101 protein-coding genes, 3 pseudogenes and 1 riboswitch (1 of these 105 only partly in view) are annotated in these 113,100 nt (G+C 66.7%); of the genes and pseudogenes, 57 read left to right on the plus strand and 47 right to left on the minus strand.

All coding sequences use genetic code 11. From position 1 onward, the window contains the following. The 5 genes from ACK8OU_RS11290 to ACK8OU_RS11310 form a co-directional block, all read right to left on the minus strand. A partial coding sequence (locus ACK8OU_RS11290; RefSeq protein WP_410303528.1) for an NtaA/DmoA family FMN-dependent monooxygenase occupies nucleotides 1–1,182 on the minus strand: 1,182 nt, incomplete at its 3' end. Then, the gene (locus tag ACK8OU_RS11295; RefSeq protein WP_410303529.1) at nucleotides 1,179–2,156 is read right to left on the minus strand and encodes an ABC transporter substrate-binding protein; all 978 of its coding nucleotides are present in this window, start codon (nucleotides 2,154–2,156) and stop codon (nucleotides 1,179–1,181) included. The genes ACK8OU_RS11290 and ACK8OU_RS11295, both read right to left, overlap by 4 nt. Beyond that, entirely contained in the window at nucleotides 2,153–2,896 is a 744-nt protein-coding gene (locus ACK8OU_RS11300; RefSeq protein ID WP_410303530.1) for an ABC transporter ATP-binding protein, read from the minus strand. The genes ACK8OU_RS11295 and ACK8OU_RS11300 overlap by 4 nt, the downstream gene beginning before the upstream one ends. Continuing rightward, nucleotides 2,889–3,644 (minus strand): ABC transporter permease, encoded by a 756-nt coding sequence (locus tag ACK8OU_RS11305; RefSeq protein ID WP_410303531.1) that lies wholly within the window; start codon nucleotides 3,642–3,644, stop codon nucleotides 2,889–2,891. Before ACK8OU_RS11305 ends, ACK8OU_RS11300 begins: the two co-directional genes overlap by 8 nt. Before the next feature lie 20 nt (nucleotides 3,645–3,664). Beyond that, the gene (locus tag ACK8OU_RS11310; RefSeq protein ID WP_410303532.1) at nucleotides 3,665–4,276 is read right to left on the minus strand and encodes a YkoF family thiamine/hydroxymethylpyrimidine-binding protein; all 612 of its coding nucleotides are present in this window, start codon (nucleotides 4,274–4,276) and stop codon (nucleotides 3,665–3,667) included. Further along, nucleotides 4,267–4,373, minus strand: a riboswitch (TPP riboswitch). Its footprint overlaps the gene before it by 10 nt. Nucleotides 4,374–4,378: 5 nt before the next feature. On the opposite strand from ACK8OU_RS11310, the gene ACK8OU_RS11315 reads away from it, so the two are divergent. Continuing rightward, nucleotides 4,379–5,596 (plus strand): alpha-hydroxy acid oxidase, encoded by a 1,218-nt coding sequence (locus tag ACK8OU_RS11315; RefSeq protein ID WP_410303533.1) that lies wholly within the window; start codon nucleotides 4,379–4,381, stop codon nucleotides 5,594–5,596. Here the strand turns inward: ACK8OU_RS11315 and ACK8OU_RS11320 are convergent. The 9 genes from ACK8OU_RS11320 to ACK8OU_RS11360 form a co-directional block, all read right to left on the minus strand. Further along, complete coding sequence (locus tag ACK8OU_RS11320; protein ID WP_410303534.1) at nucleotides 5,589–6,401, minus strand: TonB family protein; 813 nt, start codon at nucleotides 6,399–6,401, stop codon at nucleotides 5,589–5,591. The genes ACK8OU_RS11315 and ACK8OU_RS11320 overlap by 8 nt on opposite strands. After that, nucleotides 6,398–6,844 carry a TonB system transport protein ExbD gene (gene exbD / locus ACK8OU_RS11325; RefSeq protein WP_410303535.1) on the minus strand — a complete coding sequence of 149 codons (447 nt, stop codon included), beginning with the start codon at nucleotides 6,842–6,844 and terminating at the stop codon, nucleotides 6,398–6,400. Before exbD ends, ACK8OU_RS11320 begins: the two co-directional genes overlap by 4 nt. A 3-nt stretch (nucleotides 6,845–6,847) precedes the next feature. Further along, nucleotides 6,848–7,627 carry a tonB-system energizer ExbB gene (exbB, locus tag ACK8OU_RS11330; protein ID WP_410303536.1) on the minus strand — a complete coding sequence of 260 codons (780 nt, stop codon included), beginning with the start codon at nucleotides 7,625–7,627 and terminating at the stop codon, nucleotides 6,848–6,850. A gap of 1 nt (nucleotide 7,628) precedes the next feature. Further along, nucleotides 7,629–8,312, minus strand: a complete 684-nt coding sequence (locus tag ACK8OU_RS11335; RefSeq protein WP_410303537.1) for a Fe2+-dependent dioxygenase — start codon at nucleotides 8,310–8,312, stop codon at nucleotides 7,629–7,631. 46 nt (nucleotides 8,313–8,358) lie between these two features. Next, nucleotides 8,359–10,746, minus strand: coding sequence for a TonB-dependent receptor (locus ACK8OU_RS11340; protein ID WP_410303538.1), 2,388 nt, complete (start codon nucleotides 10,744–10,746; stop codon nucleotides 8,359–8,361). Nucleotides 10,747–10,903: 157 nt separating this feature from the next. Then, on the minus strand, nucleotides 10,904–11,929 hold the full coding sequence (locus ACK8OU_RS11345; RefSeq protein ID WP_410303539.1) for an AbrB family transcriptional regulator: 1,026 nt from the start codon (nucleotides 11,927–11,929) through the stop codon (nucleotides 10,904–10,906). Nucleotides 11,930–12,028: 99 nt separating this feature from the next. Beyond that, on the minus strand, nucleotides 12,029–13,129 hold the full coding sequence (locus ACK8OU_RS11350) for a 4-oxalomesaconate tautomerase (RefSeq protein WP_410303540.1): 1,101 nt from the start codon (nucleotides 13,127–13,129) through the stop codon (nucleotides 12,029–12,031). Beyond that, complete coding sequence (locus ACK8OU_RS11355) at nucleotides 13,122–13,793, minus strand: 4-carboxy-4-hydroxy-2-oxoadipate aldolase/oxaloacetate decarboxylase (RefSeq protein WP_410303541.1); 672 nt, start codon at nucleotides 13,791–13,793, stop codon at nucleotides 13,122–13,124. The genes ACK8OU_RS11350 and ACK8OU_RS11355 overlap by 8 nt, the downstream gene beginning before the upstream one ends. 1 nt (nucleotide 13,794) lies before the next feature. Continuing rightward, nucleotides 13,795–14,529 carry a PIG-L deacetylase family protein gene (locus tag ACK8OU_RS11360; RefSeq protein WP_410303542.1) on the minus strand — a complete coding sequence of 245 codons (735 nt, stop codon included), beginning with the start codon at nucleotides 14,527–14,529 and terminating at the stop codon, nucleotides 13,795–13,797. 312 nt (nucleotides 14,530–14,841) lie between these two features. On the opposite strand from ACK8OU_RS11360, the gene ACK8OU_RS11365 reads away from it, so the two are divergent. The 4 genes from ACK8OU_RS11365 (at nucleotide 14,842) to ACK8OU_RS11380 (ending at nucleotide 20,875) form a co-directional block, all read left to right on the plus strand. Beyond that, nucleotides 14,842–15,921: a tricarboxylate transporter gene (locus ACK8OU_RS11365; RefSeq protein ID WP_410303543.1), complete on the plus strand. Its 1,080-nt coding sequence runs from the start codon at nucleotides 14,842–14,844 to the stop codon at nucleotides 15,919–15,921. Nucleotides 15,922–16,001: 80 nt separating this feature from the next. Continuing rightward, nucleotides 16,002–18,014, plus strand: coding sequence for a tripartite tricarboxylate transporter permease (locus tag ACK8OU_RS11370; RefSeq protein ID WP_410303544.1), 2,013 nt, complete (start codon nucleotides 16,002–16,004; stop codon nucleotides 18,012–18,014). A gap of 183 nt (nucleotides 18,015–18,197) precedes the next feature. Further along, on the plus strand, nucleotides 18,198–19,883 hold the full coding sequence (locus tag ACK8OU_RS11375) for a thiamine pyrophosphate-binding protein (protein WP_410303545.1): 1,686 nt from the start codon (nucleotides 18,198–18,200) through the stop codon (nucleotides 19,881–19,883). Next, nucleotides 19,880–20,875, plus strand: coding sequence for a D-2-hydroxyacid dehydrogenase family protein (locus tag ACK8OU_RS11380; protein WP_410303546.1), 996 nt, complete (start codon nucleotides 19,880–19,882; stop codon nucleotides 20,873–20,875). Before ACK8OU_RS11375 ends, ACK8OU_RS11380 begins: the two co-directional genes overlap by 4 nt. Here ACK8OU_RS11380 and ACK8OU_RS11385 read toward each other — a convergent pair. Beyond that, nucleotides 20,835–21,776: a LysR family transcriptional regulator gene (locus tag ACK8OU_RS11385; protein WP_410303547.1), complete on the minus strand. Its 942-nt coding sequence runs from the start codon at nucleotides 21,774–21,776 to the stop codon at nucleotides 20,835–20,837. The two genes, ACK8OU_RS11380 and ACK8OU_RS11385, sit on opposite strands and share 41 nt — an antisense overlap. Before the next feature lie 59 nt (nucleotides 21,777–21,835). Here ACK8OU_RS11385 and ACK8OU_RS11390 point away from each other — a divergent pair, with 59 nt between their 5' ends. Beyond that, on the plus strand, nucleotides 21,836–22,594 hold the full coding sequence (locus ACK8OU_RS11390; RefSeq protein WP_410303548.1) for a sulfite exporter TauE/SafE family protein: 759 nt from the start codon (nucleotides 21,836–21,838) through the stop codon (nucleotides 22,592–22,594). Here the strand turns inward: ACK8OU_RS11390 and ACK8OU_RS11395 are convergent. Both ACK8OU_RS11395 and pcaC read right to left on the minus strand, forming a co-directional pair. Continuing rightward, nucleotides 22,572–23,915 carry a class-II fumarase/aspartase family protein gene (locus ACK8OU_RS11395; protein WP_410303549.1) on the minus strand — a complete coding sequence of 448 codons (1,344 nt, stop codon included), beginning with the start codon at nucleotides 23,913–23,915 and terminating at the stop codon, nucleotides 22,572–22,574. The genes ACK8OU_RS11390 and ACK8OU_RS11395 overlap by 23 nt on opposite strands. A 12-nt stretch (nucleotides 23,916–23,927) precedes the next feature. Then, nucleotides 23,928–24,308 carry a 4-carboxymuconolactone decarboxylase gene (gene pcaC / locus ACK8OU_RS11400; RefSeq protein ID WP_410303550.1) on the minus strand — a complete coding sequence of 127 codons (381 nt, stop codon included), beginning with the start codon at nucleotides 24,306–24,308 and terminating at the stop codon, nucleotides 23,928–23,930. Nucleotides 24,309–24,515: 207 nt separating this feature from the next. On the opposite strand from pcaC, the gene ACK8OU_RS11405 reads away from it, so the two are divergent. Both ACK8OU_RS11405 and ACK8OU_RS11410 read left to right on the plus strand, forming a co-directional pair. Beyond that, nucleotides 24,516–25,754, plus strand: coding sequence for a metallophosphoesterase family protein (locus ACK8OU_RS11405; RefSeq protein WP_410303551.1), 1,239 nt, complete (start codon nucleotides 24,516–24,518; stop codon nucleotides 25,752–25,754). Then, nucleotides 25,751–29,191: an ATP-binding protein gene (locus ACK8OU_RS11410; protein WP_410303552.1), complete on the plus strand. Its 3,441-nt coding sequence runs from the start codon at nucleotides 25,751–25,753 to the stop codon at nucleotides 29,189–29,191. Before ACK8OU_RS11405 ends, ACK8OU_RS11410 begins: the two co-directional genes overlap by 4 nt. A 7-nt stretch (nucleotides 29,192–29,198) precedes the next feature. Here the strand turns inward: ACK8OU_RS11410 and ACK8OU_RS11415 are convergent, their stop codons facing one another. Then, nucleotides 29,199–30,557: an SLC13 family permease gene (locus tag ACK8OU_RS11415; protein ID WP_410303553.1), complete on the minus strand. Its 1,359-nt coding sequence runs from the start codon at nucleotides 30,555–30,557 to the stop codon at nucleotides 29,199–29,201. Between the two features lie 111 nt (nucleotides 30,558–30,668). Between ACK8OU_RS11415 and ACK8OU_RS11420 the strand changes: the two genes are divergently transcribed. After that, nucleotides 30,669–31,529 (plus strand): AraC family transcriptional regulator, encoded by an 861-nt coding sequence (locus tag ACK8OU_RS11420; protein WP_410303554.1) that lies wholly within the window; start codon nucleotides 30,669–30,671, stop codon nucleotides 31,527–31,529. Between the two features lie 180 nt (nucleotides 31,530–31,709). On the opposite strand, the gene ACK8OU_RS11425 is transcribed toward ACK8OU_RS11420, so the two are convergent. After that, nucleotides 31,710–32,597, minus strand: a complete 888-nt coding sequence (locus ACK8OU_RS11425) for a hydrogen peroxide-inducible genes activator (RefSeq protein ID WP_410303555.1) — start codon at nucleotides 32,595–32,597, stop codon at nucleotides 31,710–31,712. A gap of 151 nt (nucleotides 32,598–32,748) precedes the next feature. Here ACK8OU_RS11425 and katG point away from each other — a divergent pair, with 151 nt between their 5' ends. Next, nucleotides 32,749–34,920, plus strand: coding sequence for a catalase/peroxidase HPI (gene katG / locus ACK8OU_RS11430; RefSeq protein ID WP_410303556.1), 2,172 nt, complete (start codon nucleotides 32,749–32,751; stop codon nucleotides 34,918–34,920). Nucleotides 34,921–35,146: 226 nt separating this feature from the next. Here the strand turns inward: katG and pcaF are convergent, their stop codons facing one another. The 3 genes from pcaF to ACK8OU_RS11445 are packed head-to-tail and all read right to left on the minus strand — an operon-like array spanning nucleotide 35,147 to nucleotide 37,750. Then, nucleotides 35,147–36,346 carry a 3-oxoadipyl-CoA thiolase gene (pcaF, locus tag ACK8OU_RS11435; RefSeq protein ID WP_410303557.1) on the minus strand — a complete coding sequence of 400 codons (1,200 nt, stop codon included), beginning with the start codon at nucleotides 36,344–36,346 and terminating at the stop codon, nucleotides 35,147–35,149. A 1-nt stretch (nucleotide 36,347) separates the two neighbouring features. Next, nucleotides 36,348–37,019, minus strand: coding sequence for a 3-oxoacid CoA-transferase subunit B (locus ACK8OU_RS11440; protein ID WP_410303558.1), 672 nt, complete (start codon nucleotides 37,017–37,019; stop codon nucleotides 36,348–36,350). Beyond that, nucleotides 37,016–37,750, minus strand: coding sequence for a 3-oxoacid CoA-transferase subunit A (locus tag ACK8OU_RS11445; RefSeq protein WP_410303559.1), 735 nt, complete (start codon nucleotides 37,748–37,750; stop codon nucleotides 37,016–37,018). The genes ACK8OU_RS11440 and ACK8OU_RS11445 overlap by 4 nt, the downstream gene beginning before the upstream one ends. A gap of 124 nt (nucleotides 37,751–37,874) precedes the next feature. On the opposite strand from ACK8OU_RS11445, the gene ACK8OU_RS11450 reads away from it, so the two are divergent. Beyond that, on the plus strand, nucleotides 37,875–38,633 hold the full coding sequence (locus tag ACK8OU_RS11450; RefSeq protein ID WP_410303560.1) for an IclR family transcriptional regulator domain-containing protein: 759 nt from the start codon (nucleotides 37,875–37,877) through the stop codon (nucleotides 38,631–38,633). 74 nt (nucleotides 38,634–38,707) lie between these two features. Beyond that, a complete protein-coding gene (locus ACK8OU_RS11455; protein ID WP_410303561.1) occupies nucleotides 38,708–39,907 on the plus strand; it encodes an MFS transporter in 1,200 nt (399 codons plus the stop codon). Between the two features lie 8 nt (nucleotides 39,908–39,915). Here ACK8OU_RS11455 and ACK8OU_RS11460 read toward each other — a convergent pair whose 3' ends face one another. From ACK8OU_RS11460 to ACK8OU_RS11490, 7 genes are all read right to left on the minus strand, one after another. Further along, nucleotides 39,916–40,710 carry a DNA-binding transcriptional regulator gene (locus ACK8OU_RS11460; RefSeq protein ID WP_410303562.1) on the minus strand — a complete coding sequence of 265 codons (795 nt, stop codon included), beginning with the start codon at nucleotides 40,708–40,710 and terminating at the stop codon, nucleotides 39,916–39,918. Between the two features lie 38 nt (nucleotides 40,711–40,748). Next, complete coding sequence (locus tag ACK8OU_RS11465) at nucleotides 40,749–41,591, minus strand: fumarylacetoacetate hydrolase family protein (RefSeq protein ID WP_410303563.1); 843 nt, start codon at nucleotides 41,589–41,591, stop codon at nucleotides 40,749–40,751. Between the two features lie 3 nt (nucleotides 41,592–41,594). Further along, nucleotides 41,595–43,118: a bifunctional 3-(3-hydroxy-phenyl)propionate/3-hydroxycinnamic acid hydroxylase MhpA gene (gene mhpA / locus ACK8OU_RS11470; protein ID WP_410303564.1), complete on the minus strand. Its 1,524-nt coding sequence runs from the start codon at nucleotides 43,116–43,118 to the stop codon at nucleotides 41,595–41,597. Beyond that, a complete protein-coding gene (locus ACK8OU_RS11475; RefSeq protein ID WP_410303565.1) occupies nucleotides 43,115–44,101 on the minus strand; it encodes a VOC family protein in 987 nt (328 codons plus the stop codon). Before ACK8OU_RS11475 ends, mhpA begins: the two co-directional genes overlap by 4 nt. A 104-nt stretch (nucleotides 44,102–44,205) precedes the next feature. Beyond that, nucleotides 44,206–45,219, minus strand: coding sequence for a TRAP transporter substrate-binding protein (locus ACK8OU_RS11480; protein WP_410303566.1), 1,014 nt, complete (start codon nucleotides 45,217–45,219; stop codon nucleotides 44,206–44,208). A 28-nt stretch (nucleotides 45,220–45,247) separates the two neighbouring features. Next, the gene (locus ACK8OU_RS11485) at nucleotides 45,248–46,552 is read right to left on the minus strand and encodes a TRAP transporter large permease (RefSeq protein WP_410303567.1); all 1,305 of its coding nucleotides are present in this window, start codon (nucleotides 46,550–46,552) and stop codon (nucleotides 45,248–45,250) included. After that, the gene (locus ACK8OU_RS11490; protein WP_410303568.1) at nucleotides 46,545–47,030 is read right to left on the minus strand and encodes a TRAP transporter small permease; all 486 of its coding nucleotides are present in this window, start codon (nucleotides 47,028–47,030) and stop codon (nucleotides 46,545–46,547) included. Before ACK8OU_RS11490 ends, ACK8OU_RS11485 begins: the two co-directional genes overlap by 8 nt. A 249-nt stretch (nucleotides 47,031–47,279) precedes the next feature. On the opposite strand from ACK8OU_RS11490, the gene ACK8OU_RS11495 reads away from it, so the two are divergent. Beyond that, nucleotides 47,280–47,882 (plus strand): glutathione S-transferase family protein, encoded by a 603-nt coding sequence (locus ACK8OU_RS11495; RefSeq protein WP_410303569.1) that lies wholly within the window; start codon nucleotides 47,280–47,282, stop codon nucleotides 47,880–47,882. Between the two features lie 48 nt (nucleotides 47,883–47,930). On the opposite strand, the gene phoU is transcribed toward ACK8OU_RS11495, so the two are convergent. The 4 genes from phoU to ACK8OU_RS11515 are packed head-to-tail and all read right to left on the minus strand — an operon-like array spanning nucleotide 47,931 to nucleotide 52,603. Then, on the minus strand, nucleotides 47,931–48,647 hold the full coding sequence (phoU, locus tag ACK8OU_RS11500) for a phosphate signaling complex protein PhoU (RefSeq protein ID WP_410303570.1): 717 nt from the start codon (nucleotides 48,645–48,647) through the stop codon (nucleotides 47,931–47,933). Between the two features lie 58 nt (nucleotides 48,648–48,705). Then, nucleotides 48,706–50,061 carry a phosphate ABC transporter permease PstA gene (gene pstA / locus ACK8OU_RS11505; protein WP_410303571.1) on the minus strand — a complete coding sequence of 452 codons (1,356 nt, stop codon included), beginning with the start codon at nucleotides 50,059–50,061 and terminating at the stop codon, nucleotides 48,706–48,708. Continuing rightward, a complete protein-coding gene (gene pstC / locus ACK8OU_RS11510; protein WP_410303572.1) occupies nucleotides 50,058–51,503 on the minus strand; it encodes a phosphate ABC transporter permease subunit PstC in 1,446 nt (481 codons plus the stop codon). Before pstC ends, pstA begins: the two co-directional genes overlap by 4 nt. 59 nt (nucleotides 51,504–51,562) lie before the next feature. Then, entirely contained in the window at nucleotides 51,563–52,603 is a 1,041-nt protein-coding gene (locus ACK8OU_RS11515; RefSeq protein ID WP_410303573.1) for a substrate-binding domain-containing protein, read from the minus strand. 257 nt (nucleotides 52,604–52,860) lie between these two features. Between ACK8OU_RS11515 and ACK8OU_RS11520 the strand changes: the two genes are divergently transcribed. Continuing rightward, nucleotides 52,861–54,603 (plus strand): aminodeoxychorismate synthase component I, encoded by a 1,743-nt coding sequence (locus tag ACK8OU_RS11520; protein WP_410303574.1) that lies wholly within the window; start codon nucleotides 52,861–52,863, stop codon nucleotides 54,601–54,603. A gap of 17 nt (nucleotides 54,604–54,620) precedes the next feature. Here ACK8OU_RS11520 and ACK8OU_RS11525 read toward each other — a convergent pair whose 3' ends face one another. Further along, on the minus strand, nucleotides 54,621–55,268 hold the full coding sequence (locus ACK8OU_RS11525; protein ID WP_410303575.1) for a GntR family transcriptional regulator: 648 nt from the start codon (nucleotides 55,266–55,268) through the stop codon (nucleotides 54,621–54,623). A gap of 175 nt (nucleotides 55,269–55,443) precedes the next feature. Here ACK8OU_RS11525 and ACK8OU_RS11530 point away from each other — a divergent pair, with 175 nt between their 5' ends. The 9 genes and pseudogenes from ACK8OU_RS11530 to ACK8OU_RS11570 form a co-directional block, all read left to right on the plus strand. Further along, nucleotides 55,444–56,313, plus strand: a complete 870-nt coding sequence (locus tag ACK8OU_RS11530; protein WP_410303576.1) for an isocitrate lyase/PEP mutase family protein — start codon at nucleotides 55,444–55,446, stop codon at nucleotides 56,311–56,313. A 10-nt stretch (nucleotides 56,314–56,323) separates the two neighbouring features. After that, entirely contained in the window at nucleotides 56,324–57,004 is a 681-nt protein-coding gene (locus tag ACK8OU_RS11535; RefSeq protein ID WP_410303577.1) for an isochorismatase family protein, read from the plus strand. 16 nt (nucleotides 57,005–57,020) lie between these two features. Then, the gene (locus tag ACK8OU_RS11540) at nucleotides 57,021–58,394 is read left to right on the plus strand and encodes an FAD-dependent oxidoreductase (RefSeq protein ID WP_410303578.1); all 1,374 of its coding nucleotides are present in this window, start codon (nucleotides 57,021–57,023) and stop codon (nucleotides 58,392–58,394) included. Beyond that, nucleotides 58,391–59,764, plus strand: a complete 1,374-nt coding sequence (locus ACK8OU_RS11545) for an MmgE/PrpD family protein (protein WP_410303579.1) — start codon at nucleotides 58,391–58,393, stop codon at nucleotides 59,762–59,764. The genes ACK8OU_RS11540 and ACK8OU_RS11545 overlap by 4 nt, the downstream gene beginning before the upstream one ends. A 2-nt stretch (nucleotides 59,765–59,766) precedes the next feature. After that, the gene (locus ACK8OU_RS11550) at nucleotides 59,767–61,170 is read left to right on the plus strand and encodes a dihydroorotase (RefSeq protein ID WP_410303580.1); all 1,404 of its coding nucleotides are present in this window, start codon (nucleotides 59,767–59,769) and stop codon (nucleotides 61,168–61,170) included. Continuing rightward, on the plus strand, nucleotides 61,167–62,162 hold the full coding sequence (locus tag ACK8OU_RS11555) for an asparaginase (protein WP_410303581.1): 996 nt from the start codon (nucleotides 61,167–61,169) through the stop codon (nucleotides 62,160–62,162). The genes ACK8OU_RS11550 and ACK8OU_RS11555 overlap by 4 nt, the downstream gene beginning before the upstream one ends. Nucleotides 62,163–62,188: 26 nt before the next feature. Further along, entirely contained in the window at nucleotides 62,189–63,085 is an 897-nt protein-coding gene (locus ACK8OU_RS11560) for a polysaccharide deacetylase family protein (RefSeq protein ID WP_410303582.1), read from the plus strand. 72 nt (nucleotides 63,086–63,157) lie between these two features. Next, nucleotides 63,158–63,373 (plus strand): annotated as a pseudogene (locus ACK8OU_RS11565) (transposase); the annotation flags it as partial. Between the two features lie 77 nt (nucleotides 63,374–63,450). Next, nucleotides 63,451–63,630, plus strand: a pseudogene (locus ACK8OU_RS11570) (hypothetical protein); the annotation flags it as partial. A 176-nt stretch (nucleotides 63,631–63,806) separates the two neighbouring features. Here the strand turns inward: ACK8OU_RS11570 and ACK8OU_RS11575 are convergent. Continuing rightward, nucleotides 63,807–64,385: a cupin domain-containing protein gene (locus tag ACK8OU_RS11575; RefSeq protein ID WP_410303583.1), complete on the minus strand. Its 579-nt coding sequence runs from the start codon at nucleotides 64,383–64,385 to the stop codon at nucleotides 63,807–63,809. 135 nt (nucleotides 64,386–64,520) lie between these two features. Between ACK8OU_RS11575 and ACK8OU_RS11580 the strand changes: the two genes are divergently transcribed. The 3 genes from ACK8OU_RS11580 to ACK8OU_RS11590 all read left to right on the plus strand — a co-directional run bounded on the left by ACK8OU_RS11580 (nucleotide 64,521) and on the right by ACK8OU_RS11590 (nucleotide 67,653). After that, nucleotides 64,521–65,804: a 4-aminobutyrate--2-oxoglutarate transaminase gene (locus ACK8OU_RS11580; protein WP_410303584.1), complete on the plus strand. Its 1,284-nt coding sequence runs from the start codon at nucleotides 64,521–64,523 to the stop codon at nucleotides 65,802–65,804. Continuing rightward, nucleotides 65,801–67,273, plus strand: coding sequence for an NAD-dependent succinate-semialdehyde dehydrogenase (locus ACK8OU_RS11585; RefSeq protein WP_410303585.1), 1,473 nt, complete (start codon nucleotides 65,801–65,803; stop codon nucleotides 67,271–67,273). Before ACK8OU_RS11580 ends, ACK8OU_RS11585 begins: the two co-directional genes overlap by 4 nt. 170 nt (nucleotides 67,274–67,443) lie before the next feature. Further along, nucleotides 67,444–67,653 carry a hypothetical protein gene (locus tag ACK8OU_RS11590; protein WP_410303586.1) on the plus strand — a complete coding sequence of 70 codons (210 nt, stop codon included), beginning with the start codon at nucleotides 67,444–67,446 and terminating at the stop codon, nucleotides 67,651–67,653. A gap of 138 nt (nucleotides 67,654–67,791) precedes the next feature. Here the strand turns inward: ACK8OU_RS11590 and fahA are convergent, their stop codons facing one another. After that, on the minus strand, nucleotides 67,792–69,051 hold the full coding sequence (gene fahA, locus ACK8OU_RS11595; RefSeq protein WP_410303587.1) for a fumarylacetoacetase: 1,260 nt from the start codon (nucleotides 69,049–69,051) through the stop codon (nucleotides 67,792–67,794). 61 nt (nucleotides 69,052–69,112) lie between these two features. Then, nucleotides 69,113–70,474 carry a homogentisate 1,2-dioxygenase gene (gene hmgA, locus ACK8OU_RS11600; protein ID WP_410303588.1) on the minus strand — a complete coding sequence of 454 codons (1,362 nt, stop codon included), beginning with the start codon at nucleotides 70,472–70,474 and terminating at the stop codon, nucleotides 69,113–69,115. A gap of 121 nt (nucleotides 70,475–70,595) precedes the next feature. Between hmgA and ACK8OU_RS11605 the strand changes: the two genes are divergently transcribed. The 6 genes and pseudogenes from ACK8OU_RS11605 to ACK8OU_RS11630 all read left to right on the plus strand — a co-directional run bounded on the left by ACK8OU_RS11605 (nucleotide 70,596) and on the right by ACK8OU_RS11630 (nucleotide 76,076). Further along, entirely contained in the window at nucleotides 70,596–71,024 is a 429-nt protein-coding gene (locus ACK8OU_RS11605) for a MarR family winged helix-turn-helix transcriptional regulator (RefSeq protein WP_410303589.1), read from the plus strand. Then, on the plus strand, nucleotides 71,021–71,647 hold the full coding sequence (maiA, locus tag ACK8OU_RS11610; protein ID WP_410303590.1) for a maleylacetoacetate isomerase: 627 nt from the start codon (nucleotides 71,021–71,023) through the stop codon (nucleotides 71,645–71,647). Before ACK8OU_RS11605 ends, maiA begins: the two co-directional genes overlap by 4 nt. Nucleotides 71,648–72,070: 423 nt before the next feature. Continuing rightward, nucleotides 72,071–72,457, plus strand: coding sequence for a hypothetical protein (locus ACK8OU_RS11615; RefSeq protein ID WP_410303591.1), 387 nt, complete (start codon nucleotides 72,071–72,073; stop codon nucleotides 72,455–72,457). 73 nt (nucleotides 72,458–72,530) lie between these two features. Continuing rightward, nucleotides 72,531–73,190: pseudogene (locus ACK8OU_RS11620) on the plus strand (multicopper oxidase domain-containing protein); the annotation flags it as partial. Nucleotides 73,191–73,224: 34 nt separating this feature from the next. Beyond that, the gene (locus tag ACK8OU_RS11625) at nucleotides 73,225–75,558 is read left to right on the plus strand and encodes a heavy metal translocating P-type ATPase (RefSeq protein WP_410303592.1); all 2,334 of its coding nucleotides are present in this window, start codon (nucleotides 73,225–73,227) and stop codon (nucleotides 75,556–75,558) included. A 38-nt stretch (nucleotides 75,559–75,596) separates the two neighbouring features. Further along, nucleotides 75,597–76,076, plus strand: coding sequence for a DUF411 domain-containing protein (locus tag ACK8OU_RS11630; protein ID WP_410303593.1), 480 nt, complete (start codon nucleotides 75,597–75,599; stop codon nucleotides 76,074–76,076). A 215-nt stretch (nucleotides 76,077–76,291) separates the two neighbouring features. Here ACK8OU_RS11630 and ACK8OU_RS11635 read toward each other — a convergent pair whose 3' ends face one another. Then, complete coding sequence (locus tag ACK8OU_RS11635) at nucleotides 76,292–76,597, minus strand: PepSY domain-containing protein (protein WP_410303594.1); 306 nt, start codon at nucleotides 76,595–76,597, stop codon at nucleotides 76,292–76,294. A gap of 216 nt (nucleotides 76,598–76,813) precedes the next feature. Between ACK8OU_RS11635 and ACK8OU_RS11640 the strand changes: the two genes are divergently transcribed. The 8 genes from ACK8OU_RS11640 (at nucleotide 76,814) to ACK8OU_RS11675 (ending at nucleotide 84,483) form a co-directional block, all read left to right on the plus strand. After that, a complete protein-coding gene (locus ACK8OU_RS11640; protein WP_410303595.1) occupies nucleotides 76,814–77,722 on the plus strand; it encodes a LysR family transcriptional regulator in 909 nt (302 codons plus the stop codon). Nucleotides 77,723–77,842: 120 nt separating this feature from the next. Further along, nucleotides 77,843–78,280 (plus strand): DoxX family protein, encoded by a 438-nt coding sequence (locus tag ACK8OU_RS11645; RefSeq protein ID WP_410303596.1) that lies wholly within the window; start codon nucleotides 77,843–77,845, stop codon nucleotides 78,278–78,280. A gap of 60 nt (nucleotides 78,281–78,340) precedes the next feature. Next, nucleotides 78,341–79,204 (plus strand): VOC family protein, encoded by an 864-nt coding sequence (locus tag ACK8OU_RS11650; RefSeq protein WP_410303597.1) that lies wholly within the window; start codon nucleotides 78,341–78,343, stop codon nucleotides 79,202–79,204. A gap of 10 nt (nucleotides 79,205–79,214) precedes the next feature. Beyond that, the gene (locus ACK8OU_RS11655; protein ID WP_410303598.1) at nucleotides 79,215–80,171 is read left to right on the plus strand and encodes a glutathione S-transferase family protein; all 957 of its coding nucleotides are present in this window, start codon (nucleotides 79,215–79,217) and stop codon (nucleotides 80,169–80,171) included. Nucleotides 80,172–80,441: 270 nt separating this feature from the next. Continuing rightward, nucleotides 80,442–81,446 carry a TRAP transporter substrate-binding protein DctP gene (gene dctP / locus ACK8OU_RS11660; RefSeq protein WP_410303599.1) on the plus strand — a complete coding sequence of 335 codons (1,005 nt, stop codon included), beginning with the start codon at nucleotides 80,442–80,444 and terminating at the stop codon, nucleotides 81,444–81,446. Continuing rightward, a complete protein-coding gene (locus ACK8OU_RS11665; RefSeq protein ID WP_410303600.1) occupies nucleotides 81,443–81,949 on the plus strand; it encodes a TRAP transporter small permease in 507 nt (168 codons plus the stop codon). Before dctP ends, ACK8OU_RS11665 begins: the two co-directional genes overlap by 4 nt. Further along, nucleotides 81,946–83,235, plus strand: a complete 1,290-nt coding sequence (locus ACK8OU_RS11670; protein WP_410303601.1) for a TRAP transporter large permease — start codon at nucleotides 81,946–81,948, stop codon at nucleotides 83,233–83,235. Before ACK8OU_RS11665 ends, ACK8OU_RS11670 begins: the two co-directional genes overlap by 4 nt. A 9-nt stretch (nucleotides 83,236–83,244) precedes the next feature. Continuing rightward, the gene (locus ACK8OU_RS11675) at nucleotides 83,245–84,483 is read left to right on the plus strand and encodes a M24 family metallopeptidase (protein ID WP_410303602.1); all 1,239 of its coding nucleotides are present in this window, start codon (nucleotides 83,245–83,247) and stop codon (nucleotides 84,481–84,483) included. A 98-nt stretch (nucleotides 84,484–84,581) separates the two neighbouring features. Here ACK8OU_RS11675 and ACK8OU_RS11680 read toward each other — a convergent pair whose 3' ends face one another. Then, on the minus strand, nucleotides 84,582–85,184 hold the full coding sequence (locus ACK8OU_RS11680; RefSeq protein ID WP_410303603.1) for a TetR/AcrR family transcriptional regulator: 603 nt from the start codon (nucleotides 85,182–85,184) through the stop codon (nucleotides 84,582–84,584). Nucleotides 85,185–85,259: 75 nt separating this feature from the next. Here ACK8OU_RS11680 and ACK8OU_RS11685 point away from each other — a divergent pair, with 75 nt between their 5' ends. Both ACK8OU_RS11685 and ACK8OU_RS11690 read left to right on the plus strand, forming a co-directional pair. Then, on the plus strand, nucleotides 85,260–86,567 hold the full coding sequence (locus ACK8OU_RS11685) for an efflux RND transporter periplasmic adaptor subunit (protein WP_410303604.1): 1,308 nt from the start codon (nucleotides 85,260–85,262) through the stop codon (nucleotides 86,565–86,567). After that, nucleotides 86,564–89,659, plus strand: coding sequence for an efflux RND transporter permease subunit (locus ACK8OU_RS11690; protein WP_410303605.1), 3,096 nt, complete (start codon nucleotides 86,564–86,566; stop codon nucleotides 89,657–89,659). Before ACK8OU_RS11685 ends, ACK8OU_RS11690 begins: the two co-directional genes overlap by 4 nt. 209 nt (nucleotides 89,660–89,868) lie before the next feature. Here the strand turns inward: ACK8OU_RS11690 and ACK8OU_RS11695 are convergent, their stop codons facing one another. From ACK8OU_RS11695 to ACK8OU_RS11710, 4 genes are read right to left on the minus strand one after another with little or no spacing between them, the layout of a single operon-like run. Next, on the minus strand, nucleotides 89,869–90,699 hold the full coding sequence (locus ACK8OU_RS11695) for a hypothetical protein (protein ID WP_410303606.1): 831 nt from the start codon (nucleotides 90,697–90,699) through the stop codon (nucleotides 89,869–89,871). After that, on the minus strand, nucleotides 90,696–92,300 hold the full coding sequence (locus ACK8OU_RS11700; RefSeq protein WP_410303607.1) for an acyl-CoA synthetase: 1,605 nt from the start codon (nucleotides 92,298–92,300) through the stop codon (nucleotides 90,696–90,698). Before ACK8OU_RS11700 ends, ACK8OU_RS11695 begins: the two co-directional genes overlap by 4 nt. Next, complete coding sequence (locus tag ACK8OU_RS11705; protein ID WP_410303608.1) at nucleotides 92,297–93,466, minus strand: acetyl-CoA acetyltransferase; 1,170 nt, start codon at nucleotides 93,464–93,466, stop codon at nucleotides 92,297–92,299. Before ACK8OU_RS11705 ends, ACK8OU_RS11700 begins: the two co-directional genes overlap by 4 nt. Further along, nucleotides 93,463–94,287, minus strand: a complete 825-nt coding sequence (locus ACK8OU_RS11710; protein ID WP_410303609.1) for an IclR family transcriptional regulator — start codon at nucleotides 94,285–94,287, stop codon at nucleotides 93,463–93,465. Before ACK8OU_RS11710 ends, ACK8OU_RS11705 begins: the two co-directional genes overlap by 4 nt. Nucleotides 94,288–94,486: 199 nt before the next feature. Between ACK8OU_RS11710 and ACK8OU_RS11715 the strand changes: the two genes are divergently transcribed. From ACK8OU_RS11715 to ACK8OU_RS11740, 6 genes are all read left to right on the plus strand, one after another. Then, a complete protein-coding gene (locus ACK8OU_RS11715) occupies nucleotides 94,487–95,491 on the plus strand; it encodes a DctP family TRAP transporter solute-binding subunit (RefSeq protein WP_410303610.1) in 1,005 nt (334 codons plus the stop codon). Nucleotides 95,492–95,552: 61 nt separating this feature from the next. Next, the gene (locus ACK8OU_RS11720) at nucleotides 95,553–96,041 is read left to right on the plus strand and encodes a TRAP transporter small permease (RefSeq protein ID WP_410303611.1); all 489 of its coding nucleotides are present in this window, start codon (nucleotides 95,553–95,555) and stop codon (nucleotides 96,039–96,041) included. After that, nucleotides 96,034–97,353, plus strand: a complete 1,320-nt coding sequence (locus ACK8OU_RS11725) for a TRAP transporter large permease (RefSeq protein ID WP_410303612.1) — start codon at nucleotides 96,034–96,036, stop codon at nucleotides 97,351–97,353. Before ACK8OU_RS11720 ends, ACK8OU_RS11725 begins: the two co-directional genes overlap by 8 nt. Before the next feature lie 33 nt (nucleotides 97,354–97,386). After that, a complete protein-coding gene (locus tag ACK8OU_RS11730) occupies nucleotides 97,387–98,154 on the plus strand; it encodes an SDR family NAD(P)-dependent oxidoreductase (RefSeq protein WP_410303613.1) in 768 nt (255 codons plus the stop codon). A gap of 92 nt (nucleotides 98,155–98,246) precedes the next feature. Then, nucleotides 98,247–98,951: a GntR family transcriptional regulator gene (locus tag ACK8OU_RS11735; RefSeq protein ID WP_410303614.1), complete on the plus strand. Its 705-nt coding sequence runs from the start codon at nucleotides 98,247–98,249 to the stop codon at nucleotides 98,949–98,951. 112 nt (nucleotides 98,952–99,063) lie between these two features. Beyond that, nucleotides 99,064–100,026, plus strand: a complete 963-nt coding sequence (locus ACK8OU_RS11740) for a dihydrodipicolinate synthase family protein (protein WP_410303615.1) — start codon at nucleotides 99,064–99,066, stop codon at nucleotides 100,024–100,026. A 59-nt stretch (nucleotides 100,027–100,085) separates the two neighbouring features. Here the strand turns inward: ACK8OU_RS11740 and ACK8OU_RS11745 are convergent, their stop codons facing one another. Then, entirely contained in the window at nucleotides 100,086–101,117 is a 1,032-nt protein-coding gene (locus tag ACK8OU_RS11745; RefSeq protein ID WP_410303616.1) for an Ldh family oxidoreductase, read from the minus strand. Between the two features lie 132 nt (nucleotides 101,118–101,249). On the opposite strand from ACK8OU_RS11745, the gene ACK8OU_RS11750 reads away from it, so the two are divergent. The 9 genes from ACK8OU_RS11750 (at nucleotide 101,250) to ACK8OU_RS11790 (ending at nucleotide 110,823) form a co-directional block, all read left to right on the plus strand. Next, nucleotides 101,250–102,764: an aldehyde dehydrogenase (NADP(+)) gene (locus ACK8OU_RS11750; protein WP_410303617.1), complete on the plus strand. Its 1,515-nt coding sequence runs from the start codon at nucleotides 101,250–101,252 to the stop codon at nucleotides 102,762–102,764. 160 nt (nucleotides 102,765–102,924) lie between these two features. After that, nucleotides 102,925–103,734 (plus strand): ABC transporter substrate-binding protein, encoded by an 810-nt coding sequence (locus tag ACK8OU_RS11755; protein WP_410303618.1) that lies wholly within the window; start codon nucleotides 102,925–102,927, stop codon nucleotides 103,732–103,734. Nucleotides 103,735–103,806: 72 nt separating this feature from the next. After that, nucleotides 103,807–104,472 (plus strand): amino acid ABC transporter permease, encoded by a 666-nt coding sequence (locus ACK8OU_RS11760; RefSeq protein WP_410303619.1) that lies wholly within the window; start codon nucleotides 103,807–103,809, stop codon nucleotides 104,470–104,472. Between the two features lie 12 nt (nucleotides 104,473–104,484). Further along, nucleotides 104,485–105,138 carry an amino acid ABC transporter permease gene (locus ACK8OU_RS11765; RefSeq protein WP_410303620.1) on the plus strand — a complete coding sequence of 218 codons (654 nt, stop codon included), beginning with the start codon at nucleotides 104,485–104,487 and terminating at the stop codon, nucleotides 105,136–105,138. Next, nucleotides 105,131–105,853 (plus strand): amino acid ABC transporter ATP-binding protein, encoded by a 723-nt coding sequence (locus tag ACK8OU_RS11770; protein ID WP_410303621.1) that lies wholly within the window; start codon nucleotides 105,131–105,133, stop codon nucleotides 105,851–105,853. The genes ACK8OU_RS11765 and ACK8OU_RS11770 overlap by 8 nt, the downstream gene beginning before the upstream one ends. A gap of 4 nt (nucleotides 105,854–105,857) precedes the next feature. Then, on the plus strand, nucleotides 105,858–107,105 hold the full coding sequence (locus ACK8OU_RS11775) for an NAD(P)/FAD-dependent oxidoreductase (RefSeq protein WP_410303622.1): 1,248 nt from the start codon (nucleotides 105,858–105,860) through the stop codon (nucleotides 107,103–107,105). Nucleotides 107,106–107,112: 7 nt separating this feature from the next. Next, nucleotides 107,113–108,114, plus strand: coding sequence for a 4-hydroxyproline epimerase (locus ACK8OU_RS11780; protein WP_410303623.1), 1,002 nt, complete (start codon nucleotides 107,113–107,115; stop codon nucleotides 108,112–108,114). Further along, nucleotides 108,111–109,787, plus strand: coding sequence for a cis-3-hydroxy-L-proline dehydratase (gene lhpI / locus ACK8OU_RS11785; RefSeq protein WP_410303624.1), 1,677 nt, complete (start codon nucleotides 108,111–108,113; stop codon nucleotides 109,785–109,787). The genes ACK8OU_RS11780 and lhpI overlap by 4 nt, the downstream gene beginning before the upstream one ends. Before the next feature lie 7 nt (nucleotides 109,788–109,794). Next, nucleotides 109,795–110,823, plus strand: a complete 1,029-nt coding sequence (locus ACK8OU_RS11790; RefSeq protein ID WP_410303625.1) for a trans-3-hydroxy-L-proline dehydratase — start codon at nucleotides 109,795–109,797, stop codon at nucleotides 110,821–110,823. A 42-nt stretch (nucleotides 110,824–110,865) separates the two neighbouring features. Here the strand turns inward: ACK8OU_RS11790 and ACK8OU_RS11795 are convergent, their stop codons facing one another. The 3 genes in view from ACK8OU_RS11795 to ACK8OU_RS11805 are tightly spaced (at most 12 nt apart) and all read right to left on the minus strand, a layout consistent with a single transcriptional unit that may run on beyond the window. Continuing rightward, nucleotides 110,866–111,801, minus strand: coding sequence for a type II secretion system F family protein (locus ACK8OU_RS11795; protein ID WP_410303626.1), 936 nt, complete (start codon nucleotides 111,799–111,801; stop codon nucleotides 110,866–110,868). Nucleotides 111,802–111,813: 12 nt separating this feature from the next. Continuing rightward, nucleotides 111,814–112,767, minus strand: a complete 954-nt coding sequence (locus ACK8OU_RS11800; RefSeq protein WP_410303627.1) for a type II secretion system F family protein — start codon at nucleotides 112,765–112,767, stop codon at nucleotides 111,814–111,816. 9 nt (nucleotides 112,768–112,776) lie between these two features. Continuing rightward, a protein-coding gene (locus ACK8OU_RS11805; RefSeq protein WP_410303628.1) for a CpaF family protein crosses the window boundary here: on the minus strand, nucleotides 112,777–113,100 show its 3' portion. It continues 1,071 nt past the right edge of the window; the window shows 324 of its 1,395 coding nt (coding positions 1,072–1,395); its start codon lies beyond the right edge, outside the window; it ends in the stop codon at nucleotides 112,777–112,779.

Raw genomic sequence — 113,100 nt, forward strand, 5'->3', positions numbered from 1 at the left:
TGTAATGTCCTGCGGAAGTTCGGGCGGCATGACGTTGAAGCCGTCTGCGGCGCCCGCGACGACCCAGTCCTTCAGCACCTGTGCAACTTCGCGCCCCGTGCCTACCAACAACAGATGCCCGCGTCCGGCGGCGAAACGCGCGATCAGCTGGCGCAGCGTCAGGCGGCTCTGCTGCGCCTCGGCCAGCAGCAGATGCGCGCGGGAATTGCTGAAGCGGTTTTCCCGCAGGTCATCCGGGCCCAGGGGCAGTTTGCGGTCAAGGTCGAGCCCATCGAATGACAGGCCGGTAAAGCGGCCAAGTTTGGCCAGAAGGTGATCCAGCCCGATCCTTTCGGTCAGGGCTTGCAACCGTGCTTCGGCCTCAGCCCGGGTGTCGGCCACGAAGGCGACGACCCCGGGCAGAACCTTTACCCCATCGGGATCGCGGCCGGCTGCGGCGGCCCCGGCGCGGATGCGGGCACGGAAAACCTTGGCAGAGGCCCGGTCGCACTGGACGGTAAAGACATGGTCTGCATGGCGGGCGGCAAAGGCCATCCCTTCGGCAGAGGACCCGGCCTGCGCCAGAAGCGGGCGGGCATGCGGCGCGGGTGAAAGGTTGACAGGGCCACCGATTGCCCCATACCGGCCCCGGTGCCAGACCTGCGCCGGCGCGCGGCTCAGGAAGCGTCCCGTGTCCTTGTCGGCCACCCTCTCGATCCCGTCCCATTGATCCCACAGCGCACGGACCCCCTGGACCACATCTTCGGCGATGGCATAGCGATCGGCGGTGTCAGGCATCTCGGCCCAGCCGAAATTCGCGGCCTCCTGTGGATAGGAAGAGGTAACGATGTTCCATCCGGCCCGCCCCCCCGACAGATGGTGCAGGGTAAGGATGCGGCGGGCCAGGTGCCAGGGGTGGTTGAAGCTGGTCGAGGCGGTGCCCGTCAGCATGATCCGCGAGGTCACCCCGGCCAGCGCGGCCAACACCATGAACGGATCGAGCGCCTCGGACGGATGATGTTCGGGCCGGTCCTGCAGGCAGAGGATGTCGCCCAGAAACAGCCCGTCGAACCCCGCTGTCTCGGCCGCGCGCGCGCAGGCCAGCCAATGGCCCGGCTCCAGCGGTGCGGTGGCGCGCGCGGCAGGCGCACGCCAGGCCGCCTCGTGGCTGCCGTGGCCGAAAAGGACGGCGTTAAGGATCATTGCGGCATCCAGCCCTGGTCGAACCAGCCCGACACATCGCCCGGCCAGACCAGCGCCGCGCCGCCCGCATCCTTCAGCACGCCGCTGTCGAACAGAAACCGGGCCATTGTCGTGAACCGTTCCGGGTCGATCCGGCCCACCGGGGCATCGCCATCACGCAGATAGCCGCCCGCGACGATGGCCTGCATCGAGCCGTGGACAAGACCGGGGTTCGGAAAATCGCCCGCCGCGATCATCATGTCCGCAGCCTCGGCGGGATGTTCGGCGGCCCATTCATAGCCCGCCTGTGTGGCACGCATGAAGGCGGCGACCATCCCGGGGTCGGCCTGCAGAACCTCATCCCGCGTTGCGATATAGCCGTTGTGCTGATCGGGGATGCCGTAATCGGCATAGCGGAAGGCGGATTGGCGGCGGCCCAGAAGCGCGCCGTTCACGCCTTCCCAGGTGGCGACCTCCAGCGTGAAATCGACCGCGCCGGTGGCCAGCGCCTCATAGGCGCCGGTGCCAAGGGTGACCGTATCCCAGACCGGCGCGCCACCGTCATTGCGGATCATCGTGCCGATCAGCGCCGCCTCCCAGGCGCTGCCGAACCCGGCATAGGTCTTGCCCGACAGATCGGCCGGGCGTTTGATCGCGGCATTGTCGGAATTATAGACCAGCCGCCCGGTTTCGTGCTGCATGGTGGCCCAAAGCGCGGTCAGATCCGCCCCGCCGGCCCTGGCGCTGAGAAACCCCAGCGAGGTCAGATAGCCGAAATCCGCCGCGCCCGCCGCCAGCAACGCGGCCGAACTTGTGTCGGAATAGGGCAGGATATCGACCTCCAGCCCGGCCTCGGCGTAAAGCCCCCGGTCGCGGGCGACAATCAGGCCGATATGGTTGGTGTTCAGCGTCCAGTCCAGCGCGATGGTGACGTTCCCGGCCAGCGCGGGAAGCGGCAGGGCCAGCAGCGCGGCAAGAAGAAGGGGGCGGATCATCGGGATATTTCCTCCAGCAACAGGGATTTCAGGGTTTCGCGCAGGGGGGCCATTGCGGCCTCGTCGCGCCGGTCTTGGGGTATGGCGATCGGGATGTCCGACAGGATCCGGCCGGGCCCTGCGGCCATCACAAGGATGCGGTCGGCCAGGCGGGTGGCCTCGTGCAGGTCATGGGTCACCAGCAGGACAGCACGCGCCTGATCCTGCAGCCGATCCATAAGCCAGGCCTGCATCCGCATCCGCGTTACCGCATCCAGCGCCGAGAACGGTTCGTCCAGCAGGACAAAGCGGCTGTCCCGGACGATGGTGCGCAGGAAGGCCGCGCGCTGGCGCATCCCGCCAGAAACCTGCGCGGGAAACAGCGCCCCGGCCCCGGCAAGGCCAAAGGGCGCAAACAGCGGCGTCACCCGCGCCAGCGCCACGCGGCGTGGCAGGCCCGCGACGGTCAGCCCAAGCGCCGCGTTTTCCGCCAGGGTCAGCCAGGGGAACAACGCGTCGCTTTGCGGCTGATAGCCAAGCGCGGCATGGGGCGGCCGGATCGGCGCGCCGTCCAGCATCACCTGCCCGCTTGCCCGCAATTCGCCCGGCAGGATCCCCGCCAGCCATTTCAGCACCGAGGTCTTGCCACAGCCCGACGGCCCGATCAGCGCGGTAATCCCCCTGTCGGGCAGGCGCAGCGACAGGTCGCGGACCAGATCGCGCCCGCCCGCGGTGATGGTCAGGCCGCGGATCTCAAGCATCGCGCCGCACCCCGGGGCCCCGCGCCGTCAGCCGGTCCAGAAGCTGTAAAAGACCCAGCAGCGCCAGCGTCAACACGGCCGAAACCACCACGGCCGCCAGCACCAGGTCGGCGCGGAAATTATTCTTGGCCGCCAGGATATAGATGCCCAAGCCCCGCCGCGCCCCGGCATATTCGGCAAAGATCGTTGCAACGATGGCATAGGTCGCCGAAATCCGCAGCCCGGCCACAAAGCTCGCCCGCGCCGAAGGCAGCGTCGCGCGACGAAACACCGCCCATTGCCCCGCCCCCATTGCCGCCAGCAGGTCGGCGAATGCCTGCGGCGTCTGGCGATAGCCAGACAGCAGGCTTAGCAGCATCGGAAAGAAGGTCACCAGAATGACCAGCAACACCTTGGGCAGCAGCCCAAAGCCGAACCACAGGATCATCAGCGGCGCCAGCGCCACCAGCGGTACCGTCTGGCTGGCCGCGAACACCGGCATCAGCGCCCGTTCCGCCCGCGGCAGGAAATGCAGCGCCATCGAACTCAGCACGGCAAAGCCCACCGACAGCGAAAACCCCAGCGTGGCGACACCGGCGGTGGCCAGCGCATGGATGCCGATCTCGGCCCGGTTGCGGATCAGGGCGCCCAGAACGCCTGACGGCGCCGGCAGGATCAGCGGCGATACCCCCGACTGGCGGCAATAAACCTCCCACCCGGCAAGAAGGGCGGCAAACAGCGCCAGCGGCGCCAGAACACGCGACAGCATCGCAAACCTCCTGCGGCGGTTCAGCGCGGCGAGGGGCTGTTGGCCGAGGCTGTCAGATCGATGGTGACGTGACCCTCGGCCGGGCCAAAGCGCAGGAATGCCTGACGCACGGTTTCAAACACCGCGCCCGCATCGCCCCGCAACCGGGTGCAAAAGTTCTTGGACCGCAGGAACGTGCCCGAGGATTTCAGGAACGCGATGCAGCCATAAATCTCGTCCATGTGGTGGTCCTGCCCCAGCACATAAAGCGAGAATTGCACGTCGATCCCGACCCCGGTCACAGGCGCATGCGCGACCTGGGCCAATGCCAGGGCCTGTCGTTCGGCCAGTGGCAGGTGCTGCGCCACCGACAGGATATCGCAGCGGCAGGATGGATCATCCGGCTCTCCGGGGCAGCCGCGCGACAGGGTGACATGCATGGTCACATGCGCGGGGTCACGCGCCGTGCGCGCGAACAGATCGCGGATCGCATCCAGCAGCGGCCCGGGCGCGCCCACCATCAGCGTCGAGACATCATCGGTCTCGATCCGCAGCTGGTCGCGATAGGGGGAAAGGGCCTCAAGCCCCGACAGGATGACGCGGACAAAATCCGACGTCATGGGATAAAGCGACACCTGCGCGCCGATGAACATGTTTGCCTCGCTCCGCCGGTATTACCCGGATCAGCTGTAAAGGGTTCGCGCGGTATTGCGCATCTCAGCCCCGACCGGAGCACCCCTGGTTATGCCGCGACCATGGCGCCCGGGCGCAGGACTGTCAAGCAGGGGCGGACCGGCCATGAGACCGGGGCCAGGGCCGGTTCGTCCTGGGGCGAAATCTTCGCGGCGCCTGACCCCATGATCCCCGCCGGGCTTGCAGCGGCGCTGCCGCGTCGAAATACTGGCGCCGCCCCCCTGTGGGGCTGCCATACCGGAGAGATCGTCGTGACCCCCCCGCTGCATGACCTTGAAGCCGCCGCCGCGCAGTGCCTGCCTGCGCCCGCCTTTGCCTATGTCGCGGGGGGCGCGGGGCGGGAACGGACGTTGCGCGCCAATGAACTGGCCTGGGGCGACCATGCCCTGCGCCCGCGTCTGATGGCCGATATGGCGGGGTTTTCGACCGCCACCGCCCTTGCCGGGCTACAGCTGGACTTTCCCTGCCTGGTCGCGCCGATGGCCTTTCAGCGCCTGGCCTGCGCGGAAGGCGAGGCCGCGATGGCCCAGGCGGCGGCCGCGCAGGGCGCGGGGTTCGTGCTGTCGTGCCAGACCTCGGTTCCGCCCGAGGATGCGACCGTGGCCCCGTTCTGGTTCCAGCTCTATCTGCAACCCGATCCGGCCGCGACGCGGGCGCTCGCGGCGCGGGCGCTGGCGGCGGGGGCGGCGGCGCTGGTGGTGACGGTGGATGCGCCGCTGAACGGCGTGCGAAACCGTGAAATCGCGGCGGGCTTTCGGCTGCCCGAAGGTATCCGCCCGGTGATGCTGGATGCGCTGCCTGCGCCTGCGCCCGCAGGGATTGCGGGGCTGCTGGCGCGCGCGCCGGTCTGGAAGGATCTGGCGGCTTTGTGCGCCGAAAGCCCGGTGCCGGTGCTGGCCAAGGGCGTGATGACACCCGAGGATGCCACCCGCGCGGTCCAGGCCGGATGCGCCGGGGTGATCGTATCGAACCACGGGGGCCGGGTGCTGGATGGCCTGCCCCCCACCGCCCGCGTTCTGCCCGCGATCCGCGCCGCCCTGCCCGGTGTGCCGATGCTGGTCGATGGCGGCATCCGCTCGGGCGAGGATATGCTGGTGGCACTGGCCCTTGGGGCGGATGCGGTCCTGCTGGGCCGCCCCGCCTTTTACGCGCTGGCCATCGACGGGGCGGCGGGTGTGGCCGCCTGCCTGCGGCGGCTGCGCGACGAATTCGCCGTGGCGATGGGGCTGATGGGGCGACGGACGCTGGCCGGGATCGGCCCCGATTGCCTGTTCACCTGACCGAATAGGCGATCGGCACCCGCATCGGGAACGGCCCCGGCCCCATCGCGGCGGGCGGTGCGGGCAGTCGCGCCAGCCCGTCGATCAGCGCCAGCGCCGCACGGTCCAGCACAGGATGACCCGAGCTTTCCAGCACCGACCGCGCCACCACCCGGCCATAGCTGTCCAGGCTGAAACCCAGGATCACCTTGCCCTCGGCCCGCGCCTGCCGGGCGGCCCCGGGATAGGTCTTGGCGGCGGCCAGCGCCAGAACGATGGCCTTCTGCCAATCCTCGATCCGGGCCGTGTCCTCATCCGACAGGCCGATTTCCGCCTCGGTCGAACTGCTTTGCGCCTGATCGCCCGCGCTTGGCTCGGGGCTGGCGGCGGTTGCGGGCGGGGCGAATTCGGTATGCTCCTGCTCTTGCACCTCGGTGGCGACCTCGGTTGCCTCCTTCTCGGCCTCAATCGGGTCATCGGGGGTCGAGATGCGGAATTGCAGGTCCGGGTCGGTCACCGGGTCAGGGATCTGCGCCAGCATCGGGTCATTCGCGGCCCGTGCCGGTTCGGTCTGTTCGGGACTGTCCAGCTGCGCGGCGCTGTCGGCGGCGGCCTCGCCCTTGGCCAGGTCGGTCTCGGGCGCGGCCAGGATCATGTCGACATCGGCCAGATCGATGAATTCGCGCCCTTTCAGCCCGGCCTCTGCCGGGGGCGGGGCCACGGGCTGCGCCAGAAAGGCGGCCAGCACCGCCGCATGGGCCGCGGCGCTGATGCCAAGGCCGATGGCCCAGACGGGCGCGGCCCGGGCGGGAAACGCCAGGCTCATGGCGCGGCCCCTTCGGCAGGCGCGGGATCTTCCTCCAGCCCGACCAGGCCGATCTTCAGATAGCCGGTCCCGCGCATCCGGTTCATCACCGCCATCACCTCGCCATAGGGCACGGCGCGGTCGGCGGAAATATAGATCCGCGTGTCGCGTTTCAGGCCCGTGGCGATGTCCAGCTCCATCGACAGTGCATCCAGCGTGATCGGCAGATCCCCCACCAGCAGCGACAGGTCGGATTGCACCGTCACAATCACCGGCTCGGCCGGGCGCGGCGCGGGGGTGGCGGTGGCCACCGGCAATTCCACCGGCACATCCACCGTGGACAGCGGCGCCGCCACCATGAAGATGATCAACAGCACCAGCATCACATCGATGAACGGGGTAATGTTGATGTCGGTATTGGCGGCCAGATCGTCATCTGCGCCTGAAGAAAGTCTTGCACCCATGGCCTATTCCGCCGCCAGGGGGATGACATCGGCCCCGTCGGGTGCGGTCTGCGCGGCCCGGTCCAGATCGCGCGACAGGGTCCGTTCCACCAGCGCCGCCGCATCGCCCAGCCGCGCCCGATAGCCGCCGATGGCGCGGGTCAGATGGTTGAACAACAACACCGCCGGGATCGCGGCGACAAGACCGATGGCGGTGGCCAGCAGCGCCTCGGCAATGCCGGGGGCGACGACGGCAAGGTTGGTGGTGCCGCTGGCCGCGATGCCGACAAAGGCATTCATGATGCCCCAGACGGTGCCGAACAGCCCGATGAACGGCGCGGTCGACCCGACCGAACCGATCACCGTCACCCCCGATTGCATCGCCCGCGCGGCCCCGCCTTCGATCCGCGCCAGTTCCATCGCGACACGCGCCTTGATGCCCGCCGCCGGCAGGCCGGTGGATGCGGCCATCTCGGCCAGGGCCGCGGCCTGCATCCGGCCCAGCTCGCCCCTGGGCGCAAGCCCCGCACCCAGGCGGCCATGCCCCGACAGCCGCCGGTAATCGCGCCCGATCCGGGCCGCGGCGCGCGCGATCTGCAACAGCTTGCCCAGCCAGATCGCCCAGACCAGAACCGAGGCCACCCCCAGCCCCAGCATCACCGATTTCACCACCCAGTCGGCATCCATGAACATCGCCAGCGGGGTCAGCGCATCCGATGTATCGGCGGCGGCCAGCCGGTCGGCCAGACCGGGCAGGCCCCAGTCGCGCAGCGTTGAAATCAGGGTTTCGTTGGAAGCAGCCATGTCAGACCTCGGCCCATTGGCGGATCAGGTTGTGGTAAATGCCGGTCAGGCGCAGCACGTCGGGCGCATTGGCGCCCAGTTCCCCGCCCAGCGACTGGATCGACTGGTCCAGATCGAACAGAATCTCGCGCCGCTGCGCGTCGCGCACCATCGACTGGACCCAGAAAAAGCTGGACACCCGGGCCCCACGCGTCACCGGCGTCACCTGATGCAGCGAGGTCGAGGGATAGACCACCGCCGACCCGGCAGGCAGCTTGACCGATTGCGCGCCGTAATGCCCCTCGATCACCAGATCGCCGCCGTCGTAATCCGACGGGTCGGACAGGAACAGCGTGCAGGACACATCGGTGCGGATCTGCCGCCCCGCGCCGGGGATGACGCGGATCGCATTGTCGACATGGGTGCCAAAGGTCTGCCCGCCCTCGTAGCGGTTGAACATCGGCGGCAGGATCTGCGCGGGCAGCACCGCCGACACCCAGACCGGATGCGCCGTCAGCGCGCCGATCAGCCGCGCCTGAAGGTCGGGCAGAATGGGGCTGTTCAGCGGGATCTGCGCGTTGCGCTTGATTTCCGCCGATTGCGGCCCGGCGGTGTGGCGGCCGTCCTGCCAGTCGGCGGCGTCCAGCGTGGCGCGGATTTGGGTGACCTCATCGCGGGTCAGGATGGCGGGAATGGTGATCAGCATCGGGCTGCTCCTTGAATGGCCCGGGCGATGCCGCCCGGGCAGTGTTTCAGAACTTCATGCTGAGGGTGACCGAGGCCGTCCGCCCCGGCGCGACATAGACGAAGGGCGACCCCGACCGATAGGCGGTGTCGTAATAGGTTTCGTCCAGCAGGTTATCGACGCGCATCGACAGCACCCGGTCATCGCCCAGGTCATATTCGGCCATCGCATCCAGCCGCCAATAGGCCGGCAGCGTGTTGCCATTGGCCGCCATCGTGCCAAGGTTCTGGCCGCCGTTCCAGGTGGCCTGCCCGCCGATGGTCCAGGCATCGGTCAGCCGATACTGCGCCAGCAGATTGAATTGCTTGTGCGCGGTATTGGCCAGTTCCTTGCCGATATCGTCCGCCACGGCGCTTGCCAGCACCTTGCTGTCCATCCAGGTCGCACCGCCATAAAGCGACAGGCGGTCCGTCACCTTGCCCGCGATGCCCAGTTCGATCCCGCGCACCCGGTATTTGCCCGTGGCCGAGGTCACCGCCGAAGCGCCGCGCCCAAGGGTTTCGCGCGCATTGGATTTCGTGGTCTGGAACGCCGCCGCCGTCAGGCCAAGGTGCCCCAGATCCCATTTCGTGCCCAATTCGATCGCACGGTTCTTTTCCGGGTCCAGCAGCTGGCCGGGCTCATCCAGGCCCGAATAGGCACCGCCGCCCGCATCCAGTTCCTGCCCCATCGGGTTGGCCGAGGTCGCATAGGCCAGATAGGCCATGCCCTGATCGTTCAGCCTGTAGGTCAGCCCCGCGTTCCAGCTGAACAGCGTGTCCTGCCGGGCATAGCGGTATGCGCCCTCGCCCGCGCCGCCCGTGCGCATGATGTCGTAATCATCAACCCGCAGGCCCAGGTTCAGGTCAAGCCTGTCCGACAGCGCCATTGTGTCGGTCAGATAGACCGACACCGTATCCACCTCGGTCACGCGGGGGGGGCCGGACAGCGTCAGCGTTGACCCCACGGGCCAGCAGACGGCGGTGTCGGGGTTCACCACCGTCACCAGATTGCTGCACGAACTGCCGCTGACCCCGCCGAAATCCTCGGACACGGCACCGGCATAGCCCCATTGGGTCACCTTTTCGCGCGAAAGGCCAAGGCCCGCGATCAGGCTGTGCCGCACCGCCCCGGTGTCAAGGCCAAAGGACAGCTCGGTCGTGTTCGACAGCGTGCGATTGATCTGGCGCGTGGATTTCGCCGACAGGTTCGACAGGATCCAGTCGTCCCCCACCAGCGTCGCCCCTGACGGGACCGAGACGACATAGTCGATGCCCGTCCGCCCGATCCGGGTGCGGTTGGTCAGCGCCACATCGGGGCTGATGTCATAGCGCAGCCCAAGGGTGGCGATGTCCTGGAACCCGTCCTGAAAATCGCGCCCCTCGACGGTATAAGTCGTGTCGCGGTCCAGCCCGATGGTTTCCGTCGCGGGGCCGCCGTTGATCCACGGGATGCCCCAGTCCGGCGTGCCGCTCATTTCAAGGTGATAGGCGTCCAGCGTCAGCTTCAGCCGATCGCTTGCGTCATATTCCGCCGCCAGCGACAGGCCACGCCGGTCATCCTCGATCCCGTCGCGGCCCGCAACCTCGGCGGTTTGCGCCATCACGCCAATGCGGGTGCGGAATCGGTCATTCCAGACCTTGTTCCAGTCAACCGTCTGGCGCGCCAGCGCGTTCAGGCCCAGCGTGGTTTCGGTCTGCACGAAATCATCGGCCTGCGGTTTCTTCGTCACCACGTTGACCGCGCCGCCCGTGGTGCCGCGCCCGCCGATCGACCCCGACGGCCCCTTGGTGATTTCCACCTGTTCGGTGTTGAACGTCTCGCGCAGCGCCGCGCCCGCGTCGCGCACACCGTCGATATAGACATCGTTGGTGGCCTTGAAGCCGCGGATATACAGCACGTCGCCAAAGGCATTGCCGCCCTCGCCCGTGCCCAGCGTCAGCCCCGGCGTGGTGCGCGCCAGTTCCCGGACCGAGGTGGCGTTCTTGTCGGCCAGCACCTCGGCGGTGATCGCATTCACCGTGCGCGCGGTCTGTGACAGCGGCTGACCCAGCAGGGAATTGCCCGAAGTCACGGCGCGATATCCGGCATTCGGGTCGGCATAGGGCGATAGCCCGCCCGTCCCTGCCACCGGGCCGGGCGCGGTCTGGGCCACCGGCACGGGCGCCGGGCTGGCCGCGGGGGCTGGCGCCTGAGCGGCCACGCGGGGCCTGCGTACCACGACGGGTTGTTCCGGCGCGGTGGTTTCCACCTCCAGCGTGGGCAGGGTGATCACATCGGGCGCCACGGTCTGCGCGCCAACCGGCGCGGCGGTCCCCATCACCGCGACAGTGGCCAGTGCAAGGCTGTTGCGTGCGGGCAGGCCTGCGCCATGCAGGCCCGGCTGCCTCAGCGAGGCAATCATTTTCATCGACATTTCTCGTCCCTTTGGAAAGTCTGGTGGATCGTTGACTGTTCAGCTCGGTGGCTGATCTCAGGGAAGAGAATGGCTGCCGTTCGGCAGGCGATACTATTGCCGAGTATTTAAGTCAATAATTATCGGGCCAAAATGTCGCAGGGAAAAATACGCCCGATCAACGCCGCAACAACCGGAAGGCCAGCGGCGCGACCATGATCACGAACAGGATGCGCGCCACATGATGCAGCGCGACAAAGGCCACATCCGCCCCGATCGCCATGGCGATCAATCCCATTTCGGTCAACCCGCCGGGGGCCAGGGCCAGCATGGCCTGTTCCATCCCGACCCCGGCGAACCGGGTTATCACCAGACCCGTGCCATAGGCCAGAACCAGGGTCAGCGCGGTGGCAATCACGCTCAGCACCCCGGCGCGCACCAGCGTGGCGGTGCCGATGCCACGGAACCGGCAGCCCAGCACCGTGCCCAGGATCACCTGGGCCGCATTGACCAACAGCGTGGGCGGCGCGCTTTCCGTCACCCCCGCCAGATGCACCGCCGCCGACAGCGCCAGCGGCCCCAGGAAGGTGGGCGCCGGAAATCGCAGCCGCTTGCCCAGCCAGATACCCAGCACCGCGCTGCCCAGCAGCACCAGCGCATCGGCCGCGCTGATCGCGCTGGCCGCCCCCATCGGCGCACCCACCGCCGCCTGCCCCTGCACCACGCGAAACCACACCGCGATCAGCGCGATGGTGGCCACGATGCGCAGGCTGTGGGCCAGGATCACCGGGGGCACCCTGGCGCCGGCGGCCTCGCCGATCTCGATCATCTCGTTCAGGCCGCCGGGCATGCCCGCGAAATAGGATGTGGTCCAGTCCAGCCGCCCGGCATAGCGATAGAACGGCACGATGGTCAGCGCCACCGCCACCACATAGGCCATCAATACCGCCACCGTGCCCAGCCAGACCTGCCCCTGCGCCAGAACATCGGGCGTGAAGCGCGACCCCAGCAGCACGCCGATCACCGTCACCACCCAGGGCCGGATGCGGTCGGGCCCCTTGACCGGCGCGCGCAGCACCGCCGCCGCCATCGTGGCAAACAGCGCGCCCAGCATCCAGGGCAACGGCAGCGACAGCGCGAAAAAGACCGCACCGCCCGCCGTTCCGATGACAAGGGCCAGCACTATGCGAAGCGGGTCGGGCAAGGGCATGTCCTTCAGGATCGGGGCGGGGCGCCGGGTTCGCGGCAATCTGGCCCAGATTGCCGCCGCCGTCCACCGCCCCCGGGCCCTTCGGGGCATGCCCTAACCCGATGGCGCGGCATCGGCCACCGGCGCGGGAAAGACGCGCCCGTCAAACAGCTTGCGCGCGGTGCGCAAGATCCCCGCACCCGCGACCGTGCCGTCGGGGGCGATGTCCAGCAGCACCTCGACCTGTCCGGTGGGATGTTCCACCAGGAACCGCCCATCCCCCGGCAGATGCGCCACCTGCGCGGCGGGACTTTCGGGCATCAGGCTGGCGGTGGCCACGCTGACCGCCGCCAGCACCCCGACCGAGGCATGAACCCGGTGCGGGATCAGGCTGCGCGTGGCAATCGTCCCGCCCTGCAGCGGGGCCGATACCAGCGTCATCTTGGGTACCGATTTGGCACGGACATCGCCCAGCCCCATCATCGGCCCGGCCTTCAGGCGGATCGCCTCGATCCGCGCCTTGACCGGGGCCATCGCCTCGATCACATCGCGATCCTCGGCCCCGGTCAGGCCGAAGGCGGCGGCGGGCATCACCACCACGGGCATGCCATTGTCGATCAGGGTGCAGGGCACCCCGTCAATGTCATCGCGCGCGCGCCCCGTGGGCAGCAGCGCCCCGCACATGGCGCCCGCGATGTCACGAAACATCAGCGGCACCGCGGCATGGCGCCCGGGCACCCCGTCGATCCGCGCCGCGCCGCCATAGCACACGCGCCCGCCCGGGGTGGTCACCCGCGCCAGCGCCACCTCGCCCGAGTTGCGCTGATGGATGCGCACCGGGGTTTCGCCTGGTACCGCCGCCACCAGCCCGCGTTCGATCGCCGCGGGGCCAGCGGCGGCCAGAATATTGCCGCAGGGCTGCGCCGCCGATACCCGCCCCTGATCGACAAAGACCTGCAGGAACAGGTAATCCACATCCGCATCATCCCGGCTGGGCGGCGACAGGATCGCCACCTTCGAGGTCAGCGGATCGCCGCCCCCGATCCCGTCGATCTGGCGCGGATCGGGGCTGCCCATGATGCGCAACAGCAGCGCATCGCGCGCGCCCGGATCGGCGGGCAGATCGCGGGCCAGGAACACCGCCGCCTTGGACGTGCCCCCCCGCATCCACAGGCACGGAATGCCATCCGCATCCGGGCAGGCCGGGTCAGACATATTTCAGCCCCTTCGCCGCCAGCCGCGCCCGCATGTCATAGATGTCCAGGCCCAGTTCCCCCGCCGCCAGGCGCCGGCGTTTCGCCTCTTCGGCGGCAAGGCGCGCTTCGGCGGCAGCCAGAACCGTCCCGGCACCGGCGCGGGGCACTACGACCACGCCATCATCATCGGCCACGATCACATCGCCCGCCGCGATCGCCTGCCCGGCGCAGATGATGGGCACATTGACCGACCCCAGCGTCTGCTTGACCGTGCCCTGCGCGCTGATCGCCCGCGACCAGACCGGAAAACCCATCGCGGTCAGGTCGCGCACATCGCGCACGCCCGCATCGATCACCAGCCCCCGGCAGCCCCGCGCCATCGCGCTGGTCGCCAGCAGATCGCCGAAATAGCCGTTGTCACAGGGGCTTGTGGGGGCCAGCACCAGAATGTCACCGGGCTGCAGCTGTTCAATGGCGACATGCACCATCCAGTTGTCGCCCGGCGGCGCGCTGATCGTGACCGCGGACCCCGCGATCTGCGCCCCCGCATAGATCGGCCGCATATGGCTGTGCAAACAGCCGCTGCGGCCCTGCGCCTCATGCACGGTGGCGACGCCCGCGCGCGCCAGCCCGTCGATCACCGCCGCCGGGGCGCGCGCAATGTTCTGCACCACAACGCCCATGTCACAGCTCATCCACGGTGCGCGGAAAGATCGACTGGAACCCTTCGGCATATTTGCAGCCCCGCCCCCCCGACTGCCCGCCCGAATTGCGGGTGAAGTGGTTGGCACGGTTCTGCGCCACGCGGGTGTAGAAGTCCCACAGATGTTCCTGGCCTTCCATGCATTCGATCGCGGCGCGCTTCCTGTCCCAGACCGGGGTGATGTCCAGGAAGGTGTCGGGCTTCCAGCCCATCTGTTCGGTCTGATGCGGTTCGAACAGATACAGCTGCGGCGCGCCCAGCACCTTTTCCCCCGGATTGTGGCCCCAGGCCTGCGCGGTGGACCGGCATTCCAGCACCACCTGCGTGGTATACATGTGATCGGAGTTATAGGGGTCGTATTGCGAATGGCTTAACATGAAGGCGGGCTGCACATCGCGCATCACGCCGACCAGCCGGTCCTTGTCGGCGCGGGCCATATCAAGCGGGTAATCGCCCAGATCAAAGGTGATCAGGTCATGCACGCCAAGTGCCGCGGCGGCGCGCTCGGCCTCGGCCCGGCGGGCATCCTTGACGCGCTGCAGGGTCATGCCGGGCTGTTTCCACAGCTTGGCGCTTTCGCCCCGTTCCCCGAATGACAGGCAGACCACGGTAACCTTGTATCCCATCTGCGCATGCAGCGCGATCGCGCCGCCGCAGCGCCAGACGAAATCGGCGGCATGGGCGGAAATGACAAGCGCGGTTTTCGCATCACTCATGGCGGGGGTCCTTTCCATGTTCATCGCTCCCAGCAAAGCCACCCCCGCGGGGCCAGATCAAATCCGAACCGCGTCAGGCCGGATAAGCACAGGCTATAGATACAGCTCGGGGCGGTGCAGATGCCGCATTTTCCCCGGTGCCGCGCCTGTCGGCGGGGCACGAGACGATACATGAATATTTTGCATCTAAGGTTTCTTTAAATGCGTTTGATTTGTGCCCGGCCCGCTGACAAGTCTTGGAACAGCCTGAAACACAAGCCGGCCCCGGGGCCGAAGCCCAGGCGACACGGGACTTGATAGGGAGGATCAAGCATGACCCATAAAACCATCGCCGCGACCATCGTCGCAGGCGTGATTGCGGCTGCCGGAACGGTGCAGGCCCAATCCCTTGGCGGCCAGACCGTCGAATTCACCATCCCCTTCTCGGAATCGGGCGGGTCGGGGCAATGGGCCAATTTCTATGCCCCGCGCCTGTCGCAGGCCCTGCCGGGCAATCCGACCGTGGTGGTGCGCTATCGCCCCGGCGCGGGGTCGACCGAAGGCGCCAACTGGTTCCAGACCCAGCAGGACAAGGGCAATGGCCTGACGGTCTTTGGCGATTCCGGGTCGACCAAATTCCCCTATCTGCTGGGCGATCCGCGCGTGCGCTATGAATATGCCGACTGGAAGCCGATCCTGGCCTCGGCCACGGGCGGGGTGATCTATCTGCCCCCGGATCTGGGCGCGCGTTTCGATGGCGACATGGATGACCTTCAGAATGAGGTCTATCTGTATGGCAGCCAGGGCGCGACCACACTGGACCTTGTGCCGCTTCTGGCGTTCAAGATGCTGGGACTGCAGGTCGATCCGGTCTTTGGCGTCGACGGACGCGGCGGCGGGCGTCTGATGTTCGAACGCGGCGAGGCGAACATCGATTATCAGACCTCATCGGCCTATATCGCCAATGTCCAGCCGCTGGTCGATGACGGGCAGGCGGTGCCGATCTTTACCTGGGGCGCGCTGGATGAGGCGGGCAATATCGTCCGCGACCCGACTTTCCCCGACCTGCCCAGCTTCAAGGAAGTGTGCGAGGCGACCGCCGTCTGTGAAACCGAAGGCACCGCATGGGATGCCTACAAGGCCTTCTTCGTCGCGGGTTTCGCCAACCAGAAGACGATCTTCCTGCCGGCCTCGGCCTCGCAAGAGACGGTCGATACCTACACCGAGGCGCTGCGCGCGATCACCACGGCGGACGGTTTCATGGATGAAGCGGGCGAAGTGCTGGGCGTCTATCCCCAGCTGATCGGCGCCGCCGCCGTCGAGGCGACCCGCCAGGCAACGGCCATCACCCCCGAGGCCAAGCAATATGTGCTGGACTGGCTGAAAGAGGACTACGGCATCACGATGGACTGACCCGTCCCTGACGCGACACCCCTGCCCGGGTTCCCCGGGCGGGGGTCCGGTTCCATACCATCAGCCAGCGGAGACCGCCCGTGGACACCCTAGCCCAAGCCTTGCCGAGCCTCGGCCAGGCGTTCGTTCTGATATTCCAGCCGATGCAGCTTTTGTATCTGATCGGCGGCGTGCTGCTTGGCCTGTCGATCGGTGTGCTGCCGGGCCTGGGCGGCATCGCGGGCCTGGCGCTGCTGCTGCCGTTCCTTTACGGGATGGAACCCGTATCGGGGCTGGCACTGATGATCGGGCTGATCGCGGTGATCCCCACATCGGACACTTTTTCATCGGTGCTGATGGGCATCCCCGGATCATCGGCCAGCCAGGCCACGGTGCTGGACGGCTTTCCCCTGTCGAAACAGGGCCATGCCGCGCGCGCGCTGTCGGCGGCCTTCGCCTCATCGCTGGCGGGGGGGCTGTTCGGGGCGGTCGTGCTGACCTTCTTCATCCTGATCGCGCGCCCGCTGATCCTGGCCTTCGGCCTGCCCGAGATGTTGATGATCACCATTCTGGGCCTGTCGATGGTGGCAATCCTGGCCGGGCGGGTCCCCCTGAAAGGGGTGGTCGCGGCGGGCCTGGGCGTGATGGTGGGCACCATCGGCGCCGCGCCCGCGGGCGGCAGCCTGCGCATGTCCACCTATGACATGCCCTATCTGGTCGATGGCTTTCAGCTGGTGATCGTGGGCCTTGGCATCTATGCGATCCCCGAAATCGTATCGCTTCTGCGCCAGGACCGCGCAATTTCCGAAGGCGGCAATCTGGGCGATGGCTGGGTGCAGGGCGTACGCGACTGGTGGACGCACAAATGGCTGTCGATGCGCTGCGCCACGATCGGGGTGATCGTCGGCGTGATCCCGGGCCTGGGCGGATCGGTGGTGGACTGGCTGGCCTATGGGTCGGCCGTGCAGACCGCCAAGGACCGGTCACAATTCGGCCAGGGCGACATCCGCGGCGTGATCGCGCCCGAAAGTTCCAACAACGCGAAAGAGGGCGGCGGGCTGGTGCCCACGCTGATCTTCGGCATCCCCGGATCGGGGTCGATGGCGATCTTCCTGGGCGGGCTGGCGCTGTTGAACATGACGCCGGGCCCGCAGATGGTGCGCAACAATCTGGACGTGACCTACACCATCGTCTGGTCGCTGGCGCTGGCCAATGTCTTTGGCGCGGGGCTGTGCATCCTGTTGTCGAAATACATCGCGCGGATGACCACGATCCGGTTCACCGTCATCGCGCCCTATCTGTTCATGATCATCGCCTTCGCCGCCTTTCAGTCGCGCCAGTCGGCGCTGGATCTGGCGGCGCTGGTGGGTATCGGCATCCTGGGCGTGTTGCTGCGCCGGTTCGATTTCTCGCGCCCGGCCTTCCTGATCGGGTTTGTGCTGTCCACCCAGACCGAGATCTTCGTGAACCAGGCCTATCAGATCGCCGGCGCCCGGTTCCGCCGGTCGTTCGAGGCAGGCTGGGATTACCTGCTGTCGCCGATCACCGTGGGGCTTTTGGTGCTGACGGTGGTGTCGGTCGTCGTGGGCATCCGCGCGGCCAGGCATATCCGCGAAAACATCGACGCCCCCACCGGCACCAAGACCGCCCCGGCGATTTTCCTGGGCGTCGTCGTGGCCTATCTGGCGGTGTCCTGCCTGGATGCCTGGGGCGTGGGCCGGGTGCAGGACAAGATCTTTCCGCTGACCATCGGGCTGGTCACGCTGGCGGGCGGGCTGATCCTGGTGGCGCGGATGCTGCGCAAGCCTGCCGGTGACGATGTCTTCATCGACCTGGAATGCGGCACCGAGGGGCAGGCCCCCCACGGCCTGTGGTCGACGCTGGGCTGGTTCGTGGCGCTGGTCATGCTGACATTCGCGCTTGGCCTGTTCCTGGCGCTGACGATCTTCCTGCTGGCCTTCTTCCGCCTGCGCGGCCGCTTTGGCTGGGGCCGGACGATCCTGGCCTCGGGCCTTGGGCTGGGCTTCATCACGGGGCTGGCCGCGGTGCTGGGGCGCGATCTGCCGCCCGGCTGGCTGCAAACCCTGATCGAGCTTCCCTGGCCACTGACATAGGGCAGACCCATGACGCAAACGGCAATTCCCTACCTGTTCCTGCGCGGCGGGGTCGGGGCGATCCGCCTGCTGGCCCGCGGTCAGGTGATGGTGCCCGCAAGCCTGTGGTCCCCGCCCGCCTGACGCCGCCCCCAACACTGCCACCCGAACCCTGCCACCCGGACGCAAGCCAAAGGAACCGTCATGGCCCTGCATGTCTATGAAACCCTGGCCGATTGTTTCACCGCCGAGGGGGTCGATACCTGCTTTGCCCTGCTGGGCGATGCCAACATGAACTGGGCCACGGCGCTGGCCATGCGCGGGGTGCGCATGATCCATGTGCGCCATGAACATTGCGCGGTGGCCGCCGCCACCGCCTATGCGCGCAAGTCGGGCAAGGTGGGGATCGCCACGGTCACCTGCGGGCCGGGGTTGACGCAGGTACTGACCGCGCTGCCCGCGGCGGTGCGCGCGCGCATTCCGATGGTAATCTTCGCGGGCGAGGCGCCGCTGGGCAGCGCCTGGTACAATCAGGCCATCGACCAGGCGCCTTTTGTCACCGCCACCGGCGCGCGCTATCGCGCGCTGCACCACATCCCCCGCATGGCCCAGGACATCCGCGATGCCTTTGTCGAGGCGCAGCAGGACCGCTGCCCGGTGGTGATCGGCGTGCCCTTCGACCTGCAGGCACGGGTGCTGGATGCCGCGCCGCCGCAGCCCGCGCCCTCGGCCAGCATCCTGCCGAAACCGGCGCCGATGCCGCCCCATCCCGACGATCTGGCGCGTCTGGCCGCCGAGATCGCGCGGGCGGGACGTGTGGTCATCATGGGCGGGCTTGGCGCCGCCGCGGCCGGGGCTGGCGCGGCCTGCCGTGCCCTGGGCGACCGGCTGGGCGCGCTGATGGCCACCACCCTGCCCGCGCGGGGGCTGTTTCACGGCGACCCCTTTTCGGTGGGCATCGCGGGGGGCTTTTCCACACCGCTGGCACGCGCGCTGTTTGCCAGGGCCGATCTGGTGCTGGCCTTCGGCTGCCAGCTGACGCAGCACAACCTTGACCGGGGCAAGTTGTTTCCCGCCGCGCGGATCATCCAGATCGACACCGATCCGCGCGCCATCAGCCAGGGGATGGCTGCGGCCAGCGATCATCTGCGCGGCGATGCCTGCCTTGTGGCCGAGGCGCTGGCCGCCGCCCTGCCCGCCCCGCGCCCTGGCTGGCGCAATGACCGGCTGGCCCGCGCCATCGCCACCGCCGCCCCCGACACCGCCAGCTTTCCGCCCGAACCGGGCCTGCTGGACCCGCGCGATGTGGCCGCGGCGCTGGATGCGGCCCTGCCGCAGGACTGGCAGATGGTCAATTCCTCGGGGCATTGTTCGTTCTTCTTCGCCCATATGAACCGGCCCCTGTCGCATTTCCTGACGATCCGCGAATTCGGCGCGATCGGGAACGGGATATCCTATGCCATGGGCGTCGCCGCCGCGCGGCCCGGCGATACGGTGGTGCTGTGCGACGGGGACGGGTCGGTCCTGATGCATCTGCAGGAACTGGAAACCATCCGCCGCCACGGGCTGAACATCCTGATCTGCGTGCTGAACGACGGCGCCTATGGGTCCGAGATCCACAAGCTGCGCGATGAAGGCCTGCCCGATGACGGCGCGGTCTTTGGCCGCTGCGATCTGGCCGCCATCGCGCGCGGCTTTGGCATCGCCGGGGACAGGATCGCGGATCTGGACAGCCTGCCCGAACGGGTGGCAGATTTCACCCGCACGGGCGGCGCCGCGATCTGGGATTTCGCGGTGTCCGACCGTATCGTGTCGCCCGTCATCCGGCGCGCCCATCCGGGGGGGCATGTCGGCACCGAACATCCCGTCGATACAGAGGGCTTGCTGTGAAGGTTCATATTCTTGACGATTGGTATGACGTGGTGCGCGGCCTGCCGTGCTTTGCCGCCCTTGCCGGGCATGAGGTCACCGTCTGGACCGACCGCCTGACCGATGAAGATACGCTGGCCCGCCGCCTTGCCCCCGCCGATGCGGTGGTGCTGTTCCGCGACCGCAGCCCGATCACCGCGGGCCTTGCCGCGCGGCTGAAGGGCCCCCGCCTGATCGCGATGCGCGGCCAGCACAGCCATGTCGATGCCGGGGCGCTGACGCGGGCGGGCATCCTGTTCTGTTCGCGGGTGGCCAAGGACGGCCCGTCCACATCAACCGCGGAACTGACCTTTGGCCTGATCATCGCCGCCCTGCGCTATCTGCCCGAACAGATCGCCTCGGCCCGCGCGGGTCAGTGGCAGGGCGCCGCACCGCTGGGGCGCAACATCGCGGGCAAGGTGCTGGGGCTTTATGGCTATGGCGGGATCGCGCGGACGGTGGCGGGTTACGCCCGCGCCTTCGGGATGCCGGTGCAGGTCTGGGCGTCGGACACGGGCCGCGAACGTGCCCGCGCCGATGGCGTCACCGTGCCCGAAAGCCGCGCGGCGTTCTTTGCCACGTCCGACGTGGTGACGATCCACAAACGCCTGATGCCCGCGACCAGGGGGGAAATCACCCGCGCCGATCTGATGGGGATGCGACCCGGATCGGTGCTGGTGAACACGTCGCGCGCGGGGCTGGTTGAACCGGACGCGATCCTGGCCGCGCTGAATGCCGGGCGGATCGGGCGCGCCGCGCTGGATGTGTTCCCCGCCGAGCCGGTGCTGGATGCGGCCGATCCGCTGCTGGGCCACCCCCATGTGATCCCCACCCCGCATGTGGGTTTTGTGACGCAGGAAGAGCTGGACCGCCAGTTCACCGAAATCTTTGCCATCGTGAATGCCTGGGCCGCGGGCGCGCCCACCGACATGATCAACCCCGCGGCCTGGTCTGGCGGTCCTGGCTTGTCGTGACATGGGCGCGGAAATTCCGGATCATCTCGGACTCGATCAGCCCCAGAAGTTCGGCGGCATTGTCCGACAGCGGCACCCCGCGACGCGACACGATGCCCAGCGTGCGTTGCAGCCGCACCCCCTGGAACGGCACCGACACCAGCGCCGCCGGCGCCATGGCGATCGCGCTTTCGGGAAGGATGGTCATCGCCGCCTTCTGTGCCGCCAGCCGCATCGCCATGGTGGCGTTCTGCACCTCAAAGTGCCAGCGGATCTGATCGCGCAATTCACCAAAGGCAACGTCCAGCAGCTGGCGGTTCTTGGATTGCGACGAAATCCGCGCCAGTTTCACGCCCACCAGATCCTCCAGCGTGACATGGCTGCGCGCGGCCAGCGGGTGATCGTGATGCACAAACAGGCGGTAATCCTCTTCCACAAGCGGGCGCAGGCGCAGGTCGGACAGTTCCACCGACACGATCGTCAGGCCGAATTCGGCATTGCCGCTGCGCACCGCCCCGGCGATGCGTGCGACGGGAATATCCAGCAGTTCGAAGGCAATGGCGGGGCGGCGTTCGGACATGCGCTGCATGATCGTGGGCAGCACCGAATTGGCGATCGAGGGCAGGCAGGCAAAGGCCAGCCGCTTGGCCTTGCGCTGCGCGCCCGCGCGCACCGATTCATAGGCATCCTGCAGCGATTTCAGAAGCGCGCGGGCCTCGGGCAGCAGGCCCTGGCCCACCGCGGTCAACGATACCTCGCGGCTGGACCGGATCAGCAGGGCCGCGCCCAGATCTTCCTCGATCTTGCGCAGCCGGTGCGACAGCGCGGCCTGGCTAAGGTGCAGCGCCTCGGCGGCGCGCTGGAACGATCCATAATCGGCAATGGCCACGAAGGCCTCAAGACCAAGGTAATCGACGCGCATGGGGCGGGCTCCGTCCAGGGTGGTGCCAGCGTAACGGCACAGGCGCCGGGGGCAAGGGCATGATTCCGTCGATATTCCTGCCCGAAGGCATGGGCGATCTGGTGTTCCTGATCCTGGCGGCGACCAGCTTCGTCGCCTCGTTCATCACGGTGGCCTTCGGCATCGGCGGCGGCGGGGTGATGCTGGCGGTGATGGCCACGCTGGTCCCGCCCGCCGCGCTGATCCCCACGCATGGGATCATCCAGATCGGGTCCAATCTGGGCCGCGCGGTGCTGACCTTTGGCCATATCTTCTGGCCCGCGCTGCCCGCCTTCACGCTGGGGTCGGTGCTGGGCGCGGTCAGCGGGGGGATGGTCGTGGTGAACCTGCCGCCCGCCTGGGTGCAGATCGGCATCGGCGGCTTTGTGATCTGGTCGGTGCTGGGCCGCCCGCCGCGCGGGGTGCGCGACTGGCCGATTCTGGTGGGGGCGGTATCGACCTTCCTGACGATGTTTTTTGGCGCGACGGGGCTGTTCGTGGCCACCTTCACCAAGGCCCAGAACCTGCCGCGCCATTCGCATGTGGCCACCCATGCCGCGCTGATGACGGTGCAACATGGGTTGAAGACGGTGGTGTTCGGGCTTTTGGGCTTTGCCTTCGCGCATTGGCTGCCCTTCATCGCGGCGATGATTCTGGCGGGGCTGGCGGGCACGATGGCGGGCAAGCTGTTGCTGAACCGGATCGATGACCGCCGCTTTCGCCTGGCGCTGGATGTGGTGCTGGTGGTGCTGTCGATCCGGCTGATCCATGCCGGGGTCAGCGATCTGATGGCGGGTTAGCGCGCGCCGCCTGCGCCACATCGGCGGCAAAGGCGCGGGCCTCGGCCGGGGCGGTGCCCAGCATCCCTTCGGGTGGCAGGTCAAGATCGGGAAAGTCGCGCGCGACAAGCGCGGCCAGCGGCTGGCCCGTCGCCAGCGCCTGCTGGCACAGCGCGGTGATGCGGGCCTGCGCCTGGGGGCGGGGCATGTGGCGGGCCAGCGCAAAGCTGTAGGCTTCGGCATGGATCACGCCGCCGCCCGCGGCCAGCCCGCGCGCCATGGCGTCCGCTTCGGGGCGCAACCGGTCCGCCAGATCGACCGCCAGCGCCAGCGCCCGCCCGGTGGACATGCAGGCCTGCGGCAGGGTCAGCCATTCCACGAACCACGCCGCCCCATCGCGTTGCTGCCGGTGCAGGCCGGCGCCCTGCAACGCGCCCGCCAGCGCCGCCACCTGACGCGCCAGCGCGACCAGCGCGGATGGCCCCACCGGGTTTTCCTTTTGCGGCATGGTCGATGACCCGCCCGCCCCGGCGATCCGCACCTCGGCAATGCCCGATTGCGACAGCAGGATCAGATCCTCGGCCATCTTGCCAAGGCTGGCGGTCAGCCCCGCCATCCAGCCCGCCAGCGCCCCGATCCGGTCGCGTTCGGCATGCCAGCTGTGGCCCGGATCGGCCAGGCCAAGCGCCTGCGCCAGGCCCGCGCGCACCGCCCCGCCCCGTGGCCCCATCGCCGCCAATGTGCCAGCCGCCCCACCCAGCGACACCACCGCCAGCGACGGCGCCAGTTCGGCCAGCCGCGCCCGGTGGCGCAGGATCGGCCGGCCCCAGCCCGCCACCACCGCGCCAAAGCTGGTGGGCGTGGCGATCTGGCCATAGCTGCGCGCGGCCATCGCCAGATCGGCATGGTCCTGCGCCAGCCGCCCCAGCGCCGCCGCCAGCCGCCCCAGCCGCGCATCCCACAGCGCCAGCACCCGGCGCAGCCGCAGCGCCAGCGCGGTATCCATGATGTCCTGACTTGTGGCGCCCCAATGCAGGTATTGCGCATGATCGGGCGCCTGCATCGCCTTGCGAAAGGCCGCGACCAGCGCGGGCACGGGCACACCGTTCACCGCCGTTTCCGCGGCCAGCGCGGCGGGGTCGATCTGCACCTCGCGCGATGCGCGGTCGATGAAGGCCGCCGCCGGGGCCGGGATCAGCCCCAGCGCGCCCTGCACCCGGGCCAGCGCCCCCTCGACCAGCAGCATGGCGCGGATTTCGGCGCTGTCGGTGAACAGGGCGGCGGTGTCGTCATCGCTGAAAAGACCGCGATACAGGGCACTGTCGGCGGGGGCTGCGGGCATCGGGGATCGCTTTCAACTGGCGGGCGGGGTTTGCGCGAAAATCTGTTTGGCGATGCGGATCGCGTGATTGGCGCGCGGCACACCGGCATAGATCGCCACATGCAGCAGCGATTCGATCACATCCTGCGCGGTGGCACCGGTATTGGCCGTGGCGCGGATATGCATGGCCAGTTCCTCATCCTGACCCAGTGCCGCAAGCAAGGCAATGGTCAGCATCGATCGTTCGCGGGGCGAAATCGTGTCGCGCGACCAGACATGGCCCCAGGCCGCCTCGGTGATCAGGGTCTGGAAGGGCGCGTCAAGGGCGGTGCGCGCGGCCTCGGCCCGGTCGACATGGGCATCGCCCAGGACGCGGCGGCGGGTGGCCATGCCGGTGGTATAGCAGTCGGTCATCGGGCGTGCCTTTCGTGAACAGCGGCCTTGGGGGCGCGGGCCATGCATCCCGCGCCCCCGGTCGGCCCAGTCTGCCACGGCGGACCGGCGGGGGGAACCGCCGTTACCACGGGCCGGGCCGATGGCTTGTCCATCCGCCCGGCCCGTGGCAAGCGGTTTCGTATTCCGCCGCGGCTTGCTAGCATCGGCGAAATTGCAGGGGCCGCCGTGATCAAGATATTGCATACCGCCGACATTCATCTGGATTCGCCGCTGAAATCGCTGGCGCTGCGCGATGCGGACCTGCGTGAGGTGGTGCAGACCGCCACCCGCACCGCGCTGCGCCGGATCGTCGATGCGGCCCTTGCCGAGGGCGTGGCGGCGGTGCTGATCGCGGGCGATCTGTTTGACGGGGCCGAACGCAGCGCCAGGACCGCCGCCTGGCTGACCGGCCAGCTGGACCGGCTGCGCGCCGCCGGGATCGCGGTGTTCTACATCAAGGGCAATCACGATGCCGAAAACCCGATCACCGGCGAAACCAGCCTGCCCGACAATGTGCATGTCTTCGATGGCCGGGGCGGCAAGGTGCAGCTGGCCGACACCGGGATCTGGATCCACGGCGTCAGCTTCAGCGGCCGCCACGCCCCCGAAAGCCTGCTGGGCAAGTTTCCCGCCCCGGTGCCGGGGGCGGTGAACATCGCGATGCTGCACAGTTCGCTTTCCGGGGCGGCGGGGCATGATGTCTATGCCCCCTGCGCCGTGGCCGACCTTGCCGCGATGGGGTTCGACTATTGGGCACTGGGGCATGTCCACAAGCGCCAGATCCATGCCACCCGCCCCTGGATCGTGATGCCCGGCTGCCCGCAGGGGCGCGACATCGGCGAGGCGGGGCCGAAATCGGCCAGCCTGCTGCGTATCGGCGGGTCCGGGATTGCGGTGGACGAGGTGCCGACCTCGGCCGCGGAATTTCTGGATCTTGCGGTCGATGTCACCGGGCTTGAAAGCGACGATGCGATCCGCCAGCACCTGCGCGGCCGCCTGCGGGGGATGGCGGGTGATCTGCGGTCGGATGCGGGGCTGGTGCGGCTGACGCTGACGGGGACCAGCGCACGGATGTGGCACATCCTGCGCGATCAGGACAACTGGGACGAACTGGCGCGGGCCACCGCGCGCGACACCGGATCGCTGTGGATCGAAAAGGTGGGCTTCGACCTGCGCGCCCCCCGGGGCGGGGGTGCCGCCCTGTCGGCGGTGGATGAACTGGGCCGGCTGATGGACACCATCCGCCACGAACCCGGCTTTCAGGCCGAGCTGACCGCGACGATTGAGGCGATGATGGCCGAACTGTCCCCGGGCCGCCGCGCCGCGCTGATCCCTGATGAAGCCCGCGCCACCGCCCTTGGCCAGCATCTGGCCGAACGGGGGGCCGCGCGGATCCTGGCGGCGATGAAGGGGGCGGCGGAATGATGCGCCTGCGCCGCCTGTCGCTGGATCTGTTCGGGCATTTTTCCGGCAAGACCTATGATTTCGGGCCCCCCGACCCCGGCGCGCCGGATTTCCATGTGATCTATGGCCCGAATGAGGCTGGCAAGACCACCACGATGGAGGCCTTCCTGCGGCTGTTATACGGCTTTCCGCATCACGATGCCTATGGCTTCCTGCATCAGCGCAAGAACCTGCAGGTGTCGGGCATTCTGGATATCGACGGCCAGTCGCGCGCGCTGACGCGGTTGCCCACGCGGGCGGGGTCGTTGCTGGATGACACCGGCACCCCCCTGCCCGAGGCGGTCCTGCAGGCCCATCTGGGCGGTCTGGCCGAGGATGACTATCGCCAGCTTCTGTGCCTGGACGATGAAACCATCGAACGCGGCGGCCAGGACATCGCCAACAGCAAGGGCGACATCGGGCGGCTTCTGTTTTCCGCCGCGGCCGGCGTCAGCGACCTGACCGGCGTTCTGGATCAGATCCGCGCGCAGGCCGATGCGCTGTATCGCAAGCGCGCCAGCACCACCGAAATGGCCCGGCTGCGCAAGGATCTGGCCGAGGTCGAGGCGCGCATCAAGGCCGCCGATATCCCCGCCACCGCCCTGCGCAGGCTGCGCCAGGTACATGACACCGCCCGCCAGGCCGAAGCCGCGATCCGTGCGGGCCGCGATGATCTGCGCCGCCGCCATGCGCAGGAAACCGCGCGCGCCGCGGCGCTGCCGCTTCTGGCGGAAATCGCCGCGCTGGATGCGGATCTGGCGCCCCATGCCGATTACCCCGACCATCTGGACATCAACCCCGAGGATCTGGTTGACCTGCTGACCCGCCAGACCCGCGCCCGCGCCGGTCTGGACCGGCAGGCCGGGGACATCGCGGATCTGTCGCAAAGGCGCGCCGCGATCACGCGCCACCCCGACCGGCTGGATCTGCGGCGCCAGCTGGCCGATCTGGCGGATCTGCGCGCCCGCCACACCACCGCCGACAAGGACCTGCCCCGGCGGCGCAAGACGGTGCAGGACCATCTGGACCAGATGGCCCGGATCGCGCGCGATCTGGGCGCGGGTGATGGCACCGAGCCCGTCGCGCTGGTGCTGCCGCAGGCCGGGCTTGCCGAACTGGCCCGCGCGCGCGATGCCCGGCACATGGCGGCGCGCGCACGGGACGCGGCGGATGCAGAGGTCGCCGATTGCGCCGACCGGCTGGAACAGGCCCGCGCCCGGCTGGCCGCGCTGGATGCGGGGGCGCCTGCGGCCACCGGACTTGGCGCCATTCTGGCGCGATTTTCGGTCGATACGCTGGCGCCAGAACACGCCGCCGCCTGCCGGGCCATCGCCGATGCGCGGCTGCGCCTGCGCGAGGCGCTGGATGCCCTGGCCCTGCACGACCGCGCCTTTGACAGCCTGCCGCCCGCCCCCCTGGCCACCGACGCGGCCGAGGATCTGGCCGCGCGCCACCGCAGGTCGACCGAACGCCTGGCGCTGGCGCGCGATACGCGGGACGCGCGCCAGAACGAACTGGCCGCGCTGAGCGCGCAGATCGACCGCGCCACCACCGGGCAGGGCCTGGCGGATGATGCCGCGGCCGCCCAGCAGATCGCGCAGCGCGATGACCTGTGGGCTCGCCACCGCGCGGCGCTGACGGCGGACACCGCCGAAGCCTTTGCCGCGCAGATGGCACGGGTGGATGCCACCGCCGCCGCCCGGCTGGCGCGCGCCGCCGATCTGGGTCAGCTGCGGCACATGCAGCTGTGCCAGGCCGAGCTGGCCGAACAGCTGCGCCAGGCGCAGGACCAGACCGCCGCGCTGGAAGGCGCGCTGCATGATCTGGACCGCGCCGTGGCCGATGCCGCCCGTGCCGCAGGCCTGCCCGAAACAATCACCGCCCCGGCGCTGGCCGGCTGGCTGCGCAAACGCGATGAGGCCACGCGCGCACAACGCCTGCTGGACCATGCCCGGGCCGATCACACCCCGGTGCTGGATCAGGCCGCCCGCCTGCAGGATGCGCTGACCCCGCATGTGCCACTGGAAACCCCGGGTTTCGACGCGGTGGTCGCTGCGGCCCGGGCCATCGCCCGCGCGGAACAGGCCCATGAAACCCAGCGCGCCACGGCGGACCGCGCCTGCGCCGATCTGGGCGCGGAACTGGACCGGCGGATCGCCCGGCGTGACGATCTGGCCCGCGATCAGGCGGCCGCGGCGGACCACTGGGCCGCGCTGGTCACCCGGGTCTTCGGCACGACGCTGGATGCGGATACGCTGGATCGGGGCTTTGACGGGCTGCAGGCGCTGCGCGAGGTGGATCTGCAGCGGATCGGCGCGGACCGGCAGGTCCGGGCGATGCAGGCCGATCAGGCAGAGTTTGCCGACCGCATCGCGGCACTGGCCCGGGCCCATGGCATCGACCCCGGGCCCGCCCCTGATGCCTTTGCCGCGCTGCACGATCTGGCCGAGGCCGCGCAGCAGGCCGAAACCCTGCATGCCGATCTGGGCACAGCGATTGCCGATGCGACAGCGGCGCGCGACGATGCCGCGCGTACGCTGGACCTTATCGCGCAGGATGTCGCGCGGCTGGGCGCGATCTTTCCCACCCATGTGCCCACCGACACCCTGGCCGACCTGCGCCACGCCGTCGCCACCGCGCAAGAGGTGATCGAAAAACGCCGCCGCCGCGCCGCGCTGGTGGGGCAGGTCTGCGCGGGCCTTGGCCTGCCCGATCTGGCCGCCGCGCGTCAGGCCACCGCCGATTGCACCGCGCCGGACCTGGCCGCAACCATCGCCACGCTGGAGGCGGATCTTGACGCGATCGACAGCCAACTGGCCCAGGCGATCGAGGCACGCAGCACCGCCGCGCATGACCTTGGCCAGATCACCGCCGACAATGACGTGGCCGCGCTGACCGAACGCAAGGCCACGCTGGAGGCGCAGATCGAAGATGCCGCGCTGCGCTATCTGGAACTGGATCTGGGCCACCGGCTGGCGGACGAAGCGATCCGGCGCTATCGTGATGCCCACCGCAGCACCATGATGCAGGCCACCGAACAGGCCTTTGCCGCGCTGACCAATGGCGCCTACACGCGGCTGATGTCACAGCCGCAGGGCCATGGCGAGACCCTGCTGGCGGTGGATGCCGCGGGCAGCGCGAAACAGGCGCAGGACATGTCCAAGGGCACAAGGTTTCAACTGTATCTGGCGCTGCGGGCGGCGGCCTATGAACAGTTGGCCGCGCAGGGCGTCTGCCTGCCGTTCTTCTGCGACGACATCTTTGAAACCTTTGACGAGGATCGCACCCGCGCCGCCTGTGGCCTGATGGCGCGGATCGGACGGACGGGCCAGGCGATCTACCTGACCCATCACCGCCATGTCGTCGATATCGCGCGCGCAGCCTGTGGCAGCGGGGTCAGGGTGCACGAACTGGGCTAGGGCGCCGTCACAGCCAGCCCAGCAGCCGCCACCAGACCCAGTCCAGCGGCACCAGCGCCACCAGCGTGATCGCCGCCAGGGGCACGGTCACCCGCACGATATGGCGCATCTTTTCGCCCGACAGCTGCATCGCCAGGATCAGCGGTGCCAGCTGATAGGGAAAGACCGCGCTGGAAAAGCCCAGAACCTGCGTCATCAGCACCGCATCCAGCGTCATGCCCGTGGCATTGGCCAGATCCTGCGCCATCGGCGTCAGCACCGTGGGCACGCCGGGATTGGTGGTCACCAGCCCGGTCAGCAATGACAACGCCGACAGCGAGGCAAAGTTGACAAGGCTGCGCCCTTCCTGCAGCGGCAACAGGTCCTGCAGCACGCGGCCCACCACCGCCCCCAGCCCCGAGGCATTGACCAGCGCGCCCAGCCCCAGCGCCGCCGCCACGAACAGCACCATCCCGAAATCGACCGAGGCGTTGAAGTTCCTGGGCGCGATCACACCCACCCGGGGCAGCAGCAGCACCACCGCCGTGGCAATCCCGATCCAGGCGGGGCCGACGCCGTGGATCGTGTCGGTCATCCACAACAGAAGCGTCACCCCCAGCACCAGCGCCAGGCGCCATTGCGGCGCGGTCAGCGGGCCTGCGGGGGCCGTTGCCTCATGCGCCGTGGCGGCGATGCGTTCGGGGAACAGCATCACCACCAGCGCGATCGCAATGGCCGATTTCACCACCCCCAGCACCGGATAATGCAGTGCCAGATATGAGGTATAGGAAAATTCGACGCCATAGATCGTCTCGGCCGCGCCGGCCAGGATCATGTTGGGGATGTTCGAGGGCAGAATCGCAAAGCCGGGCATGTTGCACGCCAGCGCCAGCGCGACCGCAAGCCCGATGCGCCCGCGCGACCCCGCCTTCAGCCCCAGTTGTTCGGCCAGCGCCATGCCCACCGGCACCAGCACCACCGCGCGCCCCACCGAGGACGGCATCACAAAGCCAAGCGCCATCGCCACCACGGTCATCACCGCCACCAGCCGCAGGTAGCTGTGCCCGACACAGGGCGCCAGCACCCCCGCCAGCCGCGCGCCCAGCCCGGTTTCCCGGATCGCCGCCCCGATTACAAAGCCCGAAATGATCAGCCAGACCGCGGCAGAGCCAAAACCCGCAAAGATCAGGTCAGGCGGCGCCAGCCCGGAAATCAGCACCGCGCCGAAAAAGATCAGCGCGGTCACGAAGGGCGGCACCAGACCCGTGCTCCACAGCGCCAAGGTGACGACGATCACCGCGGCGCTGGCGCCAAGGGGTTGGGCCACCGGACCCAGCAACAGCCACAGCGCAAGGCCGCAGGCGGCCAGAAACAGATAACGCGACATGCCCCCGATCAGCATCGGTTCCCCTTTCCGTGGTGCAACGAACAGGCCCCGGGCTTGCCGGGGCGGCCGGTCCCACCTAAATCAGCGCGAAAGGCGTGAAAAGGAACTATCTTGCCAAAACATGTCGCCAATCCGCCAACCGCGCCCCGCAGCGCCCACAAGGGCGCCCACAAGCCCGCGGGCGATGGCGATGGCGCGCCGCGGCTGGATCCGGTGGACCTTGCCTATCTGCGCGATCCGGCCCGGCCCGTGCTGGCCCATGCCCGCGACCTGGCCGCCGGGTCGGTGGTGCCGCGCCACGCCCATCCGCGCGCGCAGCTGCTGCGCGCGGCCAGCGGGCTGTTGCGGATTGCCACCGAAGATGTGGTCTGGCTGGTGCCGCCGGGCTTTGCCGTCTGGATCCCCGGCGATGTCACGCATGAGGTCTGGATTGAAACCGATGCGCGGATGTCGAACCTGTATTTCGACCCCAGCGTCGCGGTGCGCCCCACTGCCACCTGCGAGGTTCTGTTCGTCTCGCCCCTGCTGCGGCTGGTGATCGAACGGATGCTGGAAGCCCCGGGCGCGGACCCGTTCCGCCATCTGGGCGCGGTGGCGCGCGATGAAATCGCCCGCGCCGGGGCCGCGCCGCTGGACCTGCCGGCAGGCAATGATCCGCGCCTGCGCCGGATCACGCGGCATCTGGGCCGCTTTCCGCAGGATGACCGCACCCTGCCCGAACTGGCGGCCGGGGCGGCGGCCAGCCCGCGCACGATCGAACGGCTGTTTCGCGCCGAAACCGGGCTGGGCTTTCGCCAGTGGCGCACCCGGGCGCGACTGATGCAGGCGGTGGCGCGGCTGGAACGGGGCGAAAGTTCCACCCGCATCGCCTATTCGCTGGGCTATCGCAGTGTCAGCGCCTTCGTGGCGGCCTTTCGCCGCGAATTCGGCCGCACGCCGCAGGCCTGGTTCCGCGACCCGGCCCCGGACTGAGACACAGGCGCGACCGAACCGTTGCAAGGGCCGGGCAATGAACGGTGCCCACGACCTGATGCAGGGGTTTGCCACGTTCCCTGCCCCGCCGGTTTCGTCGCCGGCCCTGCTGACCGCTGTTTCCGTTGCGCAAGCGCGAACCGGCGCACGGCACCGACCAGCCGCCACCGCGCGGCGCCCCTAACGTGCGGCGGCCTTCACCATGTCGATCAGCGCGGTGAACTGCTGGCCCAGCGGGTTGGTCCTGCGCCAGACCAGGCCGATGGTGCGTTCAGGCACCGGCGCGGGCAGGCGCGCGACCGACACCGGCGCGGTGCTGGTTTCGATCGCCACCGCCATCTGCGGGATCAGCGTGACCCCGATCCCCGCCCCCACCATCTGCACCAGGGTGGACAGGGAACTGCCTTCCATCAGGTCGCTGGGGGCGGTCGCGGACATCTTGCAAAACGACAGGGCCTGATCGCGGAAACAGTGCCCCTCTTCCAGCAGCAGCAGGCGCATGGTGCGCAGGGTTTCCGGGTTCGGCACCGGGCGCGCGGCGTCGGTAGCGGGGCGGACCAGCACGAATTCCTCGGTGAACAGCGGATGTTCGGCCAGCGAGGGTTCGGATACCGGCAGCGCCACGATGGCCACATCCAGCCGGCCTTCGTTCAGATCCTCGACCAGCTTGCCGGTCACCGCCTCACGCGGGCGCAGGTCAAGATCGGGAAAGCGCGCGCCCAGCACCTGGATCACCCGGGGCAGCAGATAGGGCGCGACCGTCGGGATCACCCCGATCCGCAACCGCCCCGTCAGCGGCCCGGCCGAGGCGCGGGCCAGATCGGCCAGATCCTCAATCGCGCGCAGGATCGCATGGGCGCGTGCGGCAAAGGCCTCGCCCGTCGCGGTCAGCCGGATCTGGCGCGCGCCCCGTTCGATCAGCGGCGTGCCCAGGATCTGTTCCAGTTCCTTCATCTGCAGCGACAGCGCCGGTTGCGAGATGGAACAGGCCTCGGCGGCGCGGCCAAAATGGCCGTGCTGGGCAAGCGCCTCAAAGTAGCGCAGGTGGCGGATCGAGATTTGATTCATAAAACTTTCATATCGCAGCGATTAGAAAATGAAAATTCTATTTATCAAACGCCTGTGCTATCCGTGATTCCAATCGACAGGGGGGCGCGGATCTGCGATCCCCCGAACGGTTCAAAGTTGTGACGTTTGATGGCCTTGGCCGGAGGAAAAGATGGACGGAAACGATATGAAAGCAACGGGCAAATGCCCCGTCATGCACGGCGCGAACACCGCGTCGGGCACCTCGGTGATGGATTGGTGGCCCAATGCGCTGAACCTGGACATCCTGCATCAGCACGACACCAAGACCAACCCGCTGAACGGCTTCAACTATCGCGATGCGGTCAAGGATCTGGACGTGGCGGCGGTAAAGGCGGACCTGACCGCGCTGATGACCGACAGCCAGGATTGGTGGCCGGCGGACTGGGGCCATTACGGCGGCCTGATGATCCGCATGGCCTGGCACGCGGCGGGGTCCTATCGCGTGGCCGATGGCCGTGGTGGCGCCGGCACCGGCAACCAGCGTTTCGCGCCGCTGAACAGCTGGCCGGACAACGCCAACCTTGACAAGGCCCGCCGCCTGCTGTGGCCGATCAAGAAGAAATACGGCAACAAGCTGTCCTGGGCCGACCTGATCGTCCTGGCCGGCAACGTGGCCTATGAATCGATGGGGCTGAAAACCTTTGGCTTCGCCTTTGGCCGCGAAGACATCTGGCACCCCGAAAAGGACGTCTACTGGGGTTCGGAAAAGGAATGGCTGGCGCCGTCCGACAGCCGTTACGAGAACGTCGAAGATCCCTCGACGATGGAAAACCCGCTTGCTGCCGTGCAGATGGGCCTGATCTACGTCAACCCCGAAGGCGTGAACGGCAACCCCGACCCGCTGAAGACCGCGCTGCAAGTGCGTGAAACCTTCGCCCGCATGGCGATGAACGACGAGGAAACCGTGGCGCTGACCGCCGGTGGCCACACCGTCGGCAAGACCCACGGCAACGGCCGCGCCGAAAACCTGGGCGCCAGCCCCGAGGCGGCAGATGTGACCGAACAGGGCCTGGGCTGGAACAACCACACCAGCCGCGGCATCGGGCGCGACACCGTGACCAGCGGCATCGAAGGCGCCTGGACCACCCATCCGACGAAATGGGACAACGGCTATTTCGACCTTCTGTTCAAATATGACTGGTGGCTTCAGAAATCGCCCGCCGGCGCCTGGCAGTGGGAACCGATCGGCATCACCGAGGAAGACATGCCGGTAGACGTGGAAGACCCGTCGATCCGCGTCAAGCCGATCATGACCGATGCCGACATGGCGATGCGTTTCGACCCCGCCTATCGCAAGATCGCCGAGCGTTTCCGCGACGACCACGCCTATTTCAGCGAAGTTTTCGCCCGGGCCTGGTTCAAGCTGACCCACCGCGACATGGGGCCGAACAGCCGCTACATCGGGCCCGAAGCGCCCGGGGAAGTGCTGATCTGGCAAGACCCGGTACCCGCGGGCAACGCGTCCTATGACGTGGTGTCGCTCAAGACCAGGATCGCGGCGTCCGGCCTGTCGGTTGCCGACATGGTTGCCACCGCCTGGGATTCGGCGCGCACCTTCCGCGGGTCGGACTATCGCGGTGGGGCGAACGGTGCCCGTATCCGTCTGGCCCCGCAAAAGGACTGGGAAGGCAACGAACCGGCCCGTCTGGCGCGCGTTCTGTCGGTGCTGGAACCGATCGCGGCGGCAACCGGCGCCAGCCTGGCCGATGTCATCGTGCTGGCGGGCAACCATGGTGTGGAACAGGCGGCCAAGGCCGCGGGCTTCGACATCGAGGTGCCCTTCGCGCCGGGCCGCGGTGACGCGACCGACGAGATGACCGATGCCGACAGCTTCAAGTGGCTGGAGCCCGTCGCCGACGGCTTCCGCAACTGGCTGAAAAAGGACTATGTCGTCAGCCCCGAGGAACTGTTGCTGGATCGTGCGCAGCTGATGGGCCTGACCGCGAACGAAATGACCGTTCTGATGGGCGGCATGCGGGTGATCGGCACCAACTTCGGCGGCACGGCGCATGGCGTGTTCACCGACCGCGTCGGCGCGCTGACCAACGACTTCTTCGTGACGCTGACCGACATGGGCTTCAAATGGGTGCCCAAGGCCAACAATCTTTATGAGATCGTTGACCGTCAGTCGGGCGCGGCCAGGTTCACCGCGACCCGTGTGGATCTGGTGTTCGGCTCGAACTCGATCCTGCGCTCCTATGCCGAAGTCTATGCCCAGGACGACAATGCCGAAAAGTTCGTGCAGGACTTTGTGGCGGCCTGGACCAAGGTGATGAACGCCGACCGCTTCGATCTGGCATGATCCGACATTGCCCCCCGCGCCACGGCGTGCGGGGGGTAAACCGATCCCCGGGGCCCGTGCGTGCGCGCATCCCGGCGTAACCCCGGCCCGTTTCGGCCGGGGTTTTTCGTTGCGCCGCGACGGCACGATCAAAAAGCCCTGCCCTGCCCGCCCTGCCCTGCCCCAAGGCCGGACAACAAAAAACCCGGCGGGGGAACCGCCGGGTTCGGATCATGTGCGCGCCGGATCAGACGCGTTCCAGCGCGATGGCGATGCCCTGGCCCACGCCGATGCACATCGTCGACAGCGACCGCCGCCCGCCCGTCGCCGCCAGTTCCAGCGCCGCGGTGCCGGTGATCCGCACCCCCGACATGCCCAAGGGGTGGCCAAGCGCGATGGCGCCGCCATTGGGGTTCACGCGCGGGTCATCGTCGGCGATGCCCAGCTGGCGCAGCGTGGCGATGCCCTGGGCGGCAAAAGCCTCGTTCAGCTCGATCACGTCGAAATCGGACTGCGCCAGCCCCAGCCGCGCCATCAGCTTCTGGCTGGCCGGCGCCGGGCCGATGCCCATGATCCGCGGCGGCACGCCCGCCGTGGCCCCGCCCAGCACACGCGCGATGGGGGTCAGGCCATGCGCCCTGGCCGCCGCGGCCGAGGCCAGGATCAGCGCCGCCGCACCATCGTTCACACCGCTGGCATTGCCCGCCGTGACCGAGCCATTGGCGAACAACGGCTTCAGTTTCGCAAGCGCCTCGGGCGTGGTGGCGCGGGGGTGTTCGTCGCGGTCCACGACCAGCGCGTCGCCCTTGCGCTGCGGGATGGTGACGGGGATGATTTCCGCCGCCAGCCGCCCGTTGGCCTGCGCCGCGGCGGCCTTCGCCTGGCTGGCCAGCGCCATGGCATCCTGCGCGGCGCGGCCGATGCCGTAATCATCCGCCACGTTCTGCCCGGTCTGAGGCATGGAATCGGTCCCATAGGCGGCATGCATCGCCGGGTTCACGAAGCGCCAGCCAATGGTGGTGTCATAAACCGCATTGTCGCGCGAAAAGGCGCTGGCCGCCTTGGGCATGACAAAGGGCGCCCGGCTCATGCTTTCGACGCCACCGGCGATCATCAGATCGGCCTGGCCCGCGGCAATCGCGCGCGCGGCCATCAGCACCGCATCCATGCCCGACCCGCACAGCCGGTTCACGGTGGTCCCCGTCACCCCCACCGGCAGCCCCGCCAGCAGAACCGACATGCGCGCGACGTTGCGGTTATCCTCGCCCGCCTGGTTGGCACAGCCATAGATCACATCGTCCACCGCCGCCCAGTCGACGCCCGCATTGCGCGCGATCAGCGCGCGCAGCGGCACCGCGCCCAGATCATCGGGGCGCACCGCCGACAGGCTGCCGCCATAGCGGCCAATGGGCGTGCGGATGTAATCGCAGATGAAAACCTCGGTCATGTCACAGCCCCGGAACGATAAGATCGGCGACCGGGCCGGGCGTCAGCAGATCCGCCCCGGTCAGGGATTGCAATTCGTCGAATGACAGGCCGGGCAGCTTTTCGCGCAGCACGAACCGCCCGCCTTCGATGTCGATCACCGCAAGGCTGGAATAGATCCGCGTGACACAACCCACCCCGGTCAGCGGCAGGGTGCAGCGGCGCAGCAGTTTCGGCTTGCCATCCTTGGTGACATGGTCGGTCATCACCGCCACGCGCCTGGCACCATGCACCAGATCCATCGCGCCGCCCACCGCCGGAACCCCGCGCGGGCCCGTGGACCAATTCGCCAGATCGCCGTTCTCGGCCACCTCATAGGCGCCCAGGATCGCCACATCCAGATGCCCGCCGCGCACCATGGCGAAGCTGTCGGCATGGTGGAAAAAGGCCGTGCCGGGCTTGATCGTCACGGCCTTCTTGCCGGCATTGATCAGGTCCCAGTCCTCGGCGCCCGGGGCCGGCGCCTCGCCAAAGCCAAGGATGCCGTTTTCGGTATGAAAGATCGCCTCGCGGCCCGGCGGCTGAAAGCGCGCCACCATTTCGGGAAAGCCGATGCCAAGGTTGACATAGGCGCCATCGGCAATGTCCTGCGCCGCGCGCCAGGCCATTTGCGTGGGGGTCAGTTTCACGGTCATTGCGCCACCTTCGGATAGACCGCGCGGGCGCGGTTCAGGTCTTCTTCCTGCGCGGGGTCGGGCACCTCGACCAGGGCTTGCACGAAGATGCCGGGGGTCACCACGGCTTCGGGGTCGATTGTGCCGGGGTCGACGATGCGCGACACCTGCACCACCGCATGCGCCGCCGCCATGCACATCAGCGGGCCAAAGTTGCGCGCCGCCATGCGATAGGTCAGGTTGCCCAGCCGGTCGCCCAAATGCGCCTTGACCAGCGCCACATCGGCCTTCAGCCAACGTTCCTGCACATAGGACCGGCCGTCGAATTCCGCCACCGGCTTGCCCGCCGCCAGATCGGTGCCATAGCTGGTAGGCGTGTAGAAGGCCGGTATCCCCGCCCCGCCCGCGCGGATGCGTTCGGCCAGCGTGCCCTGCGGCACCAGTTCCAGTTCGATCTTGCCCGCCTGATACAGTTCGGTGAACACCACCGGATCGGCGGAACGCGGGAAGGAACAGATCAGCTTGCGCACCATCCCCGCCTCGATCAGCGCGGCAAGGCCGACATGGCCGTTGCCCGCGTTGTTGTTCACCACCGTCAGATCGCGCGGGTGGCCGGTGGCCAGATAGCGATCAATCAGCGCATGGATCAGCTCGATCGGCGCGCCCGATCCGCCGAAGCCGCCGATCATCACGGTCATGCCATCCTGGATCCCCGCCACCGCCGCGGCAAGATCCGGCACAGTCTTGTCCATCTGCAATCCTCCTGTCGGCCCGGTTGGCGGCCGCAGCTTGGGGATAGGTGCACGGTGCCGTTGCGTCCAGCCAAAATGTGCGATATGGTACCTTTGTTCACATATCGCACAAATCCGGGGGGCCATGATCACCGAACGCGACATCATGGGGGGGCTGGCCAAGGGGCTGGCGGTGATTGAAACCTTCACTGCCGACCGCCCCCGCCAATCGATTGCCGAGGTCGCCGCCGCATCCGGGCTGGACCGCGCCACGGCACGGCGCTGCCTGCTGACGCTGGCCCATCACGGCTATGCCGATTACGACGGCAAGTTCTTTACGCTGACCCCGCGGGTGCTGCGGCTGGGCACGGCATGTCTGGCTACGATGCCGCTGCCGCAGATCGTACAGCCGTTGCTGGATGACCTGTCCGACCGGATCGGGCAAAGTTCATCGGTCTCGATCCTGGATGGCGCGGAAATCGTCTATGTCGCGCGGGCGGCGCAGCGGCGGGTGATGTCGATCAACCTGATGCCCGGATCGCGGCTGCCCGCGCATTGCACATCGATGGGCCGGGTGCTGCTGGCCGCCCTGCCCGAGCAGGCGGTGCGCGATCTGCTGGCGGCCCATCCGCCCGGGGCACGCACCCCGCGCACCCGCACCGACCCCGATCAGATCCTGGCCGAAATCGCCCGCGTCCGCGCCCGGGGCTTTGCCGTGATCGATCAAGAGGTTGAGACCGGCCTGTGTTCCATCGCCGTGCCCATCACCAACGCGCGCGGCCAGGTGGTGGCGGCGCTGAACGTCGGCGTGTCGGCCTTTACCATGCCCGCCGCCGATCTGCAGGCCGCCTTCCTGGCGCAGATGCAGGACGTGCAGGCCCGGCTTGCGGGGATGTTGCGCTAGGGGCCCAGATCGGGCTTGCGTTGCGCGCCACAAGCCGGGACAACGGGCCAGAGGGATTTCGGTCGGGGATCGCGATGGCAACGCTTCAGGCGCAGGCAGCGGGCAGAACGACATGGCTGGTTCTGATGGGGATCAGCCTGTGCCACATGCTGAACGATGTGATGCAGTCGCTGCTGGCGGCCATCTATCCGCTGCTGCGCGCGGAATTCGCGCTGGATTTCTGGCAGATCGGCCTGATGACCTTTGCCTTTCAGGTCACCGCATCGCTGTTGCAGCCGGTGGTGGGGCTGGTCACCGACCGGCATCCGCAGCCGATGTCGCTGCCGGTGGGCATGGCGATGTCGCTGGGGGGGCTGGTGCTGCTGGCCACGGCCGACAGCTATGCGCTGCTGCTGGCCGGGGCGATGATGATCGGGCTTGGGTCCGCCATCTTCCACCCCGAGGCGTCGCGCGTGGCGCGCATGGCATCGGGCGGGCGGTTCGGCACGGCGCAGTCGCTGTTTCAGGTGGGCGGCAATTTCGGCACCGCCATCGGCCCGCTGCTGGCGGCCTTCATCGTGGTGCCGCTGGGCCGGCCCAGCATCGCGTGGTTTTCGATCATGGCGCTGGTGGGCATCGTGGTGCTGTCGCAGGTGGGGGCCTGGTATGGCCGCTGGACGCGGGTCAATGCCGGACGCACGGGCGCATCGCGCACCCTGCCGCTGCCACGCCGGCGGGTGATTGGCGCGATCACGGTGCTGGCGCTGCTGGTCTTTTCCAAGAACATCTATACCGCCAGTATTTCCAGCTATTACACCTTCTTCCTGATCGAACGGTTTGGCCTGACCACCCAGCAATCACAGATGATGCTGTTCCTGTTCCTGGGCGCGATGGCGGCGGGCGTGATGCTGGGCGGCCCGCTGGGGGATCGGTTCGGCACACTGGGGGTGATCTGGTTTTCCATCCTGGGCGTTCTGCCCTTTACCCTGTTGCTGCCGCATGCCGATCTGTTCTGGACGGGGATTCTGTCGGTGGTGATCGGGGTAATCCTGTCCTCGGCCTTCCCGGCGATCGTGGTCTTTGCGCAGGAACTGGTGCCCGGGCGGGTGGGGCTGATCGCGGGGATCTTCTTTGGCTTTGCCTTTGGCATGGGCGGGATCGCCGCCGCGGTGCTGGGGGTTCTGGCCGACCTGCGCGGCATCGGCTTTGTCTATGCGCTCTGCGCCTGGATGCCCGCGCTTGGCCTGCTGACCATCCTGTTGCCCCGCCGGCGCGAAATGATGGGCGCCTTCTGATCCACGGATCAGGCGGGGGCCGGCCGCAGTTCCTTCAGGATTTCCGCCGCCATCCGGCGCAGCGGCGTCAGGCTGGTTTCAATCGCCTTCGATGTGCTCATGGCGCTGGCGATCCAGATGATGGAAATACAGCCCAGCACCGCCCCGTCGCGCAGGATCGGCACCGCGATGGATGCCGTATGGGGCCGGAATTCCGCCCCGTCGCGGATGGCAAAACCCTTTTGCACCACATCGTGCAGCAAATGGTTCAGGCGGTCGGGGTCCAGAAACGGCAGATCCGCGGGTTCGCCCAGCCTGCGCACATGTTCCAGGATGATGTCGCGTTCACCAGGGCTGCAATGCGCCAGATAGGCCCGCCCCGCCGAAGACCGCAGCATCGGCAGCCGGTATCCGGTCATGCCCCGATCAATCGACAGGGGCGACCGGGCATGGGTGGTTTCCTGAATCACCATCGCGGCGTTTTCATGCACCGTCAGGTCCAGCGGCCACAACAGCTTCAGCGAATGGCGCGCAAAGATCGGCCCGGCCACCTGACAGATCTGCGAGGTGATCGCCGACCCATCCCCCAGCGCCGCCGCTAGCCGCGTCACCCGGACGCGGTTGGAACTGGCGGAAAAGGCGACGTAGCCTTCTTCCTCCAGCGTTTCCAGCAGGCGATAGACGGTGGGGCGCGCCAGGCCAAGCGCCTGGGCGATTTCCGACGGGCGCGATTCACCCATCGCATTCACATGGCGCAGAATGGCAAGACCGCGCGCAAGGGCGCGCACGGTCTCTTTGCGGGGCGGATCGGGGGCGTCGGTCATTGTGCCAGAATGTCACGGCCCGCCGGGGGGCGAAAGGGTCAGGCCTCGGCCTTGACCGGGTTCGACAGCGTGCCGATGCCGGAAATCTCAACCTCGCAGACATCGCCATCGCGCATCCACAGCGGCGGGTTGCGCCGCGCACCCACACCACCCGGCGTGCCCGACACGATCACGTCCCCCGGCAGCAGCGGCAGGATGGTCGAGCAATAGGCGATCAGCCGCGGGATCGCGGTGATCAGCAGATCGACCCCGGTATCCTGCACCACCTGCCCATTCAGGCGGGTCTGCAGATGCAGTTTCGTCGGATCGGGGATTTCATCGGCCGTCACCATCCAGGGACCAAAGGCACCCGTCGCAGCAAAGGTCTTGCCCGGCATGAACTGATGCGTGTATTTTTGCCAATCGCGGACGGATGCGTCGTTATAGCAGGCATAGCCCGCGACATGATCCAGCGCCTCGGCCTCGGGAATGCGGCGGCCTTCCTTGCCGATGATCACGGCCAGCTCGCCCTCGTAATCGAATTCATCCGATTCCAGGGGCTTGATCAGCGCCGCGCCATGGCCGATCTGGCTTCCGGCGTAGCGGGCGAACAGCACCGGGTTCGTGGTCTCGGTCCGGCCGGTTTCCTGCACATGCGCGTGATAGTTCAGCCCCACGCAGATGATCTTGTCGGGGTTCGGGATCACGGGCGCATGGTCCACCGCGTCAAAGGCGTAATCGGCGGGTTCACCCGCCAGCGCAGCGGCGCGGCCCATGTCGCCTGCGGCCAGGAAATCGCGCAAGGTGACCTCGGGCAGGCGCTTGCCCAGATCGACGATACCGGCGTCGGTCACAAGGCCATAGCTGGCGCGGCCGTCTTTGGAAAAGGAACAAAGTTTCATGGGTCAGACCATCTCCGGTTCAGGGGTAGGGATCGGGGCGGGCAGGACGCGGGCCAGCAGGTCCTGCAGCCCGGCCCGTGTATCGGCGCCGCCCAGGGTGTGCCGATCCGGGCGCAGCACGGTCGCGCGCGCGCCCAGACGTTCAAGATGCGCCGCAGCGTCGGGCGCGGTTTCGGTGGTGACCAGCGCCACACCGTCGGGCAGGGTCAGGCCCTGGGCCAGATCCGCATCGGCCACCACCACGAAACGATGCGCGAAGGCGCGGTCCATCAGCCGGCCATCGGCCAGACAGGGCTGGCCGAACAGCCGCCCGGCCAGCGGCCCATGGCCCAGCCCCGGCCCGATCGGCGGCGCGATCGAGGCCATCCGCGCCGAACCATCGCCCACCGGCAGGGCCGCGCGCAGCGCCGCCTCGGTGCCGCAGGTGTTGATCAGCCCGCCCAGCCGCACCGCGGTCTGGATATATTCGCGCGCATTGGGCTTGCGTTCGGATTCATAGCTGTCCAACAGCGCCTGCGCCGCGTCGCCCGTGACCTTGCCCTGACACAGCAGCGCCAGTTTCCAATACAGGTTGGCCACATCGCGCACGCCCGCGCACATGCCCTGCCCCATGAAGGGCGGAGTCTGGTGGCAGGCATCGCCCGCCAGGATCAGCCGCCCGCGCCGCCAGTCATCGGCGACCAGCGAATGGAACACATAGACCGCCGTGCGTTCCAGCCGCGCCTCATCGGGGCGCAGCCAGGGCGACAGCAGGTTCCACACCGCCTCGGGCCGGGTGATGGCATTGGGGTCTTCGCCCTCCAGCACGGTGATTTCCCAACGCCGGCGCAGGAAGGGACCGCGCACATAGGTCGCGGGCCGCGCCGGGTTGCAATACTGGATCGAATGGTCGCCCAGTTCCGGCTTGTCCTGGTTCAGGATCACATCGACCACCAGCCAGCGTTCGTGGAAGCCGTAATCCTCCATCCCGGTGTCGATGAACCGCCGGATCAGCGACCGGGCGCCATCGCAACCCACCACATATTTTGCCCGCAGCTGCCGCACCCGCCCGCAGGACATGTCTTCATAGCGCAGATGGACGTGATCGCCCCGATCCTCGACCAGAAACACATCGCAGCGGGTGCGGACGCTGACACCGGGCCGCCCGGTCAGATCGTCGCGCAGGATCTTTTCCAGATCCGGCTGGTGAAAGCGGTAATTCGCGCGCCAGCCCTGCGGGCCGGTGCCCTGCGGGCGCGGCCAGTCCAGCAGCAGCTTGCCCCCGGGATCCACAAAGCGCATGCCGGGGTGACAGGCGGTCAGCGGTTCGATCTTTTCGGCCACCCCGATCCACTGGAAAACCCGCATCACCTCGGCGTCGAAATGCACCGCGCGCGGCAGGTGATAGGCGGCGCTTTCGCGTTCCAGCACCGCCACCTTCAGCCCGCATTCCCCCAGCAGATGCGCCAGCGTGGCCCCGGCGGGGCCATAACCGACGATCGCAACGTCAAACTCTTCCTCGGTCTGCGCCATGTCCTGACTCGTCATCCCCGGCCCCCCTGTTTCGCCAGTTCCCCGAACAGCCACGGGCAATCCGCCATCGGCGGCGACCGGCGCCCGCGCGCCGCCGCATCCAGCCGCATGTCGCGCAGCCGTTTGCGCCCGCCCTCCTCGGTCAGGTAAAGCCGTTCATGGCCCCAGAAACTTGGCCCGTCGCGGGTTTCATGCGGTTCCCAGGTCGCGGGGTCGATCTGCCGCCCGCCCCAGCCGTTTTCGACAAAGAACCCCGACGGCGAATGCGCGTAATAGGACGTCATGTAGTCATTGGTGTGCCGGCCCAGCGTATAGGCCACGCGCCCCTCTTCCAGCTGCGCCAGGTCATAGCCCTGCCCCAGATCGTCCAGGTTCTGGAATTCGACCATGAAATGGTGGAACCCCGCCTGCCCCGACCCCACCATCGCAAAGCTGTGGTGGCGGTTGTTCACATGGAAGAAATACAGCCCATAGGGCACCAGCCCGTAATCCGAAACGTGGAAATCCAGCAGGTCGCGGTAGAAGGGCAGCATCACGGTGATGTCCTTCACATGCAGCACCGCATGGCCCATGCCCAGCGGCCCCGTGTTGAACCCGTCGATGGGCCGGCCCGGCACGAAGGGGTCTGATGCGATCATTGGCCCGTGGAACAGTTCCACACGGTTGCCCATCGGGTCTTCGAACCAGATCAGATCGGCCACAAAGCGCCGGTCGGCCAGTTCGCGCGACCCCAGGTGCACGACCACCCCCGCCACCTCCAGCCGCGCGGCATAGGTGTTCAGGTCGGATTTGTGGTCAACCTCCCAGCCCATGAAGGCCAGCGTGTCACCCGGTTCATCCGACACCAGAAGCCGCTGCATCCGGTCATCCATGCGGAAGGCCAGCGCCTTGCCGCCACGGTCGATCTTTTGCATCCCCAACAGTTTGCCCGCGAAATCCGACCAGTCCTCCAACTTGTCAGAGCGCACGCCAAGATAGCCCAGTGCCGAAATCGCCATGGTTCGCATCCTTGTTTCGTGATGTTTGGCCCGCTTTGGCGCAGCCCCGCGCCGGACCCAAGGGGCAGCCCCCTGCCCGTCCATCAGGCGGACAGGGGATCGTGTCAGTTCGCCGCCGCGTCAGCCGCAACCGCAACGGCGCGGTCCAGAACGGCGCGCGCCGCCGCCGGATCGGCCTGATCGGCGACCCAGGCCCCGGGCGCGGTGGCCAGCGCGGCCATCCAGACCGCGGCGGCCTCGCCTTCCTGGTCGATGAAGGTCACCTTGCCCGCATCGCGGAACCCCTGTTCCAGCGCGGCATCGGCAGCATCGACCACACCCGCGACCCATTCCGCCGCCGTGCGGCCCGACATCGCGTCGATCACGGCGCGGTCGGCCTCGGGCAGGGTGTCATAGGTGGCCTTGTTCATCAGGATCGCCATCGGCGAGGCGGTGATGCGCGTGGTGGTGACAGTCGGGGCCACCTCATCCAGGCGGAAGGTCTTGTAGGCGTCAAACACCCAGACCGCACCCGACACGACACCGCGTTCCAGGTTTTCATAGACCTGCGGCGCGGGAATCGACACGCCCGACGCGCCCATCATCGCCAGCAGCTTGGTACCAAAGGGCGACGGCGTGCGCAGCTTCAGCCCCTTCAGATCCGCAGGTTCATCCGCACCTTCGCCCGTCATCAGCAGGCGATAACCCGGCGTGGTGAACAGCGCGATGATCTTGTAATCGGCGTATTCCGCCGCCAGCGCCCCATCATCGGCCAGCGCATTCAGCACCGCCGTGCCCTGCGTTGATGTCTGCGCGATGCCCGGCACCTCGACCACGCCCGACATCGGGAACAGCCCCGGCGTATAGGTCGGCACGACCAGCGCGATATCGGCCACCCCGGCCCTGACCAGTTCGGCCTGCGCGGGCGGCGCGCCCAGCATCGAACCGGGATACAGCTTGAAGGCGTTGCCATCCGACAGCCTGGGGTTCACCTGGTCGATCCAGGCCTGCAGGATCTGCGCCGAATAAAAGCCCTGCGGCGGCTCGAACGAGGACACGCGCATTTCCCGCGCCTGCGCGCCCGAGGCGGCGATCAGGCCAAGCGCAGTGCCGGCAACAAGGCGTTTCAACATGGTCATAAGGCATCTCTCCCCAGGATTACGATTGTCAGAAGGCATTTTGCGGCAGCCACAGCACGATGGCGGGCACGGCAATGATGATCAGCACGCGGATCAGATCGGCCAGGACGAAAGGCGTGACCCCCTTCCACAGCTCGACCATCCGGATTTCGGGGTTGGTGGTTTTCAAAACAAACAGGTTCATCCCCACCGGCGGCGTGATCAGGCCCATTTCCACGACCATCACCGCAAAGATGCCGAACCAGACCAGGTCGATCCCCGCCGCCTGCGCCACCGGCACGAACAGCGGCACCGTCAGCAACAGCATCGCAAGGCTGTCCATCAAGGTGCCAAGCACCAGATAGATCGCCAGCATCATCAGGATCACCGTCAGCGGACTGTCCAGCACACCCGCGAACATGGACGTAAGCGAGAACGGCAACCCCGACAGCGCCAGGAAGAAGTTGAACAGATTGGCCGCGATCAGCACCAGATACAGCGCCCCGCAGGTCAGCGCGGTATCCATCGCCGCCTCCAGGAACCCCGCCCAGGACAGGCGGCGTGACAGGACGCCATAGGCCAGCACCACGGCCGCGCCGATTGCGGCGGTTTCGTTGGCGGTGAACAGCCCGGTGTAAAGCCCGCCCATGATCAGCCCGAACACCCCCAGCGGCGGCAACAATTCGCGGGTGGCCGCGCGCCGTTCGGCCCGGTCGGCGCAGGCGCGTTCCGGCGCGGCCTGCCAGCCAAACCGGATCGGCAGCCAGACCGCCAGCGCATAAAGCGCCACGGCAATCAGGATCGGCCCGGCGGTGGCCAGCAGCATCGCCCGGATCGATTGTTCCGCGATGAAGGCATAGATCACCAGCACCGTGGACGGCGGGATCAGGATGCCCAGCGTGCCGCCCGCCGCGACCGTGCCCGCCGCCAGCGCATTCGAATAGCCCGCCGCGCGCATTTCCGGCAGCGCGATCCGACCCATCGTCGCCGTCGTTGCCAGCGACGACCCGGAAATCATCCCGAACCCCGCAGACGCGCCGATGGTCGCCAGCGACAGCCCGCCCCGGCGATGCCCGATCAGCGCGCTCATCGACCGGTAAAGTCGGGTCGAGAGCCCCGATTGCGCCGCCAGATTGCCCATCAGCACGAACAGCGGCAGCATCGTCAGCGTGTAATTCGTCAGGCTGTCCCAGATCGTGGTGGCGCCGATGGTCGCGGCGGCACTGGCCCCAAGGATCATCGCGGCGCCGCCCAGGCCCACCAGACCCAGCGCCACGGCAACCGGAATTTCCAGCAGGATCAGCGCGATGGCTACGGCAAAGCCAAGCCCGCCCATCATCAGACCGTCAATCATGGGGGCGGGCCTTTCTCCATTCAGACCACAGACCGGCAACGGCGGCCAGCAGCGACAGGCCAAGACACACCGCAACAAGACCCAGCAGCACCGGCATCGGTAGCCCCAGATCGCGTGAGGTTTCGGGCGACCCGATCTTGGCCAGCGCATTACCCGCCATGACCCAGAACAGCACCGCCGCAAACACCACCGCGCTGGCCGCGCCCAGCCGCGACAGCGGCCTGCCAAAGCGGTTGGGCATCAGTTCCGACAACAGCCGCGCGGTCACATTGCTGCGCAGGCCATAACAGACCGGCATCGCCAGCAACGCGCCCAGACCGATCGCGAACGACGTCAGTTCAATCGCCGCAGGCACGTTGCGCCCGGCCAGCCCGCGCAGCGCGACATCCACCACCGTCACGCCCGCGCCCAGGATGAAACACCCAGCCGAAGCGTAAAGCAGCGCCGAAATGGCGGCCGAACGTGCCTTGCCGGTCATGCCCGGCCCCCCGCAAACGCGGTCCGGCCCCGGCGGGCCGGTGTGATCGTGATATCCGAGCGCATGATTTCTCCCCAATCCGCGGCTCTGTCTCCCGCCTGCATCCTTGGCGGATCGGGGCGGCGATTGCATCCGCGAATGGCGCGGCGTCCGCCAGGCGGACAAATCAATCGACCGCAGCCAAGGCCCCTTGCACCTGCCCGGCGCAAACGGTCAAGTCCCCGGCAGGAACCCCCACAGAAAGGCCGCATGATGATTTTGTTCCACTCGCCCGGGTCGTGTTCGCTGGGCATCCGGATCATTCTGGAAGAAATCGGGCGCCCCTATGAAACCCGCGTCATTGACCTGAAGACGGGGGCGCAGCGCCAGCCCGACTATCTGGCGCAGAACCCCAAGGGCAAGGTGCCCGCGCTGATCCGCCCCGATGGCAGCCTGCTGACGGAATTCCCCGCCATCGCGCTGTGGCTGGCGCGCAGCGCGCCGGCGGCGGGCCTGCTGCCCGAAGGCCTTGAACCCGAGGTCCGGGCGCTGGAATTCATCGACCATATCGTCGCCAGCCTGCACATGCGCGGCGCGACGCTGGCGATGCTGCCGCAGAAATTCACCACCAATGCCGCCGCGCAGGACGACATCCGTGCCCATGGCCGGGCGGTGCTGCAGGCAGGCTATGACGTGCTGGCGGAACGCGTGCGGGGCGGCGGCTACATGCTGGGCGGCTATTCCATCGCCGATGCCGCGGCCTTCTATCTGCTGGGCTGGCATGACCGCGCGGGCCTGACGCTGCCCCCGGCGCTGACCGATTATATGGCGCGCATGGCCGCGCGCCCGGCGGTGCAGCGCGCACTGGCCTAGGCGAACACCCCCGGGGTGCTGCCCCGGGGGTTGCCAATTGGCAAGCGCCTAGCCCCGATCGGGAAGGACGGTTGACGCGGTGGTGTCGCGCTTGGCGCGGTCTTCGTCGGGCTGGCGGCCTTCGACCAGATAGATCACCTGTTCGGCAATCGTGGTCACATGGTCGCCCATCCGTTCGATGTTCTTGGCCACGAAATGCAGATGCATCGCCGCGCTGATCGAACGCGGGTCTTCCATCATATGCGTCAGCAAGGTGCGGAACAGCGAATTGTAGATCTGGTCCACTTCCTGATCGCGGTCGCGCAGGCGGCGCGCGGCGACCGTATCGCGGGCCTGATAGGCGGCCAGCGTTTCGTTCAGCATCGCCTCGACCACCGCGCCCATGCGGCGCAGCGTGCCGGTGGTGGTGCCCACCGGGTCCACATCGGCCAGCGCCCGCGCGCGTTTGGCGATGTTCTTGGCGTAATCGCCAATACGTTCCAGGCTGGCGGCGATCTTGATCGCGCCCAGCACAAGGCGCATGTCACCCGCGGTCGGCGCGCGCAGCGCGATGATGCGAGCGGCCTCATCGTTGATCAGCTCTTCCAGACCATCCAGCGCGGCATCGCCCTGGCGGACCTGTTCGGCCAGCGCCGCATCGCGGGCATCCAGCGCGCGCAGCGAATCGTGAATGGCGGTTTCCGCCAGCGCGCCCAGCCGCTGCACATGGGCCAGCACCGCCGCCAGATCGCGGTCAAAGGCGGACATGATATGATCTTCGTGCATAAAATTTCCCTTCAGGCAATCTGGCGGGGGCGCGCGGCCCCGATGGCAGGTGTCGGCATTACCAGCGGCGTTCGAACCTGCGGCGCAGGAAGATGGCCAGCGCGTTCATCGCGATCAGAAAGACCAGCAGCACGATGATCGCCCCCGAGGCACGTTCCACAAAGCCCGGGTCGCCACGCTGGGTCCAGTTATAGACCTGCACGGGCAAGGCCGAGGCGGGATCGAACAGCCCCTCGGGCGGCGCGCCGGGGAAATCGCGCACAAAGGCCACCATGCCAATCAGCAGCAGCGGCGCGGTTTCGCCAAGCGCCTGCGCCAGCCCGATGATCGTGCCTGTCAGGATGCCGGGCATCGCCAGCGGCAGCACATGGTGGAACACCGATTGCATCCTGGACGCGCCCACCCCCAGCGCCGCATCGCGGATGGACGGCGGCACCGCCTTCAGCGCGGCGCGGGTGGAAATGATGATCGTCGGGATCGTCATCAGCGTCAGCACCAGCCCGCCCACGACCGGCGCCGATTGCGGCAGCCCGGCAAAGTTGATGAAGATCGCCAGCCCCAGGATACCGAACACGATGGACGGCACCGCGGCAAGGTTGGCGATGTTCACCTCGATCAGGTCGGTCAGGCGGTTGCGGGGGGCGAATTCCTCAAGGTAGATCGACGCGGCCACGCCGATCGGCAGCGACAGCACCAGCACCACCAGCATCATGTAGAACGAGCCCAGGATCGCCACGCCCAGGCCCGCGGCCTCGGGGCGCTGGTCGGACGCATCGGGCATGGTCAGGAAGCCCGGGTTGAAGGCCAGCCGCATCAGGCCCGCATCGCGCATCCGGTCGGCCAGGGCCAGCTGTTCGGGCTTGACGTTGGAATCCAGCTGCGCGGATTCCAACGTGACACGGCCCTTGTAATAGCCATCCACCCGCCCCGTTGCCAGCGCGCGCACGGTGATGGTCTGGCCCACCAGACCGGGATCGGCAAGCACCCGGTTGCGCAGCTGCGCCGCCGCCTCTTGCGACAGAAGGCCGGTGACATCCTTGGCCGAAAGGCCCGCGGTGTCGATGCCCGCATCGGCCAGCGCCTGCGTCAGCGCCGCGCCCAGCACGCCGGCATAGCCGATGGTGGTGACCTTCTTCATCACCTCGATGTCGCGGGTGCCGGATTTGTCCAGCCGCAATTCGACCAGTTCCACCGGGAATTCGATCACCGTCTGGCGAAACGCGCCGACGCCCGTGCCCAGCACCGAGGTCAGCAGCCAGATCAGCGCCGCCATCGCCACGCCGATCGCCGTAAAGCCATAGGCGCGAAAGCGCGCCTCGGCGGCATTGCGGCGGCGGGTGCGGGCATCGGGCTGCAGCAGCGATCCGTGACGGCGGGCGGGCGCATCGGCCCCGTTCAGGCTTGCGTCGGTCATTCGTACTGTTCCCGGTATTTGCGCACGATATAAAGCGCCAGAACATTCAGCCCCAGCGTCATCACGAACAGCGTCAGGCCAAGGGCAAAGGCCACCAGCGTTTCGGGGCTGGCGAATTCGGTATCGCCGGTCAGCTGGCTGACGATTTTGACGGTCACGGTCGTCATCGCCTCAAAGGGGTTCAGCGACAGTTTCGCCGCCGCCCCCGCGCCCATCACCACGATCATGGTTTCACCGATGGCGCGGCTGGCGGCCAGCAGGATCGCCCCCACCACACCGGGCAGCGCGGCGGGCAGCACCACCAGCCGGATCGTTTCGGACGGCGTGGCCCCCATACCCAGCGACCCGTCGCGCAGGCTTTGCGGCACGGCATTGATGATGTCATCGGACAGCGAGGATACGAAGGGGATGATCATGATCCCCATCACGATGCCCGCCGTCATCACCGAGGATGACCCGCTGCCAAGCCCCAGCGGCTGGGCAAAGTAATCGCGCAGCATCGGCCCCACCGTGACCAGCGCGAACAGGCCATAGACGATGGTGGGGATACCGGCCAGCATCTCGATCAGCGGCTTGGCCAGGGCGCGCATCCGCCGCCCGGCATATTCCGACAGATAGATCGCCGCCATAAGCCCCACCGGAATCGCCACCAGAAGCGCGATGAAGGACACATACAGCGTGCCCCACAGCAGCGGCCAGATCCCCAGATCCGACCCGCCGCGGAACTGCGGGTTCCAGGTCAGGCTGAAAAAGAAATCGCGCGCGGGGTAAAGCTGAAAGAAGTTCCAGGTTTCAAACACCAGCGACAGCACGATCCCCACCGTGGTCAGCACCGCCACCAGCGACGACCCGATCAACAGTGCCAGGACAAAGGTTTCCGACACGTTGCGCGCGCGGAACCGTGCCGTGACCCGGCGCAGCGACAGCAACAGCCCCGCCAGCGCCACCCCGATCACCGCGACCGTCATCGCAAGGCGCGCGGTGGCGGACATCGCGCGGTAGCGTTCCGCCGCCGCCAGCACACCGGGGCGGATATCGGATGCCAGCGCCACGCCCACCCCGGCCATCCGCGCGCGCAGATCGGCGGGGTCGGCATCCGGCCCGGGCGCGGCACCGCGCGCGACCAGCAGATCCAGCCCGGCCGCCAGACGGCGCACATCGGCCATCACCAGCTCCGCCGAGGCGGATTGCGCCACATCTTCGGCCGACAACAGGGATTTGACGTTGTTTTCAATGAAAACCGGCTGCACCAGCAGCCAGACCGCCATCACCAGCAGCGCCGGCACGGCGGTGAACAGAAACACGGTCTGACCGTAATGGACGGGCAGCGAATGCAGGCGGCGGCGATCGCCACCGGCGCTTTGCATGGCGCGGGCACGGCCTGCGGCAAAGCCCATCCCGGCAAGGACAATCACGATAAGGGTCAGAAGGCCGTTGCCCATGGGTCATTCCACCAAAAACGGGAATGGGCGGCGCCCGAAGGCGCCACCCGGGGGACAGATCAGTTCAGCGGGCCCATGACCACTTCGTCGGCCACGGCCTGCTGGGTCGCGGCCAGTTCCGGGTCGGACACCAGGCCATAGGCGGCCAGCGGGCCATCGGGGCCGGCCATGTCATCGGACACGAAGAATTCGACGTATTCCTTCAGCCCCGGGATCACGCCCAGATGCGCCTTCTTGACGTAGAAATACAGCGGACGCGACACCGGATAGTCACCCGCCGCGATCGATTCGACGGTGGGGACCACGCCGTCCATCGTCGCCACACGCAGCTTGTCGGTGTTGTTCTGATAGAACGACAGACCGAACACGCCGATGCCGTTCTTGTTGGCATCCACGCGGGCCAGGGTTTCGGTGTAATCGCCGTCGATGTCGATCGACGCGCCATCGGTGCGCAGCGCCATGCACTTCTTTTCGGCGGCTTTTTCATCGCCACCGGCGGCGGCGGCGAACGCCTCCAGCGCGCCGGTCGCCTTGCAGCCCGCCAGGATGACCTTTTCGTCGAACACTTCGCGGGTGCCGTGCTTGGTGCCCGGGATGAAGGCCAGGATGTCCTGCGCGGGCATCGCGGCGTTCACATCGGCCCAGGTCTTGTTCGGGTTGGCGACGACGGCGCCGTCTTTGACGACCTCGGCGGCCAGGGCGTTGAACCAGTCGGCGGGGGTAAAGGCGAATTCCGCGCCGTTGATGTCGCTGGCAAAGACGATCCCGTCATAGCCGAAGCGGACCTCCATGATTTCGGTCACGCCGTTCCGGGCGCACAGGTCGATGTCCGACTGCTTGATGCGCGAGGACGAATTGGCGATGTCGATGGTGTTTTCGCCCACGCCTTCGCACAGCTTCTTGCGGCCCGCACCCGAACCGCCCGATTCGACAACCGGGGTCGGGAAATCGAAGTTTTCGCCAAAGGCCTCGGCGACGATGGTGGCATAGGGCAGCACGGTTGACGAACCGGCGGTCTGCACGTTGTCGCGCGCAGCAGCGGCCCCGGCGGACACGGCCAGCATCGCCAGCGCGGAAACGGAAAGCTTCATCGGGTTCATGGATCACTCCTGACAATCGGGATGGGTCACGATCGACCTCAGGCGACCTGTTACGTCTGTTGCGTGACACTTCTGCTTCATCCATGTGACAGGCGTGTGACAATTTGCGCCCCCGGTGGAATTGATGCGGGGCGCGCGCGCGGGGCCCGGGGCGAAACCGGCACGGCGCGCAGCGCGTATCGGGACGGTGGGGGCTGGCTGGTCACGGCCAAGCCTGTCATACCGAAGCCACCGATTGGACCTGCGAAACCCACTGGATGCGCCGCATGAAGATCCTGTTCGACGAAGGCCCGCTGGGCGGCGGCACGCTGTTTGACGCGCCGGTGCGGCTGATCCGGGCCGATGGGCCCGACCAGGTGCCCGAGGCCCTGGACCAGATTGCCCGCGCCCAGGCCGAAGGCCACTGGCTGGCGGGCTGTTTCAGCTATGAACTGGGCTATTGCCTGACAGAACGGCTGGCGCCGCTGCTGCCGCGGGAACGGCGGGTGCCACTGATCCTGATGGGGGTGTTTGGCGGTTGCCGCGCCCCGGCGCCGGATGCGCCGGCGCCCGTCTTTCTGTCACCGCCCTGCCCGGCCTGGGACAGCGCGCGCTATGGCGTGGCCTTCGACCGGGTGCGCGATTACATCGCCGCGGGCGATTGTTATCAGATCAACCTGACCTTTCCGCAGACCCTGCGCGCCACGGGCACGCCGGATGCGCTTTATGCCGCGCTGCGCCGGGTGCAACCCGTGCGCCACGGCGCGCTGGTCGATCTGGGCGGGCCGGTGATTCTGTCCCGATCGCCGGAATTGTTCTTTGCCGTCGATGCGGACGGCATGATCGAAACCCGCCCGATGAAGGGCACCGTGGCGCGCGGCGCAACGCCCGGGGCGGACAGGGCCGCGCGCGACTGGCTGGGCGCGTCGGAAAAGAACCGGGCGGAAAACCTGATGATCGTGGATCTTTTGCGCAACGACCTGTCGCGGATCAGCCGCGTCGGCTCGGTCCGGGTGCCGCGGCTGTTTGAGGTGGAAAGCTATGCCACCGTGCATCAGATGACCTCGACCGTGCGCGCGCAGCTGTTGCCCGGCACCAACCTGCCCGCGATCCTGCACGCGCTGTTTCCCTGCGGGTCGGTCACCGGCGCGCCCAAGATCCGCGCGATGGAAATCATCCGCGAACTGGAACCCGCGCCCCGCGATGCCTATTGCGGGGCGATCGGCTGGGTGGCGCCCGATGGGCGGATGTCGTTCAACGTGGCGATCCGCACGCTGACCCTGCATGACGATGGCGAGGCGGTGCTGAACGTCGGTGGCGGCGTGGTGCATGACAGCACCGGCGATGCCGAATATGCCGAGGCGCTGTTGAAGGCCGGTTTTGCCCGCCTGCCCGGCTCCGACCTATTTGGGCCAGACCTTCAGGTGATCGAGACGCTGGGCAGCGATGGGCAGGGGGGCTTTGTCCGGCTGAATCTGCATCTGGACCGGCTGCGGGCAAGCTGTGCGCGGCTGGGCCTGCCGCTGGACATGGGCGCGGTGCGCGCGGCGCTGGCCGATGTGCCCCGCGATGGGCCGCGCCGGGTACGGCTGGCGGTGGATGCGGGCGGCCGGGTCGCGCTGACCCATGCCCCCTGCCCGCCCGTCAGCGCGCCCTGGCGGCTGCGGATCGCGGCGGAACGGCTGGACAGCGCCGATCCATGGCTGGGGGTGAAGACCACGCATCGCGCGATCTATGACCGCGCCCGCGCCGCCCTGCCCGAAGGGGTGGATGAGCTTTTATTCCTGAACGAACGCGATGAGGTGTGTGAGGGCACGATCACCAATGTCTTCGCGCGGCTGGACGGGCAGCTTTGCACCCCGCCGCTGGCCTGCGGCGTGTTGCCCGGCGTGCTGCGCCGCGATCTGATCGACCGGGGCGAGGCGGTGGAACGCATCCTGACCCCCACCGACCTGACCCGGGCCAAGGCGCTGTTCGTGGGCAATTCGCTGCGCGGGCTGATCCCGGCGGTGATGGCCTGAAAGACGGGTCTGATCGGTTACAGCAGCGACAGGGTGCTTTCGCGGGCGGATCGCACATGCGCGCGCATCGCCGCCTCGGCCCCGTCGGGGTCACGGGCGCGCAGCCGGTCAAAGATGGCGCGGTGTTCGGCCAGCGCCTCTTCGGCGCGGCCCGGCCGGGTGGACGATTTCAGCCGGTGGATGCGCAGCTGATAATAGACCTCGCTTAGCAGCAGCCGTTCGATATTGACACAACCCGAGGCGCGGGCGATGGCGAAATGGAAATCCTCATCGGTGGATTTCTGGCGATAGGAATGGCTGTCGCGGATGCTTTGGCCGTGGCGGCCCAGCATGTCCTCGACCTCGGCCAGCCAGTTATCCGAGGCATTTTCCGCCGCCAGCCGCGCCGCCATGCCTTCCATCGCTTCACGCAGATAGAACAGTTGGCGCAGTTCATCGGCGCCGAATTCGATCACCCGTACGCCCACGCGCGGCACGCGCTGCACCAGCTTGCCTTCCAGGCGCTGCAAGGCCTCGCGGATCGGGCCGCGGCTGATGCCCAGTTCCCGCGCCAGATTCGATTCCGACAGCTTTTCACCCGGCTCGAATTCACCCGATGTGATCGCCTCGACCACGCGGTCGAACACCTCGGAGGCCAGCGAATTCAATCTGATCGGCTCTACCATACGCAAAACACCTCAATTCATTGCCCTAGCGATAGCGCATGGCAGGCGGCGGCGCAACAATCGCCAACTGTCATCAATTGACCAAGTTGATCGCAAACTGTTGACAGAGAACAGATGCCCGTCCATCCTCTGGCAAACCGGCCGGCCCCGGGCCCGGCGCATCAGTGGAAAGACCATGCGGAATACCGAAAAGCTTCGCCACCTTGCCGCGGCGCGCACTGCGCTGACCGTGCCTGGGGCGCCCAATGCGCTGTTTGCGCGCGTGATTGAAGACCTGGGCTTTCAGGCCGTCTATGCCACCGGCGCAGGCATTGCCAACATGTCGCTGGGCGCGCCCGATGTGGGGCTGACCACACTGACCGAGGTCGCCCAGACCGTCGCGATGATGGCCGATGCGGTGGACATTCCGATCATCGTCGATGCCGACACCGGCTTTGGCAATGCGGTGAACATGGTCCGCACCGTGCGCGTGCTGGAACGCGCCGGCGCGGCGGGGATTCAGGTCGAGGATCAGGTATTCCCCAAGAAATGCGGCCATTTCAACGGCAAGGGCGTGATCCCCTGCGCCGAGATGGTGCAAAAGATCAAGGCCGCAGCCGATGCCCGGCAGGACCAGAACCTGCAGATCATCGCGCGCACCGATGCCCGCGCGATCGAGGGGCTGGATGGCGCGCTGGAACGCGCCAGCGCCTATATCGCGGCGGGCGCCGACATCACCTTTGTCGAGGCGCCGCAAAGTTTTGACGAACTGGCGCGGATCGGGCGGGAACTGCCCGCGCCGCAGGTGGCCAATATCGTCTTTGGTGGCAAGACCCCCGATCCGGGACGCGCGGTGCTGGCCGAAAACGGCTTTTCGCTGGTGCTTTATGCCAATGCCGCGCTGCAGGCGGCGCTGCAGGCTTCGCGTGAGGTGCTGGAGGCGCTGCAGCAGGATGGCAACCTGGACCGGGTGGCGGACCGGCTGGCCTCATTCGAGGCGCGTCAGGCGGCGGTGGCAAAAGACCGCTGGGACGCGCTGGAAGCAAAATACGGACACGAAGGATAAGGGGGCCGACATGGCACGCATCTGGGACGGGATCATCAGCGAGGACGAACAGCGCGCCTATGCGGCGGCGGGGTTCGGCAAGCCGACGGGTCTGGGCAAGCGCCCGGCGCTGCTGATCATCGACGTGCAATACCGCACGGTCGGCACCACGCCGCAACCCTTCTGGGAATCTATCAAGGAATTCCCCACGTCCTGCGGGCAGGTGGGCTGGGACGCGGTGGCCAATATCAAGCGTCTGGTCACGATGTTCCGCGCCAGGGGCTGGCCGATCATGTACCCCCATGTCGCGCCCAAGGAAAAATTCGACCAGGGCCGTCTGGCCGACAAGGTGCCCGCGCTGATGGGCGTGGCGGCCAAGGGCTATGAATTCGTGCCCGACATCGCACCCGCGCCGGGCGACATCCTGTTGCCCAAGAAACATCCCAGCGCGTTTTTCGGCACGCCGCTGGTCAGCTATCTGATCGACGCGGGCGCGGATTCGCTGGTGGTGACGGGCTGCACGACCTCGGGCTGCGTGCGCGGGTCGGTGGTGGACGGCTTTGCCTGCAACTTCCGCGTGACCGTGCCGGAAGATGCGGTCTACGACCGTTCGGCAACCTCACATGCGGTGAACCTGTTCGACATGGCGTCCAAATATGCCGATGTCATGAGCACCGATGACACCCTGCGCGCGCTGGAAGCGATCGCCTGAACCCCGGGAAATGGACATGAGTGACGAAATCGACCTTCTGGTGATCGGCGCGGGCGCCTGCGGGCTGTGCGCGGCCATCGCCGGCGCGGATGCGGGGCTAAGCGTTGCAATCGTGGAAAAGACCGACCGGCCCGGCGGCAATTCGGCGCTGTCAACCGGATCGGTGCCCGCCGCGGGCAGCCGGTTCCAGCGCGAGGCCGGGATCAAGGATGACCCGGAAACCTATTTCCGCGACCTGATGGGCATTGCCGGGGAAACCGACGACCCCGGGCTGGTGCGGCGGATGACGCAGGTTTCGGCACAAACCGTGGAATGGCTGGTCGATGTGGCCGAGGCCAGGATCCAGCTGATCACCGCCTACAAGCACATCGGCCATTCGGTACAACGCCTGCACGCCCCGGAGTCGCGCCGCGGCATCGACCTGGTGAACGATCTGGTCCGCGCGGTGGAAAAGCGTGACATTCCGCTGGCCGTGGGCAATGCCGTGCGCCGCCTGATCATTCAGGATGGCGCGGTCAGGGGCGCGATCGTCGATACCGGCGACGGGCAGGAAACCGAGATTCGCGCCCGCGCGACGCTGCTGGCGCTGAACGGCTTTGGCGCGAACAAGGCGCTGGTGGAACGCTTCTGCCCGGAAATCGCGGGCGCGCAATATTTCGGCGCGCAGGGATCCGACGGCGAGGCCGTGATCTGGGGCGAGGAACTGGGCGCACGGCTGGACAACATGCAGGCCTATCAGGGCTATGCCGCGGTGGCCGATCCACATGGGTCCATCCTGTCCTGGACGACGGTGGAAAAGGGCGGCGTGCTGCTGGGCAAGGATGGCAAGCGGTTCGGCGATGAATCGCTGGGTTATTCCGGTTTCGCCAAATTCGTGCTGTCGCAGGGCAGCCACGCCTGGGCGATCTTTGACCAGCGCATCTTTGACATTGCGATGCAGGAAGAGGAATTTGCCGAGCTTTGGGACCATGGCGGCCTGAGGAAGGGCGACACCGTGGCCGAGGTGGCCCAGGCCCAGGGCCTGGATGGTGCCGCGGCCGAGGCGGCGGTGGCCGAATACAACGCCGCCGCTACGGCGGGCCGCGCGGATGCCTTTGGCCGGGTGGCCTATGGTCTGGCCCCCCTGCAGGCGCCGTTCTATTCCTGCCGCGTGGTGCCGGCGCTGTTCCACACGCAGGGCGGCCTGCATGTGGATGCCGATGGCCGCGTGATGCGGACGGACGGCAGCGCGATCCCCGGCCTTTACGCGGGCGGCGGGGCGGCGGCGGGGATCAGCGGGCGCGCGGGCGCGCTTGGCTATGCCTCGGGCAATGGTCTGCTGACGGCAACCGCGCTTGGCCGTCTGGCCGCGCTGGCGGCGGCGCGCGACCTGGGGGTGACCCGCGCATGACGCTTCTGGCCGATATCGTCGCGCGTCTGGCGCAGATCGAAACCCTGCCCGCGCCGGTGGAACGGGTGGCGCTGCTGCACCTGACCGACGCGATCGGTGTCGGCCATGCCGCCGCCGGAACCGCCATCGGTGCGCCCTGGCGGCGCCACGGCGCATCCGTGGCGCAGGGTGGCGCGGCCAGCGTCTTTGGCCAGCCCCAGGGCGCCGCGCCGGCGGATGCGGCGCTGGTCAATGGCGGGCTGATCCACAGCCTGGAATATGACGACACGCACACCGGGTCCATCGTGCATGGCAGCGCGGTGCTGGCCCCCGCGGCCCTTGCCGCGGCCGAAGGCGCGGGCGCCAGTGGCGCGGCCCTGATCCGCAGCTATGCCCTGTGGTATGAGGTGATGATCCGCCTTGGCATCGCCTCGGCCGGGGGGTTCCAGAACCGCGGGTTTCAGCTGACCTCGGTGGGCGGCGCGCTTTGCGCCGCCGGAATCGCGGCGGACCTGCGCGGCCTTGGTGCGGCGGGTCAGATCGCGGCCATCGGCATCGCGCTAAGCCAGGCCTCGGGCGTGTTCGAATTCCTGACGAACGGCTCGACCGTGAAATCCATGCATCCCGGCTGGGCGGCCCATGCCGGGCTGATCGCCGCCGATCTGGCGGCGGCGGGTATCACCGGCCCCGAAACCGCGCTGGAGGGCCGCTTTGGCCTGTTCCGCGTCTTTGCCGGCGACGAGGACGCCGCCGCCCGCCTGGCGCCGCTGATCACGGATCTGGGGCAGGTCTGGCACCTGGAACGCGCAGCCTACAAGTTCTTTCCCTGCTGTCACTATATCCACCCCTTCCTGGAAGGCATCGAACGGCTGGCCGCCCAGGGTCTTGCGGCGGACAGCGTCGACTGGATCGATTTTGGCGTGCCCGCAGGCGCGGCACCCATCATCTGCGACCCGTGGGAGGCGAAATGCACCGCCCAAGGCCATGCCGCCCGCTGGAGCCTGCCCGTCACCGCCGCGATGTGGCTGGTCGATGCCGAGGTGACGCTGGACAGTTTCGAACGCCCCGCATCACCGGGCGTTCACGCGCTGGCCGGGCGGATGCGCTGGTCGGTGCTGCGGGACAGCCGCTTCCCCGAACGGTTTGACGCGGGCATCCGCGCGGGCCTGCGCGATGGCCGCGTGCTGGATATGCGGGTGGATGATGTCTATGGCAATGCCTCGCGCCCGCCGGGGGCGTCGGATGTGATGTCGAAATTCACCGCCAATCTGGCGCGGCTGGCGGACCCCGCGCAGGCGGATGCGCTGACCCGCGCGTTGGAAGGGTTGCCAGACGCCACGGGGCTGGCCGGGCTGTCGGGCGCGCTGCGCGCCATATCGGGAAAGGCATGATGATGACGCAATTCGACCTTCTGATTTCGGGCGGCGAGGCAATCCTGCCCGGCACCGGGCGCACCGCCTGCGATATCGCGGTGGCGGGCGGCAAGATCGCGGCGATCCTGGCGCCGGGCACGGTCGTGCAGGCGGCGCGCGTGGTCGATGCCACGGGCCTTGTGGTGATGCCCGGCGCGATCGACGCGCATCTGCACCTGGGCCACGGAAAGGACATCGCCCGCCCCCGCATCCCCGGGGATGCCGACCGCGAAACCGCCGGCGCGGCCAGGGGCGGCGTCACCTGCATGATCCCCTATCTGATGGGTACCGGACCCTATGAAGAGATTTTCGAAGATGTCGTTTCGGTGACCGAGGCCGGCGCGCGCATCGATTTCGGCTATCACTTCATCATCTCGAATGAGGATCAGCTGAAGGGCGTTCCGGCCTATATCACCGATTACGGCGCGCCCACGCTGAAAATCTTCATGAACAACCGCGGCGGCGAAGGCGCGCGGCTGGGCCTGCCCGATATTGACGACGGCTTTTTCTATCGGCTGGCTGAACATGCCGCGGCGCATGGCGGCATGGTTGCCCCCCACCCCGAAAACATCGAGGTCGCCTGGGTCCTGCGCAAGCGTGAAATGAACCGCGACCCCGAAGGCCACGGCGGTCTGGCCGCCTGGGACGCCACCCGCCCCGGCTTTGTCGAGGCCGAGGCGGTGCAGCGCGCGGCCTTCCTGGCCAATCACGCGGGCGCGGCGCTTTACGTCGTGCATACCTCATCCGCCGAGGCGCTGGATGCGGCGATCGCGCGGCGCATGGCGGGCGACCGGGTGCATCTGGAAACCTGCCCGCATTACCTGACCCATGATGTGACATGGGAAGGCGGCGATCTGGGCAAGATCAACCCGCCGCTGCGGTCGCGCGCCGATTGCGATGCCTTGTGGCAGGCAATCTTTGATGGCGAGATCGACACGGTCGCCACCGATCACGTCCACCGCGACGCAAGTTCGAAAGAGGGCGGGATCTGGAAGGCCTCGCCCGGCTGTCCGGGGATGGAAACCCTGCTGCCGGTGCTGCTGACCGAAGGGCACCACGCCCGCGATCTGCCGCTGGAACGGATCGCGGAACTGGTCGCGGAAAATCCCGCGCGCCTGATGGGCCTGTCGCATGCCAAGGGCCGCATCGCGCCGGGGCTGGATGCCGATCTGGTGCTGGTCGATCTGGATGCCGAATGGGTGCTGCGGCGCGAGGATGTCGTGTCCTCGGCGGGCTATTCGATCTATGAAGGGCGTCCCTTCAAGGGCGCGATCCGCCACACCTTTGTGCGCGGTCATGCGGTGGTGGACAATGGCACGCTGGTCGATGACGCGCGCGGGATCGGTCGCTATCAGCACCGCAAGCTGGGAAAGGATGTACGATGACCCTGCCGCGCATCGCCATCATCGGCACCGGGGGCACGATTTCGTCGATCGCCACCGATCCGTTCGACTATGTCGATTACCCCGAAACCGGGCGCAAGCTGTCGGTATCCGAAGTGATCGACCAGATCCCCAGGCTGGCGACGATCGCCGATCTGGTGCCCGTCCCCTTCCGCGAGGTGGGGTCCAGCGCCATCGGCCCCGCCGACTGGCTGCGGCTGGTCGCCACGATCCGCGCCACCGCGCAGGATGACGGCATCGCGGGGTTCGTCATCCTGCACGGCACCGCCACGCTGGAAGAAACCGCCTGGTTCCTGAACCTGACACTGGATATTGCGCAGCCCGTGGTTCTGGTGGGGGCGCAGCGTCCCCTGAACACGGTGGGCAGCGATGCGGCGGCCAATGCCATCGCCGCGCTGCGGGTGGCGGCTGATCCGCAGGCCCGGGACCGGGGCGTTCTGGTGGTGCTGAACGATGAAATCCACGCCGCGCGTGAAGTCGCCAAGGGGTCAACCTACCGGCTGCACGCCTTCCATTCCGGCGCCTTCGGCCCCCTGGGCGTGGTCGACCCGGACCGCGTGGTCTTTACCCGCCGGCCCGAACGACCCCATACCGCCGCCACCCCCTTCCGGGTGGACAAGGCAACGGCGCTGCCGCGCGTCGACATCCTGTATGCCATGGCCGGCGCCGATGAGACGCTGGCCCGCGCCGCCATCGCGGCGGGCGCGCGCGGCATCGTCTCGGCCGGGTTCGCGCCGGGCATGACCGCGCCGACCGAACGCGCCGTTCTGGTTGAGGCGGCCGCCAGGGGCGTGGTGATCGTGCAGGCCAGCCGCGTCGGTTCGGGGCGGGTGTCGCGGCGCCAATGGCTGCGCCAGCAGGGCTGGATCGGCGCCGATGACCTTAGCCCGCACAAGGCACGCATCCTGCTGATGCTGGCCCTGATGCACAGCAACGATCCGGACTGGATTCAAACCTGTTTCGAGACATACTGAGGAAAACCAGACGGGGAGCGATGACGATGGAACTGCGCAGACACAACCGCTACGATTATGTCCCCCTGCCCGACCGGCCCGATTACACCTGGCCCGGCGGCAAGCGGCTGGCGCTGTGCATCTGCAACAACCTTGAGGTCTTCAGCTATCGCGATGGCCTGGGCAGCGACAGCGCGGTGCTGACCGCGCCGCAGACGCATCGCAACTATGCCTGGCGCGATTATGGCAACCGCGTCGGCCAGTGGTATCTGTTCGACCTGCTGGATGAACTGGGCCTGCCCGCGTCGCACAACACCAATTCGCGGCTGTTGCGCGACTGCCCGCAGATCCTGGACCGTATCCGCGCGCGCGGCGATGAAATCGTCGGCCACGGCCGCAGCAATGGCGAACGCCAGGACAACCTGTCCGAGGCCGGCGAACGCGCCCTGATCCAGGAGGCGACAGACGAAATCCGCGCCCTGGCCGGTGCCGCGCCCAAGGGCTGGATGGGCCCCTATTTCGCACAAAGCGAGGTGACGCTCGATCTGCTGAAAGAGGCGGGCTACGACTATATGCTCGACTGGCCGCTGGACGATCAGCCGGTCTGGATGAAGACACGATCCGGCCCGATCCTGTCAGTGCCCTATTCAGTGGAACTGAACGATTCCCCGTCAATGGTGTTCCGGCAGGAAAGCGCGATGTCGTTTGAACGGATGATCACCGATCAGTTCGATGAAATGCTGCACCAGTCGCAGAAATACCCGCTGGTGTTTACCGTGATCACGCATCCCTTCATCATCGGCCACCCCTACCGGCTGCGCGCGCTGCGCCGGGCGCTGGCGCATGTGCTGGCGCATCGCGATGACCTGTGGATCACCACGGCGGGCGGCGTGGCCGATTATATCAGGACCCTGCCGCCCGGCACGGTACCGCTGCCCGCCTAGGCGTGGCATTCACTTAGGGATTTTGGTTTTAGTGGTGTCGCGATCCGCCTCTGCTGTTGGCAGGAAGGTTTCATGGCACGATACGATCTGAGCGACGAGGGATGGAAGTCGGTTGAGCCGCTGCTGCCCGGACGGGGCAAGGGGAAGCATCGGGTTGAAGCCCGACGGGTCGTGAAGCGAATACTCTACGTTCTGCGGACGGGTGCGCCAAGGCGGGACCTGCCGAAGCGGTCTGGCCCCTGCACCACGGTCTGCAACGGGTTCAACCGCTGGGCCAAGCGCGGTATCTGGCTGAACGTGTTCGCGGAACTGGCGCGGCGATCGCCACCGCCGCTGCATCTGAGCGACAATTCCATCGCCGTGCCCACGGCCGCATCCACTATACCAAGTGGATCGACAGCATGGGGAACGACCGCTACGGCTGCGAGATCATCGCCGAGAAGCCGGGAAGTTCACCCAACCGATGCCCGCCATCGGTCAGTTCCGGGAAAACCTCGACCCAACCTTGGGCAATCGTGCCGTTCTGCAACCGCAACCGCCTTTGACGAAAGCATCGCAAGCTTACTGAACAAAGTCCCCAAGGGCGAGCTGTGTCCCACGATCCCCTTCGACGACACGCAGATTGGCAGGCGCAGCTTGCCCCCGGGGCGAGATGACGCTCCGGGGCTTTTGTGCCGGGGCCCGGCGTCAGCTTCGCGGTAAACGCGGCATAGCCGAATGATCAAAACGTTGGCGGTGTGCAGGCGCTGATCAGGGTGCAACGTTCGTTGCCTGGGTTTCGGAAGCGGTGGGGCCTGCGGCTTTCGAAGATATAGGCATCGCCGGGGCCAAGGGTTTCCAGCTCATCGCCCACCGTGATCTCGATCCGGCCCTCGACAACAATCCCCGCTTCTTCGCCGTCATGGCTGTAAAGCCGCTGGCCGGTGTCGGCGCCGGGTTCATAGATTTCCTGCAGCATCATCAGGCTGTGGCTGCCGGGGGGGCCGACCCGCAGCAGCGACAGCTTGGTCACGGTGGCCTCTGGCCCGCAGAAGGCGGGTGTGCCGATATCGACCAGTTCGTCGCGCCGGTAGAAGGTTTTCGGCGTCTGGGCCGCGCCATCGGCAAAGAAATCCGAAAGCCCCATCGGAACGCCATCCAGGATCTTCTTCAGGCTGGAAACCGAGGGGCTGATCTTGTTCTGCTCGATCATCGAGATCTGGCCGTTGGTCACGCCGGCGCGTTGCGCCAGTTGCCGCTGCGACAGGCCCCGCGCCTCGCGTACCGCCTTCAGCCGCTTGCCGATATCAATTTCTGCCATCCGATGCTCCTTTGCGGGGACTGTAGCGCCTGGGCGGCCGGGCCGGAAGGGCACTGAGTGACCTTTATATTAAACGCCTTGATCCACAAATCATATCGTTTAATATCATGAACACCTCTTTCAGGAATCACCATCATGTCAAACGCTACCCTTGCCGCCCGCCGCACCAATGCCATCGCCCGTGGCGTCGGCGTTTCCAGCCCGCTGTTTGCCACCCGCGCCAGAAATGCGGAACTGTGGGATGCCGAGGGCCGTCGCCATATCGATTTCGCCTCGGGTATCGCGGTGCTGAACACCGGGCATGGCCACCCCCGGGTGGTGGCCGCCGTCAAGGCCCAGATCGACGCCTTCAGCCACACCTGCCACCAGGTCGTGCCCTATGAAATCTACGTCGAACTGGCCGAACGGCTGAATGCCGCGGTGCCGGGTGATTTTCCCAAGAAGACCATTTTTGCCACCACCGGGGCCGAGGCGGTCGAAAACGCGGTGAAAATCGCGCGGGCCCATACCGGGCGGCAGGGGGTCATCGCCTTTTCCGGCGGATTCCATGGCCGTACCTTCATGGGCATGTCGCTGACCGGCAAGGTGCAGCCCTACAAGGTGGGGTTCGGCACGATGCCCGGCGATGTCTGGCATGTGCCCTTCCCGATGGCCCCGCACGGCATTGACGCCAGCCGCAGCCTTGAGGCGATCGGGGCGCTGTTCAAGGCCGATGTGGACCCCGCCCGCGTGGCCGCGATCATCATCGAGCCGGTGCAGGGCGAAGGGGGCTTCTACCCTGCCACGGCGGAACTGATGCGCGGCCTGCGCGCCCTGTGCGATGCCCACGGCATCCTGCTGATCGCCGATGAGGTGCAGACCGGCTTTGCCCGCACCGGCAGGCTTTTGGCGATGGAACATTACGATGTCGCCGCCGACCTGACCACGATGGCCAAAAGCCTTGCCGGCGGCTATCCGCTGTCGGCCGTGACCGGCCGCGCCGAGGTGATGGATGCGCCGCAGCCGGGGGGGCTGGGCGGTACCTATGGCGGCAGCCCGCTGGGGATCGCCGCGGCACTGGCCGTGCTGGACGTGATCCGTGACGAAGGGCTGTGCGATCGCGCCACTGCGCTTGGTGACAAGCTGAAGGCACGGCTGCGGGGCCTGCAGAACGAGGTGCCCGAAATCGCGGATATCCGCGGCCCCGGCTTCATGATCGCGGCGGAGTTCATCGACAGCAATGGTGTGCCGCTGCCCGCGCTGACCAACGCCGTGCGCGATGAGGCCATGAAACGCGGGCTGATCCTGCTGACCTGCGGGGTCTACGGCAATGTCATCCGCTTCCTGTCGCCCATCACCATCGAGGATGCCGTCTTCGATGAGGCGCTGGACATCCTGTCCGAGTCCATCCGCGCCGCGAAGAAGGGGCTGGCCGCATGATCGCCGATAGCCTGCTGAACCGCCTGCAAGACAAAAGCCTGCTGCCGGGCGCCGGTCTGGTGGCCGGCACCTGGCGCGCCCGCGCCGCCAAGGGCACGACCTTCGATGTGATCAATCCCGCCACCGGCGAGACGATCGCCACCCTGCCCGACATGGGCGCCGCCGAAACCGCCGAGGCCATTGCCGCCGCCCATGCCGCGCAAGGCGAATGGGCCGCGCGCACCGGCAAGGAACGGGCCGCTGTCCTGCGCCGGCTTTACGATCTGATGGTTGCCCATGCCGACGATCTTGCGACCCTCATCACCGCCGAGATGGGCAAGCCCTGGCCCGAGGCGCGGGGCGAGGTGCTCTATGGCGCGTCTTACGTCGAATGGTTCGGCGAAGAGGCCAAGCGTATCTATGGCGAGACGATCCCCGGCCACCAGCGCGACAAGCGGCTGATGGTGATCCGCCAGCCGGTGGGCGTGGTGGGCGCAATCACGCCGTGGAACTTCCCCAACGCGATGCTTGCGCGCAAGATGGCCCCTGCCCTTGCGGTGGGCTGCGCGATGGTTGCCAAGCCCGCCGAACAGACCCCGCTGTCTGCCCTGGCCCTTGCGGTTCTGGCGGAACGGGCGGGTCTGCCGCCCGCGCTGTTCTCGGTCATCACCGGCACCGATGGCCCCGCCATCGGGCGCGAGATGTGCGCCAACCCGCTGCTGCGCAAGATCACCTTCACCGGATCGACCGAGGTCGGGCGCATCCTGATGCGGCAGGGTGCGGACCAGATCAAGAAGATGTCGATGGAACTGGGCGGCAACGCGCCCTTCATCGTCTTTGACGATGCGGATCTGGACGCCGCGGTCGAAGGCGCCCTGATCGCCAAGTTCCGCAACAACGGCCAGACCTGCGTCTGCGCCAACCGGATCTATGTGCAGGCCGGGGTTCATGACGCCTTTGCCGAAAAGCTGGCTGCGGCGGTGGCAAAACTGCGCACCGGCGATGGCTTTGCCCAGGGCGTCACCCTTGGCCCGCTGGTCGATGCACAGGCGCTGGACAAAGTGCAGGCCCATGTCGCCGATGCCTGCGCCCGGGGCGCGCGCGTGCTGACCGGGGGCGCGGCGATCGGCGGGCTGTTCTACGCCCCCACGGTGCTGGCCGGTGCCACCCCCGCCATGCGCCTTGCCCGCGAGGAAACCTTTGGCCCCGTTGCCCCGCTGTTCCGCTTCGAAACCGTCGATGAGGTGATCCGCCTGGCCAATGACACCGAATTCGGCCTTGCGGCCTATTTCTTCGCCCGCGACATCGCGCAGGTTTATCGCGTGGCCGAGGCGCTGGAATACGGCATGGTCGGCATCAACACCGGCCTGATTTCGACCGAGGTCGCCCCCTTCGGCGGCATCAAACAATCCGGTCAGGGCCGCGAAGGCAGCCATCACGGCATTGATGACTACCTGGAGACCAAATACCTCTGCCTCGGCGGGATTTGAGCGCAAAGGGCCACCCCGCCCTTCCCACTGACCAGTCGACAACCGCCGCGCCGGAACTGCATCGCCCCGCGCGGCGGTGAATACGAAGTTGAAGTGCTGGAACCAGAGAAAGCCACGTCGGCGTTATAGACCGCCGTGCCTGGCCCTCACCCACCGACTGGAGAGAAATTATGACCCCAATTTGCACCATCCGCCGGCTACGAACAGACGACCGTACCGAATGGGGCCGTCTGTGGACCGGCTATCTGGACTATTACCAGACATCTGTTGCCGATGCGGTCTGCGACAGCACATTTTCACGGCTGCTGGGCCAAGATCCGCAGGACTTCAACGCCATGATCGCCGAAGTGAACCGCCAGCCAGTGGGCCTGGTGCATTAAGCCCGGATCGCAGCACCGATCCGGGTTTTGCGCGCGCTGCATACGGCCGATTTTCGCTTGCTTAAAAAAAACCCGCACCACCAGACACGGGATGCGGGTTCAATCTCTTGCGTGACAGAGGCTGTCCGGCCTGCGGCGTCAGCGGTCGTAGGGATCCTTCAGCGCGGGGATCACGCGTCCCGCACAATCGCCAAAACCGATCCGATAGCCCTCTCCGATCGCCTCACCGCGCAGGATCAGCGTGTCGTTGTCCTCGATGAAGCTGCGCGTTCCGCCGGTGATCTCTAACGGCTCCTGACCGCCCCAGCTCAGTTCCAGAAGCGACCCGCGGCTTTCCTTCGCCGGCCCCGAGATCGTCCCTGACCCCAGCAGATCGCCGGTGTTCATTGCACAGCCCGAAGTCGTGTGATGGGCCAGCTGTTGCGCGGCGGAATAATACATCTCGGCATAATTCGTACGGCTGATGACCGTCTCTTCTCCACCCTCGGGCCGCAGGCCGACCTCCAGCGCGATATCATAAAGCATCGGGCGTGGTTCCTGCAGATAGGGCAGCAAAGCCACTTCCCGCTCTGGCGTCGAGGTTCGGAACGGCTCCAGCGCGGCCTTCATGACGATCCAGGGGGAAATCGTCGTCGCGGTCGCTTTCGCCTGGAATGGGCCCAAGGGTTGGTATTCCCACGCCTGAATGTCGCGTGCAGACCAATCGTTCAAAAGCACATAGCCAAAGATCATCTCATCGGCTTCAGCCACCGTCACCGGATGACCGTGTTCCGATGGCAGACCCACAACAGCGCCCATTTCCAGTTCGATGTCAAAGCGAGCCGAAGGCGCAAAACGCGGCACCTGATCATCGGGACCCTTCAACTGGCCCCACGGCCGCCGCACGTCCGTGCCCGACACGACAACCGATGATGCCCGCCCGTTATAGCCGATCGGGATGTGCAGCCAGTTCGGCGGCAGCGCGTTTTCCGGCCCCCGGAACATCGTGCCCACGTTGAATGCATGATGCCGCCCGGCATAGAAATCGGTGTATTCGGACACCAGGAACGGCAGATGCAACCGCGCCCCGGACATAGCCACCAGATACGGCTCTACCTGCGCGCGCGCCGCCGACCCTTCGACCAGCAATTCCACCAGCCGCGTGCGTAATGCCGCCCAGACCTCGGGCCCGGCCGCCATCAGTTCGTTCCAGAATGGAACATCCAGATAGGGCCCACCCTCGAACACAACGATCCCGTCATCCTCAAGTGAGCAGACATCAAGGATCATCGTACCGATCGCGACCCCGCAGCGTGGCTCTTCATCGCCAATGCTGAACACCCCGCAGGGCAGATTGTTCAACGGAAAGGGACAATCGGGCGCGTTCGCACTTTCGACCCATGAACGGATCAGTGCCATCCTGCGGCCTCCTTCTTGTTGGTCAAATATTTTGGGGTGTGGGGGCAATGCCCCCACTTGTTCACTTCACGCCGGGCGTGCCGTCGAACTTCTTCTCCAGGCTGCCCCAGCAGTCGATATAATCTTCCTGCATGTGCCCCGCCTGTGCCGCGAACGGCGTAAGGTGCTGCGGAAAGCGGGTCTCGAACATGAAGCTCATGGTCTCATCCAGCTTCTCGGGCTTCAGATCGGCATTCGACGCGCCTTCAAAAGCGGTCTTGTCCGGCCCATGCGGCAGCATACAGTTATGCAGGCTCATGCCGCCAGGCACAAACCCCTGGGGTTTCGCATCATACTGCCCATAGATATTGCCCATCAATTCGGACATGACATTCTTGTGGTACCACGGCGGACGGAAGGTGTCCTCGGCGACCATCCAGCGTTCGCGGAACAGGACGAAGTCAATATTTGCCGTGCCTTCCACACCCGAAGGCGCCGTCAGAACCGTGAAGATTGACGGGTCCGGGTGATCGAACAGGATCGACCCGACAGGGCAATAGGTACGCAGATCGTATTTGCAGGGCGCGTAATTGCCGTGCCAAGCCACAACGTCCAGCGGGCTGTGGTCGATCTCTGTCACATGAAACTGGCCGCACCATTTCACGGTCACGGTCGATGGAACCTCACGATCCTCGAATGCCGCGACCGGCGTTTTGAAGTCACGCCGGTTCGCCATGCAATTCGCGCCGATCGGTCCGCGGCCCGGCAGATCAAATTTCTGGCCATAGTTTTCGCAAACGAAACCGCGCGCCGGGCCTTCCAGCACCTCGACCCGGTAAACCAGCCCGCGCGGGATCAGCGCGACCTCCTTCGGCTCAAGATCAATGATCCCCAGCTCGGTGCAGAACCGCAGCCGTCCCTCTTGCGGAACCACCAGCAATTCGCTGTCAGCCGAAAAGAAATAACTGTCTTTCATCGACTCGGTGACCAGGTAGATATGGGTCGCCATGCCGGTCTGGGTGTTGACATCGCCCGCAGTCGTCATGGTGCGCATGCCGCTGATCCAGGTCAGCGGCACGGCCGGAACGGCGATCGGATCCCAGCGATACTGGCCAAGGCTTACGATATCCGGGTCGATGCAGGGGGCCGACTTCCAGAAAGGGACCTCGATCTTGCTGAACCGATGGGTGTGCTTGACGCTCGGACGGATGCGATAACACCAGGTCCGTTCATTCTGATGGCTGGGCGCCGTGAAAGCCGTTCCTGAAAGCTGTTCACCATATAGGCCATAGTTGCATTTCTGGGGGCTGTTCATGCCCTGCGGCAGCGCCCCCGGCAACGCCTCGGTTTCAAAATCATTGCCAAAACCCGGCATGTAACCTTCATGCGGCCCGGCACCCGAAGCCGCCCGCATCATTCCCCGGGGCAAATCAAGACTGGTCATCAGGGTCTCCCTACTCTGACGGCGATGGGCAGGTTATTCATTGCACTTGCAACGAAGTCAATGTTGAATATGACACCAAGCTGTGGAGAAGTGTTTTCACAAAGCACCAGGGAACCTTACGATGACGCCATTTGTACTGAACGATTTCCTTCCCTATCGGCTTGCCGTTGCCGCCTCGCGCGTGAGCCGTGCGTTTGAACGGCGCTACATGGCACAAACAGGACTTTCAGTTTCGGAATGGCGCGTCCTTGCCCATCTGTCGCAGCAAGGTGAAGTATCGGTGCGCGAAATTCAGGCGCGTGTCGACATGGAGAAATCCAAGGTCAGCCGTGCCGCCTCGCGTCTTGAGGCCGAGGGATTGGTCACCAAGGTCCTGAACCCCGAAGACCGGCGCCTTGTTTCGCTTTCGCTGACCAACGAAGGGCGTGCCCTGATGGAACGTCTGATCCCGATCGCAGATGCGTTTCAGGCCGAGGTCCAGGCCTTGCTTGGCCCCCAACCTGAAGGGTTCAGCAACGGGCTGACCAGGATCATGAAAGGCAAACTGTGACGATACTCTATGACTACTGGCGATCTTCGGCGGCCTATCGGCTGCGGATCGCGCTGGCGCATCTTGGTGAAAGCTATGACAGCATTCCCGTGAACCTGCTGGAAAACGAACAACGCCACCCCGCCAACCTGTCGCGCAATCCTCAGGGCCTTGTGCCTACGCTGGAAATCGACGGCCATCTGCTGACCCAGTCGCTCGCGATCCTTGAATATCTGGATGAAACGCGACAGGCGGGCTTCCTGCCCGCCGATCCGGTCGCCCGGGCGCGGGTCAGGGCCCTGGCCTATGCCATCGCGATGGAAATCCATCCGGTCTGCAATCTCCGCGTTGCACGCCATGCTACCGAAGCGTCGGGTGGGACAATCCCCACCGAAGGCTGGATGCAACATTTCATCACAAGCGGGCTGGCAGCGTTCGAACAGATGCTGGATCACCCTGCTACCGGCCCGTTTTGCCACGGCGACCGGGTAAGCCTGGCCGACATCTGCCTTGTTCCCCAGATCTACAACGCACACCGATGGGGCGTGGACCTGACCACAATTCCGCGGACATGCGCTGTTGTGGAACGGCTGGAAATTCTGCCCGCATTCAAAGCGGCACACCCCGACCACTGGAAGGGCTGACAATCCTGTCAAGGGGTCAAGGCTCCGCATGAACGCCGAGGAAGGCGATCGTCGCCGCATCAAAGGCTTCTGGCGTGCGGCATCGATAACATGGCCGCCATCAGGATCGACGACCTGTCGACCCGGTAAACCCGGGCTGTCCTGCCCACCATCTCGGCAGGTAATGGAGAGGCCGGTATTCGGGGCGGATTTGGAACACCACGGCGCTGCGGCGGACCAGAAGCATGCCATGGGGGGAAAGCGCCAAGACGGGTGATCGGTCGATCAGCAACATCTTTCTTGCCAGCCAGAGCCGTTTGCCCCTGGTGTGCCGGTCACTTCACCCGCGCGTTCCACTTCAGCTTTCGGGCGCAGCCGGAACTGATCGGTCCAAATGATTTCACGGTGAAGTGAAGCCCGATCATCAGCCCGCGGACCATGACAATGGACATTTTGCTCAACCGCGCTTATCGTCTGGGCATGATGTCCCGTCTCGTCACCTTGCTTGCGATGCTCGCGATCGTCGTTATGACGACGGTGACTGCCGCACATGCGGTGCGCATGACCGCCGGGGCCGGGCACGCGATGCACGGCGGCGAAACGGCGCATGTTTTGTCCACAATGCCCTGTGATCACGATGCGCCCTGCGGCGCGGCCGATAACACGATGTGCGAATTGGCCTGCCTGGGCCTGACCGCGGTGTTGATAGCACAGGGCGTGACCGCCGGACACGGATCCGCGGGCACCATTCATGACGTTCCCCGTGATACAAGCCAGGTCGGCCGCGCCCCCGGGTTGACCGAACGACCTCCCCAATTCCGTCTCCTCTGATCGCGCCGGGGCCAGGGCCCACGGCGCCCCATAAGCCTTGGTGAACGGGACGGCATGTCCCGAGGAGACGACAATGAACACCCTTTCCCGACGCGGTTTTCTGGCCGCAGGCGCGGCGGCGGTTGCCGCAGCGCAGCTGCCGCGTGCCGCGCTGGCGCAATCGACGCCGCCGATTTCCCTCTCTGCCGCGACCCGTACGCTTGATATCGACGGGCGCGCGGCCACGGTCTTCGGTCTTGCCGGTCCCCGTGGCCAGGGGCTGATCCTTGACCCCGGGCAAAGGTTCCGGGTTGACCTGACCAACGATCTGGACGTCGGCACGATCATCCACTGGCACGGGCAGATCCCGCCCAACGCGCAGGACGGCGTGCCAGACATGCCCATGCCCCTGCTTGCACCGGGCGAGATGCGATCCTACGATTTCAAGGCCCGCCCGGGCACGCATTGGATGCACAGCCATGTGCCGATCCAGGAAATGCGGCTGCTTGCCGCGCCGCTGATCGTCCGGTCACAAGAGGACCTGGCCGACGACCGGCAAGAAGTCGTCATGTTCCTGCATGACTTTTCCTTCAAGTCACCCGAAGAGGTTCTGGCCGAGATCAGTGGCGGCCATGGCGGCGCAGGCAGCCGGTTCGGCCTGGCGATGGGCCAGCGCCTCGATCTTGAAATCGACCTGCCGAACGAGGGGGGCGCCTGGCCGATCCTTGCCCTGCGCGAAGGCGCGCCAGACCGCAGGCTGCATTGAGATATCGAAAGGTCCGCAAAACATGGAACACGATCATCATCGCGACACCCCCGACGTTCCGGCAGGCGTTGGGACGGCAAGGGACCCGGTCTGCGGGATGACGGTTGCCGTCAAACCCGACGGCCTTCACGCGGAATTCGGCAAAAAGACTTTTCATTTCTGCTCGGAAAGGTGCCGGACGAAATTCCAGGCAGACCCCTGGTTCTATGCCTCTGGCCGCGCCGCAGGGCGGAAGACGGCCGCCGCGGCCAACGTCCAGTACACCTGCCCCATGCACCCCGAGATCATTCGGGATGCCCCGGGAAGCTGCCCGATCTGCGGCATGGCGCTGGAACCGGTGCTGCCTTCGGACGCGCCGAGCGAGGAGCTGACGGATTTCACGCGGCGGATGTGGATCTCGGTCGCGGCCGCGGTGCCGCTTATCGTGCTGACCATGGGCGAACTGGTGGCCTTTCCGGTGCGCGATTGGATCGGGCACCGGACCGCCAGCTATCTTGAGTTCGTGCTGGCCACGCCGATAATCCTTTGGGCGGCCCTGCCCTTCTTCCGGCGTGGCCGGGACTCGGTCGTGAACAGATCACCCAACATGTGGACGCTGATCAGCCTGGGCGTATCGGCGGCCTGGCTTTATTCGATCGTCGCCACGTTCCTGCCCGGTGTCTTTCCTGAACAGTACCGGATGGGCCACGGCGTCGGCACCTATTTCGAGGCTGCTGTGGTGATCGTCGCATTGGTCTTCGTGGGCCAGGTTCTGGAACTGCGCGCGCGCGAACGCACCGGAGACGCGATCCGCGCGCTTCTGGATCTGGCGCCCAGGACAGCGCGGCGTATCCTTGCGGATGGCACCGAATACGACGCGCCACTGGAAAACATCATCGAGGGCGACCGGCTTCGCGTGCGCCCCGGCGATGCTGTTCCCGTTGACGGCGTGGTGGTCGAAGGACGGTCGTTTCTGGACGAAAGCATGCTGACGGGCGAATCCATGCCCGTGGAAAAGGGTCCGGGCGATGCGGTGACCGGGGCTACGATCAACAAGAACGGCTCTCTGGTCATCGAGGCCGGCAAGGTCGGGTCCGATACCGTGCTGGCGCAGATCGTCGCGATGGTGTCGAACGCGCGCCGGTCACGCGCGCCGATCCAGGGGCTGGCCGACCGGGTTTCGGCGGTGTTCGTGCCGACCGTTGTCGCCATCGCCATCGTCGCTTTCTTCGTCTGGCTGATCTTCGGCCCCGAACCCGCGCTGGTCTTCGCCATCGCCTCTGCCGTATCTGTGCTGATCATTGCCTGCCCCTGCGCGCTTGGGTTGGCGACGCCAATCTCGATCACTACGGCGGCAGGGCGCGGCGCGCAGGCGGGCGTGCTGATCAAGGACGCCGAGGCGCTGGAGCGTATGGCCCGCGTCGATACGCTGATCGTCGACAAGACCGGCACCCTGACCATCGGCAAACCAAGGTTGACCGATACGGTGGCACTCGGCGATCTGGCAGAAACGGACCTGCTGTCGCTGGCCGCAGCCCTGGAGCGCGGTTCTGAACACCCGCTGGCCGAAGCCATCGTCGAAGGTGCAGAGGCCCAGGGTGCGCCGCGTCAGGCGACCACGGACTTCGACGCCGTCACAGGCAAGGGCGTGCGCGGCACGGTTGGCGGACGCGCCGTCGCGCTCGGCAATGCCGCGATGATGCGAGAGATGGGTCTGGACACGGGGGCGGCCGAGGCGAAGGCCGACACGCTGCGCGCCGCGGGCAAGACGGCAATGTTCGTCGCGGTGGATGGCGCATTAGCCGGCATCGTGGCGGTAGCCGACCCGATCAAGGACAGCACGGCACAGGCGATCCGGGAACTGCACGCGCAGGGACTCCGGGTGATCATGGCAACGGGCGACAATGAACGCACCGCGCAGGCGGTGGCAGGCAAGCTCGGGATCGATGACGTGCGCGCCGGCATCCTGCCTGAGGCGAAGAAGGACCTGATCGACCAACTGCGCCGCGACGGCCACAAGATCGCGATGGCGGGCGATGGGGTAAACGACGCCCCCGCGCTGGCCGCCGCCGACGTGGGAATCGCCATGGGCACGGGCGCGGATGTGGCGATGGAAAGTGCGGGCATCACCCTGCTGGGTGGCGATCTGATGGGTATCGTTCGGGCGCGCAAACTTGCCCGCGCCACCCTGCGCAACATCAAGCAGAACCTGTTCTTCGCCTTTGCCTACAACAGTCTGGGCGTGCCGATCGCGGCAGGCCTGCTTTACCCCGTTACCGGCATGCTGCTGTCTCCGATGATCGCTGCGGCGGCCATGAGCCTGTCGTCGGTGTCGGTGATCACGAATGCCCTTCGGCTCAGGCGGGTCGTTCTCTGACTTGCCTGCAAACCACCCCCACCAGAAAGGAAAACCACATGTCCCATGAAACGATTTCCCGCCGAACGATCCTTGTCGGAGCGGCGGCACTATTGGCTGCATCGCCCCTGAGGACGTTGGCGCAAGGCGCCGGACCGGCGATCCATGTGCTGAAAGACCCAAACTGCGGGTGCTGTTCGGCCTGGATCGAGATCCTTGAGAATGACGGTTTCACCGTCACCACCGAGGAAAGCGCCGGGACGATTTTGATGCGCTACAAGCTGGACAACGGGATCCCCGAAGAGATGACATCGTGCCATACCGCCCGGATCGACGGCTACATGATCGAGGGCCATGTCCCCGTGGCCGACATTCACCGCCTGCTGGCCGAGCGCCCGGACGCGGTTGGGCTCGCAGTGCCCGGCATGCCCTACGGTTCGCCCGGGATGGGCCCGGAAACCGAACGTGAGGCCTATGTCGTCTACCTGATCCACCGCGACGGGACGGCTGAAGCCTTTTCCAGCTATCAGGCAGCCTGAATATCCCGGGCAAGGTCAGGCAGCTGTCCCGACAGCCGCGCGGTGGACGGCGGCGCACATATACCGCGCCGGTCTATCACAGACGCGAAGACCAGCGGGGATGCTTGTCGCCCACCACGACCGGATGCGGAGGGTACCGCCTGCGCTGAAGGCGCGCGCGGTCCGACTTTCCCCTGCGCCCTCCACATGGCAGAGGGCGCAGGGGCGCAGCGGATTCAATTCGCCGGTACGGGGGGCGGCGCGGCGGGCGCAAGCTTTTCCAGCTTCGCCTTGATGACCTCAAGGGTTGCGGGGTCTATCACCGCCTCGATCGTATTGCCGCCGCGGTCAGTCACATCGACCTCATAGCAGCCGTCATCCAGTTCCATCGAGGTGATGGTCCAGCCGTAGTCGTTGGCAAGTTGCACCACCCCTTCCCACGACTGCATCTGTTCGGGCGAAACCCGGCAATGCGTATCCGCAAGGGCGGCGCCAGCAGGCAGTGCGGCCAGCACGGCGAGGGTCGCAAGAATCCGTTTCATGGCTGATTACTCCCGTATTTCTGTTATCGGATGATGCGAATCTGCGCTCCAGGGCTGACGGGCCGCTGAACTTGGGCAAGAATCTTCTTCAGGTCCCCGTCAGTCACGAAAGCCGCGGCCAGGTTTGAACGCCTGGCTTTCTCCACAACGGTGTTTCAACTCCAATCTGGCAATAATGTCCTGAAAGGCATACTCATTGCCATAATGGAGGAAGAAATGGACCGTCTCGAGTCTGACCGGATGTTCGTCGCCGTCATGGAAAGTGGCAGCTTCACTGCCGCCGCCGAACGGCTTGGAACAAGTTCCGGCCAGGCGTCGAAGCTGGTTTCGCGGCTGGAGACGGAACTCGGCGTAAGGCTTTTGAACCGCACGACACGCGCCGTCGCCGCGACCGAGGTTGGCCAGGCATATTTCGACCGCCTTCGCCCCCTGCTTGACGAATTCGACAATCTCGACGCCTCGGTCCGGGATGCATCGCATGAACCGCGCGGACGCTTGCGGCTGACCGCGCCCCTGACCTTCGGCGCGATGGAGCTTGCGCCGACCCTGAATGCCTTTGCGCAGCAATATGCCGAGATCGAGCTTGACGTCAGCTTTTCCGACCGGGTTGTAAACCTTGTCGATGAGGGGTTCGACATGGCCATCCGGGTGGGCCGCCCGGACGATTCCAGCCTGATCGCGCGCAAACTTTGCGACGTCCGCCTTATCGTGGTCGGCGCGCCGGCCTATCTTGAACGCAAGGGCGCGCCCACGACACCTGAAGACCTGGCACACCACGCCTGCATCATCGATACCAACTTTCGTGACCCGGGCCGCTGGCCGTTCGGTCCGGCGGGGAACGCGCGGATGGTCACCGTGCACGGAAGAATCCGGTATTCGAACGCCGAGGCGTGCCTTGGCGCCGCCGAAGCCGGCCTCGGGCTCGCCTGCGTGCCGGCCTTCGTCGCCGCAGACGCGCTTCGGTCGGGCCGTGTCGTACGGCTGCTCGCCGCATTCGAGGCCGCGCCCTACGGGGTGCACGCGCTTTACCCGCATAGCCGACACCTAGCTGCGAAGGTTCGGGTGCTCGTCGACTTCTTGGCCGAGCACTATCGCGGCTCTCCGAAATGGGAGACGGGTTGGTAGGAATTGCTGCCATTCAGGAAGCAATCATCTTCCCGCTGGCATGATTATCATTTGTTCCGCAGAATGCCATCTTCCCCTCATCGACATCGCGCCCACGCGCCCCATTTGAGGAGAACCGAAATGACCTACGCCACCGCGTCCACATCCATCCGCCCGTCGCTGGTTGAAGGCGTGACCAATGCCGATCTTGCCGCGACGATCCTGCGTGTTGCGATGGGTGCCCTGTTCCTTGCCCATGCCGGGCTGAAGCTGTTCATTTTCACGCCGGTCGGCACGGCGGGTTACTTTGCCAGTCTCGGCCTGCCCGGGCCGCTCGCCTATCTCGTCATCGCGGCCGAGCTGTTCGGCGGCATCGCGCTGATCCTTGGCGCCTATTCCCGCTGGGTGTCGCTGGCGCTGGTGCCGATCCTGCTTGGCTCGATCTATGTGCCGCACGGCGCAGCCGGCTTCTTCTTCTCGAACGAAGGTGGCGGCTGGGAATTCCCGGCGTTCTGGGCGGTGACCCTGGTGGTCCAGGCCCTGCTGGGCGACGGCGCCTGGGCGTTGAAGCGCGCCTGATCCGATCCACGGGCCGCGGACGTCACGCCCGCGGCCACACCCCTTTCAAGGAATGTCGTCATGACCACCACCAACGATTTCTTCGACATGAATTCGGCGCCGATGCGGATCGGTACCGTCCGGCTGAAGGTGCGCGATCTTGAAACCGTCTCGGGCTTTTACCAGCAGGTTCTTGGCCTGGTCCCGCTTGAGACCGGCAACACCCGCGCGGTCCTTGGCACCGCTGGCGTTCCGCTTCTTGAGCTTTCGGGCGATCGTGACCTGACACCGCTCGACCCGCGGCAAGCCGGGCTTTTCCACACCGCCTTCCTGATGCCGACGCGGTCGGACCTTGCGCAGTGGGTCACCCACGTCGCCGCGGCGCGGGTGCCGCTTCAAGGCGCGTCCGATCACATCGTCAGCGAGGCGTTCTACCTTGCCGACCCTGAGGGCAACGGCATTGAAGTCTACGCCGACCGCCCGGTCGCGCGCTGGCGCGGCAAGAGCGGCGAGATCGAAATGAGCACCGATCCGCTTGACCTGCAGGACCTGCTGCAAGACGCCAAGGGCACCCGGTGGTCGGGCTTTCCCGAGGGCGGCTGCATCGGCCACGTCCACTTGCAGGTCGGTGACACATCTGACGCCGACAACTTCTATCGCGACGTACTGGGCTTTGACATCGCCGCGCGCTACCCGGGCGCGAGCTTTTATGGCAGCGGCGGCTATCACCACCAGCTTGCCGGCAACGTCTGGAACAGCCGCCGTGCCGGGAAACGCCCCGCGCGGATGGCGGGGCTGGATGCCGTCGAGATCGTTGTTCGTGATGCGTCAGATCTCGTATCCATCGCCGCGCGCGCCGAAAGCGCCGGTTTCGAAAGCACCACGCATGCCGACGGCCTGACCCTGCACGATCCCTGGGGCACCGCCATCACGCTGAAGACCTGAGGAGAACACCATGCTGAGGAACGGGAAATGGGTGACCGGCTGGCAGCCGGTCCAGGCCAAGGACGCAAAGGGCGGTTTCGTCCGGCAGACCTCAGGCTTTCGCAACTGGGTCACGCCCGACGGCACCGCAGGCCCCACCGGCGAAGGTGGCTTCAAGGCCGAGCCGGGGCGCTACCATCTTTACGTCGCGCTGATCTGCCCCTGGGCATCGCGGACCCTGATCGGCCGCAAGCTGAAGCGGCTGGAGAACGTGATCTCGGTCTCGATCGTCGCGCCCGAACTGTCCGACCAGGGCTGGCGCTTCGGTGAGGCGGGCGACGACAACCGGGACGCGCTGAACGGCGCGACCTATCTGCACGAGATCTACACCCGTGCCGATCCCGCCATCTCGGGCCGGGCGACGGTGCCCGTCCTGTGGGACAAGCAACGCGGCACCATCGTCAACAACGAATCCGCCGATATCCTGCGCATGATGAATTCGGGCTTCGGCGACCTGGCCGACCCGACAATCGACCTTTACCCCGCCGCCCTGCGCGACAAGATCGATGCGCTGAACGCCCGCATCTACCCCAAGCTCAACAACGGCGTCTATCGCGCCGGATTCGCCACGACGCAGGTCGCCTATGAAGAAGCGTTCCACGACGTCTTTGACATGCTCGACGAGATTGAGGCGCGCCTTGGTGACGGGCGCGACTTCCTGCTGGGCGACGATTTCACCGAAGCTGACATAAGACTGTTCGTGACGCTGGTGCGCTTTGACGCCGCCTATCACGGTCTGTTCAAGTGCAACCTGCGCCGCATTGCCGACTACCCGGCGCTGAGCGCCTACCAGGCGCGGATCCTCGCGCTTCCCGGCGTGCGCGAAACCGTCAGCATCGACCACATCAAGCGCGGCTACTACTCGATCAAGGCGCTGAACCCGACCGGCATCGTTCCGCTCGGCCCCGAACTGCCATGGGCGGCATGACTTCTGCGTTCAACAGCCGGCACCCCGGCCCGCGCAGCCAGCCAATCACGGGTCGTACGCCCCTGAAATAGGAAGGAAAGTCCGGCCACCGATGGTTCGGACGAACTGAAATCCGGCGGGGCACGGCGCGGCGGTCCCGTGTCGCGGACCTGGTCGGGCACGACGGAAAAGCCGTCCGCGCCCCCCAGACCCCGCGCCGACAGCGCCCTTGCGCGAAACGCGGGACAGGTGGATAGTTTTGACGAAACACGTCACTCGCCGGAGGTTCCGATGATCACGCGCATCCTGTCCACCACCGCCGCCCTTGCGGTGCTTGCCACCGCTGCCGGGGCCGAAACGGTCTGGCGGTTCAACAACAACTACGCACCCACCCGGCCCGAATCCGGCCATATCCGCGCCTTCGCCGAAGATGTCGGCCGCCTGACCGATGGCAGCCTGAAGATTGAGGTGATCGAGGGCGGCGGCATGAACCTGAAGGACGCCGACGCGCTGCGCTGGATGCAGACCGGCACGCCGGAAATCGCCTTTATCTGGCCGACCTTCATCGGCCGCGACGCGCCCGATCTGGCCAGCCTTTACGTCTATGGCTCGGTCTCGACCGCCGAGGAACACCTCAAGGCGCTGCCGGCGGTGAAAACCGCGCTGACCGGGGGCTTTGCCGAACGCGGCATTCCGGTGGTGGGCTTCATGGCGCTGCCGATCATCGACGCGAGCCTGTTCTGCCGCGAGCCGGTCACGACGCTGGACGAACTGCGCAGGAAAAAGCTGCGCGTGGGCTCGCGCGAGCAGGTGGAAACCTTCACCGCGCTGGGGGTGGCCGCACAGATCATTCCGCAGAATGAACTGTATTCCGCCCTGCAGACCGGCGTGGTCGATTGCGCCCTTTACGCCGCGCGCTTCGCCCAGTCGATTTCCCTGCAAGAGGTGGCCAAACACGCGACCTATTCGGGGTTCCCCTTCCCGCCGGTGCCCTATGCGATTGTGGCCCATCAGGGCAGCCTCGACAAGCTGACCGAGGCCGAGCGCGCCGCCCTGGCCGAGGCCGCGGTGGCCCTGGAAACGAACTCCTCCGATTTCTCGAAGGATGCCGAGGCCGAGGCCGCCGCGCGCAAGGCCCTGACCGAGGCCGGCGTGACCTGGTATGACCCGCTGACCCCGGCCGAGGTCGAGGAAATCCGCGCCGCCGCTACCACGACATGGGAAACGCTGTCCACCGAGGGCGGCGACAAGGCGCTGGCCTATCGCGCCCAGATCCTTGAGGCGCTGGCCAAGTGACACTGGCTGAGCGTATCGACCGGGCGATCCTCTGGGTCGCCCGGGCCCTTGCAGCCCTGGGCGCGGGGGCCGTGGCGGTGATGGCCGCGCTGACGGTGGCGGCGGTCTTCATGCGCTATGGCCTGGGCGCGCCCTTTCGCTTTACCGAGGAACTGGGCGGGCTGATGCTGGTGTGTTCGGTCTTTCTGGGCATGCCCTATGTGCTGGCCAGCCACGCCAACATCCGCGTGACACTGGCCTCGGACCGGGCGCGCGGGCCGCTGCGGCGGATGGTCTGGGTGCTGGGGCAGATCGTGCTGATCGCCTTTGCCGCCATCTTTTTCCGTGACGCGCTGGCGGATGCGCAATTCACCCAGAAGCTGAACCTCAAGACCGAGGTGGCGCGCATCGGCCTTGCGCCCTTCGTCTGGGTCATGGTCGCCGCCGTGGGCCTTGTCGGCGTGATCGGCGCCTGGCAGGCGCTGCGCCCGCCGCCCGAGAAACCCGAAGGACCGCATCCATGATCTGGGCCGTGATGGGCGGCACGCTTCTGGGCACAGTCCTGACCGGCGCGGTGCTGGGGGCGGCGCTGGGGCTGACGGGATTTGTCATCCTGCAATTCTGGTCGGGTGGCGCCACCAGCCTGGGGGTGCAGGCGGTCTGGAACACCTTCAACAGCTTTACCCTGACGGCGATCCCGCTGTTCATCCTGCTGGGGGAAATCCTTGTCGCTTCGGGCCTTGCGCGCAACATCTACCGCGCGCTGAGTCCGCTGTTCTCGCGCCTGCCGGGCGGGTTGCTGCATACCAACATCGCGGTCTGCGGCCTGTTCGGCGCGGTGTCGGGCTCGTCGATGGCGGTGGCGGCGGCGGTGGGCTCGGTCGCCTATCCCGAATTGACGCGGCGCGGCTATGACCGGCGCGCGGTGGTGGGCACGCTGGCGGGCGGCGGCACGCTGGGCCTGTTGATCCCGCCCAGCCTGAGCCTTCTGATCTATGGCGCCTTTACCGAAACCTCGATCGGCAAACTGTTTCTGGCGGGCGTCCTGCCGGGGATCGTGGCGGCGCTGGCCTTCATGGCCTGGATCGTGATCCACGCCCGCCGCAACCGCGCGATCGCGCCCGATGAGCCGCATGTGGCGCTTTGGCCCGCCCTGCGCGCCCTGGCCGAAACCTGGCCGCTGCTGACGCTGATCCTGGCGGTGCTGGGCAGCCTGTTCGCGGGGCTGGCCACGCCAACCGAAAGCGCGGGCGTCGGTGTTCTTGCCGCCATCGTCATCGGCTATACCCGGGGCGATCTGACGCTTGCCGGCATCGGCCAGGCGCTGATGACCACGGTCACCACCTTCAGCGTGATCGGCATGGTTTTCATGGGCGCGGTGGTTCTGGCACAGTCGATTTCGGTGCTGGGCCTGCCGCAGCAACTGTTGCGCATGCTGACCGAACTGGAAATCGGCCCGCTGGAACTGCTGGCGGTGGTGGTGCTGATCTATGTCCTCTTGGGCATGGTGTTCGACGGGCTGTCGATGATGATCATGACCCTGCCGATCGTCTTTCCGCTGCTGGTGGGGGTGGGCTATGATCCGGTCTGGCTGGGCGTCGTCATCACCCTGCTGATCGAGATCGGGATGCTGACCCCGCCGGTCGGCATGAATATCTTTGTCGTGATCGGCATGACCAATGGCGAGGTCCGGCTGGGTGAAGGCGCGCTGGCGGTGCTGCCCTACTGGCTGGTGTTGCTGGGGCTGATCGCGCTGATCACCGCGTTTCCGGGGCTGGTGCTTTGGCTGCCCGGGCTGGTCGCACTGTAGGGGGGAACGATGGCAGATCTGGACCGTGCGCGCGCCAGCGCCCTGATGGCGGCCGAGGGGATCGAGGCGCTGATCCTGCTGTCGCCCGAAAGCTTTCGCCACGCCACCGGCGCGCAGCCGGGGGTAGGCACGATGTGGCGCCGGGCGGGCGCGGTGGCGGTGCTGGTGCCCGCCGACCCGAACCTGCCGGAAATGGCGGTGGTGTCGGACCTGTTCGTGCCCGCCTTCCGCGCGGCCTCGCATATCACCGACATCCGGCCAAGCCCCTTGTGGGTGGAAATCGCCACCCTGCCGCCGGGGCTTGATGCCCTGCCGCTGGATCAGGCCCTGACCCGCGCCTGGGCGACCGAGGGGCGCGATCCCGATTTCCTGCGCCCCACCACCTTCGACCCGGCGACCTGCTGGCGGCATCTGGCGCAGGCCCTGACGGATCGCGGCCTGTCCCAGGCCCGCGTCGGGGTGGAAATGGCGGCGATCTCTGCCGCCGACCTGCCGGCACTGGCAAGCGCCCTGGCGCCTGCGCGGCTGGTCGATGGCAGCGCGCTTTCCGCCCGGCTGAAGATGGTGAAATCCCCCGCCGAAATTGCGCTGCTGCGGCAGGCCGTCGGCTTGGCCGAACAGGGCATCGCCGCGATCCGCGACGCCATTGCCCCAGGCATCAGCCGCGATGCGCTGTCCGCGATCTGGTCCGCCACGATCGCCGCAAACAAAGGCGATGCGCCGCTGACCGGGGCCTGGGATTATCTGTCCGTCGGGCCCGATCCCTGGGGCGGCAATGCGGTGGCCCTGCCGGGCGATCTGATCAAGGTCGATGTGGGTTGCCTGATGGCGGGCTATACCTCGGACACGGGGCGCACCTTCGTGGCGGGCGCGCCCTCGGCTAGGGCGCAGCGGGTGCATGACGCGCTGATGGCGGGGTTCCGGGCCGGGATGGCGGTGCTGGGCCCCGGCATCCCCCTGTCGCAGGTGCATCGCGTGACGCAAGACGCGATCCGCGGCGCGGGCCTGCCGGGCTTCAGCCGGGGTCATTACGGCCACGGTCTGGGCGCCAGCCTTGGCAGCGAGGAATGGCCCTTCATCGCCGCCGACAGTGACGTGATCGCCGAACCCGGCATGGTGCTTGCCTTCGAATGCCCCTTCTACGTCACGGGCCTTGGCGGTTTCATCATCGAGGATCAGGTTCTGATCACCGCCACCGGGGCCAAGCCGATGAACCGCCTGCCCCATGACCTGATCGCTTGCGGCTAGATCAGTTCAGGCGGTGCGCCCGGTACAAGGATCCGATGCGATGCCGTAGTTGCGCACCCGGCAGACCGCCCCCAAAGTCCGGTATTCCCGCCTGTGCGTTACCCGCGCTTGCCAGCCAGCAGTGACAGTTGCAGGTCAAGCAGCCGCATCCCTTCGGTCTCCAGCGAAAATCCGCGCGCGCCAAGGCCCCAACGGATGGCGATACCCTGCACCAGCGATGTCAGCAGGATTGCGGCATCCTGTGCCTCGATGTCCGCACCTGTCGATCCATCCCTGCCCATGTCTTCCAGACAGGCAACCAGATGTGCCTGATACTGCGCCAAAAGCCCGCGAAAGCGGTCGCGCAGAAATGCGTTGTCGACGTTCAATTCGCGCGAATGCAGGATGGCGGGCAGCGCCGGGCAGGCCTCGATCTGGCGCAGCTGGGCCGCAATCAGGCCACGCAGCCGGTCTTTCGGCGCACCACGGCCGGCCAGCGCCTGATCCCAGGCCCGATGCAGGCGTTCGGCGATCACCTCGCCCACGCTGGTCCACAGTTCAGCCTTAGCCGGAAAATGCCGGAAGATCGCGGCCTGCGTCACCCCGACCTCACGCGCGATGTCGTTCGTGGTCAAGCGATCCGGCCCGATCCGGTCGGCCAGGCGCAAAAGCGCCTCGACAATGTCGGCCTTGCGGTCTTCGGCGGGTTTTCGGCGGATCATGGCGGCCCCTTGTAAGTAATCTATCACTAACATTATAATGACAAAAATCAAGCCGATTCGGCTGAGGAGCCTTCCATGCCCCGCCTGCCTGCCCTTCTGGCCCTTCCCCCCATCGCGCTTGGCGCCGCGATTGCCGCCTGGATGATCACGACCGCGCCCGGCCCCGCGCAGGAAAGCGGCCCCATGCCCGGTCTGGCGGTCCGCGTAACGCCTGTTGCCGCGCAGGATATCCGCCCGGTGACGCATGGCTGGGGCGCGGTCCGCGCCGCACAAGGCTGGACCGCCGTGGCCGAGGTGCGCGGGCAGGTGATCTGGCGCCACCCCGACCTGGAAGAGGGTCAGCTGATCCCGGCGGGCACCGAGGTGCTGCGCATCGATCCGGCCGATTACGATCTGGCCATCGCGCAGGCCGAGGCGGACCTGATGGCGCTGCAGGCCGAAGCGGCACAGATCGCCGCCGAGGCCGAAAATACCAACCGCGTGCTGGCCCTTGAATCCGGGCGGCTGGCCCTGGCCGAGGCTGATCTGGCCCGCATCCGGGGGCTTGTGACGCAGGGGGTGAACCCGCAAACCCGCGCGGATGAGGCCGAAAAGGCGGTGCTGCAAACCCGCCGTACCGTGACCGAGCTGCAAAACAGCCTGTCCCTGATCCCGTCGCGGCAGGCCCGCATCAGCGCCCAACAGGCCCGGACAAAGGCCACCCTGGCACGCGCCCGCCGCGACCGCGACCAGACCGTGCTGACCGCCCCCTTCGATCTGCGCGTGACCAGGGTCGCGGTGGATCTGTTCCAGCCGGTGGCCATCGGCCAGGTTCTGGTGCAGGGCGATGGGCTGGACCGGGCCGAGGTGGTGGTGCAGGTTCCCCTGCCCGCCTTCCGGCGGCTGTTGTTCCCGATCGACCGGCCCGATGATCCGTTGGCCGCAATCCGGCAAGGCCCCGCATCGCGGATGAGCGCGCAGTTGCACCCGCTGTCGGACCCGTCGCAGATCTGGCAGGCCGAGGTGGCCCGCGTCGAAGGCGCGCTTGACCCCAAGGCGCGCAGCGTGCCGGTGGTGGTCAGCGTGGCCAACCCCTATACCGATGCCGCCCCGCCCCTGCGCCTTCCATTGGTGCCGAACATGCAGGTACAGGTAACCCTGACCGGCGCGCCTGTGCACGATGCGGTTGCCATCCCCGAGGCTGCCGTGCACGGCGATACCGTCTATCTGGCCACCGCCGATGACCGGCTTGAAATCCGTCCCGTCACCCCCGCCTTCCGGCAGGATGGGCTGGTGGTGATCCGCGACGGTCTTGCCCCCGGCGACCGTCTGGTGCTGGATGACATCGCGCCGGCCCTGCCCGGCATGCTGCTGCTGCCCGTTCCGCCCGGGGCCACGCCATGATCCGCTGGTTTACGGGGCATCCCACGGCGGCCAACCTTCTGCTTCTGGTGTTCATCGCCGCCGGCAGCTTTGCCGCGCCGACGCTGCTGCGCGAAACCTTCCCCGATTTCCGCCCCGCCGAGGCCGAGATCGTCGTCACCTATCGCGGCGCGGCGGCCGAGGATGTGGAAACCGGCATCTGCGCGCCCTTGTGGGATGCGGTGCAGGGGGTCGAGGCGCTGGACAGCCTTACCTGCGCCGCGCAGGACAACCGCGCCCGCGCCGTGGCCACCATGAAACCTGCGGGCGACGCCAACCGCTTCGTGGCCGAACTGCGCACCGAAGTGACCGCAATCGACACCTTCCCCGACCGCGCCGATCCGGCCACGGTGCGCGAATTGCACCGCACCGATCTGGTTACCTCGGTCGCGGTATCGGGCGATCTGCCCTTGTCCGAGCTTGATCTTTACGCTGACGGCCTGGCCGACCGGCTGGCGGCGCTGCCCGATGTGGCACGGGTCAACCGGGCGGGGCTGGGCGCGCGCACGCTTTCGGTACTGCCCGACCGTGCGGTTCTGGCCCAGCACGGGCTGACGGCGGCGGGGCTGGCACAGGTGATCGGCGTGCAAAGCCTGGATCTGCCCGCGGGGCGGCTGGAAACCGCCGCGCAGGACCTGACCCTGCGCTTCACCGCCGAGGCCCGCACGGTCGGGATGCTGGCTGCCCTGCCCGTTCTGACACGACCCGACGGCGCAGTGCTGACCCTGGGCGAGGTCGCGCGGATCACCGAAACCCATGAGCCGCCCGAGGAACAGGCCCGCCTGAACGGGGCCCCCGCCATCATCCTGGAAATCCACAAACCGCTGGAGGCGGATGCCCTGCGCGCGCTGGATGCGGTCAAGGCGGTGGTGGTCACGGAAACCGCCCGCCTGCCCGAAAGTGTGTCGGTTCAGGTCGTTCAGGACGTCACCTCGATTATCCGCGATCGCCTGGCCATGCTGGTGGAAAACGGCATCATCGGCCTGCTGCTGGTGGTCGCGGTCATGAGCCTGTTTTTCCGCCCGGCCTTTGCGATCTGGGCGGCGATGGGCCTGCCGGTGGCGTTTCTGGGCGCTTTCCTGTGGATGTCGGTCACGGGGCTCAGCCTGAACATGATGACGCTGGTCGCCCTTCTGATGGCGATCGGCATCGTGATGGACGATTCCATCGTGCTGTCGGATTCCATCGCCGTTCATGCGGCCAGGGGCGTCAGTGTCGACAGCGTCACCGCCGGTGTGCTGGCCGTAGCGCCGGGGGTGGCGTCCTCATTCCTGACCACCGTTGCGGTTTTTGTCCCGCTGTCCTTTCTGTCGGGCGAACTGGGCGCGGTGCTTGAGGTGCTGCCGCTGGTCCTGCTGGCTGCGCTGGCCGCAAGCCTGATCGAGGCCTTTCTGATCCTGCCCCATCACCTGAAAGGCGGGCTTACGGGCAAGGACAGGCCGCCCTCACGGTTCCGCGCGGCCTTTGACCGGGGCTTTGCCGCGCTGCGCGACCGTGGCGTCGGCCGGCTGGCCGATGCGGCGATCCGCGCCCGCTGGCTGGTGCTGGGGCTGTCGGTGGGCGCGCTGGTCGCAACGTTCGGGGCCCTGGGCGGCGGGTTGGTCAAGCGCGAGGCAATGCCCGACATTGACGGCGATGTGCTGGAAGCGCGCATCCTGCTGCCCGCGGGCACGCCGCTGGCCCGTACAAACGACGCCGTGGCACAGGTCGAAGCCGCCTTGGCCCGCGTCAATGACCGGCTCAGCCCCGCCCAACCCGGCGCGCAGGCGCTGGTGCTGCGCACCATCACGCGACTGGGGCGCAATGCCTCGGCGGGGGAAACGGGGCCGCATCTGGCCACCGTCTCGGCCGACCTTCTGTCAGCGGAAACCCGTGCCACGACACTGGACGACCTGATCGCCCAATGGCGCGATGAAATCGGCCCGCTGCCCGGTGTATCCTCGCTGATCCTGATGGAACCCGGGATCGGCCCGCAGGGAATCGCGGTGGAACTGCGCCTGTCGCACCCCGACCTTGCCACGCTGGAAGCCGCCGGGCGGGCGACGCTGGCCGAACTGGAAACCTATCGGGGGGTGCGCAATGCGATGCTGGACCTGCGCCCCGGCAAACCCGAACTGCGCCTGCACCTGGCACCGGGGGCGCGCACGCTGGGGCTGACGGCCGCCGATGTGGCGGGGCAGTTGCGGGCCGCCTATCTGGGCACGCAACTGGCCGATGTGCGCCAGGGCGACCTGCCCTTTGAGGTGCAGGTTCTTCTGGCGGCCAGCGACCGCGATGCCCGCGCCGATCTGGAAAACTTCACCATCGCACTGCCCGACGGCACGGCGGTACCGCTGGATACCGTGGTCAACATCCAGGAGGCGCGCGGCTGGTCCAGCATCACCCGGCGCGACGGGCTGCGCACGCTGACGGTGCAGGCCGATGTCGATGGCCGCATCGGCAATGCCGATGCGATCACCGCGCGAATTACAAACGGCTTTCTGCCCGATCTGGCCGCCCGTCACCCGGGCCTGACGCATGAAGTCGCAGGCCAGGCGGCCAATTCCGCCGAAACCGTCGGCTCAATCCTGCGCGGCTTCCTGATCGGGATCGTAGGGGTTTATCTGATCCTGTCATTCCAGTTCCGCAGCTATGTCGAACCCCTGATCGTGATGCTGACCATACCCCTGGCCTTTCTGGGGGTGATCTGGGGCCATGTGCTGATGGGCTACAACATCTCGATGCCTTCGCTTGTGGGCGCGGCCTCATTGGCCGGGATCGTCGTCAACAACGCCATCCTTCTGGTCGAGGTGATCCGGGCGCGGATGACGGCGGGGCTGGGCGTGATACAGGCCGCGGGCGCGGCCGTGCGATCGCGTTTCCGCCCGATCTTCGTGTCGGTTTCCACCACCATCCTGGGGATGGCGCCGCTTCTGGCCGAAACGTCGACCCAGGCGCAGACACTGAAACCGCTGGTCATCTCGGTGGTCTTTGGTCTGCTGACCTCGACGGTGCTGGTGCTGCTGGTCCTGCCAGCATTCTACGCCATTCTTGCCGATCTCGGGCTGGGCCGCGCTGGCCGCACCAGCCGCTGAGCGGAATGCAACACGATCCGCGGCGGCCTTCATCCGCAAATTGCTTGTTGGCGTCCTGGCCGGGCACCGTTCCGGGCGCCTGAAACGGTCTACAGGATGGGCGCCCGATCGCACACCGCCATAACACACTGGCCGCAAGTCCCGGACCCTGTTGCGTGAAGGCGACATCACGGCACCAGGATTGCCACCCCGGCCACAAGCACCGCGTCTTACCCGCCGATCAACAGGATCTCGGCGGTGATGCAGATGCGGTTTTCCCCGGCCATCAGCACGCCACAACAGGGCCTGCCGTCAAAGCCGACCGAAGCCACGTCAAGGCAGACCCGCCCCCCCGCCAACCGCCCCGCGCGCACCAGGATCTCGGTGGCGTAGCTGTCCAGCCGCGCGCCGGTGAACCGGGTATCGACCAGGCTGCCGATACCCTCGATCCGGGCCTCGGACATCCCCGCCCCTTGGGCGATCCGTGCCAGCAGGGCATGGGGGTCTTCGTTCGGGCGCAACGTGCACAGCACGGCATCGGCGCCATCGGCGTCCCCCGCCGCTTGCGGGGCGAACAGGTCAAAGCCGGTTTCCGGGTCGGGCATAACCGACAGGCCCGCCCCGCGCAGGCCCCAGCCCTCGGCCAGAAGATCCTCGGCCAGGGCCGAGTCCGGCAGCAGCATGTGGCCCATGTGCAGCGCGCCATCGGCCGACCACAGCCCGTGGCAATGCTGAAAGGCCGCGCCCGCCCGGTTGCCCAGATGCAGCCCCGCGTCCTGGACCCGGGCATCGTGCAGCGGGGGCGCGGCGCGGTACCATGCCGCCCGGCCATCGCCCGGCGCGGGCCCGGGCACGACATAGGACAGGCGGCGGAAATGTGCCCCGACAAGGCGCAGATACCCGGCGGTGAACCCGGCCCTGGCAAAGGCGTCGGTGACCGCACGGTCAAAGGGCAGGCCCGCCGCGATCCGCAGCGTCACCGGCGTGGCCCGGCAGGGCAGCGCGGCAAAACGGGCGGGATTGCGCGGCCCGGGGTGGGCAAGACTGCGCGGCGCGATCATCCCGCGGTGTCCGCGGGCGCGATGTCGCCGCGCGCGGCAAGCTCCTCGCGGATCATCTTCTTGGTGATCTTGCCATAGGCCGACTTCGGCATTTCATCCCAGAAGATCACCTGACGCGGCATCTTGTAGCGCGCGATCCTGCCCGCAAGCCAGTCCAGCAGCGCCGCACCGTCCGGCGCCGCCCCCGCACGGGCGACACAGACCGCCACGCCGACCTCACCCCACAGCGGGTCGGGCACACCAAGCACGGCAACCTCGGAAATGTCGGGATGTTGCAGGATCTTTTCCTCGATCTCGCGCGGATAGATGTTGGATCCGCCCGAGATATACATGTCCGACGCCCGCCCCGTCAGATAGACAAAGCCCTGCGCATCCATGTGCCCCAGATCGCCGGTCAGGAACCAGCCGTTGCGGAAGCTTTTGGCATTGGCGCCCGGGTTATTGAAATAGCCCGCAAAGACCGCCGGGCCGATCACCGCGATTTCACCCGTCTCGCCGGGGGCGCATTCGTTGCCCTGGGCATCCTGGATCTGCACCTGCATCCCGGTGCGGGCAAAGCCGCAGGTGCCGATGCGCATGACGGCATCGTCCAGATGGTGATGCGCGGGTGGCAGAACGGTGATGTTGCCCGTCACCTCGCCCAGGCCGAAATACTGCACCAGCTTCGGGCCCAGAACCTGCAGCGCGCGGATCTGATCAGCGCGATACATCGGCGCGCCGGCATAGATCACATAGCGCAGGCTGGAATGGTCATGATCCGCCACCGACGGGTGTTCAACCAGCAGCTTGACGATCGTGGGCACGGTGAAGGCATTGGTGACCTTCCATTTTTCGACCAGCCGCCAGACCTCGGCCGGGTCGAATTTCGTCCCCCCCGGCAGGATGGTCTTTGCGCCATGCGCCACCTGCGCCAGCTGATGGATGCCCGCCCCGTGCGACAGCGGCGCCACCACGATCGAGGCATCCCCCGGCCCGGTCCCCGGCATCAGATCGCACAGATGGTTGGTGATCACGAAGGCCAGCTGCCCATGCGTCAGCACCGCCGCCTTGGGCCGCCCCGTCGTGCCCGAGGTAAAGAAGAACCACGCCGGATCATCGCGCGCCACCGCCACGGCGGGTGCGGCCTGGCCCATGTAATCGGCCACCAGGCTGTCATAATCCGCCGCGCCCTGCCCGCCGATCGAGATACGAAAGCCCGGATCGGCGCAGGCGGCGGCATGATCGGCAAACTCGGCCCCGTACAGCAGCCCGCGCGCCTGCGAACTTTGCGCAAGCCAGGCGATATCCTCGGGCGACTGGCGGAAATTGGCCGGTACCCAGACCGCACCGATCCGCCAGCAGGCGAACATCGCCTCGAACATCTGGTTGTTGTTGGCCGATTGCACCAGCAGCCGGTCGCCCTTGCCAAGGCCAAACCGGTCGACCAGGGCGGCGGCGAAGGCGGCGGAACGGGCCTCGATCTCGGCCCAGGTCCAGCTGCGGTCGCCCCAGACAAAGCCGATCTCGTCGGGGTGGCGCCGGGCGCTTTCGGTCAGGAACTGCGACAGGTTCATCACCCGCGTCGAAACCGGCGCGATCCCGTTCGAAAGGTCGATGGTCATTTCACGCGTTCCAGGATCGAGACGTAATTCGTGACCGCAGCGCCACCCATGTTGAACACGCCCGCCATCGTGGCGCCGGGGATCTGCATGCCACCTGCCTCGCCCATCAGCTGCATCGCGGCCATGACGTGCATCGACACGCCCGTGGCGCCGATCGGGTGCCCCCTGGCCTTCAACCCCCCCGAAGGATTGACCGGCAGCTTGCCCCCCTTCGCGGTGGTACCTTCGCGGATGACGCGCGCGCCCTGCCCGCGTTCGGCCAGGCCCATCGCCTCATATTCCAGCAATTCGGCAATGGTGAAGCAATCGTGCGTTTCCACCAGCGACAGATCACCCAGCCCCACCCCCGCGCGTTCCAGCGCCTGCGCCCAGGCGCGCCGGGCGCCGGCGAATTCCAGCGCGTCGCGGCGCGACAGCGCCATCATCTCATTGGCATGCGTCCGCGCGCGGAAGGCGATGGCGCGACGCATCCCCGCCGCGGTTTCGGGATCGGCCAGCACCAGAACCGCCGCGCCGTCCGACACCAGCGAACAATCCGTGCGGCGCAGGGGGCCTGCCACGATCGGGTTTTTTTCCGACACGGTATTGCAGAATTCCTTGCCGAAATCCTTGCGCATATGGGCCAGCGGGTTGGCCATGCCATTGGCATGGTTCTTGGCCGCGATCATCGCCAGGGCCTCGGACTGGTCGCCATGGCGCTGGAAATAGTTACCCGCGATCTGGCCAAACAGGCCAGCAAAGCCACCCCCTACCTGCGCCTCTTCCTTGTGATAGCTTGCGCCCAGCAGAATGTCGCCCACCTTGGCGGTGGGTGTCGCGGTCATCTTTTCCGCGCCGATCACCAGCGCGATCTTGCCGCGGCCGGCGGCGATGAAATCCATCGCCCCATGCAGCGCCGCCGATCCGGTGGCGCAGGCGTTTTCATAGCGCGTGGCAGGCGTGTGGGCAAAGCGGTCATCCCCCATCGCCACCAGTGCGCCCTGAAAATCCTGCGGGGAAAAGCCGTTGTTGAAGACCCCCACGAACAGGCCATCCACATCCGCGGGGGTGATGCCGGCATGGACCAGGGCCTCGGACACGGCGGCGGCCATCAGGGCCTCGGTATCGGGCAGGTCGGATTTGCCAAAGGCGGTATGCCCCCAGCCGACAATCTGGGCTTCGTTCATGCGGTTCTCCTGTCAGGTGTGCCCCGGCGCAGGGCGTAAAGCCGGGCCAGGGATTTTTCGATCTCGGCCGCCCCGGCGCGCAGCCGGACCAGCAGGTCATCGCGGCGCGGGCGCTGCATCCGGCTTTCGATCGCGGCCAGCGACAGCGCACCGGCCAGGGCGCCATCGGGCCAGCGCAGCGCAAGCCCCAGGCCCCAGGAATCGGGGTAAAGCAGCCCGGGGTTCAGCGCATGGCCATTCTGGCGCGTGACCCGCACATGATCGCGGATCAGATCGGGGGGCAGGGCGGCATAGCTGGCCGCCAGCTGCGCGGCATTGGCGTCCAGCGCGGCCTCGACCTCGGCATCGGGCAAGGCCGCCAGCATCGCCAGCGACCCCGCCCCCACGCCCAAGGGGTGCAACTGCCCCGCCATCAGCGCATGGGTGCGGATCGGATAGCTGCCCTCTTCGCGGTGCAGGCACAGCGCCCAATACCCCTGCCGGATGGAAACAAAGGCCGCATCCCCGGTTTCACGGGCAAGCCGGGCCAGGACGGCAAAGGAATGTTCCAGAATTCCATGGCGTTGCGCCGCAAACATCCCCAGAATATAGGCCTCTTCGCCCAGGAAATAGCGTCGCGTATCAGGGTTCTGTTCGACCAGGCCACCGCGCATCAGCGCCAGCAGCAGCCGCCGCACGGTGGGCTTGTTCAGCCCGCTTTGCGCGACCAGATCGCCCAGTGTCACGCCCGCCACGCCCCCCCGGCCCACCGCGCTTAACAGGGCAAGCGCACGATCCACCGTCTGGGCGCCACCCAGGCCTGTCGAGGACGCCTTTCCCATTTGTTCCATATTGTGGACCACAATTCCGCCCCAGCAAGCCATTTGCAACAAAGTTTTCAGCTTGATTTTTGCCTTTTACGATCCTTTTGCAAGGCTTTATTTTTCTTGTCCGATTTTCCATTCCACTATATGGATCAACAATGCTGCAGGAGGCAGCACCATAACCGGCCCCAAGGGGCCACCTGCTTGGGAGGAAGACATGACATTCGCAATTTTCGGCAGGACTGCCTTCGCGTCGATACTGGCCGGCGCGCTGATGGCCGGTGCCGCCGGTGCCGAAACACTGCGCCTGTCGCACAACACCGGCGACACCACCACCTGGCACAAGGGGGCCGAAAAATTCGCCGAACTGATCGCGGGCGCGACCGGCGGCGACATCGAGGTGCGCGTGTTCCCCAATGCCCAGCTTTCGGGCGGTGACCAGATGCGCCAGGCTGAAATGGTGGGCCGCGGCGCGCTGGATCTGGTGGTGACCTCGGCGATCAACGTGACGCCTCTGGTGCCGGAAATGGCCGTGTTCTCGTTGCCCTACCTCTATGCCAACTACGCACAGGTCGATGCCACCACCCAGGGCGCACCCGGCGAGATGATGGCGGGTATCCTGGCCGGAAAGGGCATCGTCGTTCTGGCCTGGGGCGAAAACGGCTTTCGCGAAGTCACCAACAACATCCGCCCCGTCACCTCGCCCGACGATATGAAGGGGCTGAACATGCGCGTCGCGGGGCCGATGTACATCGACGTGATGAACGCGCTTGGCGCCAACCCCCAGCAGATGCAGTGGGGCGAAACCATCACCGCGCTGCAGCAGGGCGTGGTCGATGGCCAAGAAAACCCGATCGGCGCGGTCATCATTCCGCAGCAGGTCTATGAGGTGCAGAAATACCTGACGACCTGGCATTATTCCTACGACCCCATCTTCATCGGCATCAGCCAGCAGAAATGGGACAGCTATGATGCCGAAACCCAGGCCAGGCTGCGCGCCGCCGCCCAGGAAGCCATGAGCTATCAGCGCGACATCTCGCGCGAGGCGACGGCCAGCGGCATCGACTTCCTGCGCGAAAAGGGCATGGAGGTCTATGAACCCACCGCCGAGGAACTGGCCGCCTTCAAGACCGCAACCCAAAGCGCGTTTGACACCTGGGCGGCCAAGGTCGGCCCGGAAATCGTCGGTGCCTTCCAGGACGCGATCGCGGCCGCCAACTGAGCCTTTGGCCGGCGCGCCCGATACAGGCGCGCCGGTCTGGTTTCAACCCGGGGGAGGCGTGATGGCGTTCATCCTGCACGAGGCCGAAAAGATCATCTGCGCGGTGCTCTTTCTGGCGATGACCTTGCTGGGCTTTGCCAATGTCGTGGTGCGCTACGGCACGAATTATTCCCTGGCCGTCACCGAAGAACTGTTGACCAACGGCTTCCTGCTGCTGACCGTGTTCGGGGCGGCGGTGGCGGCGCGGCGGGGCGAACATCTGGCCGTGACGCTGGTACATGACCTGTTGCCGCGCCCGCTGCAACGGGCGGTCTTCCTTCTGTCGGTGTTGCTGTCGGTCGCGCTTCTGGCGCTGTCGGCGTGGTTTTCCTGGCAATCCGTCGCCAATCTGATGGCCAACGGCATGCGGTCCTACGGGCTGGGGATCCCCGCCTGGTATTATCAGATCGCGGTGCCCTTCGGCTTTGCACTGGTGCTGGTGCGCTATCTGCAGCATGCGGTTTCGGTGCTGCGCGGCGCCCCGCAGCATGAGGTGATCCCCGATGTCTGACCCGTTTCCCGGCCTGCCCGCGGGCACCGAGATGATCATCCTGTTTTTCATCCTGATCGCGCTGCGCGTGCCTGTGGCCTTTTCGCTGGGCCTGTCGGCGATCCATGCGATGTGGCAGATCGGCTTCGGGCTGGACCTGGCGGGCGATCTGATCGCCACGGGGGTTACGAAATTCTCGCTGCTGGCCATTCCCTTCTTCATTCTGGCGGGCACGCTGATGGGATCGCTGGGTATCGCGGAACGGATGATCCGGTTCTTCCGGGTGCTGATCGGCACTACGCCGGGGGGCATGGGGGTGGTGGGTACGGTGGTGTGCCTGTTCTGGGGCGCGGTCAGCGGATCGGGCCCGGCCTCGGTGGCCGCGATCGGCCCGATGATCATCAAGGGGATGGAGGAAGACGGCTATCCGCGCGCTTATGCGGCGGGTCTGGTCTGTACCGGGGCGGCACTGTCGATCGTGATCCCGCCCTCGATCGGGCTGGTGATCTATGGGGTGATCGCGGAAACCTCGATCTCGCAGCTGTTTCTGGCGGCGATCCTGCCGGGGCTGGCGATGGGGGCGATGATGCTGCTGACGCTGCCTTTCGCAAAACCCCGCGGCGGGGCGGCGCTTGCGGCACTGTTCCCGATGCCCCATGCGGACAAGCCCTATATGACCCGGCTGTGGCTGTCGTTCAGGGACAGTTTCTGGGGCCTGATGACGCCGGTGGTCATCCTGGGCGGCATCTATTCGGGCATCTTCACCCCGACCGAGGCAGCCCTGGTCGCCACCGTCTATGCGCTGGCCGTGGGCGGGCTGGCCCATCGCACGCTGACGCTGCGCGGGCTTTACGACAGCCTGGCCAATGCCGCGGCCTCATCCGCCACGGTGATGCTGGTGGTCGCCTATGCAAGCCTTTTCGGCTGGGTCGTCACGGTCGAGGATCTGATCGGCCAGTATTCCGGCGCCCTGCTGGGGCTAAGCGAAAATGGCCTGGTGATCCTGCTGGTAATCATGCTGATCCTGCTGATCGCGGGCATGTTCATGGACCCGGTCACGGTGATGTTCATCTCGCTTCCGATCTTCATGCCGGTGGTGCGTGAACTGGGCTGGGACCCGGTCTGGTTCGGGGTCCTGGTGATGGTCAACCTGGCCATCGGCCTGATCACGCCGCCAGTGGGCATCAACCTGTTCGTGGCCGCCAACATCACCCGCCTGCCGATCGAACGGATCGCGCGCGGGGCGGTGCCCTTCCTTATCGTCTCGCTGGCGGGACTGGCGCTGATCGCGCTTGTCCCGCAACTTTCGCTGGTGGTGCTTGGCCCGCGCTGATTACCCGCGCCACACCCAACTGGGATATCCTTCATGACCGATAAAACCGCCATCGTCACCGGCGCCGCCCGCGGCATCGGGCTTGCCACCACAAAGCAGTTTCTGGCCGGGGGCCGCCGCGTCGCCATGATCGACCGCGACGCCGAGGCGCTTTTGCATGAGGCGGGCCAGCTGGACGGCGTCATCCCGGTGATCTGCGATGTCTCGCAGCCCGATCAGGTCGCGGCGATGATGGATCAATGCGCCCGCCAACTGGGCCGGATCGACGCGCTGGTCAACAATGCCGGCGTCGCCGATTTCGGCCCGATCGAAGACACCACCTTCGCCCGCTGGCGCGAGGTGATGGCCACCAACCTTGACGGCGTCTTCCTGTGTTCGCAAGCCGCGATCCCGCATCTGCGCCAGGCCCGGGGCGCCATCGTGAACATCGCCTCGATCTCGGGGTTGCGCGCCTCGACCCTGCGGGTAGCCTATGGCACATCGAAGGCGGCGGTGATCCACCTGACGCAACAACAGGCGGCAGAGCTGGGCGAATACGGCATCCGCGCCAATTGCGTGGCGCCCGGCCCGGTGCGCACGAAACTGGCGATGGCCGTCCATTCGCAGGACATCATCGATGCCTATCACGATGCGATCCCGCTGAACCGCTATGGCAGCGAGGATGAAATTGCCAGTGTCATCGTCTTCCTGTGCTCGGACAAGGCCAGCTATGTCACCGGCCAGACCATCGCATCGGACGGCGGGTTCCAGACCACCGGCGTCGGCCTGCCCGCCCTGCGGCGCGACACGGGACAGGCGTGATCCCCGGCGGGCCGCGAACCTGTTGCTGCGCGCACAACCGTGCAGTATTCTGTTTGTCGACAAGATGCCTTGAGATCACAGGAGCCCGCGACATGGCCGAGACCGAGCACGAAGCCCTTCAGGAACGCAAGCGTGGCTCGGGCGTCAAGCGGGTTTACGAATTGCTGCGCGATGAGATCCTTGATCTGAAACTGCCGCCGGGCAGCCCGATCGATGAGGTTCACCTGGCCGAACGTTTTGGCATGTCGCGCACGCCGATCCGCGAGGCGCTGGTCCGGCTGGCGGGCGAGGGGCTGGTGGAAACGCTGCCCAACCGCTCGGCCATGGTGTCGAACATCGATTTCGTGAACCTGCACACCTTCTTTGACGCGATCACACTGATGTATCGCGTCACCACCCGGCTGGCCGCGCAATACCACCGCCCCGAGGATCTGGACCGCATCCGCGCGCTGCAGGCCAGCTATGCCACCGCCGTCGACGCGCAGGATGCGCTGGCGATGGTGGCGATCAACCGCGATCTGCACGCCGCCATCGCCGAATCCGGGCGCAACCCCTATTTCACCACGCTGACCCTGCGCCTGCTGGATGAGGGGCGGCGCATCCTGCGGCTTTATTACCAGTCCTTCGATGACCGCCTGCCGCGCGAATATGTCGATGAACACGAAGCGATCATCGCCGCCATAGCCGCGCGCGATGTGGACCTGTGCGACCGGCTGGCCCGTGCCCATGCCGATCAGATCGTGCGCCAGGTCCAGCAGTTCTTTGCCCGCGACCAGCGAATGGATGTCGCGTTGTAGCCCGCGCGATTTCTTGTCGACAAATAAAATGCAAAAGGTATTATGACCTCGGGAATCGGCGCCCCGCCGGATTTCCGCCTGTTGCCGAACCCGGATCATGAGGAGTTTCCCGATGGACACCGCGATTTTCACCGGCGTCATCCCCGCGCTGATGACACCCTGCAAGGCCGACCGCACACCCGATTTCGACGCGCTGGTGCGCAAGGCAAAGGATCTGATCGCCGCGGGCATGTCCGCCGTTGTCTATTGCGGGTCGATGGGTGATTGGCCGCTGCTGACCGATGCGCAGCGGATGGAAGGGGTCGAACGGCTGGTGAAGGCCGGAATTCCGGTGATCGTGGGGACGGGGGCGGTGAATTCCGCGGCCGCCGCGGCCCATGCCGCACATGCCCAGAAAATCGGCGCGGCGGGGCTGATGGTGATCCCGCGGGTTCTGTCGCGGGGCGGTTCGCCGGTCGCACAGCGCCATCACTTCAAGGCGGTCCTGGCCGCGGCACCCGACCTGCCGGCGGTAATCTACAACAGCCCCTATTACGGGTTTGAAACCAAGGCCGACCTGTTCTTTGCCCTGCGGGCCGAACATCCGAATCTGGTGGGCTTCAAGGAATTCGGCGGCGCCCGGGCGATGACCTATGCGGCCGAACACATCACCAGCGCGGATGACGGGGTGATCCTGATGGCGGGCGTCGATACCGGCGTCTACCACGGCTATGTCAAATGCGGGGCGACCGGCACGATCACCGGCATCGGCAATGTGATCCCGAAAGAGATCCTGCATTTCGTGGCGCTGGCCAAGGCCGCCGCCGCAGGCGATGCCGATGCCCGCATCCGCGCCCGCGAACTGGGCGAGGCGCTGGAGGTTCTGTCATCCTGGGATGAAGGCTATGATCTGGTGCTGTATTACAAGCATCTGATGGTGCTGCAAGGCGATGCCGAATATGCGCTGCATTTCAACCCGACCGATGAGCTGACCCCCAGCCAGCGCGCCTGGGCCGAAACCCAGTTTGCCCAGTTCAAGACTTGGTATGCCAGCTGGAGCACGCTGCCCGGCGCGGTGCAGACCTGCAAGGTCTGATCCCGGTCACCCAATGCCACATCGTCGGCCCTCCCTGCGGGAGGGCCGTTTTCTTTGGCTCAGGCGATGGCGTCCAGCCCCTGGTCCAGCAGGCGATCAAGCTGGTCCACCTCGGCGGCGCTCAGCGTGATGCCCTGGGCCACGGCACGGGCGCGGGCGGCAAAGCGGCGCTCTGATGGCAAGCGCGCGCCCTGCCCCTTGATCGCCGCAAACAGCATTTCGGCCCGCGCGAAGGGGTCACCCGGGCGGCCGGCCGCGAATTTTTCCGGCGACAGCGCCAGGATCAGTTCCCCATGCACGGGTGCCAGCGTGGTGCTGCCCAGGAAATCCAGAACCTCGGGGCTGGTCAGATCGCCGATCATCACGCCCGCCAGCAATTCGATCATCGTGCCGATGGCCGAACCCTTGTGCCCGCCAAAGGGCAGCATCGCACCGGCCAGCGCGGCCTCGGGGTCGGTCGTGGGCGCACCTTGCGCATCCAGCGCCCAGCCCTCGGGCAAGGGCTTGCCAGCGCGGCGGTGCAATTCAATCTCGCCCCGCGCGGCAACCGACGTGGCAAAATCGAACACATAGGGGTCGCGGCCCGGCCGCGGCCAGCCAAAGGCAAGGGGGTTGGTGCCCAGCAGCGGCGTGTTGCCGCCGGTGGGCGCGACGGTGGCATAGCTGGGGCACATCACCAGCGCCGCCAGCCCCTGCGCCGTCAGCGCCTCAACCTCGGGCCACAGGGCTGCGAAATGGGTGCAATCGTTCACCACCAGCGCGGCCAGCCCCAGGTCGCGCGCCCGGTCCACCAGCACCGGCAGGCCCAGTTCAAACCCCGGGTTGGAAAACCCGCGCTGCGCATCGACCCGCACAATGGCACCGCCCGCGCCCGGTTGCAGCACGGGCAGGGCATCGCCCCGCACCTTGCCCGCCTTCAGCGTGCGCAAGACGCCCTCGATCCGGTAGATGCCATGCGACTTGCAGCCGTCACGTTCCCCCGCGGTAATGACACGCGCCAGCGCGCCGGCCTGCACCGCGTTCATGCCCGCGCGCCGAAAGATCGCTTCAACGCGGGTTTGAAGGGCCTCGATGGAAAAGGTCTGGGTCATGGGGCTGGCTCCTGTCTGACACGCCGGTAGGAAATCTTGACGATATGTATACAGAAAGTATACAAAACCTCAAGCACACTGGCCCGCACCGGCGCCGGTATTGCATCCAAAACAGACCGAAAGGACAGGCTGATGACCTTCACCCCCCATGGCAAGCACCTGATCGCAGGCAACTGGGTCGCGGGCGATGCCAGCTTCACCTCGGCCCCCGCGCAGGGACCGGCCCACAACTTCGCGGTGGGCACCGTGGCGCTGGTCGATCAGGCGGCGCAGGCGGCAGAAGCGGCGTTCTGGTCCTTTGGCTGGTCGTCGCGGGGCGAACGCGCAACCCTGCTGCGTCGCATCGCCGATGAGATCGAGGCCCGCGCCGGGGCCATCACCGAAATCGGCTGTCAGGAAACCGGCCTGCCCGAAGCGCGGCTGAACGGCGAACGGGGGCGCACCACGGGCCAGCTGCGGCTGTTTGCCGATCATATCGAGACGGGCGATTACCTTGACAGGCGCCATGATCCGGCCCTGCCCGACCGCCAGCCCCTGCCCCGCCCCGGGATCCGCATGATCCAGCGCCCCATCGGCCCGGTCGCGGTGTTCGGCGCGTCGAACTTCCCGCTGGCGTTTTCGACCGCGGGGGGCGACACGGCGGCGGCGCTGGCGGCGGGCTGTCCGGTGGTGGTCAAGGGCCATTCCGCCCATCCCGGCACGGCCGAGATCGTGGCCGAGGCGATCCATGCGGCGATTGCCGCCTGTGGCATTCACCCCGGGGTCTTCAGCCTGATCCAGGGGGGCAACCGGCAGGTGGGCGAGGCGCTGGTCACCCATCCGCTGATCAAGGCGGTGGGCTTTACCGGGTCGCTGGCCGGGGGGCGCGCGTTGTTCGACCTGTGCGCGGCACGGCCCGAACCGATCCCGTTCTTTGGCGAGCTGGGGTCCGTCAACCCGATGTTCCTGCTGCCCCGGGCCATGGCCGCGCGCGGCGATCAGATCGCCCAGGGCTGGGCAGGCAGCCTGACGATGGGCGCGGGGCAGTTTTGCACCAACCCCGGCATCGCGGTGGTGATGCAGGATCAGGCCCCCGCGCTGGCACAGGCCACGCTGGCCGCCCTGCACGCGGTTGGCGCGCAGGTGATGCTGACCGAGGGCATCGCCAGCGCCTATCTGCTGGGCCGCGACCGGGTGGCGGGCGCGCGCGGGGTGCAATCCCTGCTGACGCAGGTCTGTGACCGGCGCCAGGCCACGCCGCAGCTGTTCCAGGTGCGCGGCACCGACTGGCTGGCCGATCACAGCCTGTCCGAAGAGGTCTTTGGTCCGCTTGGCCTGATCGTCACCGCCGCCGATCCCGAGGAGATGCTGGCCATCGCCCAAAGCCTGCAGGGCCAGCTGACCGCGACCCTGCATCTGGATGCGGGCGATACCGACCTGGCGCGCCGGCTGATGCCGGTACTGGAACGCAAGGCGGGCCGCGTTCTGGCCAATGGCTACCCCACCGGGGTCGAGGTCTGCGACGCGATGGTGCATGGCGGCCCCTATCCGGCCAGCACCAATTTCGGCGCCACCTCGGTCGGGACGCTGTCGATCCGCCGTTTCCTGCGCCCGGTAAGCTACCAGAACATCCCCACCGAACTGCTGCCCGCCGATTTCGGCGCCTGATCCCTGACCCTTCCCCCCGGGGAAGGGTCGTCCGGCCGCAATCTTCCGGGCAAGCTGAATACTAACTGTATACTCGATGTATTTTCTGATTGATTTGTTGCCTTGCTGGCCGGATAGTTCAAAACAAAGGAATCAAGATCACACACACAGGGAGTGACACATGAAAAAATCGATCTTTGCCGCCGGCCTTCTGGCCGCCACCGCCGCCGCGATGCCCGCGCAGGCCGACAAGCTGGATGACATCATTTCATCGGGTACGCTGCGTTGCGCGGTCGTGCTGGATTTCCCGCCGATGGGGTCGCGCGATGCCGGCAACAACCCGATCGGCTTTGACGTCGATTACTGCAACGATCTGGCCGCCGCCCTTGGCGTGACCGCCGAGATCGTGGAAACCACCTTCCCCGAACGCATCCCCGCGCTGATGTCGGGGCAGGTCGATGTGGCGGTCGCGTCCACCTCGGACACGCTGGAACGGGCCAAGACCGTGGGCTTCACCATTCCCTACTACGCCTTTGAAAACGCCGTCGTGGCGAATGAAAAGGCCGGCATGGCCGATTGGGAAGGCATGAAGGGCAAGACCGTGGGCGCCACCGCCGGCACCTATGAGGCGATCTGGCTGGAAGAACGGGTGAAGGAATGGGGCGAAGGCGAATTCCGTCCCTATCAGAACCAGGCCGACGTGTTCCTGGCGCTGAGCCAGGGCCAGCTGGATGCAACCGTCTCGACCGTCGAGGTGGCCGAGGCCAATGTCGCATCGGGCAACTTCCCCGGCATCAAGATCGTCGACAAGGCGCCGATGGTGCCGGACTATGTGGCGCTGATCACGCTGCGCGAGGAATATGGCCTGATCAACTACATGAACCTGTTCATCAACCAGCAGGTCCGCACCGGCCGCTATGCCGAGCTTTACAAGAAATGGGTCGGCGAGGGTGAGCCCGCCAACCTGACGATCCAGGGCGTCTACCGCTGACACCCGCGCCTTGATGCGATGCGGGGGGCGATCCCCCGCATCGCCGCTGCGGTCCCAGACACGAGGCGGCCCATGTTCAACTATAGTTTTCGCTGGAACCAGGCGCTGAATTCGCTTCCGCATATGCTGGAAGGCGCGCTTGTCACCATGGAGATCGCGGTTCTGTCGATGGTCATCGGCATTTCCATCGCGGTCGCGCTGACGGTGTTCCGGCTGTCTGGCAACCGCATATTGAAGGCCGTTGCCACAACCTGGGTGGAAATCGCCCGCAACACGCCCGCGTTGTTCCAGATCTACATGGTGCATTTCGGGCTGGGCAGTTTCGGCATCCACCTGTCGCCCTATCTGTCGCTTCTGGTGGGTATTGCCTTCAACAATGCAGGCTACCTGTCCGAGAATTTCCGCGGCGCGCTGAAGGCGATCCCCGACACCCAGACCCGCGCCGCCCGGTCGCTGGGCATGAGCGCGGGCCAGGCCTTCACCAGCGTGGTCATGCCACAGATGTTGCGGATTTCCTTCCTGCCGATGACCAATCAGATGGTCTGGGCGATCCTGATGACCTCGCTTGGGGCAGTGGTGGCGATGAACACCGATCTTTACGGCGTCACCAGCGATCTGAACGCGCGCAGTTTCCGCACGTTTGAACTGTTCGCCATCGCCGCGGTGATCTTTTACCTGATCACCAAGGCCATCACCCTTTCGGCCCGCCTGCTTGCGGCCCGGCTGTTTCGTTACTGACGGGGGCGCGCGATGTTTGATACCGCACTGACCGCCAATGACCTGATGTTTCTGGCCAGGGGCGCCGGGATGACCCTGATCGTCACCGCGATCTCGGTGGTCTTCGGCACGATCCTGGGCATCGTCTTTGGCGTGATCCGCTATCAGGTGGGGCCATGGTGGGCCGCGCCGCTGACCTTTGTGCTGGATATCTTCCGGTCGATCCCGTTGCTGATCCAGCTGGTGCTGGCCAATGCCTTCGTCACGATGGTCCTGGGCATCCGGATATCGGGTTTTGCCGTCGCCTGCGGGGTGCTGTCGCTATATACCGCCGCCTATTGCGCCGAAATCGTGCGTGGCGGGATCGAGGCCGTGCCACAGACCCTGCGCCGGGCCGCGCGTTCGCTGGGGATGACCTGGGGCCAGGACATGCGCAATATCGTGCTGCCGCTGGCCACCCGCGTGGCGCTGCCGTCCTGGATCGGGCTGGCGCTTGGCGTGATGAAGGATTCCGCGCTGGTCTATATCGTTCAGGTGGTCGAACTGCTGAAATCCACCCAGATCCTGATCACCCGCCTGCAAGAGCCGCTGTTCCTGCTGCTGATCTGCGGTCTGTTCTACTTCCTCATCTCCTTCCCGGTCGCCCGGTTCGGCGGCTATCTCGAAAAACGGTGGTCCAATGATTGAGATCGAGAATGTCCGCAAATCCTTTGGCTCGCTCGAGGTTCTCAAGGGTATCAACCTGACCGTCCAGAAGGGCGAGGTGCTGACCGTGATCGGCGGGTCGGGGTCGGGGAAATCCACGCTTCTGACCTGCATCAACGGGCTGGAACCCATCGATTCCGGGCGCATTCTGGTGGACGGGGTCGAGGTGCATGCCAGGACCACCGACCTGAACAGGCTGCGCCGCAAGATCGGCATCGTGTTTCAGCAATGGAACGCCTTTCCGCATCTGACGGTGCTGGAAAACGTGATGCTGGCCCAGGTCAAGGTCCTGAAGCGATCCAGGGCCGAGGCCGAGGCCGAGGCGGTGCGCCAGCTGAACCATGTGGGTCTGGGCGACAAGCTGACGGTCTATCCCGGGCGGCTGTCGGGCGGCCAGCAGCAGCGCATGGCGATTGCCCGGGCGCTGGCCATGTCGCCCGATTACATGCTGTTCGACGAGGTGACATCGGCGCTTGATCCCCAGCTGGTGGGCGAGGTTCTGGATACGCTGCGCATGCTCGCCGCAGAGGGCATGACGATGATCTGCGTCACCCATGAGATGAAATTCGCGCGCGAGGTGTCCGACCGCGTGGCGTTCTTCCACAAGGGCGTGATGGCGGAAATCGCCCCCCCTGAGGATCTTTTCGGCGCGCCGAAGGACCCCGAGCTGCAAAAATTCCTGGCCGCCACACATTGAGGGCATGATGCAGACCCAGTCCGATGTTATCGTGATCGGCGCCGGTGTGGTGGGCCTGTCCGCCGCGCTGGCGCTGCAGGCGCGCGGCCTTGCCGTGACGGTGCTGGACCGCGAAGGCCCCGCCGCGGGCGCCTCGGCCGGCAATGCCGGCGCCTTTGCCTTCACCGACATCCTGCCGCTGGCCTCGCCCGGCATCTTGCGCAAGGCGCCGAAATGGTTGCTGGACCCGCTTGGCCCGCTGAGCGTGCCACCGGCCTATGCGCTGCGGATCGCGCCCTGGATGTTCAGGTTCTGGCGTGCCTGTTCGCCCGCCCGCGTGGCCCAGTCCACCACCGCCCAGACCGCGCTGATGGATCTGTCCAAGGCCGAGCTGGAACCTTTCCTGGCCGCCACCGGCACCCTGCCGATGCTGCACAAGAAGGGCAATCTGCAGGTCTATGAATCCGAGGCCGAGTTTCGCGCCTCGCTGCCCGGCTGGCAGGCCCGCACCGATCATGGCATCGAGTTTCGCCATATGTCGCCTGCGGAAATGGCCGACCTGCAACCGGGTCTTTCGCCGCGTTTCATCCGGGGCACCTTCACCCCGGGCTGGTATTCGATCGCCGACCCCAAGCTTTACACGCTGGCACTGGCCGAAAGGTTCCGCGCGCAAGGCGGCGGGATCGCCCGGGCCGAGGCCACGGCGCTGACCCCCGACGCCCAGGGCGTCACGCTGCGGCTGGCGGACGGGCAAACGCGCCGCGCGGGCCATGTCGTTGTGGCGGCGGGGGCGCATTCGCACCTTCTGGCCCGGGGCCTGGGCGACCGCATCCCGCTGGAAACCGAACGCGGCTATAACACCACGCTGCCCGAAGATGCCTTTGACCTGCGCACGCAGATCACCTTTGGCGGGCATGGCTTTATCATCTCGCGGCTGGCCACCGGCATCCGCGTTGGCGGGGCGGTGGAACTGGGCGGGCTGAACCTGCCGCCGAATTTCCGCCGGGCCGAGGCGATGCTGAAGAAGGCGCAGGCCTTCCTGCCCGGGCTGAAGCCCACGGGCGGGGTTCAGTGGATGGGTTTTCGCCCGTCCCTGCCCGACAGCCTGCCCGCCATCGGCACGGCCCGTGCCACGCCGCGCGTGACCTATGCCTTTGGTCATGGCCATCTGGGCCTGACGCAATCGGCCGGCACCGCGCGGCTGGTCGCCGACCTGGTGACGGGTGCTGTGCCCGCCATCGACCTGACCCCCTTTTCGCCCCAACGCTTCTGAGGTCCCCATGGCCAGCCACACCTTTTCCTGCATCGACGGGCATACCTGCGGCAACCCCGTCCGGCTGGTCGCGGGCGGCGGCCCCCGGTTGCAGGGCGCCGACATGCTGGAACGGCGCGCCCATTTCCTGCGCGACTTCGACTGGATCCGCACCGGGCTGATGTTCGAACCGCGCGGCCATGACATGATGTCGGGGTCCATCCTTTACCCGCCCACACGCCCCGATTGCGATGTGGCGGTGCTGTTCATCGAAACCTCGGGCTGTTTGCCGATGTGCGGGCATGGCACCATCGGCACCATCACCATGGGCATCGAAAACGGCCTGATCACGCCGCGCGAACCCGGCCGCCTGTCGATCGAGGCGCCCGCAGGCAAGGTCGATATCGAATACCGCCAGGAAGGCCGTTTCGTCGAAGAGGTGCGGCTGACCAACGTCCCCTCATTCCTTTTCGCCGAAGGGCTGACCGCCCAGGTCGAGGGGCTGGGCGAAATCGTGGTCGATGTCGCCTATGGCGGCAATTTCTATGCCATTGTCGAGCCGCAGAAGAATTTCCGCGACATGGCCGATTTCACCGCAGGCGAGCTGATCGGCTTTTCCCCCAAACTGCGCGCGGCGCTGAATGCGAAATACGAATTTGTCCACCCCCAACACCCCGCGATCAACGGGCTGAGCCATATCCAGTGGACAGGCGCCCCCACGGTGCCGGGCGCGCATGCGCGCAATGCGGTGTTTTACGGCGACAAGGCGATTGACCGGTCGCCCTGCGGCACCGGAACCTCGGCCCGGATGGCGCAACTGACGGCCAAGGGCAAGCTGGCGGTGGGCGATGAATTCTGGCATGAATCCATCATCGGCTCGATCTTCAAGGGCCGGGTCGAGGGCACGGCCGATGTCGCCGGACGCGCCGCCATCATCCCGTCAATCGCGGGCTGGGCGCGGATGACCGGCTACAACACCATCTTCATCGACGACCGCGACCCCTTTGCGCATGGGTTCGTGGTGAAATGACGGGCCGGGCGCAAGCGATCCTGCCGGGCACAGCCGAAGGCGCGGTTCTGGTCTGTCCCGAACCGCTCAGCTTCTGGGGCGGGGTCGATCCGGCGACGGGGCGGGTGATCGACGTGCATCACCCGCTGGCGGGGCAAAGCCTTGCGGGGCGCATTCTGGTGATGCCGGGCACGCGCGGGTCCTGCACCGGATCGGGGGTGTTGCTGGACATGGTGCTGAACGGCCATGCGCCCGCGGCACTGGTCTTTGCCGAACCCGAGGATGTCGTGACCCTTGGCGCGATGATCGGCGCCGGGATGTTCGGCAAACCCCTGCCGGTGCTGCGGCTGACGCCCGATGCCTTTGCCGCGCTGGCGCAGGCGCGATCCGCCCGCATCACCGAAGCCGCGATTATCGCCGACGGCCTGACGATCCCGATCGCGCCCCCCGCCACCGCCGCGCTGGATCTGACCGAGGACGACCGCGCGATGCTGGCCGGGAAGGCGGGCGCCGCCACCGCGCAGGCCATGCGCATCCTGTGCGCGATGGCCGCCAATCAGGGGGCGGAACGGCTGATCGATGTGACGCAGGGCCATATCGACGGCTGCATCTATGCCAGCCCCGCGAACCTGACATTCGCGCAAAAAATGGCGGATATGGGCGCGCGGGTGCGCATCCCCACCACGATGAACGCAATTTCGGTCGATCATGCCAACTGGCGCGCGCAGGGTGTACCGCCCGATTTTGGCGGCCCCGCGCAACGGCTGGCGGATGCCTATGTGCGCATGGGCTGTCAGCCGACCTTCACCTGTTCCCCCTATCTGCTGGACAGCGCGCCGCAGCAGGGCGAGGCAATCGCCTGGGCGGAATCGAACGCGGTGATCTATGCCAACAGCGTGCTGGGCGCGCGCACCGCCAAGCATCCGGATTTTCTGGACCTGTGCATCGCCATCACCGGGCGCGCGCCTTTGGCCGGGGTCTATCTGGATGAACATCGCCAGGCGCGCCGGATCCTTGATGTCGATCTGCCCGAGCGGATCGACGATGCCTTCTGGCCGCTGATCGGATGGCTGGCCGGCCGGGCCGCGCCCGACCGCATCCCGGTGCTGCGCGGTCTGGCCGCCGCAAACCCCGGCCCCGAGGCACTCAAGGCGCTGTGCGCGGCCTTTGGCACCACCTCGGCCGCGCCGATGCTGCATGTCGAAGGCATCACCCCCGAGGCCGATCGCATCGCCCCCGCTGCCGACCACGCGCGGATCACCCGCGCCGATATGGCGGCGGGCTGGCGCACCCTGAACGACGGGCCCGAGACGGTGGAACTGATCGCCATCGGCAGCCCCCATGCCTCGGCCCGGGAATGCCGGGCGCTGGCCGATGCGCTGGCCGGGCGGCGCGTGGCGGTGGCCACCATCGTCACCGCCGGGCGCGCGGTGATCGATCAGGCGCGCGCCGATGGCACGCTGGCGCGGTTGCACGATGCCGGGGTGCAGATGCTGCCCGATCTGTGCTGGTGTTCCATATCCGAGCCGGTCTTTCCCCCCGCCACCCGCGCGCTGATGACCAATTCGGGCAAATATGCCCATTACGGCCCCGGCCTGTCGGGCCGCGCGGTGCGCTTTGGCGGCCTTTCGGCCTGTGCCGAGGCCGCCGTCACCGGTCGCGCGCCGCGGACCCTTCCCCCCTGGCTTGCCTGAGGTTGCCATGCGTTCAACCAAGACCATTCATGTGATTTCCGCCCATGCCGAAGGCGAGGTGGGCGATGTCATCGTCGGCGGCGTCACCCCGCCGCCGGGCGCCACGCTGTGGGATCAGTCGCGCTGGATCGCCCGCGATCAGCGGCTGCGCAATTTCGTGCTGAACGAACCGCGCGGCGGGGTCTTTCGCCATGTGAACCTGCTGGTGCCGCCAAAACACCCCCAGGCCGACGCCGCCTTCATCATCATGGAGCCCGAGGATACCCCGCCGATGTCGGGGTCGAACTCGATCTGTGTGGCGACCGTTCTGCTGGACAGCGGCATCCTGCCAATGACCGAACCCGAGACGCAGATCACGCTGGAGGCACCCGGCGGGCTGGTACGGGTGCGCGCGGAATGCCGCAATGGCAAGGCCGAGCGGATCTTTGTGCAGAACCTGCCCAGCTTTGCCGCGCGGCTGGATGCGATGCTTGAGGTCGAGGGCCTGGGCACATTGCGGGTCGATACCGCCTATGGTGGCGACAGTTTCGTTTTCGTCGATGCGCAGGCGCTGGGGTTCGCGCTGCGCGCGGATGAGGCGCATGACATCGCGAAGCTGGGCGTGAAGATCACCAATGCCGCGACCGAACAGCTGGGCTTTCACCACCCGGAAAACCCCGACTGGCGGCATGTTTCCTTTTGTCTTTTCGCCGGGCCCGTCACCCGGCAGGGACATGATCTGCGCGCTGGCGCCGCGGTGGCGATCCAGCCCGGCAAGGTGGACCGTTCACCCACCGGCACGGCGCTGTCGGCACGCATGGCGGTGCTGCATGCGCGTGGCCAGATGGGGCCGCAGGATCGGCTGACCGCCGTCTCGCTGATCGGGTCGACCTTCGCGGGGCGCATTCTGGGTACGACGACGGTGGGCGACCGCCCCGCGATCCTGCCCGAAATTTCCGGCCGCGGCTGGATCACCGGCATCCACCAGCACATGCTGGACCCGTCGGACCCCTGGCCCGAAGGCTATCGGCTGTCCGACACCTGGGGCGCGCGCTAAACCCGGCCGATGACCCGGAACCCGGTGCACCGCGCGGCCGGGTCAGCCCGTCGGCGCGATGTTGATGAACATCCGCAGGATCTGAATCATGATCGGTACCAGCACGATCACAAGGTTGACCGGGAACAGGAACCCCGCCAGCGGCAGAAGCATCTTGACCGGCAGGGCATTGGCCAGTTCCTCGGCCCGGATCAGGCGCAGCTCGCGCATTTCCTGGCCAAAGACGCGCAGGGTCTTGACGATGCTGGCGCCCAGTTCCTGCGACTGGCGGAACATCGTGGACAGGGTGCGCGCCTCTTCTACGCCGACACGGGTGGAAAAATTGTTCAGCGCCTCGTGCAGGGGGCGGCCGGCGCGCACCTCAAGGCTGATGATCGACAGGTGAAAGCCAAAGGCGGGTTTTGTGCGCATGAATTCGCGGGCAACCCGGTCGATGGCCGCCTCGATGCTAAGCCCCGCATCGACGCAGACGATCAGCAGATCCATGAAATCGGGGAACAGGCGCCGGAATTCGACCTGGCGGCGGGCGGCCAGACGGTCAAGGACCGCGTTGACCAGAATGAAGGCAATTCCCGCCACCAGCATCGAGAACATGCCCAGCAGCAACGGCGCGACCGTAGGCGCCACCCCCAGAAACACAAACCAGGTCGACACGAAGCTGACCGCGGTGACCAGCAGCCGGATGATATTATAGACCCGGCGGGCCTTGCGGCCCAGAAAGCCCGCCCGGATCAGCCGCATCTCCAGGCTTTCGGGATCGTTCTTTCGGATGACCTCATAATAATGGCCGATGAACGGGTTTTCATTGGCGAAGGCGGCATCGATCCGGCTGTCGTCACGGTCCGCGACATCGGACGCCCGTTCCAGATTGCGCGCGATCTGGCGCGACCGGCCAAACCCGGACAGGATCGTGAAGCTTAGCAACAGGACCGAGACGAAGATCGCCACAAGGATCAGGATATCGGTGATCGGTTGCATGGGCGCTCCGGTTCAGAAGTCGAATTTGACAAGGCGATACAGGATGGCAACGCCGATCGACATCCAGACAAGAACACCCGCAACGACCGCCGTGCCGTTGCCGCTTTCCCAGACCGGGTCGAAATAGCTGGGCACCAGCCCGCGGATCATGAAGAACAAAAGGAACGGAAACGCCGCCATGATCACGGCGGTAATACGCCCTTCGGCCGAAATCGCCCGGATCTTGGCGCGCAGGATACCCCGGTCGCGGACCATCTTGGACAGGTTGCCAAGGATCTCGGACAGGCTGCCCCCGGTTCCGCGCTGCACGCTGATCGTGACCGCCAGCAGGTTCAGTTCCTCGGCGCCGACACGGTCCACCATGCTCATCATGGCGGCATCCAGTTCGGCGCCAAAGGTCAGCTGATCGCTGAGAATGCCAAATTCGCTGCCGATCGGGTCGGGCATCTCGCGCGAGACCAGCGCGATCGCGGTGCCGATCGGATGGCCCGCATTCAGCGACCGCACGATGATGTCGACCGCGGGCGGGATCTGCGTGACAAAGCGCGCGATGCGGCGCGCGCGCAGCCGCAACAGGATCAGCACGATCATAGCACCGGCCAGAAAGACCGCCAGCAGGATCTGGGCAATTACCCCCGGGATCAGCAGGAACGACAGCATCCAGGCCAGGGTGAAAATACCGATCGCATAGGCCAGCCGGCGTTCCTGCGTCAGGTGCAGGCCGGACTGGCGATAGATGCGGATGAACCAGTCGAGGGAATCATAACCGCTTTCGCCGCCCCCCGCCCAGCGGTCCTTGAGCAGCTTGTTATAGGCAACGCTTTGATCGGCGCCGTCGCGCAGACGCACAAGACGTTCATTGATTTCCCTGGTGCGCCGCCGCCCCGCCAGCACCATGCGCAGGATCGCATCGACCAGCAGCAGCACCGCGCCGAAGACCAGACCGTAGACAAGGACCAGATTCATCGCGTGCCCTTACAGCTGATAGGTCGGGTCAAAGATCTTCATGTCGATCTTCAGCCCGATGGTGGCAACATCCTGCAGGAACCGCGGACGGATGCCGGTTGCGCGGAATTCGCCGATCACGCGGCCATCTTCTTCCACGCCCAGCCGGTTGAATTTCATGATTTCCTGCAGCTGGATCACCTCGCCCTCCATCCCGGTCAGTTCCGCGATCGAGGTGACCCGCCGCGTCCCATCACGCATCCGCGACAGCTGCACGATCAGATGGATGGCCGAGGCGATCTGCGAACGGATGGAAAGCTGCGACATCGGCATCCCCGCCATGCCCACCATCTG

Origin of the sequence: Pontitalea aquivivens (assembly GCF_046507575.1) — a bacterium.
GTDB classification, from domain to species: Bacteria; Pseudomonadota; Alphaproteobacteria; order Rhodobacterales; family Rhodobacteraceae; genus Pontitalea; species Pontitalea aquivivens.

Coding starts and splice junctions, on each gene's coding strand:
- ACK8OU_RS11375 (WP_410303545.1), top strand. CDS start 18,198: ATGGCCCTGCATGTCTATGAAACCCTGGCCGATTGTTTCACCGCCGAG.
- ACK8OU_RS11675 (WP_410303602.1), top strand. CDS start 83,245: ATGGCAGATCTGGACCGTGCGCGCGCCAGCGCCCTGATGGCGGCCGAG.
- ACK8OU_RS11760 (WP_410303619.1), top strand. CDS start 103,807: ATGTTCAACTATAGTTTTCGCTGGAACCAGGCGCTGAATTCGCTTCCG.
- ACK8OU_RS11410 (WP_410303552.1), top strand. CDS start 25,751: ATGATGCGCCTGCGCCGCCTGTCGCTGGATCTGTTCGGGCATTTTTCC.
- exbD (WP_410303535.1), bottom strand. CDS start 6,844: ATGGGTGCAAGACTTTCTTCAGGCGCAGATGACGATCTGGCCGCCAAT.
- ACK8OU_RS11335 (WP_410303537.1), bottom strand. CDS start 8,312: ATGCTGATCACCATTCCCGCCATCCTGACCCGCGATGAGGTCACCCAA.
- ACK8OU_RS11625 (WP_410303592.1), top strand. CDS start 73,225: ATGGAACACGATCATCATCGCGACACCCCCGACGTTCCGGCAGGCGTT.
- ACK8OU_RS11740 (WP_410303615.1), top strand. CDS start 99,064: ATGGACACCGCGATTTTCACCGGCGTCATCCCCGCGCTGATGACACCC.
- ACK8OU_RS11615 (WP_410303591.1), top strand. CDS start 72,071: ATGGACATTTTGCTCAACCGCGCTTATCGTCTGGGCATGATGTCCCGT.
- ACK8OU_RS11710 (WP_410303609.1), bottom strand. CDS start 94,287: ATGGGAAAGGCGTCCTCGACAGGCCTGGGTGGCGCCCAGACGGTGGAT.
- ACK8OU_RS11320 (WP_410303534.1), bottom strand. CDS start 6,401: ATGAGCCTGGCGTTTCCCGCCCGGGCCGCGCCCGTCTGGGCCATCGGC.
- ACK8OU_RS11580 (WP_410303584.1), top strand. CDS start 64,521: ATGTCAAACGCTACCCTTGCCGCCCGCCGCACCAATGCCATCGCCCGT.
- ACK8OU_RS11795 (WP_410303626.1), bottom strand. CDS start 111,801: ATGCAACCGATCACCGATATCCTGATCCTTGTGGCGATCTTCGTCTCG.
- ACK8OU_RS11650 (WP_410303597.1), top strand. CDS start 78,341: ATGACCACCACCAACGATTTCTTCGACATGAATTCGGCGCCGATGCGG.
- ACK8OU_RS11670 (WP_410303601.1), top strand. CDS start 81,946: ATGATCTGGGCCGTGATGGGCGGCACGCTTCTGGGCACAGTCCTGACC.
- ACK8OU_RS11655 (WP_410303598.1), top strand. CDS start 79,215: ATGCTGAGGAACGGGAAATGGGTGACCGGCTGGCAGCCGGTCCAGGCC.
- mhpA (WP_410303564.1), bottom strand. CDS start 43,118: ATGACGAGTCAGGACATGGCGCAGACCGAGGAAGAGTTTGACGTTGCG.
- ACK8OU_RS11645 (WP_410303596.1), top strand. CDS start 77,843: ATGACCTACGCCACCGCGTCCACATCCATCCGCCCGTCGCTGGTTGAA.
- ACK8OU_RS11755 (WP_410303618.1), top strand. CDS start 102,925: ATGAAAAAATCGATCTTTGCCGCCGGCCTTCTGGCCGCCACCGCCGCC.
- ACK8OU_RS11475 (WP_410303565.1), bottom strand. CDS start 44,101: ATGGCGATTTCGGCACTGGGCTATCTTGGCGTGCGCTCTGACAAGTTG.
- ACK8OU_RS11415 (WP_410303553.1), bottom strand. CDS start 30,557: ATGTCGCGTTATCTGTTTCTGGCCGCCTGCGGCCTTGCGCTGTGGCTG.
- ACK8OU_RS11485 (WP_410303567.1), bottom strand. CDS start 46,552: ATGATTGACGGTCTGATGATGGGCGGGCTTGGCTTTGCCGTAGCCATC.
- ACK8OU_RS11395 (WP_410303549.1), bottom strand. CDS start 23,915: ATGCCCGCAGCCCCCGCCGACAGTGCCCTGTATCGCGGTCTTTTCAGC.
- ACK8OU_RS11340 (WP_410303538.1), bottom strand. CDS start 10,746: ATGTCGATGAAAATGATTGCCTCGCTGAGGCAGCCGGGCCTGCATGGC.
- ACK8OU_RS11465 (WP_410303563.1), bottom strand. CDS start 41,591: ATGAAACTTTGTTCCTTTTCCAAAGACGGCCGCGCCAGCTATGGCCTT.
- ACK8OU_RS11765 (WP_410303620.1), top strand. CDS start 104,485: ATGTTTGATACCGCACTGACCGCCAATGACCTGATGTTTCTGGCCAGG.
- ACK8OU_RS11365 (WP_410303543.1), top strand. CDS start 14,842: ATGACCCATAAAACCATCGCCGCGACCATCGTCGCAGGCGTGATTGCG.
- ACK8OU_RS11780 (WP_410303623.1), top strand. CDS start 107,113: ATGGCCAGCCACACCTTTTCCTGCATCGACGGGCATACCTGCGGCAAC.
- ACK8OU_RS11525 (WP_410303575.1), bottom strand. CDS start 55,268: ATGGTAGAGCCGATCAGATTGAATTCGCTGGCCTCCGAGGTGTTCGAC.
- ACK8OU_RS11590 (WP_410303586.1), top strand. CDS start 67,444: ATGACCCCAATTTGCACCATCCGCCGGCTACGAACAGACGACCGTACC.
- pstC (WP_410303572.1), bottom strand. CDS start 51,503: ATGGGCAACGGCCTTCTGACCCTTATCGTGATTGTCCTTGCCGGGATG.
- ACK8OU_RS11685 (WP_410303604.1), top strand. CDS start 85,260: ATGCCCCGCCTGCCTGCCCTTCTGGCCCTTCCCCCCATCGCGCTTGGC.
- ACK8OU_RS11540 (WP_410303578.1), top strand. CDS start 57,021: ATGAGTGACGAAATCGACCTTCTGGTGATCGGCGCGGGCGCCTGCGGG.
- ACK8OU_RS11315 (WP_410303533.1), top strand. CDS start 4,379: ATGGCGCCCGGGCGCAGGACTGTCAAGCAGGGGCGGACCGGCCATGAG.
- ACK8OU_RS11295 (WP_410303529.1), bottom strand. CDS start 2,156: ATGATCCGCCCCCTTCTTCTTGCCGCGCTGCTGGCCCTGCCGCTTCCC.
- hmgA (WP_410303588.1), bottom strand. CDS start 70,474: ATGACCAGTCTTGATTTGCCCCGGGGAATGATGCGGGCGGCTTCGGGT.
- phoU (WP_410303570.1), bottom strand. CDS start 48,647: ATGCACGAAGATCATATCATGTCCGCCTTTGACCGCGATCTGGCGGCG.
- ACK8OU_RS11680 (WP_410303603.1), bottom strand. CDS start 85,184: ATGATCCGCCGAAAACCCGCCGAAGACCGCAAGGCCGACATTGTCGAG.
- ACK8OU_RS11530 (WP_410303576.1), top strand. CDS start 55,444: ATGCGGAATACCGAAAAGCTTCGCCACCTTGCCGCGGCGCGCACTGCG.
- ACK8OU_RS11480 (WP_410303566.1), bottom strand. CDS start 45,219: ATGACCATGTTGAAACGCCTTGTTGCCGGCACTGCGCTTGGCCTGATC.
- lhpI (WP_410303624.1), top strand. CDS start 108,111: ATGACGGGCCGGGCGCAAGCGATCCTGCCGGGCACAGCCGAAGGCGCG.
- ACK8OU_RS11800 (WP_410303627.1), bottom strand. CDS start 112,767: ATGAATCTGGTCCTTGTCTACGGTCTGGTCTTCGGCGCGGTGCTGCTG.
- ACK8OU_RS11350 (WP_410303540.1), bottom strand. CDS start 13,129: ATGTCTGACCCGGCCTGCCCGGATGCGGATGGCATTCCGTGCCTGTGG.
- ACK8OU_RS11455 (WP_410303561.1), top strand. CDS start 38,708: ATGGCAACGCTTCAGGCGCAGGCAGCGGGCAGAACGACATGGCTGGTT.
- pcaC (WP_410303550.1), bottom strand. CDS start 24,308: ATGACCGACTGCTATACCACCGGCATGGCCACCCGCCGCCGCGTCCTG.
- ACK8OU_RS11720 (WP_410303611.1), top strand. CDS start 95,553: ATGGCGTTCATCCTGCACGAGGCCGAAAAGATCATCTGCGCGGTGCTC.
- ACK8OU_RS11310 (WP_410303532.1), bottom strand. CDS start 4,276: ATGTTCATCGGCGCGCAGGTGTCGCTTTATCCCATGACGTCGGATTTT.
- ACK8OU_RS11440 (WP_410303558.1), bottom strand. CDS start 37,019: ATGACCGTGAAACTGACCCCCACGCAAATGGCCTGGCGCGCGGCGCAG.
- ACK8OU_RS11605 (WP_410303589.1), top strand. CDS start 70,596: ATGACGCCATTTGTACTGAACGATTTCCTTCCCTATCGGCTTGCCGTT.
- ACK8OU_RS11585 (WP_410303585.1), top strand. CDS start 65,801: ATGATCGCCGATAGCCTGCTGAACCGCCTGCAAGACAAAAGCCTGCTG.
- ACK8OU_RS11515 (WP_410303573.1), bottom strand. CDS start 52,603: ATGAACCCGATGAAGCTTTCCGTTTCCGCGCTGGCGATGCTGGCCGTG.
- ACK8OU_RS11535 (WP_410303577.1), top strand. CDS start 56,324: ATGGCACGCATCTGGGACGGGATCATCAGCGAGGACGAACAGCGCGCC.
- ACK8OU_RS11495 (WP_410303569.1), top strand. CDS start 47,280: ATGATGATTTTGTTCCACTCGCCCGGGTCGTGTTCGCTGGGCATCCGG.
- ACK8OU_RS11390 (WP_410303548.1), top strand. CDS start 21,836: ATGATTCCGTCGATATTCCTGCCCGAAGGCATGGGCGATCTGGTGTTC.
- ACK8OU_RS11550 (WP_410303580.1), top strand. CDS start 59,767: ATGACGCAATTCGACCTTCTGATTTCGGGCGGCGAGGCAATCCTGCCC.
- exbB (WP_410303536.1), bottom strand. CDS start 7,627: ATGGCTGCTTCCAACGAAACCCTGATTTCAACGCTGCGCGACTGGGGC.
- ACK8OU_RS11355 (WP_410303541.1), bottom strand. CDS start 13,793: ATGGGCGTTGTGGTGCAGAACATTGCGCGCGCCCCGGCGGCGGTGATC.
- ACK8OU_RS11560 (WP_410303582.1), top strand. CDS start 62,189: ATGGAACTGCGCAGACACAACCGCTACGATTATGTCCCCCTGCCCGAC.
- ACK8OU_RS11770 (WP_410303621.1), top strand. CDS start 105,131: ATGATTGAGATCGAGAATGTCCGCAAATCCTTTGGCTCGCTCGAGGTT.
- ACK8OU_RS11745 (WP_410303616.1), bottom strand. CDS start 101,117: ATGACCCAGACCTTTTCCATCGAGGCCCTTCAAACCCGCGTTGAAGCG.
- ACK8OU_RS11555 (WP_410303581.1), top strand. CDS start 61,167: ATGACCCTGCCGCGCATCGCCATCATCGGCACCGGGGGCACGATTTCG.
- ACK8OU_RS11735 (WP_410303614.1), top strand. CDS start 98,247: ATGGCCGAGACCGAGCACGAAGCCCTTCAGGAACGCAAGCGTGGCTCG.
- ACK8OU_RS11640 (WP_410303595.1), top strand. CDS start 76,814: ATGGACCGTCTCGAGTCTGACCGGATGTTCGTCGCCGTCATGGAAAGT.
- ACK8OU_RS11360 (WP_410303542.1), bottom strand. CDS start 14,529: ATGAGTGATGCGAAAACCGCGCTTGTCATTTCCGCCCATGCCGCCGAT.
- ACK8OU_RS11775 (WP_410303622.1), top strand. CDS start 105,858: ATGATGCAGACCCAGTCCGATGTTATCGTGATCGGCGCCGGTGTGGTG.
- ACK8OU_RS11300 (WP_410303530.1), bottom strand. CDS start 2,896: ATGCTTGAGATCCGCGGCCTGACCATCACCGCGGGCGGGCGCGATCTG.
- ACK8OU_RS11305 (WP_410303531.1), bottom strand. CDS start 3,644: ATGCTGTCGCGTGTTCTGGCGCCGCTGGCGCTGTTTGCCGCCCTTCTT.
- ACK8OU_RS11385 (WP_410303547.1), bottom strand. CDS start 21,776: ATGCGCGTCGATTACCTTGGTCTTGAGGCCTTCGTGGCCATTGCCGAT.
- pstA (WP_410303571.1), bottom strand. CDS start 50,061: ATGACCGACGCAAGCCTGAACGGGGCCGATGCGCCCGCCCGCCGTCAC.
- ACK8OU_RS11725 (WP_410303612.1), top strand. CDS start 96,034: ATGTCTGACCCGTTTCCCGGCCTGCCCGCGGGCACCGAGATGATCATC.
- ACK8OU_RS11445 (WP_410303559.1), bottom strand. CDS start 37,750: ATGGACAAGACTGTGCCGGATCTTGCCGCGGCGGTGGCGGGGATCCAG.
- fahA (WP_410303587.1), bottom strand. CDS start 69,051: ATGGCACTGATCCGTTCATGGGTCGAAAGTGCGAACGCGCCCGATTGT.
- ACK8OU_RS11630 (WP_410303593.1), top strand. CDS start 75,597: ATGTCCCATGAAACGATTTCCCGCCGAACGATCCTTGTCGGAGCGGCG.
- ACK8OU_RS11575 (WP_410303583.1), bottom strand. CDS start 64,385: ATGGCAGAAATTGATATCGGCAAGCGGCTGAAGGCGGTACGCGAGGCG.
- dctP (WP_410303599.1), top strand. CDS start 80,442: ATGATCACGCGCATCCTGTCCACCACCGCCGCCCTTGCGGTGCTTGCC.
- ACK8OU_RS11790 (WP_410303625.1), top strand. CDS start 109,795: ATGCGTTCAACCAAGACCATTCATGTGATTTCCGCCCATGCCGAAGGC.
- ACK8OU_RS11450 (WP_410303560.1), top strand. CDS start 37,875: ATGATCACCGAACGCGACATCATGGGGGGGCTGGCCAAGGGGCTGGCG.
- katG (WP_410303556.1), top strand. CDS start 32,749: ATGGACGGAAACGATATGAAAGCAACGGGCAAATGCCCCGTCATGCAC.
- ACK8OU_RS11750 (WP_410303617.1), top strand. CDS start 101,250: ATGACCTTCACCCCCCATGGCAAGCACCTGATCGCAGGCAACTGGGTC.
- ACK8OU_RS11705 (WP_410303608.1), bottom strand. CDS start 93,466: ATGAACGAAGCCCAGATTGTCGGCTGGGGGCATACCGCCTTTGGCAAA.
- ACK8OU_RS11715 (WP_410303610.1), top strand. CDS start 94,487: ATGACATTCGCAATTTTCGGCAGGACTGCCTTCGCGTCGATACTGGCC.
- ACK8OU_RS11700 (WP_410303607.1), bottom strand. CDS start 92,300: ATGACCATCGACCTTTCGAACGGGATCGCGCCGGTTTCGACGCGGGTG.
- ACK8OU_RS11520 (WP_410303574.1), top strand. CDS start 52,861: ATGCGCCGCATGAAGATCCTGTTCGACGAAGGCCCGCTGGGCGGCGGC.
- ACK8OU_RS11490 (WP_410303568.1), bottom strand. CDS start 47,030: ATGACCGGCAAGGCACGTTCGGCCGCCATTTCGGCGCTGCTTTACGCT.
- ACK8OU_RS11460 (WP_410303562.1), bottom strand. CDS start 40,710: ATGACCGACGCCCCCGATCCGCCCCGCAAAGAGACCGTGCGCGCCCTT.
- ACK8OU_RS11695 (WP_410303606.1), bottom strand. CDS start 90,699: ATGATCGCGCCGCGCAGTCTTGCCCACCCCGGGCCGCGCAATCCCGCC.
- ACK8OU_RS11635 (WP_410303594.1), bottom strand. CDS start 76,597: ATGAAACGGATTCTTGCGACCCTCGCCGTGCTGGCCGCACTGCCTGCT.
- ACK8OU_RS11730 (WP_410303613.1), top strand. CDS start 97,387: ATGACCGATAAAACCGCCATCGTCACCGGCGCCGCCCGCGGCATCGGG.
- ACK8OU_RS11690 (WP_410303605.1), top strand. CDS start 86,564: ATGATCCGCTGGTTTACGGGGCATCCCACGGCGGCCAACCTTCTGCTT.
- ACK8OU_RS11545 (WP_410303579.1), top strand. CDS start 58,391: ATGACGCTTCTGGCCGATATCGTCGCGCGTCTGGCGCAGATCGAAACC.
- pcaF (WP_410303557.1), bottom strand. CDS start 36,346: ATGACCGAGGTTTTCATCTGCGATTACATCCGCACGCCCATTGGCCGC.
- ACK8OU_RS11425 (WP_410303555.1), bottom strand. CDS start 32,597: ATGAATCAAATCTCGATCCGCCACCTGCGCTACTTTGAGGCGCTTGCC.